Raw genomic sequence first — 115,343 nt, forward strand, 5'->3', positions numbered from 1 at the left:
ATATTCATAGCTGTAGTTAGAGCAAACGCCGTCTTTACCCATTGCCTCTTTCAGTCCTTCTATTTGATCCCAGTTTATTTGAATTCCTGGAGCAACAACAAGAATATCGTATTTTATAATGCCTTCTTTTTCACACTCAACTTCATTTTTATCAGGATTTATTTTAATACAACGATCTTGAATCCAGCTAACTTGGTGGGGCATAACCTCTTTGGTTAACTTTCTAGTTTCTTCTTTTGTTCCAATTCCAGCACCGTTTAGGGTCCAGTAAGGTTGGTAGTAATGATACTTAGAAGGCTCGATAACGGAAATTTCAAAAGATTTATCAAGAGAGTTTCTCAACCTAGCAGCTGTTGTAATACCAGCTGTACCTCCGCCAACGATAACTATATTCATTTTTTATCCCTATTATTTTGTTTTAAAAGTTGCCCAAAAATATCCTCGTGTATCACCTGTTTTATAGCCAGTGGCCTTATCTGCAGGATATAGCTTATTAATTCTAGCTGACACTTCAGGTTTTATATTTGAACCGTGGCAGTTTAAACAAAGTGGCATTGTCTTTATTGGTTTTATAATTCCGGATTGATTATTACTAATTCGAACAACGCTATAGCCTTTCTTGTTAGATCCTGATTCGTAAGCATCAATTGTTTCTTTCATCCAATCTTTTACTGTATTATTTGGATTTCTATTTTTTAGACTAACACGTCCGACCTCAATACCTTTTGAATGGTATTTTTTAGTGATGGGCATGGCCTTTGTGTTACAAACCTCTATGGCATTAACTGGAGAGACCTTCATTGCTGATTGAAGCTCTTTTTTTAGTGCCATAGCTGTTTTTTGAATTGCTTCAAGGGCCTCTTTTTGCCCAGCTAGAGTTGAAAACGAAAGTAGTACTAGAAAGATTATTTTTTTCATAAATCTAGAATAGCATAAAAATATATTTATAATTTGATGCGTATCAATATTTGTCTTCTTTTAATCATATTTTTAACATTCTTAGGTATGGTTTTTTACAAAGGCTTCACATTCAATCTCATTGATTGATGTTATAATGATTAAAATTTCATTTATCTAAAGGAGAATATATGAGTGATAAATATACACCACCTAAGGTTTGGACTTTTTCAGAAGGTAACGGAGGTGAGTTTGCAAATATTAATCGACCTACAGCTGGTTCGAGAGAAGAAAAGAAGCTCCCACAAGGTGAGCATCAATTTCAATTATATTCACTAGGGACTCCTAATGGAGTTAAAGTAACAATTATGTTTGAGGAGTTACTTGAACTTGGCATTAAAGAAGCCGAATACGATGCATATCTAATAAATATTGGAGAAGGTGATCAATTTGGTTCGGGATTTGTCGATATTAATCCAAACTCTAAAATACCTGCACTTTTAGACAAGAATCATGGTGAAGAAATTAGAGTATTTGAATCAGGATCAATCCTTGTCTACTTAGCTGAGAAATTTGGCAAGTTCCTTCCTAAAGATCCAATAAAAAGAGCGCAAACTTTTAATTGGTTATTTTGGCAAATGGGAAGTGCGCCTTACTTAGGTGGAGGCTTTGGGCATTTCTATGCATATGCCCCTGAAAAATTTGAATATCCTATTGATCGTTTTGCTATGGAAACAAAGAGACAATTAGATGTATTAGACAAACAATTAGCGAATAATAAGTATATTGCAGGAGATGAATATACTATCGCTGATATGGCCATCTTCCCTTGGTACGGGGCACTTGTTAAGGGGAAACTATATGATGCAGCGGAGTTTCTTTCTGTACATGAGTATAAGAATGTCATCCGCTGGGCAGATGAATTAATTAAAAGACCTGCTGTACTGCGAGGCCGTGTCGTTAATCGAGCGTGGGGAGATGAAGATCAGCAACTTCATGAACGTCACAGCTCAGCTGATTTTGAAAAAATTAAGTTAGAATATTAAAATATAAATTTGGAGATCACTAAAATTGATAATTTGCTTCAATGCGGTGATCTCCATCTGTTATGTCTACTAAATTACTCCAATTTGCAAAGTAACGTAAGTTGAAGCGTGGTGTGAATTGATAGCTTGCTGCAAATTCATGTAAGAGAATATTATCTTTTCCTGGAGCATATGCACTATCTTCATAGAGGTTAGAGCCACTCACAGCAGTTAGCCAAAAGGGATTATAATTTAGCCATATTTTCTCTGTTAACGTAAACTTTCCATACATTCCAATAAGTGCATTAACTCCATAGATAGAGTACCCACTATCAATACTTGAATCATCTTCAACAACATTTTTTCCAAAGTCTACTCCTAGACCTGCCAAAGGATAGAGATTGATAAAATAATACTTTGGTAGCGCTTGAAGAAGCGCATATGATGCACTTCCTGTTCTTTGCGCTAGATAAGATTGTTTAAAGTTATAATTGATATCAATTTGAGCACCACGACCTGTTGTTAAGTCGGCCTTGAAATTTCTAAATCGGAAGCTGTCTAACTTATTGCTTCTTTTTGAAGACTTGTCCCAGCCAAGTTCTTCTCCAAGTGAGCCTTTAAATTCTATTACATTCATCCCCATAAGGTTTTTAATTCCAGTATCGTATGAAATACCTATCTTTAAATTTAAACCTTTATTAGTCGCACCTATACCGGCCTGCGTATAGACCGCTAATGGGTCAGACATATCTTGAACTTCATTTTTATCTTGTGCAAAGATGAGAGAGGAGAAAAGGAATAGTAATGTAATTGAATACTTATCTTGAATTTTCATATTAAAAGTCTCCATTTTGATCTTTTTGAAATTATAAGTAGGGTGAAGCTTGATTCAAACTTTATTAATTCTTTAAGAAATTTTAATATTCTTAACTTTCTATCATCACCCTCCCACGGTAGCGTTTTATTGCATCGAGAATTAATGTGGGGGGAGCTATAAACTTTAATTCAGAAAATCTATTCAAAATAAATAAGGCCAAGGGAGAGATTGGCTTTCACGTAATCCAAAATGATATAACTTCTATCTATCTTAATATAAGAAAGGAAACGGAAGATATATGTAAGCCTTTAGAGATTGAGGATTATGTTGTTCAGCCTTGTGCAGAAGTAAGTCCACCTAAGTGGCACCTTGCTCATACCACATGGTTTTTTGAAGAGTTTATCTTAGCTAAGTATCTCGATAATTATGAGCGATACAATAAGGGCTATTCTTATTTATTTAACTCATATTATAAATCCGTTGGGAATCACTGGTTGCAAGGGCAGAGGGGACATCTATCTCGTCCTACAGTAAATGAGATTTATGAATATCGTAAGTATGTCGATTTCTATATGTGTGAAGTTTTAACTAATATGGATCCTGTTTCAGAAATTGAATTCTTACTTGAGGTCGGCTTAAATCACGAGCAACAGCACCAAGAATTATTACTAATGGATATCAAATATATATTTGCCATGAATCCTTGTAATCCTGCTTATTACCAGTATTGGCCATTAAAAGTTTTTCGCTCAAGGAATCAGTGGAAAAATGTTGAAGGTGGGATTTATCAAGTAGGCTTTAATGGTCAGGATTTTTCATATGATAATGAAAAACCAAATCATGAAAGAGTGATTCTTTCGTACTCTGTCAGGCAACAATTAATTACTAATAGTGAATATTTAGAGTTCATTAATGATGGTGGTTATGAAGATTTTCGACTGTGGCCAAGTGATGGACACGACTGGGTTAAAGAAAACAAAATAAAAGCACCACTGTATTGGTCTTTAAATGATGGAGAGTGGTTTGAGTATACTCTTGGAGGATTAGGCTTAGTTGATCCAAATGCAAGTGTTTGCCATGTTAGTTACTATGAGGCTTATGCCTTTTCAAAATGGGCCGGCTATCGTTTACCTAGTGAATTTGAATGCGAATTAGGCCTTGATGAAGGACCTCATGAATTGTGGAATTGGACATCTTCTCATTATTCTCCATACCCAGGTTATGAATCATTTCTAGGAAGCCTCGAAGAGTACAATGAGAAATTTATGTGTAATCAATTTGTATTAAGAGGCGGCTGCTTTGGTACTCCAAGTAATCATTATCGAAAAACATATCGTAACTTTTATCGTCCACATCAACGTTGGATGTTTTCAGGAATAAGAATTGCCAAGGATAAGTAATGGAAATATCTAATTTAGTAAATTATGAAAATCATATTAACGACAAAGAACAATTTGCTCTCGATGTGCTTAATGGGCTAAGTCGTGACGAAAAAATGCTATCAACTAAATACTTCTATGATGATAAGGGGAGTGAGTTATTTCAAAAAATAACTAAACATGAAGACTATTACCTAACTCGTACTGAGTACGAAATTTTAAAGCAAGCAAATAAAGAAATTGCTAATATCATTTCAGAAGATGAAGTGGATATTGTTGAACTTGGTGCTGGAGATGGCCATAAAAGTAAACTAATTATTGAAGGATTACTAGAAAGCGGGAAAATAGTAAATTATTATCCTATCGATATATCAACAGAGGCAATGAAACAACTTGAAGAAGTCATTACTCCTAATGAAAATCTTCAAGTACATGGTGTTGTCGCAGAATATTTTGAAGGACTTCGCTATATTAATGAAAAGTCTAGAAACCGTAAGCTTGTTTTATTTTTGGGATCAAATATTGGAAACTTTAATCGTCATCAAAGTCACTACTTCTTACAGCATATGTGGAATGGACTAGAGGCAAATGATATGGCCCTTATTGGTTTTGACCTTAAAAAAGATGTTGAGAAACTCACGGCCGCTTATAATGATTCTAGTGGGTACACAAAAGAATTTAATCTAAATCTATTAGAGCGTATAAATAAAGAGCTAGGTGGTAATTTTGAACCAGAGAACTTCCAGCATGTAGGAATCTTCAATCCAAAAATAGGAGCAATGGAAAGCTACTTGCTTCCAAAGAAGGATCAATCAGTTTATATAAAGTCATTGAAGAAAGCATTTCACTTTGAAGCTTTCGAACCACTACACCTAGAATATTCTTTCAAATATACAAAAGGTGACATTGAAACAATGTGCTTTGATAGTGGTTTTCAAGTCGCAAAACATTTTACTGATAAGAATGAATACTTTATTGACTCATTATGGAGAGTTGTAAAAGCCTAAGCTTTTTTAACTACCGAGCACTTTAAGTACATTGATCCGTGGCCATCAACTTTACATGAGATATCGTGTCCGTTAACAGGATCATCAAGTAAGCGAATATTTTTTACTTTTGTTCCTGACTTGATTGTGGACTTGCCGGCCTTTAGGTCTCTAATCACTGTAACAGAGTCGCCATTTTGTAGCGGGGCCCCATTAACATCAAGGAATTGATGTTCTTGTTCAGTTTCTTCATTGTTAGCATCTAGACTCCATTCATGAAAACATTCAGGGCAATTCCATAATTGTCCATCTGAGTAAGCATATGGAGACTCACATTTTGGGCATTTTTGATTTTCTTCAGTCATGAAATTAGATTAATCCTAACGCCATCGCTTGTAAATATAATAAATATCATAGTGAGCGGTCTGGATAGCCAACACGTCCAGCAAAAGGCAGCTTAAGTGCTGGATCAGCAAAGTCGACACCAAAGTTTAACCCAAGGAGATTGAATTCAATTCCCTCTGCTCTAGCAAATGTTACACCTAAGAGCCCAAAGGCCGATAGGGTGTAGCCAGTGTTTGATGCTGTTGGAGCAATAAATTTATTAGTGCCTAGGTAATCCTTACCAATGGCATGAGGTGGAAGTTCAATATCCAATTCTTCTATATTGCGATTTAGATAGGAAACAAATGTATTTGAGTTTGGTCCAGGCCAAATACGATAAAGATCTTTATACGGATAATTTTCAATTAAAGGCTTTAGTTTTTCAATGATGGTAGAGGCTTTTTTACCTCGTGCCTCAAAGGCTAGGGTTGGTATATTATCAAACCATAAACGATCAGGAAGGTCCTTTTCAATTCTAATGGCGCTACCTTCTCTTCTGATATTCCATGAAGTAACTTGCGCTACAGTGTATTGTTCTTCATCAACTTTCTTCCAAGCAATCCATGGATGGACGGCAAAGTTGCCTCGCCAGGAAAAAGCTCGTGCATAGTAGACTTGTACAATATCTTCCTTTAGCTCATGGGCCTTAGGCGCAATTCCTGCACTTTCACGTGATGTCTCTTTCCACGACTTTGATGAACAAGATAAAATTAGAAATAAAAGAGTAAGTGTATTAATCAACTTCATACCAGAGATTATAACATCGTATCCCTCTTGAATTCTACGGTTTAATCATTAATAATATCAATAATTACACAGAATCTGAGGAGCCCTTATGTCTGGAGGACATCACCATCATCACCACCACCATCACCATGGTGATATGAATGGCAAGAATATCTTAATCGCATTTTTCCTCAATGCTAGTTTTGCTGTGATTGAATTAATAGGCGGCTACTTAACAAATAGTGTGGCCATCTATTCAGATGCTCTCCATGATATCGGAGATAGCCTTGCTCTCTTATTTTCGTATTTTGCAGAAAAATTAAGTAAGAAAGAAGCGGATAATCAATTTACTTTCGGTTATCGTCGTTTTTCGATTCTATCGGCACTTATAAATGGCCTAATTCTTTTTTCTGGTAGTATTTTTGTCATTTACGAAGCAGTTCAAAGAATAATGGCACCTGAGCCTGTTCAGGCAATGGGAATGCTATGGTTGGCCTTATTGGGAATTGTGGTGAATGGGGTTGCTGCTTATCGCATGTCTAAGACGAGTGGTCTAAATCAAAAAATGGTTATGTACCATCTATTGGAAGATTTAATGGGGTGGGTGGCCGTTCTTATTGTCAGTGTAATACTTCATTTTAAGCCTTGGTATATTTTAGACTCGATTCTTTCGATCTTGATCTCATTTATTATTCTAAGAGGTGTTTATCATAATCTTAAAAAAGTTGGACTAATATTCCTTCAGCATTTTCCTGATGAAATTGAGATGAATACAATAAAAGAAGAGGTTGAGGCCTTAGAGCTTGTAAAAGATATGCATGCTATAAAAGGTTGGTCATTAGATAATGAATCATTCTATTTAAGATTTCATATTCTTGTTGCGCCGGAAACAAAGGCAAGGGACTTAGACATTTTAAAGCAAAGTATTAAAGAGGTTTTATCTAGTCATCATGTAGTCTATTCCACAATAGAGTTTGAATCTTCAACTGATTGCTGCGAATAATAACTTTCTAAGACCTCTTAAGGTACCACCAGAGTAGGCGATTTAATGGTGCCAATAATCCTTGAAAGAAGTTAAGGCGGTTTTCAACAAATGAAACCACTAAGCATCCTTCATCACTTGCAGTTGCTGGTGCATGAGTATCTTTTTCATCAAATACAGAAAAGTCACCATTACTTAAACGAGTTCCTTCACTGTAATAATAACCATCAACAACATAGCTATATTCACGTCCACTGTGGCCGTGCTCTGGAACAGTTTCTCCTGGTCCCATGTAGATAAAGAAAAGACCACCACCGGCACCTTCTGTAATTTGTGCCACACCGCAATCATTACCGAACTCTTTCCAATTAAGGTTTTTCTCTGCCGCAAAGGCCAATTTTTCAGGTAATTCAAATACCTTATCCCCGAAGTTAATCGTTGCAGTATTTTGCTTGGCTTTAATATTTACAATTGTTTCACTTTCTTCATCTTCTATTCGATTAAAGAGGCTTTCAAACGCATCGTCCACTTCATCTTTTTTGATCTCACTATCATCACCAAAAAAGACTTGAGCTTCCTCGTTTGTAAGTGTGGCCATATGTTGTTGGCAGTCCTCACATTCACTTAAGTGAGTTGATATTAGAAGAGAAGCTCCCGCTGGTAATTTAGCGTTAACATAGTCTCTTATTAAATTTGTGTCAGGATGATAAAGCTTATTCACTTTTCCTCCATTAGTAATCTTAAGTTTTTAATAGCTAGTCTTACCCGTGATTTCACTGTCCCCAGGGGAATGTCACGCATGTGAGCAAATTCCGACTGAGTTAGTCCTTCTCGGTATATACCGTAGAGAACATCCTGCTGATCTTGAGAGAGTTTAGTTATCATTTCTTGAGTTTGCGCTCTTTGATAAATCTCTTCAATTTCATGCGTAGAATCAAGTGTGTGAATATTTTCATCAAAAACATCATCAGCACTTATGATTGCTAAAGGATCACGGCTTTGTTTTCTTAAATAGTCATATTTTGTATTTCTTATTATTGTAAATAGCCAAGTATTAACATTGGCCAATTCTGGAGAGTATGAGGAAGACTTCTTCCAAACCTTTAGCATGGCCTCTTGAGAAAGCTCTGCGCAAACTTCCTTTGATAATCCAGCTTTAAGGAGGTAGTTCATCGCCTTTGGGTAATAGAAATCAAATAGCTTCTTAAAAGCATGTCTTGATTTTTCCTGAGCGATTTCTCGAATCAAGTTTTCTAATTCAGTTAGGCCCAATTGCACTTTGTGATGTCTCCTAATAATAGGAATTAGTCTATCACATCTGAGTCCTAAATTCGCTAAAACTTGATCCTGCATATTTATTACTCTCATATTATTCATTACGAGATGAATCAAAAAAAGGATCACATTAAAGTTGATTTTTTCTTATTTAATATAAAAGGCTATTTGTAAACTGTTGAAATTACATTGTTTTGTGCTTTTTTTCTTATTTAACTGATCTATTTCTAAGCCTTATGCGTACTAATAGGCATAAGGATAACTGACTTAAAAAGGATCAAACGTGTTTGAAAGTATACTGATTATCACAGCGCTGCTTCTAGTCTATTTTACGATTGGCTGGTACATCTCTTTTCGAGTTAAGGTATTTGCCTACTTAGACTTTTATTGGTGCTCAAGCTTCTTTCTAATTATGGGAGTTTTATATTTTAACTACCCAGAGGGCCAAAACTTCTTTGAAAACTTAAATGCTATTGTGCTTTTTTGTCTCTACGGAATCTGGTCTGCACGCTTAAGCACACATCTCTTCACTCGAATAAGACAAACGGGAGAAGATAAACGCTATATAGAGTTAAAGAAAAAGTGGAAAGTCATGTATGGAGTCTATCTCTATGGGCTATTTGTTGGTGAAGCCTTATTAAATGTTGTCTTAGCTATCCCTCTCTACTTAGCGATAATGAATCCAACTTTTGATATATCAAATTACTTTGGAATTTTAATTTTTACCATTGCAATTATTGGAGAGCTAATAGCTGATTCTCAGCTTAAAAGGTTTGTTTCCAATAAAGAAAATCGTGGAAAAGTTTGTGATATCGGTCTTTGGAAATACTCAAGACATCCAAATTATTTTTTTGAAACATTAATCTGGGCCGGCTTTGGGGTATATGGACTTAGTTCAGCACCTATTTCATTTATCGGTTTAATACCGTATTTGATCATGCTTTATCTTATTACTTCAGTAACAGGAGTACCTCCGGCAGAGGAGTCTTCATTAAAGTCTAAGGGTGATCTTTACCGTAAATACCAAGAAAGAACGAACCGCTTTCTACTTTGGTTTCCAAAGGTGAACACAATAATTATTTTAATGACAAGTTTATTACTAATAGGAGGCAGTGTGGATATGGCATACGCGCAAGATGATAATGCACAAACGAAATCTCAGGCCCAACGAATAGAGAAGGTCTTTAATGAATTAAGAGCTGATAACGTCGATATTCTTGATAACTTCTATGCTCCTAATGCTCTATTTATTGACCCTATTGGACGCCATAAGGGAATCGATGAAGTTAAGGGATATTACAAAGGTATTTATGAAGGTGTAACTGATATCAAATTTGAGTTCTCGGATATTATCTCAAATGGTTCTAATCATGTGGGAGTATGGAAAATGATTTTGAGAACTCCAAATCTAAACTCAGGAAAACCAGTTATTCTTCATGGAAACTCAGTCATAAAGTTTAATGAAAATGGACTTGTAAGCTATCACCGCGACTATTTTGATATGGGTGAATTTATATATGAACATATTCCTGTTCTCGGATCAGTCACAAAGTACATTAAGAAAAGGCTGAAGGGGGAGTAGTGAAAATAGCAATCATTGGTTCTGGTATTTCTGGTTTAACATGTGCATACAAACTTTCAAGTAAGCACGACATTACTCTATTTGAGGCCAATGATTATCTTGGTGGGCACACTCATACTCACGATATTGAGCTAGATGGTGAAAAACATCGTGTTGATACCGGGTTTATCGTCTTTAATAAAAAGACTTATCCAAACTTTCTAAAACTTCTTGAAGAATTAGATGTTGCCTATAAACCGACATCCATGAGCTTTAGTGTCAGCTGTGATAAAACTGGGCTTGAGTACAATGGAACCTCATTTAACACTCTATTTGCTCAGCGATTAAACTTTTTAAGACCGAAATTCTATTCAATGCTAAAGGGAATAATTGACTTTAATAAGAAGGCCAAGGATTTTCTCTCTAATGATAATGGAGATATCTCTCTTCAAGCATTTTTTGAATCACGAAAAGTTAAAGATAGTGTCATTGAATATTATATTGTTCCTATGATGGCCGCGGTATGGTCGACTGACCCAAGAGATGTATGGCAATTTCCTGCTAAATTTGTACTAAGATTTTTTGAAAATCACGGCTTCCTTGAGGTTGATGATCGTCCGCAGTGGTATGTAATTGATGGAGGATCAAATTCATATATTGATAAAATGCTTCCACATTTTAAGGATAGTGTTAGATTAAATACTCCCGTTCAAAAAGTTATTCGTCATGATGATCACATTGTTGTGGAAACAAAAAATGGGAGCGAAAAATTTGATCAAGTTATTTTTGCAACACATAGTGATATTTCATTAAAGATTCTAGATGCTCCAACACAAAAAGAGAGCGAGGTTCTTTCTTCAATTCCTTATATTGCTAATCCAACATACCTACACTTAGATCGAAGTTTTCTTCCAAAAAAGAAGCTTGCTTGGGCCGCATGGAATTATCAACTTCCTATTGAAAGAAAAGTAGGGGCCACTGTGACATATAATATGAATATCTTACAAGAGTTAAAGAGTAAGAATTTGTTCAATGTCACTCTAAACCCATATCGAAAAATAGATGAGAAGAAAATACTTAAAAAAATGGATTATATGCATCCATTATTCTCTCTCGAGGGGATGAAGGCACAAGAAAGTTGGAAAGATATAAGTGGGAAGAATCGTACTCACTATTGTGGAGCATATTGGCGTAATGGCTTTCACGAAGATGGTGTTTTCAGTGCTCTTCGTGTTGTAGAGGAACTGGAGAAGATATGAAAAGCTGCCTCTACGAAGGAGAAGTCCTTCATAACCGTTATTCACCTAAAGAGCATAACTTCAAGTATAAGTTATTTCTGAGCTATATTGATTTAGATGAACTTGATGAAGTCTTTTCTAAATCAAAGTTTTGGTCTCTTGAAAAGTTGAACTTTATTTCTTTTCGAAGAAGAGATTACCATGGCGATAACTCAAAACCACTGAAAGAAGAAGTGTTTAACACTGTTGAAGACAAGATTGGTAGAAGACCAAATGGGCCAGTAAGACTTTTAACAAATTTACGCTTCTTTGGTTATTGTTTTAACTCAGTGAGCTTTTACTATTGTTATAAAGAGGATGGGGAGACGCTTGATGCCTTAATGGCAGAAATTGAAAATACTCCTTGGGGTGAGCGTTATTGTTATGTCTTTGATGGAGAGGAAGTAAATGATAAATCATTAAAAATTAAGCTTGATAAGAAATTTCATATCTCACCATTTTTCCCAATGGATATTAAATATATTTGGGAATTCTTTGTGCCATCGAATTCTCTTAGAATTCATATGACAAGCTTGGATAAAGGCAGTGCAGTCTTCTATGCAGGACTTCAGTTAAAACGGGTTAATATTTCATCTCGTTCTTTAAATCGAATGCTTTTTAAACATCCGCTAATGACTTTTAAAATGATATTTGGAATATATTTTCAAGCATTAAGACTATGGATGAAAAGAATTCCATTCTTTGATCATCCAAACCCAGACAGTCGTAAATCAATAATCTCAGATAAAAATAAGGAAGGTGTATTATGAAACCAGACTATAAAACTCTTCAGAAATACCCTGAAGTACAAGCGCTATCAAACTATGGTTTTTTAACAAGATCCATTAGAAAGCTAATACTTAAATCATTAGATGATCTTCAATATGGACGTCTTAAGATTATTGAACAAGATATCACTACTGAGGTTGGTAAAGGTGATATCCTTGTTAATGCTGAAATCAAGGTCAATGATCCTTCTTTCTTTGTTGATGTTTTCACTAAAGGATCAATAGGTGCAGCAGAGTCTTATATTCTTAAGAAATGGGACACTGATGATCTTGATAATGTTATGAGACTATTTGCTTTAAATAAGTCTACACTCAGTCAAGTGGACTCAGGCCTTGTTAATCTTCTAAAGCCTGCAAGGCTAATTGAGTATTGGCAAGACAGGAATACGATTGATGGTTCAAAGAAGAATATTAAAGCGCACTATGATCTTCCAGATGAGCTTTTTGAACACTTTTTAGATGAATCAATGATGTACTCATCTGCATTTTTTGAAAACGAAGAATCAACACTAGAGGAGGCACAGCAAGCAAAGCTTAAGCTAATCGCAGAGCGCCTCGATATACGAGCTGAAAATCGTATTCTTGAGATTGGTTCTGGCTGGGGTGCATTGGCGATTTATCTTGCAAAGAATTATGACTGCCACGTTACGACGACAACAATATCAGATAATCAGTATCGTGTAACAAAAGAGAGAATTGCTAAAGAAGGTTTAGAAGATAAGATCACTTTATTGAAAGATGATTATCGTCTTCTAAAAGGTGAGTATGATCGTGTTGTATCAATCGAAATGATTGAAGCAGTAGGTGAGCAGTTTTTAGATAGTTATACGCAAAAGATATCTGATCTTTTAGTTGAGGATGGGCTGGCCCTACTTCAGATCATTACAATTAACGATCAAGAATATGACCGTGCCGTAAAGGAATTAGACTTCATTAAAAAGTTTATTTTCCCTGGAAGCTTTATTCCTTCAATTCATGCTGTTCTTTCATCATTTAAGTCTACTTCAGATATGCGTTTATATAATCAAGTGGACTTTACATCACATTATGCAAGAACTCTTGAGGAATGGAAAAAACGTTTTAATACAAATACTCATGAAATCCCAAAACTTGGAGAAGATGAGGAATTTATAAGATTATGGAACTTTTACTTCTCATATTGCATCGGTGGATTCCATGAAAGGGCCATTGGTGTTTCTCATTTAACTTTTGGAAAACCACTTTATCGTAACTAAGGAGAATATATGTCATTTTTAATGAATGCTGCTGAAAGAGGTTATATTCCTGATCCGTTAATTCGTGTAGGAATTAGAAAGCTAATTAAGCAAAGACAAGACGAAATTTATGAGAACTTCAGTTTTCATCGAGATGGCATCTTAGGTGAGCTTAATTCATCTGTTATCGCTCAAGATACAGATAAGGCCAATGAACAACATTATGAGTTACCAGCTGGTTTCTTTGAGTTAGTTCTTGGTAAAAATTTAAAGTATTCAAGTTCTCTTTTTGAAAGAGGAGTAAAGACTCTTGATGAAGCAGAAGAAGCGATGCTTGAACTTTATTGTAAAAGAGCGCAACTTGAAGATGGAATGGATATTCTTGAACTTGGCTGTGGATGGGGTTCTTTAACCCTATATCTAGCAAAGAAGTATCCAAATTCAAAAGTTACGGCCATTTCAAATTCATCGTCTCAACGTGAATTTATTGAATCGAAGGCAAAGAGTCGTGGGCTTAATAATCTAAAGATATTAACACAAGATATGAATACTTTTAGTATCGATAAGCAATTTGATCGTATTGTTTCAATTGAAATGTTTGAGCATATGAGAAATTATAATGTTCTTTTTGAAAAGGTTGCTAGTTGGCTAAAGGATGATGGTAAGGTCTTCATTCATATCTTCTGTCATAAGAGTGCTTCATACTTTTTTGAAACTGAGGGCGATGATAACTGGATGGGGAAGTATTTCTTCACTGGTGGTGTCATGCCAAGTTTCGACCTTTTTGAAAGAGTGCAAGATTCACTTTCTTTAGAAGAGAAGTGGAAAGTAAATGGTAAGCATTATCAAGAAACTTCAGAAGCTTGGTTTAAAAATATGGATAAACATGAAAAAGCTCTCATGAATGTTCTTGCTGATACTTATGGAGCAGAAGATGCAAAATTATGGTTTGAAAGATGGAAAATCTTCTTTGCCTCTTGTGCTGAACTTTTTGGTCATAATAATGGAGATGAGTGGTTTGTTGGCCACTTCTTATTCAATAAGAAATTAGTTAGGGCCTCAGAGTAAAACGGAGCTAGTATGTATTTTGCGATAGGATTTCTATTTATTCATTGGTATTTATCGTTATTTTGCCAGTCATTTTACTTGCATCGCTATATTTCTCACGATCAATGTAAGATGTCGCGTGGTTGGGATCGATTCTTTTTGATACTCACGATCTTATCGCAAGGTCCAAGCTTTCTTCGCCCTCAACATTACAAAACTTTACATATGCAGCATCATATTCATTCGGATCTAGAGGGAGACCCTCATTCTCCTGTTGTTAGTAAGAATATTGTCGATATGATGTTACATACATACCGTAAGTACATGAGTGTAAAAACGCAACGTGAAACTTTTCCCAAAATTGTTGCTATTGCTGACTCTATTCCCGTCAGATCTCTCTTTGTTGTGTTTTACGCACTCATGTACTTACTTTTTACAGATTCTCTTTGGTTTTTACTTCTTGTTCCTATCCATAGTTTACTTGGTCCAATACACGGGGCCATTGTGAATTGGTGTGGCCATAAGTACGGTTATCGAAACCATGATCTCGATGATCATTCAAAGAATACTTTAATTATAGATTTCCTTATGATGGGTGAGTTATATCAAAATAATCATCATGCTAAAGAAAATAGCATAAACTTTGCGACTAATTCATTTGAGCTAGACTTTACTTATCTCACTTTAATTCCATTGAGGAAAATAGGAGTCATTCAATATGAATAAGTTATTAATATTAGTTTTATTATTTCCTATGCTTGTAATGGCCAAAATTGATAAGGACTTTAAGCTCGTTGGAGAAGGTGTTCTTTCATATTACTTCTGGGATGTATATAAAGTTAGTTATTTTAAAAGTATTGTCTCAGATGATGAATTAATTAAGATTACTTACTTAAGAGATGTAGAGCGTAAACATTCTCAAGCTGGTTGGGATGAATCCCTAGGTAAACTTAAAGGGGTTGAAAAACAATTAGATTGGTTAAAGAATAATGCCGTTGATGTTAAAGAAGGTGATGTTTTGGCAATATATAAACTAAACGGTTCAGATGTTATTATTCAAAAGAATGGAGAAACCATTTCTTCTAAAAAAGATGATAAGAAGTTATTCTCAATTGTGCATTCTCCATGGATTGGCCCACAAAGTGTTGATGAGGACTTAAAAGAGAAATTGATAAAAGGGAAGTAGTTCTTCCCCTTTAACTATTCTTCTTTAATTCGTTAAAATAAATATCTTTATTTGTTGTAAAGTTTATTTCATCACCATAATCATCAGTTAAGCGACTCAGGAAATTATCTAGCTTGTGAAAGTTCTCTTGGGCAGTTTCCTGGTGAGAATTAATAACTAAATACATATCTTCATTGGCATTATAGTGATCAGTTATTGCTGCAAGGTGATCATCAATAGTCTGCTCTTTCCAATAATCAATGGCCCCTAGGTTATTAGGAATTTCAAAAAGACTTCCGCAGAAGTTTTGAAGATAATATGGACGAGATAGAACATTCAATTCTCCCCAAATGAGGGAAATATAGCGTTGGAGATTGTCTCCTTCCCAAGAGCTTCCATTCAATAGGTTGTAATTTGTTGCAGAACTTTCAATTGGTATACCTGTTTCAACAAGTGCTTCCCAGACTCTTTCATCAGACATCCATCCGCCAGCTCTAAAAGAATGAATAGCATCAAATCCGTTACTCTTTAATTTCTCTAGTGAATATTGGATCATGGCCTTTACTTCATCTTTGTTATAAGCAACAAGCATTACTTCCTGACCATTCATATCGCCAGCATTATAATCACCGTATTTACTAAAGCATGGGGCCATTCTTGGCATAACACCTGCCGCTTGCACAAAGTGGCGAGGGGTATGGAGATGTAGACCAATTTCATCGTCTTGAGAGATAACAGACTTCATTGTTTTGTTGATATCCATATTTTCAAGACGTTTATTAGTGTAATAAGCGGCATTCTTGTAATGAACAATAGGTGTATTCCATTTTTGTTTGAACTGACTAATGGCCGAAAGGTTCTTATGCTCTAAAGAAATACCTTCCCAGTCCATGCTAATAATAAGATTGATCGCCATACAAATACCTACCAATACCTTTAGAGTTTTAAGATTTCGCAGTCCTATTTGTATGAAAAGGGAAGTTTTGTAAACCAAAATTGTAAAATGAATAAAAAATTTTATTTTATTTTCAGGTGAATATTTGAGCATGAAAAAAAGTAAAAAGATTTTATCTAATAAAAGTGTCTAAAAATGAGTAAGTACTTTAGTAAGGAAATTCTTTCTCTATTTTTCTGGACTATCAAAATGCTTAAGTTGTTGAAATTAAACTGTATAGCTCTTTGTGCATCTAACTCTGTAACTGAGTAGTTAACAAAAAGTTTGGTTAATATAATTAGTTTATCGAATTTTACTATTTTCTGAAGCATGAAGGAGTTTAAGAAATGAGCATGGCAAAACTAAATGAGGCGCTAAACTGTAAGAATATTTTTGATGGTACAGGTGTGGTCTACGATATGTTAGACAAATTACCGTTCAATGTTATGTATTGTGGTACTGATTTAGTAATCAAGTACGTCAATCCTAAGAGTTTTGAAAGCCTTCGCTCGATTGAAGCTCTTCTTCCTGTTTCTCTCACTGAGGTTGTTGGCTCAAAAATTGACGTCTTTCACAAAAACCCTTCTCATCAGCAAAGATTATTAGCAGACCCAAAGAATTTACCGATTCAGACTCAAATAGAGGTAGGAGATGAGATTCTCGAATTAAATGTTGTAGCTGTGACAGATGATGATGAATATATTGGGGCCATGGTTACATGGGATATTATTACAGAAGAATTAGAATCGGATAATAGAAATGCCCAGTACGCTTCAATGCTAGATAATATGCCAATTAATGTAATGCTGTCAGATAGAGATTTTAATATTACATATATAAACCCACGCTCTAGAGAAACATTAACCTCAATTGAAAGCCTCTTGCCAATCAAGGTTGCCGATATCGTTGGTGCAAGTATTGATGTTTTTCACAAGAATCCAGCTCATCAAAGAAAGCTTTTATCTGATCCTTCAAATCTACCTCATCAGGCAAAAATTCATGTAGGGGATGAAATTCTTGATCTGCTTGTAAGTCCAGTTATGGATAAGAAGAATAACTATCAAGGTGCCATGGTTACTTGGGATGTTATTACTGAACAAGAAAAAATGAAGGATACAATCAATCGATTGGCACACGAAATGCGAATTGGAACAGAGGATATTTCTACGAAGTCTCAAAATGTCGCAGAAGGAGCAAACTCTCTCGGTGCGACCACAGAAGAAATGAATGCTTCTGTTGAGGAACTTACGGCTTCCATTAATTCAATTGCGGAAAATGCTGGCTCAGCAAATGAGATTGCGACTCAAACTTCAAATGAAGCTCAAGAAGGTGAGAAAGCAATAAATGAGGCAGTAGAGGCAATGGAAGTTATCACAAAGTCTTCTGAAGAAATTAGTGAGATTGTAGAAGTCATACGTGAAATCGCTAGTCAGACAAACCTTCTCGCATTTAATGCTGCTATTGAAGCCGCTCGAGCAGGAGAGCACGGAGCAGGTTTTTCAGTTGTAGCAGATGAGGTTAGAAAGCTGGCCGAAAGATCTTCACAAGCGACAAAAGAGATTTCTAAGCTAATCAATGACTCTGTGAAGAAAATTTCAGAGGGAAGTCAGATATCAAAGCAGGCCGGAGCTGCTTTTGCAAAAATTGTAGAAGGCGTAAATAATACAAACCATTCGATTTCTGAAATTTCAAGTGCAACTCAGGAGCAATTAATTGCGGCCAAAGAAGTAAGTGAGGCGGTTCAAGAAGTTGCCAATCAAACTGAAAAATCTGCTTCTGCTTCGGAGTCAATCGCTCTTGCTACCAAAGGCCTAGCTGAAGGTGCAAAAGCGTTAAGCGACTTAATTGAGGACTAGAGATGATCTATCTTCTGGAGCTATCAGATACACAGCTTTCTAAAGTAATTGACTTAGTTCATTTACATACAGGCATTACGATAGCTCCCTCTAAAAAGAATATGGTTCAGGGAAGAATCAGAAGACGTCTAAAAGACTTAGGATTAGAAGATTATGATGATTATTTACTGCATTTGGAAACTAATGAAAATGAGAAACAAGAGTTCATTAACATTATAACAACTAACGAAACGTCTTTTTTTCGAACAAAGAAAGTATGGGACTACTTCCAATTAGAATATCTTAAAAATTGGAATTCAAGTGGCCCTTTAAAAATATGGTCTGCTGCCGCATCTACTGGTGAAGAGTCATATTCCATTGCAATGAGCTGTGAGGAGAGAAAGAAAATAGGTATTAATCTCAACTATGAGATTATAGGTACTGACATTTCGACTAAGGCCCTTAGTATTGGAGAAGGTGCAGAGTATTCGGGACGTAATTTCAAAAATATGAAAGAGAAGTTTCCTGAACTTGTTGTGAAATATTTTAATATCACTGGCGATAAAGGTGAGATAAAGCCTTATCTTAGAAAGAATATTAAATACTTCTCATATAATCTTTTTGAGCCACCAAAATCTCCTTTAGATAATTTTGATATCGTTTTTCTTCGAAATGTACTTATTTACTTTAAGAAGGAAGATCAAAAGAAGGTAATAGCAAATGTTGCAAAGACAATGAAGGAAGGAGGAGTTTTGATCCTAGGGGAGTCAGAATCAATTAATGGTCTTTCTAATGAATTTAAATTTATTTCTCCCCAGATATATATGAAGAAATGAGATGATTACAAAAACTAAAGAATATATTCATGTTCGTATTGGTGAGATCAAGTTTGGTGAAATTGATTCAATTCTAAATGCCACCTTAGGCTCATGTGTGGGGATTGCTATCGTAGACAAAGTGAATAAGAAGTGTGGTCTGGCCCATTGCTTCCTACCTGAGGGGAGTATGAAATCACCACCGGATCAACCTGGTAAGTATGTCGTTGATGCTATTCCATATCTTTTTTCAAAGATGAAGTTAATGGGTCGTCCTAAAAAAGAATTTGATGTTTATGTTGCAGGAGGGAGTAATATGATGGCCCAATTGAAGCAAAAAAATGTCGATCATATTGGTCATCTAAATAAGAAGAAGGTTCTAGAGATTTTAGATGAAATGAGGATTCCCGTAAAAGAGATGCTTAATGGTGATTCATTTGCCTGTAAGATCTTTGTCGATTGTGACACATTAAAAGTAAAGATGATTAGAATAAAAGGAGCTCCAAGTGGAAGCACAAGAACTAGAAGTAAATAAGGTCACACATATGTATGCTTCATTTTCTTTAAAAGGAAATGAGTTTGTTCTTGATATAAATGCTGTTCAGGAGGTAGTGAATTATCCTGAAAGTATTTTTAGTATGCCTCTGGCCCCTGATTATTTAGATGGGATATTTAATCTACGAGGCATGATCATACCAATTCTTAACTTGGCCAAGTTATTAGGCATAGCTGATGATAATGGCACAAACGATAATTTAAAGGTTGCGATTGTTAATATTGATGGAATTAGCGTTGGTGTTTCATTTGATACGACTGGTGAGATTATCAAAGCTGATCATTGTGAAGTTAGCAACTTTGATATAAGTGATGAAAGTGATGAATCACAAGTTGTAAAAGGTGCCATAAAAAGAGATAACGGTAATCGAATTTATCAAATTTTAGAACCTTCTCAGATTATAAAGATTAGAAACCTTGCAAGGCTTGGAAGTTATGATGCATTTAGAGAAGGTGTGGATACTCGCTTAAAGGTTCAGGCACGCCAAAATAAGTGCATTTCATTTCGAGTAAATGATATTCCATTGGCCATAGAAATTACTTCGGTTAATGAAATTATTAATATGCAAGAGATTGAGCATTCAGCTTTTTCATCTAAGTTATGTTTAGGCTTAGTGAATCTAAGAGGTATGACCATTCCTGTTCTTAGTTTCTCAAGAATTTTGGGGATTGAGTCATCTAGTGAAGTTAATAATGATCAAAAAATTCTAATAATTAAGTTAGGAAGTGAGTTCTTTGGACTAATTGTAGACTCCTTAGATGCAATAACATTTTATTCAGATGATAAAGTCATGCCAGTTCCTGTTTTTTCTTCAATACGCTCACATATGTTTCTTGGTGGAATTGAGGCAGAAGAAAATGGGATGACATTCTTGATAGATCACAGTGAAATATTAAATAATGATGAAATAAAGCAAATTACAAAAAGCCATTCTGAAATTTATCAGTCACAAAAAGATGAAGAAGAAAAAGAGAAGGTTGCCAGGCAGTTGGAGTCATATGTGACTTTCAATTTTGGATATCACTTTGGATTGTCTGTTTCAGAAATTAGAGAAATTATCGAAGTTCCAAAAGACATACTTAAGACTCCTGGTGCACCTTCACATGTCTTAGGTGTACATGATCTTAGAGAACAATTAATCACTATCGTTAATCCTAAGAAAATGTATGGAATAGAAGAAAGTGATGACGAACTAGGTGGTAAGAAAGTCATTATCTTGGAAGCAGATGAGCGCGGTGAAAATTACGGAATACTTGTTGATGAGATTGATAGTATTGTGAAGATCGATATGCTTAATAAAATGAAGATGCCAAGCTTGCTATCAAATGTATCAGGTAAGCTCAATCAAGATGTTTCAGAGATCATTCGTGATATAAATGGTAGTGGTGTCGTAATCCTAAGCTTTGAGGCCATTGTTAGAAGAATAGGTATGACAAAGTAGAACAACTAGTGTTTTAAGAGAGAGTTTTCAAGGTAGTTTGTTATCAAGGCTTTTAACTCTTTTGCAATTTCATCTGTTTGAAATTTTTCAGGATAAAACTCACAATAAAACTTAAGGACACTTCTGATTGAAGTGATCAGAATATAGATAGGTGTAGTATTAGTCGACTTTAAGTTTCTCGTTATAATTTCAATCAAGGCTTCGTTTATATTCTTATTTGCCTGGGTATATAATTTATTAATTTCTGTAAATTTCATATACTCGTAAATCATCTTTCGTAATTCAATATTATTACGATAGTGTTCAATTGCTAAGTCAATACCAGTATTAAAAAATTCTATAATATCAAAGTTCTCATTAAGACGACTTATGTATTCATAAATTGCGCCATAGTTACTTCTTAACTCGTCTTCAATTAGAGCAGTGAAGATTTCATCTTTATTTTTGAAATGATTATAAACCGTTCCAATACTCACTCCGGCCAATGCCGCCACTTTATTTGTGGTAAATTTTTTTCTCGAATTCTTTTGTAGGAAAAGACGCGCTGCCTCAATGATGCATTCACGTGTACGAGTTACTTTATCTTGATGATTAGTAATAGCTGGAAAACCTGTTTTATTATTCATAGGAAACTTGATTAATTTATCGAAAAATTTATTTTATATATGATTAAGATCATGCTGTAAGACCGTGAAACCCGCAAGAATATTTTTTCTGATTTAATAATCGTAAGATATAAACGTAAAGTTAAGAGAATCTTAATTTTTTTTGCCTTGTGGCGTTAAGTCATCTTATCTAATCTATGGTATATATATTTAGAGATATGATTTTTGAATGTGGAACTTGTTGAGTCTAGTTAAATTTTTTTCACTTTTCTATTTACTTAAAAGAGAATTTTCAGAGTAAAATCACTGTAAAATTGAATGTAATCATTTATGGAGAAATTATGAATATTGTTATTTTATCTTCAAATAAGAACCTCTACTCAACTAAGAGATTGGTAGAGGAAGCAAAGAAAAAAGGTCATAAGATTGAAGTTGTTCATCCAAGTGATTGCTTTGTTGATGTAACCTCTGGCTCACCAATGGTTCATTATAAGAAGAGAAAGCTAAGTAATGTCGATGCTGTAATTCCACGTATTGGTGCTAGTATTAGTGCCTATGGAATGGCCATTGTTCGTCAATTTGAAATGATGGGAGTTTATTGTTTGAACTCTTCAAATGCTATCGGACGCTCAAGAGATAAGCTACGCTCAATGCAGATCCTTTCACATAAGGAATTACCACTTCCTAAAACAAGTTTTGCAAAAACAACTCAACAAACAGATAAGTTAATTGAGTTAGTTGGTGGGGCGCCTCTCGTTGTTAAACTTCTTGAAGGCTCTCAGGGGCGAGGTGTTCTTCTTGGAGAAACCCATAAAGCTTCAGAAAGCCTAATTGATGCCTTTAGAGTGTTACATGCAAACTTCCTTGTTCAAGAATTTGTTAAAGATGCAAAAGGTGCAGATATACGCTGTTTTGTTGTAGGGGATAAGGTTATCGCTACCATGATGAGACAGGCAAAAGAAGGTGAGTTTCGTTCTAATATTCACCGTGGTGGTGTTGGGATAAAAGTTAAAATTACTCCCGAAGAAAGAAAAGTTGCAGTGGCGGCAGCAAAGGCCATGAAGTTAAATATGGCCGGAGTTGATATTATACGCTCAGGCAGTGGACCAAAGATATTAGAGGTTAACTCATCTCCAGGTCTTGAAGGAATTGAGGGAACTAATGAGAAGAATATTGCCGTTAAAATAATTGAATATATTGAGAAGAATTTCGAAAGTGTAAAAAAGGATATTTAATTGAAGAGTTCTTTATTTGATTTAGATATTGAAGATTACGAAATCGGTTATCCACGTCTGGACTTTGTGGATTTTCCATCATTTTATGGACTTCAAAAAGTTAAGGCTCCTGTCTACGTTTATCGGGCGACTAAAGAAGTTTCTCCCTGTGTCGTAGTTACTGCCTGTATGCATGGGGATGAAATTAATGGCCTTCGTACGGCCCAGCTTCTTATGAAGAAAAAGATGAAGCTCTTAAAGGGAACTTTAATTGTTCTTCCTACTGTCAATATCTATGGTTTCTTAAATAAGCACCGTTATCTTCCGGATCGAAAAGATATTAATCGCTGCTTTCCAGGTAAGAATAAAGGGAACTTTGGATCTCGCTTTGCAGACTTTATCTTTAGGAATGTTACTCGCTATGGTGATGTTTTTATTGATCTACACTCTGGCGGTGCTGGCCGCTTTAATATACCTCAAATCCGTTGTGATTTGAGTACTCCTGGAATGCACGAACTCGTCGAAAATGTGAGTATACCACTTGTTGTAAATAGTGCTTTACGTGATGGCTCACTTAGAGAAGCAATCAGCGAATTAGGTAAACCATGTATCGTTTTTGAAGGAGGGGAAGGACTTAGAATTGATGAAACCATTGCCAAGTATGGACTAAATCTCATCAATAGTATTCTGTCGCACTATGGAATGATAAAATCGAAGAAAGAATTTATTGGTGAAAAATTTATTATAAAAAGACGAAAATGGACACGGGCCTCCCGTGGTGGTCTTCTATTAAATAAAGCAAAGTACGGTAAAATCGTTAAAGAGGGTGAGGTTGTAGGAGAGTTACGTCAGATGTCTGGTGATCTCATTACTAAAGTTCGCATGGAGCATGATGGAGTTATTCTAGGAATGAGTACTTCATCTCTTGTTATGGCCGGAGACGCTCTTTATCATATCGGTTTTCTTGATGATTATAACCCTGACGATCTAGCAGATGATGAAGGTGAATTATCTGATTACTTTGATTTTGAAGCTTAATGCAAAGCGATTGGCTACTTTTAGTGAAGTATCATAATATTCATATCAAAATAGTTGGAGTTTAATATGTCTCATTTTAATCATGCTGCAAATACATGGGATTCAGAAGATAAAATTAAGTTAATGGGAGAGTTAGCGCAAAAAACTCTTCAGGTTTTAAATATTTCAAAAGAAGTGGATATCCTAGACTTTGGATGTGGTACTGGACTTTTTGGCCTTGAATTCATAAATATCGCAAAAAGTATAACTGGGGTTGATACTTCGCACGGTATGCTTGAAGTCTTTAACAAGAAGACAAGTGACCAAGATCATATTCGTTCGATAAATATTGATTTAGAAAAAGATGACTTAGATGAAAAGTTTGACCTCATTATAAGTTCAATGACTTTTCATCACCTTGATTCTCCAGATAAAATGATTCTTAAACTTGCTTCAATGTTAAGAGATGGGGGGAAGATGGCCATTGTGGATCTTGAGACTGAAGACGGTAGTTTTCATCCCGACCCTAAAGCAATGGGTGTAAAGCATTTTGGCTTTTCAAATGAAGAAATTGTAGAATGGGCCGATGCTGCTAGCCTAAATGTTGAGATTACAACTATAAATTCACGAACTAAGAATTTAAAGAAGTATAATCAATTCTTAGCAGTATTTTATAAGTAGGATATATGAAATTAGGAATTATTGGTGGAAGTGGGGTTTATGACCTCGATATTTTAGAGGAAGTAGAATCAATAGAAATACAGACTCCATTTGGGGAACCTAGTAGTAAGATAAAAAAGCTCAAGGTTTCTGATTATGAGTTCTTCTTTGTCACAAGACATGGTGTAGGACACCATATTTCTCCTTCTGATATAAATTATCGTGCCAATATTTTTGCTCTTAAGAAGTTAGGAGTGACTCATATAATCTCAATCTCAGCTGTAGGGTCATTAAAAGAAGAAGTCGCTCCAGGTGACTTTTTTATGCCAGATCAATTTATTGATTGGACCAAAGGACTACGCAAAAGAAGTTTCTTTGAAGATGGGATTGTGGGACATGTCTCTGTTGCGCAACCAATCTCGCTAGAGCTTGTCGAATCGATCAAATCTGTACAAAACAAAGTTGATACAAACTTTCACTTTGGTGGCAGCTATATCTGTATCGAAGGACCTCAATACTCAAGTCGTGCCGAAAGTGAACTTTATCGTAGCTTTGGTGCCAGTGTCATTGGAATGACTAATGTTCCTGAAAGCTATCTCTCAGTAGAGGCAGGGATTGCTTATGCGACAGTAGCACTTGTAACTGATTACGATTGTTGGAAAGATGAAGCTTGCTCACTAGAAGAGATCACTGCAGTCATTAATAAGAATGTGTCTAATGTGAAAGAGCTATTAAAACACTTAATACCTAAGATTTATCAGGATAAGAAAAGCTTTGAAAAGGCCAATCTTAACGCAGTGGTAACTGACAAGAGCTTAAGAACAAAAGAGCAACAGGAAATCTTAGATATTCTCTTAAATTAATTTCTTTCTGTTCTGTTATTATTGTTTTTCATGATATACATCATGTCCTCTTTAACTCTTAAACGATATAAGTTTATTGAGAGGATGGGCCGATGTTATATTATTTTGAGAATTTACCTGAAGACAAAACACAAGTAGGTGGTAAAGCTTATATGCTTGCCATGATGGCACAGATGGATATTCCTGTTCCAAATGGAATTATCTTGGATGCAATGCCATCAGATAGAGAATTAGAGGAAGTTTATCAATTTGCTAAAGATGGAGAATACTCTTTGGCCGTTAGAAGTTCTGCTACTGGGGAAGACTCGAAAGAGAATAGTTTTGCTGGCCAGAATTCCACATTTCTCTATGTCGATAATGATAGTGATTTAAAAAGAGCGATTACTGACTGCTTTAACTCAATTAATAAAGAATCTTCAAAAGCCTATCGCCAACATTTCTTAGGAAGTTCTAAAGAAGTCCCAATGAACGTTGTAATTCAACGTATGATTGACCCATCTTTTTCAGGAGTTTACTTCTCAAAAGACCCAAGAGGGAAGTTTGAATCTTGGATGCTTGAGTATATTGATGGAGTCGGTGAAGATCTTGTTTCTGGGAAAAGAACTCCCACAATATTGAGTGAGTCCCAAAGAGTAAGCCCAGATATAACTTCTGAACAAATTGATGAAATTATTCGTTGTGCAAAACTTGTGGAAGATAAGTATCAGGATGATTTTGATATTGAATGGGCCATTGATAAAAAGGGGATTGTCTATCTTCTTCAAGCAAGGCCAATTACAGCAAAAGCTTCAATTTCAAACCTTAAGAGAATTGGCCATGAGGAGCTTGAAAGATTAGAGTCAATTTATCCTCAAGAGACAGTCTGGGATGGACAGACATTTGCAGAATGGACAACAGCGCCAACAACATTAACAACTGAGATTTGGGCAAATTCATTTAGGAAGGATCAGGCATTCGATAAGGCCTTGCAAGAGCTTGGTTATGTCGGCTTCAGTAAAGATGAGTGTTTAATGGATGAAGTCTTTGGACGAAGTTATATTAACCTTTCAAAGCTTGGGCAAATGTATTTTGGTCCAATTCCCTATACAATAGAGCCAAATCCTAGGCCGCATTTAAAATTTCATTTTTCAAAAGTTACTCCACATATTCTTATGAAGACACCTCAGACAATGTGGAGAATGTTGAAGGTTGGCCTCTCAATCAATACACATAGAAAAGAAGTTATTAATGATGCAACGAAGGCATTGGTGGATATTTCTGTTATTAATAAAAGGCCATATGATAATAAGATCTATCAAGATTGGACATTGGAAGATCTTTTAAATCGCTTCTCAAAAGAGTCATCACTTTTTAGTGAGAGAACTTTGGTATGGCCTTATATCTTGATCTCATTAACAGAGACAACAATTCAAACCTTAATATCTCTTTTAAAAAGTATCTATACTCCTCAAGAGGCCGATCACTTAATTAAGAGATGGTCTGGAGCAGGAATAAATTCAGAAACATTTAAAATGGGACTCTACTTTAAAAAAGCATGTGCAAAGCCCAATGCTCGTCACAATTTTCTTGCTCGCTATGGTCATCGTGGTCCGGGAGAACTCGATCTCAGTGCTAAGAGATGGGCCGAAATTGGTGATGATGCATTCTATGATTATCCCTTAGAGAAGTATGTAAAAGAAAAAAATAATCATACATTAGATGATGTTGAAGCCGAAATTATGGCAATGAAGTCATTTAAAAAAACTTTGATCTTAGAAGAGTGGAAGATTTTAAAGGATCTCTTAGAGCTAAGAGAGAAGTGGAAAATGGCGATTTTAAAACCTTATGCCCATATTCGATATCTTTGTTTAGAAATCGCACGTCGATATAAATTAGATGACTTAAATGATATCTTCTATCTTCATATCCATGAGATAAAGAATTTTAAAAGTAGTTACTTAAGCCTTATCAGAGAAAGAAAGCATAAGATTGAAATGTTTCGAAACTTCAACTTTTCAACAGTTACTTCTTTAAGAGAAATAAAGTCTGTTATTGATGGTAATGAAGAAGCGTCTTCAAGCAATCTAGTCGGAGAAGGACTATCTTCAGGAATGGTTAGGGGCAAGGTTGTTGTCATCAATAATCCTTCAAATTGGAAAGAGATTGAATGGCCTGAAAATGCAATTGTCGTCGCTCAATCAACTGATCCAGGATGGACACCAGTTTTCACTAAAGCAAGTGGGATCATTGTTGAGCGTGGTGGTGTTCTGTCACATTGTGCAATTGTTGCCAGAGAAATGGGAATTCCAGCTGTGAGTGGAATTAAACAATGTCATATTAAATTTAAAGGTGGAGAGGATGTTTTCGTTGATGGAAATTCTGGAAGTATTAAACTCATGCAATAACAACTTTTGTAGTGACTATAGTTACTCTATTGTTCCAACGGTATTGTTACCCTTAGCTTTTCTAAGTACAGGAATTACTGTCGTTGCAACATTTATTGCAGGGCTCTTTGGGGTTAAGCTCAAGGCCGAAGGGCCAAAAAAGCTTCTTGAGGTTTTACTTAAGCCTAAGGTGTTAATCTCTGCAATGATTTTTAATCTTCTTATCTACGGTGGAATGGAAGCCTATCAATATATAAAGCATGGGCCGGTACCTCTATTTATTCAAGATACTTTTAATAGTGATATCACTTATAAGAAAGACCCAATAAATGTTGATCCTGAAAATTTTATTTGGCAACAAGTTGTACCTGAAGGAATCTTTGCTTCCGGTACTGTTGTCAATGGAGAGCTTTTTGTTGGATCTAAAGAAGGTAATCTCTTTGTTTTGGATATAGAAACTGGGGGCATAAAGAATAAGATTTTCTTTGGTAAGTTTCTGTCGCCAACTCCTGTCTATTTTAAAGGCTTCTTATATTTTGGCGAAGGGCTTCATGCTTCTCATCATATGAGGGTTTATAAATTTGATCCTAAGACAAAGAAGGTTGTAGGCTCTTTTAAAACTAAGGGGCATACAGAGATTCTTCCTGTCATTCACACAATTGAAGGAAAGGACTATCTTTTTCAAACAGCTGGTGGGGATGGCCTCTATGCAATTGATCCTGAAACAATGAAAGAAATCTGGCATTTTGAAGGTGGCCATATGGATGCCTTTGTTCTTTTAAAAGATAATGCCGTTTATGTTGCAAGTGGTGTTCCTGAAGAAGATCTTGGCAAGGCCAGACCTTTTGCTTATAAAATTGATGCCAAGAGTGGAAAGCAAATTTGGCGTGAAGAGCTACCTCTTTCAAGTTGGTATGGACCTGTTGCAACACGTGAGAATATTTGCTTTATTCAAGGTGAACTTCATGTGAAGTCTGAGCTTGGTGGACTTGTATGCTTTAATTCATTAGGGGGCAGAATTAGTTCTATTGAAATTGATTCACCAGTAATTGGAAAGCCTTTGGTCTTTGATGATATTGTTGTTTTTAATGACTTTGATGGACGTGTCTATGCTTGGAATAGTGTGACTTCCGAACTTAAGTGGAAGTATGAGAGTCGCAAGAAGAAGCTCGGTTATAACTACTCATCAATGAAGTATGATGGAGAGAAGCTGATCTTTATTGATCGCCTTGGAAAGATATCTTACTTAGATCTTAATGATGGAAGCCTTCTCAAATCCCGTTTATTTTCTGAAGGTGAGAAGCCTGAGAATATCTTTGCGGATACTTTAATCCTAGATAAGGGACATATTGTCTTTGGGATGAAGGGAAGTATTAAATATTTTAAAAATTAGTGATAAATACAGGACATAAGCTTTCCCAGGTTATCACCTGTTGAGTTTTGAAGAGGCCCAAAGTGGTTATAAGACCAGCCTGCATAGAAGTGTGGGCTGACACATCTCTTATTCGACTCTTTTAACTTTCCTGATTCAGTATTATTTGGGTGAGTGAACTTCTTTGTTTGCGTATTAAGCTGAACTGAAAATGCTTGAATAACCTTGTGGACTCCACAATAGGCATTAAATTGCTGTGTGGTTGAGCCAAAAACTCTTATCAAATTATCTTGGCCCTTATTCTTGATCTGACATTTCTCTTCTTGGTAGAAGTGATTCCATGAATCCACGCAGGGCTTAATATTGCCAGCGTAATTTGGTGTGAATTGAAAGAGGCCTATATTTAAACGACTCACTTTTGGTTGCCACTTATCGTAGTAGAACTTTACTCCATCCGGTTTACTATATTTTCTAGGTCCATATTTCTTTGCAAGCTTCTTACTGGCTTTTGTATCAGCAGTCGTTAAGCTTTCAGTATAAGCAAGGCAACCAAAGAATCTTGCCCATAGTTTCTTTAGTTCATCTCTATGGCCTAGTGAACGGTATTCATTATGTTCACTTGCAAAGCGATTCGCTAATTCAATGGTTTTATCATCAGGAACTTTTTTAATTGTTTGAGAAAGGCTTTTCTTAGAGACTAGGCATAGAGGGTGACTAAGTAGTCCTACGGCCTCTTGGTTTTCCATTTTTGAAGGCATATTATAAATTGATGCCACATGAAGAAATGTTGGTTTCTTATTTGCTAATTCTTTTATGAAATATTCTATGCTCTCACCAAAGCTAATATTATTAACATCATGGCATTGATCAATCTCAAATTCAGATTGGTTTCGAACCTTATTTAACTCGTCATCATTAAAGTAAGAGTCAACGCTTTCAAGGGATGCAAAAGTACTAAATGAGAGTATGAGGATTAAGTATTTCATTGATATGACAATATTAAAAAAATACCATTTAGGACAGTAGTGTGAAAAAAAGAATAATCATTGTCTAGCTTATCAAACAGTATTATAAGTACTTATGATTAATTATTTTGAAGTTGTAGTTATTGGGCTTGTCCTTTGTGCGGATTCTTTTTCTGCTGCTGTTGCAATGGGAGCTCGTCCTCATAAGTTTAGTGATTCGATAAAATTTGCTTTCTCTTCAGGTGGTGCGGAAGCGCTAGTTGCATTCTTAGGTGCCATTGCTGGTGCGAAAGTTATTGCACAATTTGATTATATTGATCATTGGATATCGTTTGGACTCTTAACTGCTGTTGCCATTCATATGGCCTATGAAGGTTATGAAGAATTGAGTGGTAAGCACGAAGATGAGGAAGAAAAACCAAAAGAATTCCACAGTATTTTTAAAGTAATACTCGTTTCATTTGCTACAAGTCTTGACGCCTTTGCTGTTGGTGTGACAATTGGTGCATCAGGAAAGGTGCTAACTCCATATATTATCTCCATCGGTGGATGGGCATTTTGTTCAACAATTGTTGGAATGAGCATTGCAAAACGTGCTTCAGATAAGCTTGGGCCTATTTTTAGCATTATTGCAGCAATTATTCTTCAAAGTCTGGCGGTTAAGTTCCTTCTAGAGGGATTATAACTTAAAGCGTAATTGGCAAATTCATTAGATTCACATATTATTTATCGAATATAATCAAATAGGTGAATTAATGGATATCAAAAATATCTTCAAAAATAATAAAGAATGGGTGAAGGCAAAGCTTAACGAGGATGAGAAATTCTTTGAAAAGTTAGGTGCGGGCCAAAACCCGAATTATCTTTATATCGGATGCTCAGATAGTCGAGTAACTGCTGAGGAAGTTATGGGGGCCGGCCCTGGAGAGGTTTTTGTTCATCGTAATATTGCCAATATGGTTATAAGTATTGATCTAAACGTCATGAGTGTTCTAAACTACGCTGTTGAACATCTTAAAGTTGACCATATCATCGTTTGCGGGCATTACGGATGTGGTGGAGTAAAGGCAGCAATGGAAAGCCAAGACCTTGGTATTCTTAATCCATGGCTTAGAAATATCAGAGATGTATATCGCACTCACAAAACTGAACTCAATAATATTAAAGACGAAGATAAGCGATATGAGCGCCTTGTTGAGCTAAATGTTCAGGAACAATGTATCAATGCCATAAAGACTGCTGCTGTTCAAAAAGCAAACCGTGAAAGAGGGCTTAAGGTCTATGGTTGGGTTTTTGATGTTCATTCAGGTGAGCTCAAGGATCTCAACATCGATTTTGATAAGATTCTTAGTGAAATCATGGAGATATATCATCTCGACTAACCGCGTCTCACTTATTTAGAGCAATATGGCCGACTTATTTTTTGATGCGACACATAAGCAAGATCTATTGTAATTACCGTTCTTGATAGGTGAAATCTATCACATATTAGACAATTAATATTAGAGAATTTCTTGATTTATTGCCATAATTCTAGGCAAGAATTAAACACTGAAAACTTTTATAAAGGAGATGCAAGTGCAAACTTTAATCAACACAAAAGTACAAGACTTTTCTGTACAAGCTTACGTAAACGATGACTTTAAAACAGTTACAGCAAAAGACCTAGAAGGAAAATGGTCTATCCTTTTCTTCTATCCTGCTGACTTTACTTTCGTATGTCCAACTGAGCTAGGTGACATGGCAGATAAGTACGAAGAATTCCAAAAAATGGGTGTAGAAGTTTACTCTGTATCAACAGATACTCACTTCACTCACAAAGCATGGCATGATGCTTCTGAAACAATCAAGAAGATCAAGTACCCAATGCTTGCAGACCCAACTGGTCAATTAACTAGAGCATTTGGTGTTCATATTGAAGAAGAAGGTCTTGCTTATAGAGGGACTTTCCTAATCAACCCAGCTGGTGAAATTAAGCTTGCTGAAGTTCAAGACAACGGAATTGGACGTAACGCCGATGAACTAATGAGAAAAGTTCAAGCTGCTCAATTTATTGCTGAGCACCCAGATGAAGTTTGTCCAGCTAAGTGGAAGCCAGGTTCGGAAACACTTAAGCCAGGTCTAGACCTTGTAGGTAAAATCTAGGAATTATTCTTATACAGAATACTAGATATATAAGGGGGCCTCGTGCCCCCTTTTTTGAAGAAGGAGAATAAAATGTTAGATAACGCAATCATTGAACAATTAAAATCAGTCTATGCTAATTTAGAAAGTGAGATTGGACTTGTGTACAGTGAATCTAGCAATTCAAAGCAACAAGAGCTTGTAGAGATGCTAGAGAGCATCGCAGGTACTTCTCCTAAAATAAGTACAAAGTCGAGTGGGGAGACTTATGATTACCCACATTTTGAAATTCAAGTTAATGGGAAGGCAAATGGAATTAAATTTTCAGGGATCCCTGGAGGACATGAGTTTACCTCTTTAATCCTGGCCATTTTAAATAGTGATCTAAAAGGGAAGCTCCCTGATGATATGATCATTAACCGAATAAAAGCTCTTAAAGGGTCAATAGATCTTAAGACATATATTTCTCTTTCATGTGAAAACTGTCCTGATATTGTTCAGGCCTTAAACTTAATGGCCATTTATAAGGAAGATTTTACTCATGAAATGATTGATGGTGAATTCGTCCAAGATGAAATTAAGGAATTGAAAATTCAAGGTGTACCAAGTGTTATTCACGATAAAGACCTTGTACATTCTGGTAAGTCATCACTTGTTGATCTCCTTGAGAAGTTAGAAGAGCGCTTTGGCAAAGATGAGAGCTCAACTTCAAATGAAACTAAGGACCTTGGAGAGTACGATGTCATTGTTATTGGTGGTGGACCTGCTGGTGCGTCTTCTGCTGTTTATACAGCAAGAAAAGGCCTAAAGACTGCCATTATCACTGATCGTGTTGGTGGTCAGATGCAAGATACTAAGGGAATCGAAAATTTTATTTCTGTTCCATATACTGAAGGCCCTGAGCTTTCAGCTGCACTTGGAAAACATGTTTCAGAATACGATATTAAGCTACTAGAACATCGTCGTGTTGATAATATTGAAAATGGAGAGCTTAAGACTTTATTTTTAAATAGTGGTGAAGTGGTTAAAACAAAGTCTCTTATTATTGCAACGGGTGCTAAGTGGCGCGAGCTAGGAGTTGAAGGAGAAAAAGACTATCTAGGACGTGGTGTTGCTTATTGTCCTCACTGTGATGGACCTTATTATAAAGGCAAGGATGTAAGTGTAATCGGTGGTGGAAACTCTGGAGTTGAAGCAGCGATCGATCTTGCTGGAATTGTTAAGTCTGTAACGGTTGTGGAATTTGCTCCTGAGTTAAAGGCCGATCAAGTTTTAATTGATAAGTTAGAGTCACTAAAGAATGTAACAATTATTAAAAATGCTCGAACAGATAAAGTTATTGGAGACGGTGAAAAGGTTGTGGCCCTTGAATATGAGGATCGTGATTCTGGAGATATTAAAAAGATTGATCTCGATGGAGTCTTTGTCCAAATTGGGCTCGTTCCAAATACCGCTTTCTTAGGTGATCTTGTGGAAAAAAATAAATTTGGTGAAATTATTGTGACTGATAAATGTCGCACGAATCAAGAAAGAATTTATGCGGCAGGTGATGTTACAACTGTTCCGTATAAGCAAATTATTATTTCAATGGGTGAGGGGGCCAAGGCCGGACTTACTGCATTTGAAGATTTAATGCTGTCATAAAAACGCATCTCTCTCTCTCGCGTTTTTTGTCATAAGGAAGGCCTCTTAGTTGAGGCCTTTTTTTATACTGTAATTTATTTGATTATTTTAAGAACCACATCCAATGCAATCAACAAAACTATCAACAGGTTTTACACCTTCAAGTTTCATTTTTATGTTGTGGATACGCCCACGAATATCCATGTCATCCATCATATTTCCAGTCAGTTGTGACTCAAGAGATTTGATTTCAGCAAGTAATTCTTCTTTCATTTGTGGCGATAATTGACTCATTAATTCTCCCTATAGATATGTGTGTTGTGTGAATTAAATTATCTATTATTTGGGGAAAATAAGCAACTTATCAGGAGTTTGTATTCAATAGTTATTTTCTATTAGGAGATTTAACTAATTGAATTCTATCTTTTTCGAAAATTGATAAAATTATTCTATCACCCTCTTTATAAGGGGAAAGGAAATAGCATGACAGCAAATATGATGGCCATTTCAGGAGTATTAATCGCAGGCTTTGCTACTGGAATTGGAGCAATTCCTATCTTTTTTAAGAAGAATTACTCAAAAGAGGCGCTAGATATTGCGATGGGCTTTAGCGCAGGGATCATGTTAGTTGCTTCATTTATTTCACTCATCATGCCTGGAATTGAAGAAGCGGGGAAATTATACTCTGCCACTATGGCCATGCCTATATTTCTTCTTAGTTTATTTCTAGGTTATATCTTTATTATCTTTGTTCATGATTTTATCCCTCATAAGCATATAAATAAGAATAACGATATGGAGCTAGGTCAGAGCAAGAAAAAACTTAGTCGGGTTACGTTAATTACTCTGGCCATTGCTCTCCATAACCTTCCTGAGGGCCTTGCTGTTGGAGTTGGTTTCGGAGGAGGAAATCACGCTGGTGGGATGGCCCTGGCTTTAGCAATAGCACTTCAAAATATTCCGGAAGGTCTTGTTGTCGCATTTGGTATTTTAAATGAAGGAGCAAGTCGTAATCGTGCTTTTATGATGGCATTACTTTCTGGCCTTGTTGAACCTATTGCAGCTGGAGTGGGTTATTTAACCACAAGTATCTCGGCGCAAACCCTTCCTGCGGCACTAGGTTTTGCTGCTGGGACAATGTTATTTGTTATTTGCCAAGAAATGCTCCCTGAGCTTTTCAGACAGGGACATGAGCGTAACGCAACTCTTGGTGTGATCATTGGTGTTATAACGATGCTTGCCCTTGATTTCTATCTATAAAGATTTAGAGCCGCTCCTTTCCTTTGATCTCATTAAATGGTGATCGAAGATGCTGGCAATATTTCTCATAAAAGGGCGACCTTGTTCAGTGACAATGATGCGCCCTTGATCTTCAATTAGTCCATCTTCTTCTAATTCTTTTATTCGGTCCTGTATGTAGTTCGCATGGGAAAGGTTTTGCCAAGAGTCTAATTGAATACTATTTGTTGCAAAGAATTCCTGAAGGATCTCTTCGACGAGAAGGTCTTGTGCCGATTGAATATGCCCTGCTACAATTGGAAGTCTTCCCAGATCCACTTTTTCAAAGTAATCTTTCACGTTCTTTTCATTTTGAGCAAAACTCTTTGTGGAAGAAGAGATTGAAGAGCAACCAAGGCCAATAATCATAGAAGATGTCTTGTGCGTGTGTCCCATGAAGTTCCTTCTTAAGCGTCCTTGCGCCTTTGCTTTTGCAAGCATGCTATCGTCTTTTGCAAAGTGGTCTAGACCAATTTCTTGGTAATGATTTGCACGTAAAAGCTCTTTTCCTGTTTCATAGAGTTCCCTTTTTTTCATTCCATGTGTTAGCGCATCTTGTGGAATGAGACGCTGGTTTTTAATCTTTGCCGGAAGATGGGCGTAGCTGTAGAAAGCAATTTGGATTGGATTTAATGTTAGAACTTTTTGAATCGTCTTAGTAATCGTTAAGTTTGTTTGGTATGGTAGGCCATAAATGAGATCAAAATTAATATCGTCAATTCCAATCTTATGTGCATAATCCACAAGCTCTTTCACTCTCTCATATGGTTGGACTCGTCCAATTGCTAATTGAACTTTTTCATCAAAGTCTTGGACACCCATCGATAGTCTTTCGATACCAAAGCTTTTATAGAGGTCAAGTTGTTCTTTTGTACAGGTGCGAGGATCAATTTCAATTGAGCCTTTGTACTCATCTTCTTTAAAACTTAGTGATAACTCATTGAATAATTTCGTGAAGGCCTCGGGGGTTAAAAAGTTTGGTGTTCCACCTCCAAGATGAATTGAGGCAATCTTAATATCACCTAGTCTTTGTTTATAGAGATTCCATTCTTTAATTAGATAATCTACATATTCAACGCCACGATCCTTATTCTTTGATATAACTCTGTGACAGCCACAGTAGTAACAAAGCTTCTCACAGAAAGGAACATGTATGTATAATTCCACTCCCTGAGCTGGATCATATTGATCCTTAAGGTGTCCCAGCCAAATACCTTCACATGGGGCCCCATTCCAATGGGGGACGGCAGGATAGCTTGTATAGCGAGGAACTGGGATGTTGTACTTTCTTTCAAGATCATGAGATTTCATATCTTTCTCCTAATTGAGATTAATCATAGAAGAAATTCCTTAGAAAAAAGATGACCTAGATTAGGAAAATTCAATTTAATTTAAGTCATGTAATTTGAACATGATTATAAAGAATTAAAACACTGGAAGATCAGTGACATGTTTACTTTTTAAATAAAAATGAGGTTTTATTTAAAACATTTGAGTTCGTTTTTCATTTAATATCCAATTATTAACTAAACATTGGAGACAAATATGAGTGTTTACACAACGAGTTCACATGGTGAAAGTAAAAATGACAACATGGAAATTTCAGCTTCTGGAATTGAAGGTAAAATTCGTTCAACAGCTCCACGAGAGTTTCAAGGTCCTGACTTTCAAGGAGATCAAAATCAGTGGTCACCTGAGGACCTATTCTCAGCAAGTATTTCGAGTTGTTATCTATTAAGCTTTAAAGAATTGGCAAAGGCCCGAAAATTAGACTGGGATAAAATTGACGTTAAAGCGGATGCAACTTTAGATCGTAAAGACGGACGTATGGCCTTTACTTCGGTAGAGATTAAGCCTGAGTTAGTAGTCAAAAATAAAAAGGATGTCGATAAGTATATGAAGTTACTTGAAGAAACTAAGGATAAGTGTTTAGTAACAAATACTGTTAATTGCTCTTTAAAATTAAATCCAAAAATAAAGGTAGCATAATAATATTGGGGGCTTAGGCCCCCTTTTTATTGCATATTTTTTATTCACTCCATGTAATTCTTCTGGAGTTAATGTTTTCACCTCTTATATATGGTTTAACGTTAACATGAAGAATCTACCCCGTTTAATTGTCCCTATCTTATTAATGTTAACTCATGGCCTTGGTTTTGCTTTTGATCTCAGTAGTGAAGTTGAAAAGTTGAATGAGGAATATCGTAATACTTATGAGTATCCTATTATCATTTTCGATAAGAATGAAATAGCGCCAAAACTCGTTGGTCTAGAAGAGACTGATCAAATTGAAATTGTTAAAAATTATACCCTAGATATTCATGACATCGAACTTTCACATAATGAGGCCGTTAATCTCGTTCCGTACTTTACGTCATTAAATGGTGCCGCTTCAGCGATACCTTTTTTTGAAAGAGGATGGGGGAAAGAATTAAAATTCTGCGCCGTTTTACCAAATGGAATTATGAATGATCTATCAGCAGAAGTCAGAAGAGTTTTAGGTGACTCAAAAGAAGTCGATGTTTATGAGAACTTTGATTTTTCAAGATTTGAAAATCTCTTTACGCTTGAAGAGTTATATCTTTATTCACTTTATCATGAATTATCACACTGTCTTGATCAAAACTTCATGCTTAAGAATTACTCTTCTTCACCATCTGCACATGGAGTACATGAAGCAGAGTCATTTGCTGAAGTAAATGCTCTTTTCCTGCTGGCCCAAAAGAAGGGAATGAGGAATCTTGGTGCAAAGAGAAGCTTACTTCGAAAGACATATAGTCAGTATATGGGACCTTATCTTGCAAGTGATAAAGTCAGTACATTTGCTGGACCAATTGTTAAAAAAGGTGGAAGTGTTTATTTCTTAACTCCTGCTATCATTGCCGCTCAAAGAGAGTTGGAAAACTATAAAAAAGGTGTCATGGACTTCAATTTAGAGCAAACCTTGGCATTATCGAAAGAAGTTGTTGAGCATCATGCAATAAATAGTCGCAGTTTCCAGGCGCTTAATAAGTCATTTAAAGACGGAAGTGAGGAAGCAAAGAGGTATTATCGAGACCTTTCTCAAAGGGATCCAGACCTCTTTTTGGCAACTTATTATGATCTCTTATACTTGTCAGTTCTGCTTGATCGCTAAGTTAAGATAGAATATCTTTTTTAGAACGACCTTTATTTCTGACAGAGTTATAAAGGTCATACATTTTTCCTTCACCATATTCCACTTCTTTTAGCTCGTTAATATCCTCGATTAGATGAGTGACTTTTGTGATTCGGTTTAGACTCTCTTCAATTCGATCCACTGATATATCATCACATTCTCTTCTAAGCTTATTAACAGTAAGCTTTGCAACTGTAAGAGGTGAGTTAATTTCTCGAGATAGGGTAATAATCATTTTGGATATAACGTCTTTCTTTTGGAACAGTTCAACTTCTTTTTCCTTTAATCTTTCTATTAATTTCTTATAAAGCAAAAAGATAACGATAAGAAGTGTTGGATATATCTGGTTGACGATTATTTGATATTTCAGCGCGAGGAAACCTTCAAAGTCAGTCCCATAGAAGTAGCCATAACTCATTACAAGGAGATTACTCACAAGTATGAGAAATGAAGACTTATAATCTATTGTCTGAACACTAATAACAAAGAAAGCGATAAACCATGGAAGTAATGCACTTGAATGTGATTGTAGATCATAGGTTCTGTAGTTTAAAAGGACAAAAGTAATAAAGAATATATATAAGCGAAATAAAAAGGTACTATCATATTTCTTGTAGAAATAGAGAGTGTATATCCCAGCCGGGATAACGAGTGATGAGGCTAGGATGAAGAATGAATTCGTTTCAATTTGAAAAAAGAAAATTGAGAGAATTAATGCAAAGTTAATTACTAAGGTCATAACCGTAAAAGAGATTAACCTCGCTTGGTATCTCTTTTCAATTGCAGCAAGTTCATCTTCACGATCAAATGCAGATTTTGGATAAAAGTAATTTAATAGGTCCTTTTTTATAAAATTCTCCTAAGTCTTTGCCGACTTATCTCTTGTATTAATAGCGCTATAGAGATCGAAGATTCTTCTGTCACCATGCTCCACTTCTTTCAAGTCGCTTATGTCTTTTATAAGATGTGTGATTTTAGAAATCTGATCTAGGTTTTCATCCATCTTATTCATAATTTCATTTTCACTTTTTCTTTTAAGTTTATTTACAGTGAGTTTTGCGATTGCCAATGGATTATTAATTTCATGAGATAAAGTAATTATCATTTTTGAGATCACGTCTCTTTTATTAAAGCTTTCTAATTCATTTGTTTTGGCAACTTCTGACAACTTTTTATAGAGAAGGATAAAGGCAATAATTAGGGTGGGATAGATCTTATGGATTACTAATTGATACTTTAGTGGTAGGAGCCACACGTAGGCTTCACCATATTGTGTATTATAAGCTATTAGCGATACATTACTTATCAATATAATAATGGCAACTCTGAAGCTTGTCGTGTAGACCATGACGATGAAAAATGCGAGAATCCATGTCAGTAATTCTGTCGAGTGGGATTGCATGACATAGATACGATAATTTAAGAGTACAAATGTTGTAATGTATAAAAGAACTCGATATGTGAGAAGATTGTCGTATTTCTTATATGTGTATAAGGAGAATAGACACAATGGAATCACTAATGCTTCAGTGTATATAAAATTCGTCGTAAATTGAATTTGAGAGAAAATAATTAAAATTATTGTTATAAAGTGTATTAGAAGTGTGATTGTTGAAAAAGTGATAAGGCGCGCCTGATATCTCTTTTGGATAGCTGCTAACTCATCTTCTTGGTCATATGCAGAAGCTGGATAAAAGTATTTAAATAAGTCGATGCTAATGAAATGCTCCTAAATGATTCCTGTGGAAAATAATAAATGTTAGGGGCATAGAGCGTCAATTTAATCTTGTAAAGATTTTAAGTTAAACCTCTTATTGGGTTGTGCGTTAATGGGCGAGAGCTTTGCTTAGCTTATTATACTTCTAGCTTTAGAACTTCTTTTAGCTCTTTAATTAACTTTTCATTGTTTTTCTTTGGTGAAATTCCAAAGTCATTAAGCTCAATTCTCTTCGTCATTTGGTTATCAATTGCCTTAAGAACATTATCAAGAAGTGCTTTCTTTCTCTGATTCGCTAACTTTTCATCTCTAATTGAAAAAATCTCATTTAGTACTGTTTTACCAATAAATTGTCTTGCTAGGGCCAGTTCCCCATGGATCTCATTTAGTAGTCGATTATCGTAGTTTGTTGACTGATCTTCAAAAGACCTAAGCTTAATCATTTGATAGCTCTGATCACTCATCTCATCATAGTAGAGAGCATTGAATATACTATTAGCGTTATTTGTTACTAAGACCGCAACAAGGTCAGCAAAGAATTCATTATACGATGATGATAAATGATAATACTCAATTTCATGATGAGTTTTCATTTTCTCTTGTAGTCTCTTTATCTGGTTTTCGTAGTATTTAACAGCGTTGCCATAATTTCCTGTGGCATAGGCGTTTTGAAGAGCTATTTTGTATCGTGATAAGCTTTCTGCCATGGCCTTAAACTGTGGATAAAACTTCTTTCCAATGACCTCGCCAAAAATTGCATGTGAATACTCATGGTAGAGGATGGCATCCGTTCCTAGGCTAAGAGAGTCGTATACTTGTCCCCATCGATTTGAAAAGGTAAGTCTTAAAGGAAGGCGAATAGTGCTTCCAATATCAAAGGATGCACCACTGTCTCTTGCAAGTAATTCAATATTAACCTTAGGTGATATATTTGAAATTTGTTTAACTTTACTCATGGCCCTATCGGCCCAAAAGGCATCCTCACAATCCACAAAATCCTTAGAACGAACTTTAAAGGCTTTGTTAATAATTTGAAACTCTCTCTCACATTGCAGTTCTTGTTGAACCTCCATTGAGATTTTTAAAAAGCTTTGATGATCTTCTTTGGCAAAAGAGTTTAGGTTTAATAGAGCTGTGGACAATAGTAGAGTTGCTAGAAAATTATTCATAAGGAAAACTAACATTTTACTTATTTGATTAGGGGATTTTGAAACAATTTTCTAGGCCGTCTAAATTTAAAACGGAAAAATTGTCCCCTTCTCCAAGTCTGTAAATAAAGAGTATTGTCTTTAGATATTTAGACTGTCTTGGGAATGATTTTGTAACTACTTATAATCTTGATAATGAACGTGTACATGTATGTGAGTTTCACAAAATAATTCATATCCTTAACTACTCTAAGTGTCTAATATTAAAGAACTTTGAGACCTCTAGGCCCGATTGTATAATATTCTTAGATATGATTTTTTCTGTCGCCATTAATTAAAATTTATTGTAACTAAGTTTAAATATTTTTCAGTAGGACTTAATTTTGGATCAATTTATAAATGTCTTTGGAGAGTTTAAAAACTCTGAAGAAGAGAGAGAGTATTTAGAAAATGCATGGAATAAGGACTCTTTCTATACTCGTTACTCTTATCTCACTTGTTGTATTTTGATGCTTTTTGCTGGCCTTTTCGCTGATTACCAAAGGACATTCTTTTATGGTTCTCCCAATATACTTACAGCTCTAAGAGTGGGGCTTGTAGCATATGGACTCTACTTTGTTTATTCGTGGAGAAATAAGGCATATAGTGAAAAAGTTGAGGTCCATCTTTTTTATATTAAACTTCTATCAGTCATTATCGTTGCTGCTCTAACATTTATGGTTCAAGGAAGAAGTTCAACACTTCTTGCTGGTGTTATGATTATGACGACTTCATTCTATGTCATGCTTCCTGGGCGACTAAAATGCATCATTTGGAATTGTGTTCTCTTGTTTTTAGTATTTTTAACAGTTCCTCTTTTACATCCTGAAGCAGACTTAGCAAATCATGGCTATCGCGTTTTTATTCTCGTTTCTTTAAATATTGTTCTCTTTGCTTTTCGTTCTATGTTTAATCGCGCTTGGCGACTTTTTCATATTTCAAATAGACGACTTGCTGAAATGAATAAGACTAAAGATGATGTCATCTCAACAATTGCACATGATCTAAAGAGTCCTCTTCAAGTCATTATGTCTTCAGCTCAAGCTGTAACACGCTCAAATCGAGAACTAAGTACGGAAAGAATTCAAAGCTATCAAAATAGAATTTTAAAAGCAGCTCGTAAAACAGATAATCTCTTAAGAGACCTCTTATCTTGGGCCATAACAAGTAATGAAAGTTTAGGCTATGATCCAAAAGATACAAATATAAAGCCAACAATTGAGAAGGCCATTGAATTTGCAATTGAATTGGCCCAGACAAAAGAACTTGATATTGATGTCGACCTTGAAGATTATGTTCTAAATCACGATAGCGTTATGATTGAGACTTGTATTAGAAATATTATTTCCAACGCAATCAAATTCACTCCTGAAGGTGGAAAGATTAATGTCAAAGGTCAACATGATGAAAATGGATATCAGATTGAAGTTGTTGATCAAGGAGAAGGCGTTCCTGATGTTGTCATCAATGGACTTGCAAGTGGTAACACATTCCATGTTAAGCAAGGAACGAAAGGTGAGAAGGGAACTGGTATTGGCTTAAAATTAGTTCATTCATTCTTGGAAAAACATAACGCAAAATTATTAATTGAAAACTTACCAGATTGTGGGTCTCGAGTAACTCTAAACCTACCTCTTGTTTAACTGCCTCTATATTTTACAATTCTTTGAGCAAGAGCATTTTCTTTTGAAATATCTCCACTTGTGATGGCCCATAAGTTAAAGACTAGATTCTTATCTTGTCCAAGCTTTATCAACCTCTTCTCTTTCAAGCTTTGCTTTACAACACTTCTAGGTAGAAATGCGGCAACTCCACCATGCTCGACAGCAGACTTTATTAAAGATGAGTCTGTAAATTCACTAACAATCTTTACCGAAAGATTATTAATTTCAAAATAGTCTTCAATATTGCGTCCAAGTACACAGATCTCTGGATAATTGATTACTTTCTTATTACTTAAGCAATTTGGAAATTTTCCCTTAAAGCTATTTTTAGAAGCTGCAACACAAACTAATGGTTCTGCCTTTAATTTGTGAGCAATGAGCTTCTTTGAACGGCCTGTATACTCAGTATCCGAGAGGATTAAGTCTAGTTTGTTATTTGCTATATCTTTATAAAGGGATTCGAGGTCCTTTTGATAGATTTGTATTTTTAAATGTGGATTGATGATAAGTGGTTTTAGAAAGTCATAGATAACATCATTAGGTACCCATGGTACAGTTCCAACTTTTATAATTGTTATAAAATCATCATTATTAGACTTGAGATATTGAATCATCTCCTCTGAGTGTCGAAAGATTTTTCTCGCATATTCCATAACGACAATTCCATTGTCGTTTAAAACGAGCTTCTTGCCCAAGCGGTCAAATAATTTCTTTTCAAGATCTTCTTCTAGTAAACGCAATTGATGGCTCAGTGCTGGTTGAGTAATATTAAGCTTCTTAGAAGCTTTAACAATTGAGCCCTCTTCTGCAATTGTCAGGAAGTACTTGAGATGATTGAAATTGATCTTATACATGAAGCACCTATATAGATTTAACATTATATATCCATAATCTTATATGCATTTAATTTATAAGTCTAATTGCGTTAGGTTATTACTAACAAATAGAAATCGTTCAACAAAAAAAAGGATGGTTATGAGCAAAATGACTAATAAATTAACTCAACTAAAAATAGAAGATCGTGATCTACATACAAAGACTCACGAATTACGTGATATGGGATTAATCCCAGGGACAATGTATGGACCAAATGTTGAGAATACTCCTGTTAGAGCATCTGAATTAGACCTTAAAAAGGCCATCAGTAAAACAGGTGAGGTCTATGAAGTTAAGTCAAAGAAACGTACTATCTTTGTAAAGTTTGAAGAAATACAAAGAGACCCTGTTTCAAAGGAACTTGTTCACTTCTCTCTTGTTGAATTACCTAAAGGTGAAACAAATGAGGTTGAAGTACCTATTGTTGCAATGGGGGAACCAGCTGGACGCAAGAAAGGTGGTGTGCTTGTTTTAATGCACGATAATATCACTCTTAGCGGTACTCCAAAGGATATGCCTGCAAAGGTTGAAATTGATGTTTCAGGGCTTGATATTGCGGAGAATTTAACCGTAGCTGATATGAAGTTACCTAAGAAGGTTGAGGCAATGATGGACATGGAAGAAGTTATTGCTATATGTCGACCACCTGCTAAAGAGGAATCAACAGAAGAAGAGAGCTCTGATGAGATGATGCTAGAGTCATAATTTCTTAAAATCAATTCATTCGACATAAATTAACTAAGCCTAGGTATTGCCTAGGCTTTTTTTATGATATCTTTTAATAATGAAAATTACTATCGCTGGTGCTTCTGGCTTTATAGGTCATCATCTTATTCAAAAACTTAATGGGATTCATGATGTTAGAGGCCTTGGCCGCTCACGTAGTTCCTCTAATCGTCCGAATGAGGCGAGTTTTGAGTGGAGGTCATGTGATCTTTTCTCTTACCAGAGTATTAAAGATTCTCTAGAAGATACTGATGTTGCAGTATATCTTGTCCATTCAATGCTGCCATCATCAAAATTTTTTCAAGGAAGTTTTCAAGATACAGATTTAGTATTAGCAGATAACTTTGCTAAGGCCTGTGTAAAAAATAATGTAAAGCAGATCGTTTATCTTGGTGGGCTAGTTCCGGATGGAGAAACAAGTACTCACTTAAAAAGTCGTTTAGAAGTTGAAGAAGTTTTCCAGACTTGTAAAATCCCTACGACAATTTTAAGAGCGGGAATGATTGTTGGAAATGGTGGATCTTCTTTTGAAATTTTAAAAAATCTTGTTCTAAACCTTCCTGCAATGATTCTGCCATCCTGGACAAAGAGTCGTACTCAGCTTGTTTATATAGATGACTTAACAGATATTTTCAAAAAAGTAGTAGGCAACCCAAAGTTCTATAATAAGTGCCTTAATATTGTTAATGGTGAAAAGGTCACTTATGAACAATTAATAAGAGAGACGGCCACTCATATTGGAAAGAAGTGTCTAATGATACCTGTTCCAATTAATTATTTAAGCCTTTCAAAATGGTGGGTAAGTACTTTTGGTGAGGCCCCTTTTGAATTAGTTGCTCCTCTTGTGGATAGCCTTAAATGTCATTTACCAGTAGTTGAGGTGAATGAAGATATTAAGGACTGTATAAATTATCCAACATATAAGTCTATGCTAGAGAAGATCTCAACTAATAAGTTTGAAAAATCAAAACGCTATAAAAAGCGTCGGTTTGAACATAAGAATGTCCGATCAATTCAGCGCTTAGACAATCCGTCTCATTTAGATATGCAAAGAGTGGCCCAAGAGTATATGAATTGGCTTCCACGCTATATTCACTCGATTGTTTATGTGGAGCAAGATGATGAGATTGTTAAATTCAAATTGATAGGGTTAAAAAAGTCTCTACTTGCTCTTAAGAAAATCTCAAATACCTCAAACCTTAATCGAGTTAAATTTCATATTGTAGGAGGTCTATTGTCTGGCTCAAAGAATACTGGCTGGCTCGAGTTTCGCGCTGTTGCCGAAGGACGCTACACAATAGTATCGGTTAATGAATTTAGGCCATATTTACCTTGGTATCTTTATCGCTATACACAAGCAGTTGTTCATTTATGGGTCATGAGGTCATTTAATAATTATTTGAATCATTTAAAAATCTCTTAAGTTTAGTACCTTTTTTCACAGTGCTAAAATCTCAATCGTCTTATTAATTTAAAACTAGGAGGCGAATATGATGAGACGTTCAATTATTCCACGTAGAAATTCCAATCTCGCATCGAGCTTTTTTTCTGGAGATTCAATTGATAGCGACTTCAGAGAGATGATCAATGGTTTAGAGGATATTTGGCAGGGACGTGGTCTTTCAAGTGAAAGTGCAGGCTTTGGTGAAATGAAAGAAACGGATAATGCTTATTTACTAAGTGTTGATATGCCTGGAGTAAAAAAGGAAGACTTGAATATTCAAGTCGATAATGGACTCGTTACAATTGAAGCAACTCGTAAAACATTATTTGAAAATGGTGGGGGAGAAACAAGAAGAATCTCTCGAAGTATCACTGTTCCTCAGACAATAAATCGTGATGAGGTTCAAGCTCAAATGCAAGATGGTATCTTATATTTAGCTTTACCAAAAAGCGCTGAGAACAAGTCAAAGCGAATAAATGTATCGGATGCTAATGAAAGCTTCGTGAAGTTATTTGCCGATAGCAGTGATAAGTCTTCACACTAATCAAGGTAGATGAAAAGGGGAAGTTCACTTTCTAAGTGGACTTCTCCATTTCCAATATTTGAAAGAGTAAGGCTACTTAGCGCTTCAACACTAGTCCAATCTCGTAATTTATATTTACACTCACCATAAATTTTAATTTTTTGCTTTTCTAGGCTAATAATTGAAAAAGGCCCGTCTTGTTTTATTATATGATGTCCAGCTGATACAACTTGAATCTTGCTATCGATATAACAAATACGTCGATTTTTACTATCTTTTAAAAAATGATGAATAGAGCCTAAATTAAAGAGTTGGTGATCGGCTCTTCCGCCACTAAAGCCAAAGAAGTGCAAATTTGTAATATTCTTGGGAATCAGTTCTAGCGCCGCATCTAAGTCGGATAAGTCTTTTTCAGGATTAAGTCTTATATCAATATTAAAATCACTTATATTTGAATCATTATCACCAATAGAAAGAGAGGCTACTTTAGATGGCCGGTAGTAGTTTAGGCCACCATCAACATAAATAGAAGCTAGCTCACTATTTAAAATTGAAGCATCGTTCAGCATTGGCCCAATTATTTGCAGTGTGTCGCACTCTTTAATCTTTAATAAGAATTCATCATAAGTCATAGGTCCATTATGTGACGTCCAGTTTAACTTGTATTGACGCTGTGCGAATGGCGATTTATGGGTACAAAAGTTGTTTAAAATGATAAAAATAAGAGTGGTTAATTTAAAAGTAACTTTATATTCAATATTTTTGTTCTTTGTTTTCTCTAGTCAGGTGTTTTCCAAGGCGGCCGACTCCTTTCATATTTTAATACTTCATTCGTATTCTCCTGATAGTTCTTGGACTTCACAATTAGATCACTCCATTCGTAAGAATATAGATGATGAAAACTATAGAATAATTACTTACTCCGAGTATATGGATACAAAAAGGCGCTCTTCACAGGACTACCTAAAAAGCTTGGAAGATTTTTATAAACAAAAATATCAAAAGACTAAGATTAATTTAATTATTACTACTGATGATAATGCATTTCATTTTGCTATGAAGAATCGAAGCTCAATATTTAGAAATGCACCTGTCGTATTTACCGGCCTAAATGGAATTAATGATAAGAGATTTGATGAATATGAGAAAGTAGGTGGCTACACTGGTGTTGTCGAATCATTTGAGATTATAAAGATGGTAAAAACAGGCTTAAGGATTCATCCTAAAGCTAAAAAGATCTATATTTTAAACTCTATACATGAAAATTCAGGTCTCTATTTAAAACAAGAATTTAAAAAAGCTTTTGAAGAGTTTAAGCCTTCACAGGAAATCGTTTATCTTGAAGATTATGCAATACAAGACTTATATAAGAAGCTTGGTGAACTAGATGAAAATTCTTTTATTTTGTTTGGAGCATTCTCACGTGATAAGAATGGTACTTTTCTAAACTTTGAAAAAAGCTTAGAAAGTATGAGTGGTTACGCAGGAATTCCAATTTATGGTTTTTTGAAATACTATTTACCTCATGGATTAACTGGAGGCTACTTTGTAAGTAGCGAGGTTTATGGAGAGCAAGCTGCAATTTTGGCCAATCATATTATAGGGGGACGCAATGTCGATGAATTGCCTATCGTTTTAAAGGCACCAGCTCCAATCCTCTTTGATTATCAAAAGATTGTTAAATACAATATTGATATTTCTAAACTTCCTGAGAATGCACAAATTATTAACCAGAAGAATAAACTTCAAAACTTTTATCAAGAATATACAATTGAGTTTTGGATTATTCTCTTTTCATTTATAAGTCTAATCTCAAGTGTTTTTATCCTTTCATATTATTTTAATCAGCAAAAAAATCATAAGAAAGCAGTTCTGCGTATTAATGAAGAATTAGAAAAAAGAGTTGAGGATAGAACAAAGCAGCTTATTGAGCAGCAATCCAAACTTATTAACTCTGCAAAACTAGCTTCTATTGGTGAAATGGCAAGTGGAATAGCTCATGAGATCAATAACCCTCTTACTATTATTGATCTATCGGCCCACCGTTTAAAACAGAATGCGGATAACGAATTAGTTGAAAAGTCGGCCCAGAAAATTAAAGATACAGTTCAGAGAATTACAAAGATTATTCAAGGACTAAAGCAATTAGCAAAAGAAGATGATTCACTTTCTCCTGAGCTCGTAAATATACGTGAGGCCATTGATGATGTTATCTCAATCTGTCAGGCAAGGTTCAAAGAGAATGAAATTGATTTCAAGGTAAATATCGCAAATGATCTTAAGGTTACTGGTGGCGCTGTTCAGATATCACAAGTAATTCTAAACCTTTTAAATAATGCCTTTGATGAATTGGTAGAAAGTGAAGGAAAGCGTTGGATTAAATTAGAAGGGAAAAGAGATAATGACATGGTGGAAATCTCAGTAACTGACTCCGGAGATGGGATTCCTCAAGAGATACGTGAGCGCATAATGGAGCCGTTTTTTACAACGAAAGTTGATAAGAAGGGGACTGGTTTAGGCTTAAGTATTTGTAAGAATATTATCGAGCATCACCGCGGGCGTCTATTTGTTGATACATCATCCTCTAATACGAGATTTGTCATTCAAATACCTTCTATCTCCTAGATTAACACTAGATTTTTAACACTTAAGCATTTCATTTATAGGATAAAGTGTTATTATTTATAGGTGCTTCATTTAAAGACTTTGCTCACATTCCTTTTTATTTTTATTTCAAGCTCTTTGCATGCTCAAGTCAGAGGGGATCTGAATATTGTCGTTTTGCATTCTTATAACCAAGAAAATGATTGGACAGAAAAAATTGCCAAGGGCTTTAAGAGTAATATTGATTCATCAAAGCATGGAATGGTTGATTTTTTTACCGAGTATATCGATAGTAAGCGCTTTTATGGAGATGATTTTGATCAGTCATTAAAGAACTTATATTTTAATAAGTTTAAAACTCTTAGTGTTGATTTGATTGCGACTACTGATGATTATGCTCTTGATTTCGCTTTAAAGTATCGAAAAGAAATTTTTAATAACGCTCCAATTATTTTTAGTGGTATTAATGGTTTTGATAAGAGAAAGCGTGAGCTTTATAAGAGAGATAAAAGCTTTACAGGGATTCTCTCAATTCTAGATGTTAAAAAGAATATCGAACTTGCTTTAAGACTACAGCCAAATGCCAAGAAGATAATCTTTATCAATACAAAGCACACTCCATCAGGTAGATATTTCAAAGGGCAATTTGAAGATGGTGTTAAACCTTTTCTTTCGCAATATGAAGTAGAATATATTGAAGACTTAAGTTTTGAAGAACTTTATAAGAGGTGTCGCAACTTTAAAGATGATGCGGTTGTATTCTATGGAGGGTATTCACGTGATCGCCTTAATCAACATGCTCGATTTCGCGATGTCATAAGTAATATAAGTCGCAACTCAACTCTTCCTGTCTATGGCTTTACTGATTTTTATCTAAATTATGGCCTTGCTGGTGGCCATGTTGTAAGTGGTTTCGAGCAAGGTAAATCAATGGCAAAAATGGCCAATGATTATCTAAGTGGAAAAAAAGTCGAAGATATTCCTATTATTAAAAACCCACAAAATCCTTTGATTCTCGACTCTGAACTTTTAAAGAAATATAATATCGACTTTAAAAGGATCCCATCAAATGCAAGGGTCATTTACCATCGCGGGAAGCTTTATAATTTATACACTAGTTATAAGAAAGAATTTTGGTTGACTCTATTGTCATTTATCGTTCTTCTTATAAGTAGTGGCGTGCTCTATTATTTTTCTATTAAGCAAAAAGAATTCAAAGAAAGCTTAATCACTCTCAATAATATTCTTGAAGAAAAAGTACAAGAGAGAACTAAGCAATTAATTGATCAGCAATCAAAGCTTGTTAACTCCGCTAGGCTCGCTACAATGGGTGAGATGGCCAGTGGAATCGCACACGAGATTAATAACCCTCTAGCAATTATTGACTTAACTGCTGGTCGAGTAAAACAGAGAACTAATGTTGAAAGTAACTTCAAGCAAATCAATAGAATAAATACAACTGTATCTCGTATATCTAAAATTATAAAAGGTTTAAAACACTTATCTAAAGACGGTGAAAAGTCTAAGAAAGAAAACTTCTTATTAATGGAATCGATTGAAGATGTTAACTCTCTTTGCCAAGAAAGGTTTAAGGAATATGATATCACTTTCAATGTGGAGGTTGATCCCGAACTTAAGGTTTATGGCTCACTTGTTCAAATTGGGCAGATGCTCTTAAACCTACTTAATAACTCTTTTGATGAGCTAATATCAAAAAAAGATAATCGATGGATTACACTTAAAGCTGAAAGGGTTTATCTAAGAGATAATAAGAGTTATGTTGAGATTTCAATTACTGATTCCGGTAATGGAATAAAGAAAGAGGATCAATCAAGGCTGATGGAGCCTTTCTTTACGACAAAAGCAGATAAGAGAGGGGCCGGTCTAGGTCTTACTGTCTGTTCTAATATTATTTCTAATTATGGGGGAGAGTTCTTCTATGATGCAGAATGTGAGAATACTCGCTTTGTTATGCGCCTGCCAGACTTAAATGACCAGCAGGCCGTTTCTTGATTATTGAGCTCTACGGTCAAAAATAAGTCTAACTCGATTTTCGTCACATACGTTATTTTCTTCATTTAAGATATCCACTGCTATATATCGAATACCACGTTTTGATGCTGTATAAGTAGCGGATTGAAGTTTACTCTTTAAAAGCTCTTCATTTTCTAAACAAGACTTAGAATCACCATCAGTTTGTGACATCGTATAATCGAGATCAAGGGTTCTGGTTTCTCTTGCTCGGTTAAAGAAAAGTCCAAATTGACAGAGTTGTCCGTTATTTGTTGACCAGCTTGTTTCAATTGAAAAAGTATTTAGGTCTTTATCTGCAGTTAGTAGATTAAAATTAATGCCTCTTTCTAAAAAGACTTTTGGTGTTTGAGTATATTCAACCTTATAACGACGAATGAATTTTCCACAATCAAAGCCCGTACCTTTTACAATATATGTTGTACCTGCTGGTAGAGGCCATATTTGTGCAAAAACGCTACTAGTTAGAATTGTTGCTAATAGAATGATTCTCTTCATTATAGGCTCCTTAGGAATTTAATTAGATCTTCTCGATCCGACTTTTTTAATTTTAAAAATTTTTCTTTGGCCTTTTGTGCCTCGCCACCGTGCCAAAGAATTGCTTCTTTTAGATTTCTTGCTCTTCCATCATGAAGAAAACGAGTGTGCCCATTTATCTTCTTTATCAGGCCAAGACCCCAAAGAGGAGGAGTTCTCCATTCTCTTGTTGTTGCTTGAGCTTCATTCTTATACTCTCTGATATCATCTGCCAGGGCATCGCCCATATCGTGTAGAAGCATATCTGTATAAGGATATATCTTTTGATTATTTAAGACTTTAAACTTTGACTGATTTCCAGTTGTATAACTTGGAGTGTGGCAAGCTTGGCAACTAATTTGATTAAAAATCTTTTGACCGCTTTTTACTCTTGGGTCATCAAAGTTTCTTCTTACTGGAACTGATAGAAGTTGAGTGTATTCTGTTACGCGATTTAAAAGGTGCTTTGAAATATCACTTTTAGTTTTCTTTTCTTCACAATCAAGTTGTACGTAAGTACATTCTTCTTTTGGGAAAAGATAACTCGTAATTCCTATATCTCCAACAAAGGCCGCTGCGTTTTGCTCAAGAAGACTAGGCTTTCCTGCTTTCCACCCAAATCTTCCTAGTACTTCTCTTTGTTCGACAATCGAGAAGACTCGATTTACTCGACCTGAAATCCCATCACCATCTTTATCTTCAGGATCAGCTTTTTCAAGGATATCTTCTTCCTTAATATTTTCTAATAAGCCTAGGCCTATCATTTGTGGCCCAACTCGTGGAGAAATTATGGTATTATCACCTAATTTACCTTGAGATAATTTTCTAAAGATATAATTTGGTTTCTTTAATTCATAAGTTTCGCCATCTGCAAAACTTCCAATGATAGTTTCAAATTTAACAAAGACTTCACCTTCGCCTTTAACACCTTCGATACTATGTGGCTGAAATTGGCCACCGTATTTTTCATGCTCAATGACTTCTCCATTTTCTTTTATCTGTCTAAGACGAAAGAGAAGAGAAATATCTGTCGGCCCGTCAGTCTCAGGTAATCCACGACCTCGGCCATCGAGAAAGTGGCATGCAGTACAAGATGTCGCATTAAAGATTGGGCCTAGTCCGTCTCGTAGAGGAGTTGATGAAGGGGCCGTAACCCATGCTCCTTTAAAGAAGCTATTTCCAGTTTGAAAGTAGCGACGAAGCATTCCTCTGGTTCCCGCCATTGGATGAGAGAAGGCATTAACTGAAAGGTCCAGTGTAGTCCCGGCACCGGCCGGGAACTTTTCACTGGGGTATGTATTAAAAGATAATACAAAGAAAAATGTTAAGATTAAACTTCTTACCACTGTACTGGAGTCTCTAATTCTTCAGATAGTTCAACAAGTTCAATGGCAAGCTCTTCCATTTCTTCAATAGAAGCTAGGATATCAACTCTCGCATTCTCATCAAGAATTGCTTGATCAAATGGTACAGGGAGACCTGCTAGCATTTTGTTGATCTTTGCAACTCGAGTATTAATTGCATCTGATAATACAGTGTTTTCAGTTAGGCCTAGAATTCCTGTTGCTTTTAGGATATTTGCGACACCCCAGAAGTTCCACTGAATATCCATGTGAGTCATATCTGAGAAACATGAGTGCTCATCTTCTTGTCCCATTGTCTCCCAAGCTACGAACATTCTTTCACCAGATAATTCATCACCTGACATATAGATCATTCCTGCTAGGATATTATTAAGAGCTTCTTTTTGATTCTTAGCTACAAATTCAGCTCTATAATTATTCTTATTAGGCTCCCATGCATCAACAAGAGTTTGAAGATGGTCAATAAGTAGATCAGTTGCTACAGATAGGTAAGTTGCACGTCTTTGAGCATTTTGCCCAAGGCCAATTACATAGTCAGTATATGAGCGATTACCTGGACCAGTTGCAGAAAGGTCTTGTCCCCAAAGTAGGAATTCAATTGCATGATATCCTGTTGAGATATTCTTCTCACCATTTAATTCATTTAAAGAAGAAAGTAGGTCTTTCGTAATTACAGGATAGTCAGCAACATTATTTACGATACCTGCATTTGGAGCACCCTCAACGTAATCGATATATGCTTCATCTAGAGGCCATGCATTTAAAAGTCCCTCTGGGCCTTGATCACTATCAATTGGTCCATTGTAGAATCTAAAAACTTCAGATTGTCCATATGGAGCTCTTGCTTGCTTCCATGATTCTCTGGCCATCTCTAGAGTCATAACTCCTGGATTTGAAATAAAGAATTCAACGTCTTCTTGAAGAACAACAGCTCTATCAAGTGAGTCAGAATAAGTGCTGTAAACGAGATCAGCATAATTATTAATTACAGTTTGTGTTGTCGTAGCTGCAGAGATACTTAGGCCAAAACCTAGTGAAATCGATAAGATAGACTTTTTAATCATTGTTAGATCCTTTGTTTGTTATATTGCTTGTACAAAAGGTTATGTTTTGAAACATTGGTTTGATACCTCAAACACTGTGTTACTTCAACAATAAAGTTTAATTTTTATGGTAAATAGACTTTGTTTACTTTGAGTGTTTTAATTTTGTCTATGAATTCTCATAAGTTACTAATACTTACGTTTATTTGCTTTTCTTGCTTGGGACTTCCAATTGGTCACGAGTCTGGATTTCTTGGAAATACGACATCACGTCCGGGTGATATTGGGGCCGCACTGGTTTTTCCATCTGCCACGGCCTTTACTAAATATGACGATATAAAGATTTACTTTGGTCTAATTTATACGCGACAAGAGATTAGCTCAATTGGAGATAGTGAACTTGAAGGGACGGGAAGTAGTTTTGAGAGTCAGTTCATTCCATACTTCACCGGGTTTGCTGGGGAGCTCTTTGGTTTAACATTTACAAATTTTGTAACTTATTCTGGTACAAATAACGGGCAATTTGACTTGAATATTCAAAGTATTAGTGGCGGCGGTAAGGCCAATGTGCAATTTGAAGAAACAGTTCTTGGGATTTCTGTTGCTAAAAAGTATGAAAGGTTCTCACTGGGGGCAAGCTTCAGCCTTGAGATACAAGGTAGTAAAACCTTTTCAACCTTTGAAGGGGTAAGCGGTGGTAACACTTTTCTTCAAACAACTAATAATATTACAAAATTTATCATTATTAATTCGATTATAAGTGCATCTTATAAAGAAGAGAGGCATTTCTTTAGTGCAGGTTTGGACTTTCCTGGTATTAGGTATTCCTCTTCCTCAAGAACCGAAACATTCCTACTTGAAGATGGTAGTGGTGATGTTGTTCGCTTGAAAAGTGAAAATGAGCCAGATTATGAAAGTAATACAAGTCTAAATTTAGGCTATAGTTATTTAAGTGCTAGCTGGGCACCCTCTGTTGATCTATTTTATGATCTGAAAAATATTGATATTAATATTTCGAGAAATGAAGATCGAAATAGGGCCAACTTCTCTGATGATGTATTGATAAAATTTGGCCTGCGTTCACCTGAGCTTAAGCTACCTACAAATAAGTTATTCAAAGGATCGACTTATTCATATCTTTTTGGGCTACAGTATCGACAAATTGATACCGTCAATGAGTCAACAGACGAGGTAAATACCGGACGCACTTATCAATTCTCGTTTGGCTTTAAATTGGCCAATCGAAAGACAAGTCCAATCTTTGGAATCTATTTTGAAGATGAAAAGAGTACTTCTAATTCAGGCAGTAAAGTCTTTGGTCTAATGTATTCTTCAAATTATAATATTTTTGATTAATTTATGTAGACTTGAATCCATAATATGGTGTAATAAGTCTCGTTCTATTTAGGCTTTCTCAGGAGAATTATTATGAGCACAATGGCCCAATTTTTCAGCAACAATTATCGTCACTTTAATGCCGCTTCATTAGTTGATGCATCTAAAGGATATGTCGATCATATAAAGAGTGGTAAGAAGATGATGATAACCCTTGCTGGTGCTATGAGTACAGCTGAGTTAGGTGTCAGTCTTGCTGAGATGATCCGCCAAGATAAAGTTCAAATAATCTCTTGTACTGGTGCAAACCTTGAAGAAGATATCATGAACTTAATCGCATATAATCACTATAAGCGTATTCCAAATTATAGAGACCTAAGTCCAGAGGAAGAAGAGGAGCTACTTGCACAAGGCTTTAACCGTGTAACAGATACTTGTATTCCTGAGGAAACAGCTTTTAGAAAGTTACAAAAATATCTTTTTGAAGAGTGGTCAAATGCTGCAAAAGCAGGTGAGAGGCTTTTTCCACACGATTTCTTATATCGTATCCTTCGCCGAGAAGACTTTGCCAAAGAATTTGAAACAGATGCTAAGAATTCTTGGATGATGGCTGCTTGTGAAAAGAACCTACCAATTATCGTTCCTGGTTGGGAAGATTCAACAACAGCAAATATCTTTGCTTCTTATTGTCTAACAGGAGAGCTTGAGCCGTCACTCGTTAAAAATGGAATTGAGTATATGATGTTCCTTGCTAAGTGGTATCCAGAAAATTGTGGCGATAGCGGAATTGGCTTCTTCCAAATCGGTGGTGGAATTGCAGGAGATTTTCCAATATGTGTTGTTCCAATGCTTAATCAAGATATGGAAGATGATGTTCCTCTTTGGTCATACTTTTGCCAAATTTCTGATTCAACAACAAGTTATGGTTCTTATTCTGGAGCTGTACCAAACGAGAAAATTACTTGGGGAAAATTATCTTCTAAGACTCCAAGGTTTATTATTGAATCTGATGCAACGATTGTTGCACCTCTTATTTTCCAATACGTATTGGAAAACTAAGAGCGATGCTCTAAGATAGTAGAGCATGAGAATTCGATTTCTATATAAGCTAGGGGCATTCTTTTTAGGATGCCTTTTTTGTTTTATCCTCCATTCAAAGGCCGGTTGGTCTCCCGTTTTAGCATCTGCTTCTGTGGGACTTATTGGAAGTTTTCTTCCTGTGAATTCAAATATGCGTGCGGCCATTTATAGTGGAAGCTTTGCAGGGATGTGTTCTAGTGAATTAGTTTCTAATTATTGGGAGATATTTGGGATTTCATTAATTGGAGCTGTAATCTATCTCTACTCACTCAAACTTTTTCAAGGCTTTGGTGGAAAACTCGGTACTATCGCTTTTGTGAGTGTTGCTCTCTTTTATTTAATTAAGGGAAGTATTATATGATCTCTTCAATAATTATTTCTATTATTGCAGGAATTTCAACATTTCAGCTTTCACAACTTAAAGCGTTTGGAATAATAAGATCATCAGCTCTTTTAAGTCTTATTGCATATGGTATTCTTTATTTGTTAACACCAAATTATGAATTATTATCCATTGTCTTCTTTGGCGCCTCTTTTGTGGGAATGAGTTGTCCTAGTCGAATGCACAATATCACTGTAACGATTAGTTCAATCATATTTGCAATTTTCTTTCATTATTTGGTCCCCCTGTTAAAAGGTTATGGAGGGGCGCTAGGGCTGAGTGCTTTCTTAAGTGTGGCCATTATTCAATTATTCTTACATTTGTTTGGGAAACTTGCCACATCTCGCTAAGCCTGCCATCATTTTAGCATGAAAAATCTTAACTATATTTTAGTGGCCCTATTAATATCAACATTTACATATGCAATTGAGACTGTTCAAGTTGTAGGAAGTATTGAAATCGATGCACCTATTGAAGAGGTCTTTGAATTTGTTGCAGATCCTATGAACGATCATATTTGGAGAAGTGAAGTAAATGAGATGACAACGAATACACGTCATCTTAAAGAAGGAAGTGTTTTTAGGGAAGATGCTTGGATTGGAATAAGAAAGCATTTTATAACGACAACTGAGCTAATTAAGCTAGACTTTCCTCATCAGGCACTATTTGAGACTGTAAAATCAAATCCATATTTTTTAAGAAGTAACCGCTTATTTGAAGAAACACAAAATGGAACAACTTTTTCTTATGTTGTTGATTTTGATAAACGTATGATTAAAGAAACTTTTGGCTTTAATGCTAAACCTGAAGTTGTGGTAAAGCTCTATTCTCTTCTTATGAAAAAGTATCTTTATAAGTTAAAGAAGAGTTTCGCGAATAATCATAAAAGCACCCATTACAATTAAGAAGTAGCCAAAAATCTTTTTTAGCTTCTCTTGTGGCAATTTATGAGTAAGTGTTGATCCTATTTGAGATCCAACAATTGCAAGAGCTGTGAAAATCGCAATAAATTGATAATCAAGTTCTAGGCCAGGGGAGTTAATAATATTTCCTACAAATCCAATCAATGAGTTTATTGCAATAATGAGAAGGGAAGTACCCACTGCTTTTTTCATGTCTACATGAAAGAAGTTCACTAGAGCTGGTACAATAAGAAAACCACCTCCAACACCAATTAAACCTGTGACAATTCCTACGACACTGGCCGCTAAGAATATAGTTAAATTAGATGTATTTTTAATTTTAACTTCTTTACCATTTTTAAGCATTGAAATTGAAGCAAGAAGCATAATTCCAGCAAAGATAAATAATTGCATCTGACCAGTTAGAAACTTTGCTAAGTAGGTTCCAAGATACGTTGAAAGCATGGTCATGGCACCAAATTGAAAGGCCAACTTCACAAGTACATTTCCATTCTTATAATGACGGAATGTCCCCATGAATCCAGTCAAACCGACAATAGCAAGAGACATTGTAATTGCAATTTTAGGGTCAACTTTAACAATGTAGACTAGAATGGGAACCACTAGAATTGATCCTCCTCCTCCGAGAAGTCCTAAAGTTGTTCCAGCTATAAGTGCGAGTAGATAGGCCATGAATTATTCCTCCTTTAATTAGTATAGTAGATAAAATTTTCTTAAACATTGATGGGAATCAATGTCTTTTACTAGAAATTTATTTATTCTAGTGTAGGAGGAACTTATGGATAATTTAAAAATTGAAACATTTTTTGATGAACTAACTTATACCCTTACTTATGTCGTCTACGATAAAGAAACGAAGGATGCAGTTATAATTGATCCAGTTCTTGATTATGATCAGGCATCATCTTCTATAAGCTTTGAATCAGTTGAAAAAGTTACGAACTTTATTAAAGATGCAGGGCTTAAGCTACATTATGTTCTTGAAACTCATGCTCACGCAGATCACTTAACTGGAGCTTTAAAGTTAAAAGACTTTTTTCCAAACGTTAAAGTTGCAATAAATGAAAATATAAAAATTGTACAAGATGTTTTTGGAAAACATTTCAATATGCTAGAGGAGCTAAAGCTAGAGGATTTTGATAAGTTCTTGCATGAAGATAAACCTATCCATGCAGGCTCTATTGAGATTAGTACGATCTTTACTCCCGGCCATACTCCAGCGTGTTCTTCATTTGTCATTGGCAATAATGTCTTTACTGGAGATGCCCTCTTTATGCCAGATTATGGTACTGGCCGTTGTGACTTTCCTGGTGGAGATGCAAATGCACTTTATGATTCTGTAAAGAATAAGCTATATGCATTACCAGATGATACTAATGTATATACGGGACATGACTATCAGCCAGGTGGCCGTGAGCTTAAGTATAAGAGTACCATTGGTGAGAATAAGAAGAGTAATATTCATTTAAAAGAAGATACTACACGTGAAGAGTACGTAAACTTTAGAACAAGTCGTGATAAGACTCTAAGTGCACCAAAGCTGTTATTACCAAGTATTCAAGTAAATATTCGTGGCGGGCATATGCCTCGTCCACAGGCCAATGGGGTAAGATACCTCAAAATGCCTCTCAGTTTTAAGGAATAAACTCTCTTTCTTCCTTAGGAGGAGCACTTAACTGTGCTCCTTTTTTTTCACTTCGGCCTTTATTTCTTCTTTTGCCTGCTCCTGGAGATCTTCAACTTCATCAAACTCATCCATAATCTCAATACCAAAGAATGTTTCCACAATATCTTCAAGAGTGATGACACCAAGAATTGTTCCATACTCATCTGAAACCATGGCAATATGTTCTTTTCCGCGAATAAATTTCTTAAATAGACTTCGAAGAGGAGTGCGACAATTTTCTATAGAAATCGGTCGCATAATATCCACTTCAAATAATTGCTTATCACAATTTTCTTCAATGACATTCTTTGCGATATCTTCTTTATGAATATAGCCACAAATATCGTTCACTGTTTCACCAAAGCATGGAATACGAGTTACTGGTGCCTTTAAGTCATATACTTCTTTAATAGTTGAAGTCGTTTTAACCATAAAAACCTTTCTGGCCGGTGTCATGACTTCATCGATCGTTTTACGAGATGCCAATAGAGACTCACGTAAGAATTCACCCTCATCCTTTGCAAGTGCTTTTGTCTGTACGCCCAGCTCAATCATCGACTCGACTTCTTCTCGACTCATCGTATGAGAGGGCTCATTTTTAAAGAACTTCATCAGGCCCATTGAAATAACAAGAACAGGCTTTAGAATGAAAATAAGTGGAGGTAAGACTCTTAGTAAGAATGGAGTTAGACTTTTCCAATGTTGGTGGCCAAGTGACTTGGGAATAATTTCTGATAAGTATAGAATGGCCAGTGTTAAGACAACAGATACAGCAGATAGATAAAACTCTAGGTTTGCCCCAGTGATTCCCATTTCTTTGAAAAGTTGAATGGATTCAGAACCTACACCTGCTGCACCGAGAGTGTGAGCAAAAGTATTTAAAGTTAAGATTGCTGAAATCGCTTCGTCTTTATTTGATGCATATTTCTTTAGAGAATTAGCAAATCCCTTATTTTGACGAACTGAAGCGAGAATAAAATTTGGAGTAATTGAGAGAAGAACGGCCTCCATGATGGAACACAGAAATGAAACCCCAATTGAGATTACGATATATACAATTAGCATTAGCTAGTTAACTCCTTGGCACAATTCTCGACGTATTAGAATAGCTTAAAGTCAGTCGGTATCCGTGTCAATTTAATTGTAGTGTTATTTGGTCAGGTAATTGTAAGATATTTGTCAGGAAAAAATGCTACTTTGGTGCCTGTGTTCATAAATGTGGAATAAAGCAAGAGTTTGAGTTAAAATAGGGGTGCATTAAAACTCAAATGAGGTGAATATGAAAGTTTTAGATTTTATGACTAAAGATGTAACAACTTGTACTGAATCACAGACAGTTGGTGACGCTGCTAAAAAAATGATTGAACTAGGTATAAGTGTTATGCCTGTCGTAAATGATGAGGGGACTCTGACTGGAATCGTAACTCAGTCTGACTTTATTAGTAGAGAAGTTGAGATCCCACATGCTCTTGTGTCTATTAAAAGACTATTTGGACAAGACTTTAATCTTACAGATGTTGAAGATGTATATAAGAAGTCTAAGAATAAGACTTTAGCAGATGTAATGAGTCATAATGTTGTTACAGTAACAAGTGAAAATACTCTAAATGGCGTTGTTGAATTAATGATGTCAAAGCACCTTAAAAGAATTCCTGTTGTTGATGATGGAAAATTAGTAGGAATGATTACAAGAAAAGATATCTTAAAAGCATTTGAAAAATTAAGCTAAAATAAAAGGCTCCGTAGGGAGCCTTTCTTATTTCCAACCTTTTATTTCTAAATAAGATTGTGATTTAAAATCAAAGTTTAAATTAACTTTATAAAGCTTATTATTAGGTTCTTCATAAAGAGGATCCTGAGTGTCGATGATAATGGCCAGGCGATGACCAGCTTCAATATCATAGGCAGTAGCAACTAATTCGATATTAATTCTCTCCTGTGGTGATTTACCAGTATAAGCACCATGAGTTATTAGCTTTGCTATTCCTGTCGGTGATACATCGTAAATATAGGCGATGAGTTGATAAGGAGTAGAACTAACTTCTACATTTAATTTTAAGCGCGGGATTCCTCTTAATTTAAGGCCTTCTTCGAAGCGATCAGTTTGATATCTTATACTATTTATTAAATTATTTAATTTTGGATACTTTATCGTAGGCACTTCAAAATGAGCGTCTAATATGGCCGAAAGAAATGGAACTCCTGTGCTGGCTCCTGTATCAAGTCCTGCCATAAAGCTATCGCTTTGAGCTGGTAAGAGATATGGATAAGGCGAGAGGCCACCTCGAGTAATTCTTCTTGGATGAAGATAAAGTCTCTTTGGTACCTGATAATAAGATTGAATCTCTCTTTCTTTATAGACGCTTGGTTGAACAACAATCTTTCCTAACTCAAAGTCTTTTGCTGTCTTGTCATTTTGTAACCAATACTTAAACCATGAACTCATTTTATCAAAGACATAATTTTGTAATCCAAAGAGGCCTGGCAGCTCTGCTGTTGCATGTGAGCCTTGGCTTAGGTCTAAGACCTTAGGTCCTCTTAGTTTGTGAAATGTTTTAATTAGGGCATTTGGCTGAAAAAGATTATCACTAAAGTTATTAGCAAAGTAGACAGGCTTTCTTAGAAGATTAATCATACCAAGGTTGTCATTGAGGCTTCGATTTTGAACCCACTTTTTAAACCCTTCTTCATTTCCTTCTAAAACTTCATCTAATAATTCTGGAATTCTTGGATCGAGATTTCCAAGTAGCTTTCCTGAGTTTACTAAGAACTTTGTCCAAAAGAGACGAGGTGTATTTTGAGCGTAAAGTGACTCCTTTAAGTCAGTCCATGAGCTCATGGCAAAGGCCGTCTTGATACGATATTCTCTAGCTAGGCCCATTAAAGAGAGTCCACCACCATAAGAGATTCCGGCCATACCAAAATTACTTCTTTGAGCTGGAGTTTCGTCTTCAAGCCAATCGATAATAGTCTTTAGATCTTTTAAATCATTTTCTCCGGCCACATTGATATATCCACCAGAGCATCCCCAGCCACGTGTACTGTAACTAAAGACTTGAAAGCCTTCTTTGGCAAGGCGGATTGCCTGGGCCATGTACTCATGTTCTTCTATCGTCCAACTATTTGGAAAAATAATTGTTGGAAATGGACCTTGCTTATTCTTTGGTGTTAAGAGATTTCCGTGAAGTTCTATATTATCAAAAGTTGAAATGACGACATCTGGTTCATAAGTGTATTCTTTTGATTCTGGTAAATTTAAACTAAAACAAATATTTGCAAATGCAGATAATTGTAGAAGAAAAGTAATTAAAATATACTTTCTCATAATGTTTCCCTAAGATTTAATACAATTGAGTAATTATATATTCTTAGTGAACCATTATTAAAGTTTCTGGCAGCTTTTAAGTGAGGAAAATGTCTTACAATTCCTATCACTAGAGAAATACCTCAAAAAAGTCGTCTTTGGCCTTATTAAAGAGTGGAAAACGATTGTCTTTTTTTATTGATTGTCTGATATTTTCTATTACGCAGCTCGTCTCGCTACAATTCTTCCATGCTTTATTTATTACCTTGTTAAGGTAGTCCTTAACTGGAGTATGGCCACATGAGCTACTGCTTAGATATTCTTGCCCAAGATAAATATAGTCTCTTATAAAAGCATACTTCTTTGGTGATACTCTTTTGAGATTTGTTGGATTTAGACGGTAGGCCGCAATACTTTCTGCTGCATCTTCGCCTGGATTTGTTTGGCCATATGTTGAAACCATTTCGTCACGATTATAGCGCCATCCCATTGGGTGATCGATCCAACCAGACATATCCCACCAAAATGAAGAATAATTAAGATTGTAGAAGTAGGCTAAGTTATGGCCAATTTCGTGAAATAGAGTATATGCCTTTCCATCTTTATCGAGTTCGCGATCCCAAGGGGTGTATAGTTCGATGGAAGCGTTTGCAAATATCATCCCAACATGGCCATAGCCGATGTCTTCTTTTATGTGACGAACAAGTCTTTTACTCTTCCATAATCTTGGAAAGTGAGATGGAATTAAGTTTATGCCTTTTAAGATAGCATTCATTTGTTTCAGGTTTAAAAGTGCTGCATCGTTATTTCGATATGGTGAAGTATTAAGGCCATACTTTTCAGAGAGATAAATGGTTTTATAAACCATTTCTTGTCCCTTAAATAATTCATTTAAGGCACAGCGTATACTGTCGCAATTCTTTGCTGCTTTAATTAAATGAGAAAAGTCTTCATGTTTATCTAGTTTTTTTAAGACATAGCTTCTTGTTAAAGATCGAAATAGGCGAGATGAAGTCTCTGATTCATTTCTAAACTTAAAGCCATTTATCGCTACTTGTTTATTTCCTCGATGAAGAAATTTATTTGAAAATTTTGATATCTCAAGGAGGGTTGGCATCTCTTGTAAACATTTAGCAGAATTAACGCTACTAAAAGGAGCGGCATATTCTTGTAGAGCAAAAGAATTAAATGTTAATAGCGTAAACATTAGAGTGGGGAAGGTCTTTTTAAACATAGGTTCTTTATGTCAGATCGCAGAATTTTTCTCAATAAAAATGAACGCGGAAGTAGATTTTATACGCTCTAACTGCTTGCTATTGGCCAAATGAGTGTATTCTAAGACTTTTAGGGGTAAATAATATATAAGTACCTAAAATTTAAGAGCAAACATCCGATAAGTTGGCATTGGTTTTTATATGTTAATTTGTGTCGGTCCCGAAACGGGTCTGATTAAAAGGGAGTTTGTTATCAATAAAGAATCTACTATTAACAAAAATGTGTTTTTTTCCTCCGCATTTTTTATCCTCGTCATTACTGCGATTGGCTCAATATGGCCTACACAGTTAAGTGAGTTCTTTAAGGGAATTCAGGGCTGGCTGATTGCCAAGACTAGTTGGGTATATGTACTTGCAATGGGGGCAATGTTATTTACAGCAATCTGGCTAATGGTAAGTAGGCTAGGAGATATTAAATTAGGTCCTGACCATTCAGAACCGTCTTATACTAATATCTCGTGGTTTGCCATGCTCTTTTCTGCTGGGATGGGGATTGGGCTTCTCTTCTTTGGAGTTGCTGAGCCGATTATGCACTTTTCATCTCCACCGGTTGGTGATCCACAGACTATAGAAAGTGCCAGAGAGGCCATGAAGATTACCTTCTTTCACTGGGGACTTCACGCTTGGGCAATGTATGCAATGTTAGCAGTTTGTCTCGCTTATTTTTGCTATCGAAAAGGTCTTCCGCTACTTCCAAGATCTGCATTCTTTCCAATCTTAGGAGATAAGATTCATGGCCCTTTAGGGGATATGGTAGATACGTTTGCAGTTATTGGAACGATGTTTGGTGTTGCTACTTCATTAGGTTTTGGGGTTGCACAAGTAAATGCAGGTCTTAGTTATCTGACAGGAATTCCTCAATCAGAAACAATTCAGGTTATTCTAATTGCTATAATTACTGGCTTTGCAACAATCTCGGTTGTTTTAGGGCTTGATGGTGGAATTAAGAAGTTATCAAATATCAACTTAGCAGTAGCAGCTATTCTCTTAGTCTCAGTAATGCTCTTAGGAGATACGGTACACCTTTTTCAACAATACGTTCAAAATAGTGGAGCCTATCTTTCTGATATTATCTATAAAACTTTTAATCTCTACGCTTATGATAAGAAAGAAGAGTGGATCGGTGGATGGACACTTCTATATTGGGGTTGGTGGATTTCATGGTCACCGTTTGTCGGGATGTTTATCGCTCGTATTTCAAGAGGGAGAACGATTCGCGAATTCTTAATTGGTGTTCTCTTTGTTCCTTCTGGGTTTACATTTCTTTGGATGACTGTCTTTGGAAACTCTGCAATTAGTATTGCTCTAAAAGATAAGTCTGGAGAGTTTGTTCAAGCAGTAAGTTCAAATGTACCAGTTGCACTTTTTAGATTTTTTGAATTCTTTCCAATGTCAGCAGCTCTTTCAGTTCTTGGTGTAATTCTTGTTATTACATTCTTTGTTAGTTCATCTGACTCGGGATCTCTTGTTATTGACACCCTTGCTTCTGGTGGAAGCCAGCATCCTCCTGTGTGGCAAAGAATCTTTTGGGCTGTGACTGAAGGTGTGGTTGCTGCGGTACTTTTACATTCTGGTGGTCTAGAGGCACTACAGACGATGACGATTGCTTCTGCCTTTCCTATGATCTTCTTAATTCTCTTGGCCGTCTATTGTCTAGTACGATCCCTACAAGATGATTATATGCTTAGAAATCAAGTAAGGAATCATAATAGCTCTATTCAATATGAACAGGCGAGTATGACGTGGCGAGAGCGACTTAATGCTCTCTTTAGGCATCCAAAATTTAAGGAAGCTGATAAGTTCTTAACAGAAGTAGTCGAGCCAGGACTCATTGAATTACAAGAAGAGTTTGTTAAAAATGGACTGGATGCAAAAATTCGCCATGGAAAAGACGACTCAATTTCTTTAGTGATAGAAAAAGAAGGCTTTGATGATTTCAAATACGAAGTTTATTTAAGAACATTCCAAGTTCCAGAATATGCACCAGGTGATCAAGAAAAGTATTACCGTGCAGAAGTCTTCCTATTAAGTGGAGGGCAGGAATATGATGTCTTTGGTTACTCAAAAGAGCAAATTGTTGCCGATGCAGTAAACCAATACGAAAAGCATTATCAATTCCTACACTTAACTAATTCAGAACTCGTTTAGTTCTAATTACTTATATGGCATAAATCATGGGCACAGCTTTAGGCTGTGCCTTTTTATTTTTATGTCATTTCAGTACGATAGATAACACTTCGCTTTAAATTAAAGATTACAATAAAATTAACCGATAGAAATAGTGTGATATTGCGGTTTTGGAGCGTTTTGAATTATGACAAATGAATTTAAGTCCTTATTAAGAAATGTTGTTGGTGGAGTTACTCTGGCCAGCCTATTTTCTTATCTTACTTTCATTGCTCCTTCTTCAGATGAAAACAAAGATAATATTTCTCAAATTGAAGAACAACAAGTTAAAAATCTTGAAGACCAAAATAACGAAAATGATATGTCCAACTCATCAGGGCGCGGAAATCGTGGCCTGGCAAATTTCTCAGATGAAATACAAACGAAGAGAGATAATCGAAAGGATCGATCAAGAACTAGTGTTGGGGCCAATACTTCAAGGCCAGCCCGTGAGGTTTCAAGAGAAGCAAGAGATCCTGCTTATAACGCTCGTGAGATAGAGGGGAGCAGTAATTATCGCCCTTCAAATAGTAGCGGATCATTTTCACTTGGCCCTGCAAATTCACTAACTGGTAATAGTGCTCCTTCTCCAACTACCACTTCAGACTCTTCTGGAAGTAGCAGTGGGGGATCAGGATCAGGCTCTGGTGTATTCAAAGAGTCTGGCGGAAATGAATGTTCATTTTGTGTAACTTCAAAACCTAGTAATAGCGCTGACGAAGAGACAAATGATAATGGAGGTACATTCACAAATTCTGGTAGTGGAAGTAGTAATGATACTGCAGTGACAGAAGTGACATGTTCGCATGATATGGCCGAGGGAAGTTATGCCACACCTATTAGTGTGACGATTAGTTGTAGTGAGTCTGCTACAATTTGGTATTGCTTAGATACTGGAGGAAGTTCTTGTACGCCTTCAATTCAATATACAGCTCCAATTAATCTACCTACAGATGGTGATTATGGAATCTCATACTATGCACAAGCATCAGCAAGTACAACAGATGTCGATGATTTACTTTATCGAATTGATACAACAAGTCCTGATCTAAGTGTGTCTCATGATGTGATTTATGCTCAAACGACTCAAGTTCCATTACAGAATACGACTGCATCAACGGACTTTGGAATGCCTGACTATTACTATCATCAGATAAACTTTAAAAGCTTTGATCCGCTTACTGCAGCGACTCCTTGGACTTGTAATGAGGTTTTAAATGATTATGCGACGGCAACACCGTCACCTCAAGTTATTCAAACGAATTTTTCAACTTCAGGTCTTGCTGTGACAGATCAAATTATACAAACTGTTGATATGCCAAATCTTGTTATTGGAGATAATCATATTGTGACAGTTTTAGAGGATCGTGTTCTTGGGGTGGTAAGCTGTCAGGTACAAAACGTAGTGGTCAAAGACTTCGCTATCGCTGACTTTACTGGCACTGGAACAACTCCTGTGACAACAGGTGTTCGAAGAACACTTGGAAGTTTTGTTGGCTTTGGACACTTTCAGGCAGTACCTAATTCCGCTACCTCTGGTCAACTTTCAAATACCCAAGGGACAACTTCAAGTAAGCAAGGTCTCTACACTTTAACTCACTAAAAATCGCACATTTACAAGGCAGTATTCTTGAGAATCGGAAAAGTTAACCTTGTTAACTCATTGATATTTGTTTGCTAATTAAAGAGCGTTAAGATGTCGATAAGCCACTGTAACAACAGGGGATTATGTTGCACGTAAGTCGAAAATTGACATTTTTTTTAGCACTTTGTTTAAGCTTAGTATTTAGCTCAAACACTCTTGCGACAAAAATTGGTTACTCTGGTCGACTAGTTCAAGCAGATGGAACCCCAATTTCTGGAACACCTAATCTTCAATTTGATCTCTATTATTCGAACGATCTTGCAACTTCACTTGCAACCCAAACACTTAATTCAGTACCTCTTTCAAATGGGATCTACACTGTTGAGTTAGACTTTCCAAGTCTTGCAACCCTTATTGCAAATACACCTGTGAGCGAAACTCTTGTAATACAAGTTCGCGATACAACAAATACGATCACATTTGATTATCAAAATATTCTAGCAACACCTCTTGCAAGTTACGCTGTGACCGCAGAGTCTATTGCAGATGCGGCCATTACACCACAAAGTTTAGACTTTGTTGCAAGTTGTGCTGATAACCAAATATTAATTAAGAATGGATCTCAATTTGACTGTATTAACCAATCAGCAGCAATCTCTGTCGATGGTTCAACAATTATTAATAATGCAGGAACGCTTGAGCAAGCAACAGTCGGTACGGCCGGAACTTATACTTCTGTTACAGTTGATGCTTACGGGCGCGTAATAAGTGGATCTAATCCGGCACCAAGTGTTGGCTCAAGTGAGATTACAGATGGTTCAATTGTTGATGCCGATATTAATTCAGCGGCCAATATATCATGGTCAAAAATTAATGCTCCAACAATTGATAAGACTTATGTAGGCCTGCCTAATGTTTTAAACGTTGCTCAAATCCCAGCATCAGATCTTGATAACTCGGGAACTCTTGATAGTGCAACACAGGTTCCAAGTGAGCTTGCTGTAAAAAGTTATGTTGATACGACAGCGCAAACAATTGCGGATGCAAAAGTAATTGATGATATGACTGGAACGCAAACAACGATTGCACCATCAGTTAATTCTGTAAAAAATTATGTAACGGCACAGACTGGGGCCATAACTTCTTCTCAATGGATAACAACAGGAAGTGATATTTATTACAATAGTGGAAGAGTAGGGATTGGAGTTATTGCTCCAAGCACAGCTTTTCATGTAAGTGATTCTAATTGGATTATCGCTTATTTTGAGGGTGATCATGCTACTGAATCATCTATTCATATCAATAACGTAAATAGTGTTGCCAATAATGGATGGGAACTAGGTCATCGCGTTTCCGATGGATCATTTAGAATATCTGAGCAGGGATTAACTCATCGAATGGCCATTCTTCCTGGTGGGAATATTGGTATTGGCACTTCAACTCCAACTGAAAAACTTGAAGTTGCAGGAAAGGTAAAGGGGACTGAATTATGTATTGGTACCGATTGCCGTGGAGCATGGCCAACTGGAAATGCTGGAACTGTGACATCAGTAACAGGAGGAACTGGATTAACTGGTGGAACAATTACATCATCAGGAACACTTGCAGTTGATGTGGGAACAACAAATGGCAAGATTGCTCAAGTTGGAGCAGGTGATAAATTAGCGGACTCAATTATAAACTATAATCCAGCACTTGATGTAGCCTTAACGGGTCTTGATACTTCAACCGCTTCGGCCGCCCTTGCAACAGATACTGTTCTTCAGGCCTTTGGGAAAGTTCAGGCACAATTAAATTCTCATGCAACTGCGATAGCAGGAAATACTATTACAAACTCAGATGATGTGACAGAAGGTTCAACGAATTTATATTTTAGTGACTCTCGCGCACAAACAGCTGCTGTTATTAATACGACTGCAGGAAGTGAAACGACACAAGCACCTTCTGTATCTTCAATGAAAACTTATGTTACTGCACAGGTCGGTGCAATTAATGAGTCCCAGTGGACGACGACTGGAAGTGATATTTATTATAATTCTGGAAATGTCGGAATTGGAACTGCTTCTGCGCAGAAAGAATTACATATTATTGGAGCAGCTTTACTTGAGAGTACGGCATCTTTTTTAAATATAAAAGAAACAGACGGAAACCCCAATGAAAACTTCGCGATAGGAGTGAACTCTGGGCTTTTAAGATTTAACACTGCTGACGATGCTCTTGTTGGTTCAACAAAAATGGTTCTTGATCAATCAGGAAACTTGGGAATAGGAACAATTTCTCCAAGCCAACGACTTTCTGTTGATGGAAATATAAATGTTACAACTGGAAACGATATTTGTATTGATGGTGGAAATTGTCTCTCAACTGCAGGGGCAGGATCTGGAACTGTTACATCAATAACAGCAGGGACTGGTTTAACTGGAGGAACAATTACAACATCCGGTACAGTTGCTGTTGATGCAGGTACAGGTGCAGGACAAATTCCACAACTTGATGGAAGTGGACGCCTTCCAAGTTCAGTTGAGACAGATCCAAGTGTTGAAACTTTTGCAAAAACAACTCTTCCAACTTGTGGTGCAGGACAAGTCTTATCTTCAGATGGATCAAGTTTTTCTTGTGTCACTGATATAGATACAGATACAGACACTAACACAACATATACAGCTGGTAGCGGTTTAACACTTTCTGGAACAGAATTCTCTATTGGGGCCCAGGCCATTACAGATACTCAACTGGCCGGCCTAGCAACAAGTTGTGCTAATGGTGAGGTCCTAAGAACAAATGGCCTAGGAAGTTTCTATTGTTATGATCCACTCGATTTAGCTAATAACTTTTATACAAGTTTTGGTATTGGAACAACTCCTGATGCATCAGCAGCTCTTGATGTGAGCTCAACTTCAAAAGGTTTCTTGCCACCGCGTATGACTTCAGTTCAGAGAAACGCTATTGCATCACCTGCAGAAGGTCTTGTGGTTTATGATACTGATATTCAAGAGATCTATGTCTATAAAGGTGGAGCATGGAGGGCCGTCGGTGATAGTGTTACTGGAGCCGGAGATGCGGAAAGTTATGTAGAAGTTTCATTTTCAAGTGGTACACAAAGTGGAAGTGGAGTTATTAACTATACGAATAAAAGTATTGATGTAAATGGAGAATTTGATCTAAGTACTGATCGATTTACCCCAAAACAAGCTGGAAATTACTTAGTTATTATTCACTCTGTTGCAAATGGAATGACAACTGGAGCTCACCACTATGCTTCAATTACAAAAAATGGAAGTGGAGTAATAGGCTCTTGGACAAGATCAACAAATTCAAATAACGCAGATAAAAACGCATCTGCTATTGTTTCCATGAATGGTTCTACTGACTATATTGAAGGACGTTACTCATTAAGTTCAGGATCTGTTACTAATGGGACATTAAGAATTATAAAGCTTGGTGGTGCCGATAATATGGGGAATCACATCGCTTCAAAAAATCTCGATTTAGCAACAAATAAATTAGTTGGAAATGGTGGGGGAACAGGTCTTTCAATTGCAACTGACGGAGCCGTTACCATTGATAATGATATTTGTATTGATGGTGGAAATTGTCTTTCAAGTGTTCTTGCAAATGAAAGTGAGATTGTAACTTCAAATGGAGCTAATGAATTAGTTAGGCTTGATGGTTCTGGAAGAATTCCTGCTATGGATGCTTCTCAATTAACAGGCATTAGCACCACTCAGGTCAGTGAAGGAACAAATCTATACTTCACAGATACTAGAGCGCAGACAGCTTCGGTTGTTAATTCAACAGCAGGAAGTGAAACCACTCAAGCTGCCTCGGTAAGTGCAATGAAAAATTATGTTCTGGCCCGTGCAACACAATGGACGACTTCAGGAAGTGATATCTATTACAATACGGGAAATGTTGGGATTGGAGCGACTAATCCAACAGATCCTTTAGTTATTAGTAGAAGTTCTGCTGAAACGACTACGACAGCAAGGATCTTATTAACTGATGAACAGAACCTTGGCGGTATTCATGATGAGGATGGTAGCGCAGATTACGGACTTGCTATCTCTCCTGATTTGAGATCCATTGGGAATGGAAGTTCATATATATCGGCCCACACAGGTGGTGGAAATGGTACAGGAAAGCATATTGTGTTTAGAGGTGGTCATGGTGCTAGTGAGCATGGGCATTCTCGAGATATTATGTTTTTAGATACAAGTAACGGAAATGTTGGAATCGGTATTAAGCCCACAAGTCATAAACTAGAAGTTGATGGAAATATTAGCACAACAGGTCTATTCACAGGGATGATCAACTCTATTGATACAAGAGATGATGTAACAACTCCAGAAACAAGAGATAAGGGTGTTAGCTTCGATTTTAAACGAAATGTAACGAATGGCCTCTCTGATGGTGGAACATATAACGGAGTAATGACTTTTAGACCGTATGGAAATACTAGTGACTGGACTGGTGGGCCTGCTCATCAACTTGGCTTTACAACTTCGGGTAGACTCTTTCATCGTTATGGATCAAATACAAGCTGGAATGGGTGGCGAAGAATTATTGAAGAAAACGGTAGCGGGTATGTTGGAATTGGTACAACCTCTCCTTCAAATCGCCTACATGTAAATGGAAATATCGGTGCCACAGGGTGGGTTGGAGCAGGTTGTGAAGGCTCATGTTCTGGAGATGCATATGTAATTAATTACGCCGATGGAAGAATTAAGACTTATGCTGGTTCAGGATCAGTTTGTAGTAAAGCTGGAGGGGCTGCAACATTCTCTTGTTCTTCAGATAGAAGGCTTAAGCACGATATTAAAGATTTCAATGATGGTATTGAAGCTATTATGAAGCTTCGTCCACGAACATATGTATGGCGTGCTGATGATAAAAAAGTTCTTAACTATGGATTTATTGCTCAGGAAGTGCAGGAAGTAATTCCTCATGCGGTAACAGAAGATGAAAGGGAAGAAGGGACTTTCTTAAGTTTAGATCAAGGAGCCTTTACTCCATATATTATTAATGCAATTCAAGATCTAAATACTGAAATAGAGGATAATCATCGTGAAATTTCTTCTCTGAAAGAAGAAAATCAGATGCTTAAAGACTATCTTTGTTCAAAAGATCCGCAAGCTCCATTTTGCCAGTAAAATTTCTTACTCACTATCTATAAAAATATTACATTCTACTCATTCTCATTATTTGGATATGTTAAGTATTCAGTATGAAGAAAATTATCCCCGTACTTGCTTTAATTATTTCCTTTAAATCTTTTGCTTCAATTGAAGTTCGTCCAAGTTGTTATCTTTCAGATAATGAAGAAATTCTCTATATGGATATGTTTCCTTGGAATCAAACAAGAGCTGAAATGGAAGAGAATTCTTGGGCCATATATAATTCTGGTAAGCGCATGGATAATCGCGTCTTTTTTGAGGATGATAAGTTTCTTATGCCATTTAAGGCAAGTGGTGGAAAAACTCAATATGCTCGTGTTCCAGAGGTCTTTATCAAGAGCTTAGTTTCACAAATTGAATACGCACTAGATAATGACTATGTGGACTTTATCAATTTCTCAGATATGGGCCATAGCCATTTCTTCATTCCAAATGAATTCTATGATGGTGAATTATCGAAATATTCATATGCAAAAGAGAAGGCAAAATTCTTTGAAACTCTAATGAATGAGAAAAGTGTTCTATCTCTTTATCATACCGCAGAACAAATGAAGTTCTTTGAAAAAAGAGGAGATGAATTTCCTCTGGCCGATCGCTATATTCAAAAAAGATTCTATACTCGAAACTTCGTGGCCAAGAATGATGGATCAAGAAACGGAAAAATTCTCTTCAATCTTGATGCTTCAGGACAGGCGACATCAACTTATCGTCCAGATGAATACCGTTATTGGGGATCTGGAATTTCTTTTAATGCCACTAAGAATGGATGCTTTTCATTTAAGAAGAATGGCCAAGTCTTTTACTTTGATATGAGTGCAGATGATGTTGGCTATAATATGCCAAATGGCTACTAGTAAATAGCAGTTATTGTTCCATTTTATTAATGTAAAATCGCACATTTAGAAGGCACAATTTTTGTCTTTTAGGCAAAGTTAACCTTGTTAACTCATTGATATTTGTTTGTTAATTAAAGAGCGTTAAGATGTCGATAAGCCACTGTAACAACAGGGGATTATGTTGCACGTAAGTCGAAAATTGACATTTTTTCTAGCACTATGTTTAAGCTTAGTATTTAGCTCAAACACTCTTGCGACAAAAATTGGTTACTCAGGTCGACTCGTTCAAGCAGATGGAACTCCAATTTCAGGAACACCTAATCTTCAATTTGATCTCTATTACTCGAACGATCTTGCAACTTCACTTGCAACGCAAACACTTAATTCAGTACCTCTTTCAAATGGAATCTACACTGTTGAGTTAGACTTTCCTTCATTGGCAACTTTAATTGCTAATACACCTGCTAGTGAAACCCTTGTAATACAAGTTCGCGATACAACAAATACGATCACATTTGATTATCAAAATATTCTAGCAACACCTCTTGCAAGTTACGCAGTAACGGCAGAGTCTATTGCAGATGCGGCCATTACACCACAAAGTTTAGACTTTGTTGCAAGTTGTGCTGATAACCAAATATTAATTAAGAATGGATCTCAATTTGATTGTATAAATCAAACGGCAGCGCTTTCAATTGATTCAACTCTTGTAAATAATGCAGGAACAATTGGACAAGCAACTGTTGGCACGGCAGGAACTTATACTTCTGTTACAGTGGATGCTTATGGGCGTGTAACTGCTGGTTCAAATCCTACTCCAACAATTGGCTCAAGTGAGATAACAGATGATTCAATTGTGGATGCCGATATTAATTCAGCGGCCAATATATCATGGTCAAAAATTAATGCTCCAACAATTGATAAGACTTATGTAGGGCTGCCTAATGTTTTAAACGTTGCTCAAATCCCAGCGTCGGATCTTGATAACTCGGGAACTCTTGATAGTGCAACACAGGTTCCAAGTGAGCTTGCTGTAAAAGGATACATCGATACTTACGCTGACGCTAAAGTAATTAACTCAATGGCCGGAACAGAAACGACACAAGCTCCTTCTGTTGATTCAGTGAAAAATTATGTGACTGCTCAAACGGGAGCAATTACTTCTTCTCAATGGACGACTTCAGGAAGTGATATTTATTATAACGGTGGATATATTGGAATTGGGACAACAACTCCCGCAAAACATCTTCATATAAAAGAGAGTACAAATACTCAAGCAATGCTAAGACTTGAATCAAGCCGTGATGCGGTTGGTGCTTCTACTGCTGTTGTGGAGTTCTTGGCTGCAGCATCTCCAGCACCACTCGATAAGAAACATTTTCAAATCATGAATGTAAATGGTACTGCCGAAAATATTCTATCTTTCACTTCTAATGATGATTCCATGACTAGTGCCAATAAAATTTTAAACCTAACTCATTCAGGTAACGTAGGTATTGGGAAGACAAATCCAGCTGAAAAGCTAGAAGTCGATGGTAATATTCAGGTTACAACTGGAAATGATATTTGTATTGCAGGATCAGGTTGTTTATCTAGTGCCGTAACAGGTGGCGGAGAGACGAATACTGCTTCAAGTGCTGGTGGGACTTCTCTTGTTTTAGCAAAGTCTGGAACAGATCTTCCATTTAAAGGTCTAACTTCAACGAGTGGGATTACACTTACATCAAATGCAAGTGACATTGGAATAGGGCTTGATACAGCCGTTGTTAGAAGTACAGCCTTAGCTACTCCTTTATCTGGATACACTACAGGTGCCGCCTCAAGTGTAGTTGCAACGGATAGTATTCTAGGTGCTTTTGGTAAGGTTCAAGGCCAACTTGATGCTCATGCAACTTCAATTGCAGGAAATTCTATTACTGATTCAGATGATATTACTGAAGGTGCAACAAATTTATACTTCACAGATATTCGTGCAAAAACAGCATCAGTTGTAAACTCAACAGCTGGAAGTGAAACAGATCAAGCCGCATCAGTTTCCGCTATGAAGTCATACGTACTTGCTGAAACAGGTGCAATAAATGAATCACAGTGGATCACGACAGGAAGTGATATCTATTACAATACTGGAAGTGTTGGTATCGGAACTCAAACACCAACGGTTCCACTTGAAGTTACGACAACAACTGGGCCCACAAATGTTTTAGTGAAATCAAATGATGGAGCAGCTAACTTACATTTAGATCGAGCAACTAGTTCAGATCAAGCAAAAGTTCTTCTAAGTACAGCTTCAAGTGCCGATTGGAGCATTGGAATGTATGGTAATAGCTTTCAATTATACGAATTTGGCCACGGTGAAACTGGACGCCGTTTTACGATTGAGGCAGATACTGGAAATGTTGGTATTGGTATAACTTCTCCAACTCAAAAACTAACTGTTGATGGAAATATTAATGTAACAACAGGAAATGATATTTGTATTGATGGATCTGGGTGTTTATCAAGTGCTGTTTCTGGTGGCGGTGAAACAAATACTGCCTCAAGTGCCGGAGGGACTTCACTTGTTCTTCCAAAGTCTGGAACAGATCTGCCATTTAAAGGCCTAACATCGACAAGTGATATTGCACTTACGGCAAATGCCAATGATATTCAAATTGGAGTTTCAACATCTAATGGTGCAGGTGAAGTTTTAAGACTTGATGGAAGTGGGCGAGTGCCTGCATCAAATGTAATGGGGACACCATTAACTGGTTACACTGTTGGTGCAAATGCTGTTCTTGCTCCAACCGATACAATTCTTGATGCTTATGGAAAGCTTCAAGCTCAGATTAATGCTAACTACACGGCAATCACTGGCCTAAGTGATACAGATGATCTTTCCGAAGGAGTGACTAATTTATATTTTACAGATGGCCGTGCTCAAACTGCAGCAGTCGTTGATTCAACAGTAGGGAATGAGACAACTCAAGCACCTTCAGTTAGTGCTATTAAAACATATGTTGATGCTCGTGCGACTCAGTGGACGACAGCTGGTAGTGATATTTACTATAACTCTGGAAATGTAGGAATTGGAACAACAAATCCTAAGGATACATTAGATCTATCTGGCGGAGTTCTTAGATTTGATAATAATCCAACCAATCACTTCAAGGCACCTTCAGCTGAAACAACTGAGCCTTTTAGGGTTTTTGTTCAAGATGATCAGGCCAATGCAAATGTCTATGGGACAAATAATAACAGCGCTATCATCTTTGAAAATCAAGATAGTAATAATCCCGTACCAGATGACGGCTTATATTTTATCAACACAGGTAGTGATGATATTCCAAAGATTGCAATGACAATTCAAGGAAATGGTCGAGTAGGAATTGGAACAGCATCACCAACTCAGGCGCTTGATGTTTCTGGAAATATTAAAGGGGCAGCATTCTATGGTGATGGTTCAAACTTAACTGGTGTTGATTCAACATCTTCATCAAATGAAGTTGATAATGTCATCGCTGCAGATAGTGATTCAAATGGAACAGGTGTTATTAATTTTCAAACTGGTGGTACAACAAAGATGACTATTGATAATAGTGGAAATCTAGGTGTTGGAACGAGTACGCCTGAATCAGTTGCTCATATTGCTAATACAAGCGGTCGACTTATCCTAGAGTCAACTGGTGCAAATAATACTTTTGTCACTCTAAGACCAGATAGTGGATCAGCAGATCAAGTTAATTTAGGAGTTAATGATGCAACTGGAGCTTTCTCTATTGCTGGTTCTGGAGGTATTGGAGCTAATGATCTTCTAACTGTCGAAAGTTCTGGGAATGTCGGAATTGGAACAAATACTCCAGTCGGTGATTTTCAAGTTGTAGGCAATGAAGGAAATGTCGTCATTTCAGGTACAGATGGTGAAGGTGATTACTCAAATATTCAATCAAATAATCATGCAAATCTTTTAATTGGTTCTAATTTAAGAATTTCAGATACCGGTGTTGGACATGATCTCGAAGTGAGTCAAACTCATGCTACTATGTCTGGTGCTGGTATTACTATTGGTGGTAACACAACTTCTGGTGACTTTATTGACTCAGGAGTAGTCTCTATTTATTCAACAAAAGGGGCCGCTACTCAAGACGATGATTTCACGGCAGCACCAACGGCCGTTTTTAGGCATGGAAAAGTCGGGATTGGTACAACTACACCTACTGCACCATTATTTGTTGAAAGAAATATTGCTGATTACACAACAAGCTTTCCAGAGACAGTTTCTAGAGCAACAATGCTTTTAAAGACTCATGATACGGACTCTACCTTAACCTCTTTTGGGGCCTTTAGTTTAGGTGCTGGTTATCTTCAGAGAACAAATGGTGCCGGTTCAACAGCTTATGATTTCTTCTTAAATCCTTATGGAGGTAACGTCGGGATTGGAACAACAACAGGAGAAGGAAAACTCTCTGTTGGTAATTTCTACCATACTGACTCATATCAAGTAACAGCAAGTAATACGACTTTAGCTGAAGTTACGATTGGTGGGGCGTCTCTTCCAACAACTGGGGTATATTCTGTTCAACTCGTTACTCAGGGGACAGCTACAGATACAGGTGCACTTTATCTTGTTTGGTATGATGAAGGTTCTGCTACATGGAAGACTCGTCTTTCTAGTCGTAATAACGGGACTTCTAATAATCCATATGTTGTTATTGAATCTAATGTTCCTAAGATAAAAACAAGTCATACTAATGATTATAGTATTGCAGTAACAATTCGTAGTGCATCAGGTGAAGCTAATTCTCTTCCTCATGCTTGGGGTGGACACTTTCAATGGCAAAGAGATGGAAATAGTCTCTCATACGCAGATGGACAAGTTGCAGTAGGTGGAAACCCTACTTCAGAGGCAGATTTTACTGTAAACCAATCTTTAAGACAGATGAGTTCAACTGGAGTTGGTGGATTAACTGTAATATCAGGTAATGATCAGGTCGGCCTACAGGTTTTTGATATCGATGGAAGTGCAGGAACCGGTGATGATAAAATTCCATCAGTTTATTGGGGTGATAACCCAACTGATGACCTAGCATTTACAAGATATACAAGTGGTGGAAGTTATACCGAGTATATGAGGCTTACTGGTACAGGGTCACTAGGGATTGGAACGACAAATCCTGGAGCTGATTTACATGTTCACGGGCGAGATAGCGCTGCTGCCTATCCAACAGATACAACAGCAGGAAACCTTGTCCATAAGATAACAAATTCCAATAATGGTGTTGAAATTGGGACAAGTGGGGCCGTAAATGGAAGGCGTGCCTGGATTCTTGCAAGGCACTCTTCAACGAGTACTTATGGAGCTTATTTATCAACTCTACACCTTCAGCCAGATGTTGGAACAGATACAAATTATCATGGGGTTGCCATTGGTCTTAGTGCTGGGACGCAATTAACGGCAAATGGTGAGAGATTAGTTGTTAATGGTACAGCTGCAAAACCTGGTGGAGGTTCTTGGGCCACATATTCAGATGAGAGACTGAAGGATCTTACTGGTGAGTATAGTCACGGATTAGATGAGATTATGAATTTAAACACTGTTAAGTATCGCTATAAAGACAATAATGCCCTTGGAATTTTAAATGAAAGAGAGCACTCTGGTTTTATTGCTCAAGATGTTCAAAAAGTAATTCCTGAAGCAGTTAGAAAGACAACTGATGACTTCTTAACTGTTGATAATGACCCAATCTTCTTGGCATTAATTAATGCAACAAAAGAGCAGCAGGAGCAAATTGAAGAAAATAAGCGTATGCAAAAGCTCATGCAAGAAGGCAACTCTCGTCGTATTTCTTCTCTTGAAGAGCAAGTGGATGCCCTAAAAGAGGAAAATGAAATTCTTAAGGCCTACCTTTGTGAAAAAGACCCTGATATGCCTCTTTGCCCGAAAAACTAGCCAAATATTATTGTAAAGAACTCTGTTTGCGATCGTGATTCTAGGTACCTAGGTGATATTCAACATCAAAATTGATTGAGCAGTAAAATAGATCTATTGATCATATGTATATATACGTATTTTCAAGTTCTCTGTGGAGGGAATTGTGATCCTTTTAAAATTGGCCATTCTTTCAATTGCTCTTCTCTATTCAACTGTCGCTCTAGCACAGGGGAAGATCTCTGATAAAGAGTTAGTGGCCACATTAAAATGTCATGAAGTTCAAAAAACAAGATGCTTAGAAGTACAAGAATATGGACAAGAGTTTGTTGGACCTCAAATTGATGAGGCTTTGAATGAAGCACAATTTGTGGATACAACTAGGCCTACCATTCGTGAACTCGTGTGTTGTGAGAAGAGTACGAGTTTAAGGGAGAGTGTGGTTGGCCATATTTTTAATGAAATGCTACCAGATCAAGTTATCATAAGTCTTTTAGGGCAAAAAGTTGTTAAACACACAAGTCCAACATCAAAAGCAAATTGTCGCAATATATCTAGTGTGAATAATGTCTATAACGACGATCGATTTGTTGGCCCTAAAATTCCCGATTATATAAAGAACTCTCAATAGAAATCTTTGCTATCTCTTATAACGAATTTACAGTAGCTTAGATAATAAGCCTCCACCTCATTGTCATTTCTTTGTCAACTTAACTTAACTTCTCTTGCTTTAGACCTCGATGAATAATATGATTAGAGAAGATACCCTATGGGGGTATATAGTTTAAAGAGAGGTACAAGTGAAAAAAGTTAAGTTTATTGTAAGTGGTATTAAATGTGGTGGTTGTGTAAGTAAAGTTGAAGGCGGACTTAAAGATATTTCAGGTATTTCAAGTGTCGATGTTGATGTTGAAAATCAGGAAGTGCTTGTAAGTGGTGAGAGTAACTTTTCAAATATGCAAATCAAGACCACTCTTTCTGGTATCGGTTTCCCTGTTTCAAGTATTAAAAAACTTCAGGCCTAGGAGAGACAAATGCAAAGTGAAAATGTGAATCAACAGGATATAAATATTAAAATCTCAGGCATGCATTGTGCTAGTTGTGCTTCTTCAATTGAGAAAGAAGTTGCAAAGATTGATGGCGTAAAGTCTAGTAGTGTTAACTACGCTGTTGAAAGTGGACACTTTGAATTTGATAATCAGGAGACCTTGAAAAAGATTGAAGATAAAATCGTCGATTTAGGTTATTCAATTCAATCTGATGTTGAAGGTGAGCAACAAGAAGATTCTAAACAGACGATTGAAAAAGATAATTTCTATAAGTTCTTATTTGGGATTATTCTGGCAATCTCTGTTTTCCTCTTTGAGATGGGACCTTTCAAATCTTGGCCTAATCAAAAAGCAAATTGGTATATCCAGCTTCTTTTGACTCTACCTGTATGGGCGTGGATTGGTCTGAAATTTCAACGATCACTTTTTCAATTCTTAACGAGTGGTCGCTCTAATATGAATACGCTCATTGGTTTAGGTACTAGTGCGGCATTTCTCTACAGTGTTTTTATTACTGTCTTTACTGGCCATGCAAGAGAGATGGGATTGACTGTAAGAGTTTATTTTGAAGCAGTAGGGTTTATCACTTCTTTTGTCTACTTAGGTCAATATTTTGAGGAAAGAGCAAAGAAGAAAACTAAAGAGGCCTTAAATGACTTATTTAAGTTATCTGCAAAGAAGGCAAATGTTTTAAGAGAAGATACGTTTAAAGAAATTGATATTAGTGAAGTTGTCGTTGGAGATATCATAAGAGTTCGTCCTGGTGAGAAATTTGCTGTCGATGGGGTTATTACGAAAGGTAGCAGCTCAATTGATGAATCAATGATTTCAGGAGAACCAATTCCTGTTAGTAAGACAGTTGATGATGAAGTCTTTGCCGGAACAATTAATGATGACAATGTCGTTGAGTATAAAGCGAGTAAAGTAGGTAATGACACTTTTCTTTCTCAGATTATTAGTTTTGTAGAAGATGCTCAGTCGTCAAAGCCAGAGATACAAAAATATGCAGATCGCATAAGTAGTATTTTTACTCCTGCAGTAATACTTATTTCAATTATCACATTTATTAGTTGGTACTTCTTAGGAGGAGAGCCTAAATGGGGTAATTCAATTTCAAACTTTATTGCTGTTCTTGTTATTGCATGCCCTTGTGCTCTTGGACTAGCAACTCCAACGGCCGTTGTTGTTTCAACTGGTCGCGCATCTTTAAAAGGACTTTTAATTGGTGGTGGAGAAGTAATAGAGAAGGCCGTAAAAATTGATACAATTATCTTTGATAAAACAGGAACAATAACTTTTGGAAAGCCTAGTGTTATTGATGAGGTCTACTTAGATAAGAGTAATAGAAAAGAATTACTTACTCATTTAGCTTCAATTGAGCAATTTTCGGAACATCCACTAGCTAAGGCAGTTGTTAATTTTGCTAAAGAAAGTGATATCGAGCTTTTTGAACCAGATAGCTTTGAAGTTATTAAAGGAAAGGGGCTAATCGCTGAAATCGATGATATTGAATACCATATTGGTAATGAAGCATTATTTGATGATGCGAGAATTAAAAGGGACTCTGATCTTGTTTCAAATAAAGTCGGAAGTTTTGTTTTTGTTTCTAAGAATAAAACTCACATCGCAACTTTAATTGTAGGTGATGAAATTAAGCCAAGTGCAAAGGATGCGATTAGACACTTTAAAGATCTAGGTGTTGAGACTTGGATGATTACTGGTGACAATGAACAAGTTGCAAAGAGTGTGAGTGAAGAGATCGGGATCGATCACTATATTTCGAAGGCACTACCAATTGCAAAGGCCAATCAAGTTGAAAAATTACAAGATAAAGGGCGAAAAGTTGCAATGATTGGGGATGGAATCAACGACGCCCCAGCTTTAGCTAAAGCTGATCTATCCATGGCCATGGGAACAGGAACAGACGTTGCAATTAGTGCTTCCGATGTTACAATTGTTAAAGGCGATATAGTTAAAGCGGTTGAGTTTATTGAACTTGCTAATGGTACAATGAAAATCATTAAGCAAAATCTCTTCCTATCGATGATTTATAATACATTATTAATACCAGTCGCTGCAGGTATTCTCGTTCCATTTGGAGGCCCTGCCATGCCACCTGTTCTTGCAAGTATTGCAATGGGACTTAGTAGTATTTCAGTTGTTACAAATAGTTTAAGAATAAGGAAGTTGATATGAGTAAACACCCAGACCATAAGGCAACACTAACTCGAGTAAATCGTATTGAAGGTCAGGTCAGAGGCATTAAGAATATGATCGAGGATGGAAAATACTGTGTTGATATTCTTACACAAATTAAATCAATTCGTAGTGCTTTGAAGGGACTAGAGTTAGTCATTTTAGAGTCTCACCTTAATAGTTGTGTGATAAATGCTCTTAAATCTGGATCTTCTAAAGAATCAGAAGAAAAGATAGATGAAATCATGGAATTACTTAAAAGATCTGCCAAGTCTTAGGAGTTTCAATGTTTAAGTATTTGATCATATTATTGAGTTGCTCAACTTTTGCTTTTACTTTCAATGAAGCAGTAGAAGAACTAAAGAATCACAATAGCCTTCAGGCCATGAAAGGAAGTGCCAAATCTTTACTAGAAAAGTCTCAGAAACAAGCTTCATGGGGTGATCCAATGTTTAAGATTGCTGCAAAAAACCTTCCAGTGGACTCTCTTAAGTTTGATCAAACGCCAATGTCTGGACTGGAATTTGGAATCGGTCAAAAAATAGCCTTATCTAATAAATATGGAAAGGCCGGAGAAAGTCAAAGCGCACAAGCTAAATCAATTAACTATAGTGCAATGGATCTCGAACAGGCCTTAACAAAAAGTCTATGGGCCAACCTTATTGAATATAAAAGGATTAATAACGAATTAGATATTTTAAAAGAAAACTTATCTTGGATTTCTAAGATGTTGAAAGTGAGTAAGAAACTCTACTCTAATGGCCGCATTACACAGCAGGCCCTTTTAGATATTCAAATAAGAAAGTCTGAAGTTGAAAGTGAAATTAGTAATAAAAACTTTGAAATAAAGCAGAATAAATCACAGCTTAAGTATTTGGTAGGTAATAAGGCACTAAGTTTCAATTATAAGTCAGTGCCATGGAAGCTTCTTGATAATAATAAGAACGAAAGTAAGGATTATCGATTAAGTTCTTTAAAAGAAAACTTAAAAGCGAAGGAATACTCGCTAGAGCAATCCAAGCTTGCTTATATCCCTGATATTACCGTATCTGTTGGGTATACGATCAGATCTGATGAGGTCGATAATAATGGAGACTTTATTGGTGCACAAATTACATTTCCAATTCCTGTATCAGACGATAAGTCTGGCGCGAAAGGGGAAGCTGTTGCCAATCGATATGTGGCCTTTAAACAATTAGATGATTACAAGTTGAAAAAAAGTCGTGACATTGAAGTTATCAAAGATGATATCGCAAAACTGAATGCAGAATTAAGTATTATATCAAAAAAGTCCGTAAACTTTGCTCAAAATTCCCGCTCAATTACATCGAAGTCATATGGGTTAGGCAATAGTACTTACGTTGAGTTATTACAAAGTGAAATTCGATTACAAAAAATATTATTAAAGAAGGTCGCTTTAGAGTCAAAGCTTTCAATGAGAAAGGTGGACTTAAAGTATACTCTTGGAGAATCTTTATATGAATAAGGTCTTAATTATTGTCTTCTTAGGATTTATCTCTTTTCTTAGCTCTTGTCAGAGTAAGAATGAGGTTGAAACAAGTAAGTCACAAAAAGTTGAAACTTACTATACTTGTTCAATGCACCCTCAAATTAAAGAGGATAAGCCAGGTAAATGTCCTATTTGTCATATGAACTTAACAAAAGTAGAGGTGGAACACGATCACGCCACTGATAAAGAGGCCAAGCTTGAAAAGAAAGAATTATGGGCATGTGAGAACTTTCCTGAAGTTACAAGTGAGAAGGAAGAGGTTTGTCCTTTAGATGGTACACCGATGGTAAAGGTGGACTTGAATAAGCAAGAAGCTGCGACTGTTGTTGGTAAGGTTAAGCTTAGAAAATCTCAACTCGATCACTTCACTCCATCTTTTTTTCCTGTAACGACAATGAAGATGACAAAGAAGATTAGACTTCTTGGGCAAGTTTTAGAGTCAGAAGAAAAGGAAAGTAATATTCCTGCAAGAATTGATGGGCGAGTTGAAAAGGTATATGTGAAGTCGACTGGTAGTTTTGTTAAGGCCGGTGACCCTGTTGTTGATATCTATAGTCCTAAACTAATTACGGGTGGTGAAGAGTATATTCTTGCTAGGAGTACATATCTAAAGAATAGAAGTCGTGAATTTCGTGACCTCTACCATCAAAGTCGTGAACGTCTTGAGCTATGGGGTATTAAAAAGAAACAATATGAGCAATGGGCCAGAAACGGAAAAATTCCTAAGAATATCACGATTTATTCTCCTGCAACTGGTGTTGTTCAAACTAGAAATGCAACAGTTGGGAAGTATTTCAAAGAGGGGCAGGACTTCTTTAAATTATCAAACCTAAGTGATGTTTGGGTTGAGTTTGATGTTTATGAGCAAGACTCTGCACTAGTGGAAATTGGCCAAAAAGTAGAATTAAATTTTATTGCCCTTCCTGGTGAGACTACTACTGGTGAAATCGATTTTGTTAGTCCTGTACTAGATTCAACATCTCGAACACTTAAAGTTAGGGCAACAATTGAAAATAAGAATGGAAAATTAAAACCTGGGATGGTTGCAAACGCTCAAATAAGTCTTAATTTAGAAGGGATGCCTCTTGTTATTCCACGCTCGGCAGTTATTGATACTGGTAAGAGAAAAGTTGCGTGGGTTAAAGAATCGGATAGAAGTTTTAAATCGATAATTATTAATACAGGTCATGAGTCAGAAGGTTATGTTGAAGTTGTATCAGGACTGAAAGAAGGTGATGAAGTTGTTATTGAGGGCAACTTCCTACTAGATGCACAAGCACAATTATTTGGTGGCTATGAGGATATGAATGATTAAGAGAATTATTGAATTATCCATTCGTAATCGTGTAGCTGTTGTCCTTATATTTATCTTAATTGGACTTCTGTCTATATTTAGTCTCAATACGGCAAGAGTCGATGCTATTCCTGATATTGGAGAAAATCAGCAAATTGTCTTCACTGAATGGGCCGGAAGATCACCAAAAGATATTGAAGAACAGATCACTTATCCATTAAGTATTATGTTACAAGGTATTCCTGGAGTTAAGAATATTCGAGGAACCTCTGCATTTGGTTTTTCTACGATATACGTAATCTTTGATGATGAAATTGACTTTTATTGGTCGAGGTCACGTGTTCTTGAAAAACTTACGTCTGCAAAGAATGAGCTTCCAACTGGTGTGTCTCCTGCAATGGGACCAGATGCAACAGGACTTGGCCAAGTGTATATGTATACATTGGAAAATACTCCTGAGAACTCAAAACCATTATCGTTAGAAGAACTTCGTACACTACAGGACTTCTATGTTCGCTATCTTCTTCAAAGTGTAAATGGTGTAAGTGAAGTTGCAAGTATTGGTGGCTTTGTTAAAGAGTATCAAATTGATGTGGATCCAAATAAGCTCATTGCATATGATATTCATCTTACTAAAATCATTTCAGCTATTGAGAATAGTAATATTGATGTTGGGGCCGAAGTCATCGAAGATGGAGCTAGAGAGTTTATTGTTCGAGGTAAGGGATTTTTTAAATCAATTTCAGACATTGAAAATGTTGTAGTTGATATAAAAAAAGATACTCCCATAAGAATTAAAGACATGGCCCGTGTTGGAACAGGGCCGGCATTTAGACGTGGCGCCCTCGATAAGAATGGACAAGAAGCTGTCGGCGGCATCGTTACGATGCGCTTTGGGGAAAACCCTAAAGAAGTAATTGATAATGTAAAAGAAAAACTCAAAGAAGTAAGGCTAGGCCTACCTAAGGGAGTTGAGCTTAAATCATTTTATGACCGTACTGAGGTAATTGAGAGAACAATTGGTACTGTCTACAGTGCACTTGCTCAAGAAATTGTTATTACAGTCGTAGTGATTCTTCTTTTCCTACTTCACTTTAAATCGTCTATTCTCGTTTCTCTAACACTTCCTTTTGGTGTTGGAATTAGCTTTATTTTAATGAAGTTATTAGGGATTGATTCAAATGTTATGAGTCTTTCAGGTCTCGTTATTGCCATTGGTTCAATGGTGGATATGGGAATTATCATGACTGAAAGTATTTACTCTTCACTTGCTGAAAAAGGAAATAAGCTCACAAAAAATGAAAGAATTGAGACTGTTGTAAGTTCTGCTAGAGAAGTTGGGCCTGCTATCTTAACTGCTGTGGCAACAACAATAATTACATTCTTACCGGTTTTCGGATTAGAAGGTAGTGAGGGGAAGCTCTTTGGTCCACTTGCATGGGCAAAAACTCTAGCAATGTTTGGATCTGTCATTGTTGCTATTATTCTCGTACCAGCATTAAGTGTTTACTTTCTAAAAGGTGATTTAAGGCCAATTGAGAAAAACCCAGTAAGTAAGAAAATAGTCTCAACATATAAACCAGTACTAGTTTGGTTCCTTGATAATCGAAAAGTATTTTTTATTTTTCCCGTCATCATTCTAATTCTTGGTGGTTTTGCTCTTACTCAATTAGGTAAGGAATTTATGCCTTCTTTAAATGAGGGAGAGATCCTCTATATGCCAGTAACGACAGCTGATGTTGGTATGACAAAGGCCCGTGAATTACTTGCTTATACTGATCGTGAATTAAAGAAGCACCCTCTTGTAAAAGATGCTTATGGGAAATTAGGGCGAGCTGAAACTGCGCTTGACCCAGCGCCTGTCGCTATGTTTGAAACAGTTGTTAAGCTTATTCCTGAAGATGAATGGCCTAGTGGTACTTCCATTTATGATATTATGAATGATCTCGATCAAAAGATTCAGGTTCCAGGACTTGTGAATGCTTGGTTATTTCCAATAGAAAACCGTATTTCAATGATTTCCACAGGGATCAAAACACAAATTGGCGTGAAAATATTTGGTGATGACCTCGAGACTCTTGAAAAACTTGGTAATAAAATTGGAAGAAAATTAGAAGAGGTTAGAGGTGCAAGTGGTGTTTACGCCCAACAGATCACAGGTAAGCCTTATATTGAATTTGATATTGATCGAATCGCTGCAAGTCGTTTTGGTATAAATACTGGAACGATTAATCGAATACTACAAACTGCAATTGGCGGAATGACTATCGGTCAATTCTACGATGGAAGAAAAAGATTTCCTATTCGTGTGCGCTATAAAAAAGAGCTAAGGGATCGAATTGATGAACTTAAAAAAGTTTTAGTTCCAAGTCCTCTAGGTCAACATATACCACTTGAGCAATTAGCAAAAATTGAGGTTGTAACAGGGCCTGCAATGATTCAATCAGAAGATGGTATGCTAAAGTCATTGGTATTATTAAATGTTCAAGATAGGGATCTCATAGGCTTTGTGGAAGAGGCAAAAGAAAAAATTGCTAAAGAGATCGAGCTTCCAAAAGGGTACTCTCTTTCATGGGCCGGACAATATGAAAATCAAGTTCGCTCAAATCAGAGGCTTTTGCTTTTAATTCCGTTGGCCTTACTTATCAATCTTCTCATTATCTATATGGGAATAAAGAACTTAAGAAATGCAGGTATTATCTTTAGTGCAATACCTATTGCATTTGCTGGTGGCCTAATTCTTCTATGGATTGGTGGTTTTAATACTTCTGTTGCGGTTTGGGTTGGCTTTATTGCTCTTTTTGGAATTGCTGTAGATGATGGTGTTGTTCTTATGACGTATCTTCAAGAAGAGAATCGAAAAATTAATCCTAAAAACTGGGAAGAATTAAAAGAGGTCATAAGTAATGCAGGTTCACGACGTATTAGACCTCTTATTATGACAACAACTACAACTATTGTGGCCTTACTTCCAATTATGTGGTCAACGAGTACAGGTTCTGAAGTCATGAAGCCTATGGCCATTCCAACATTAGGTGGAATGTTAGTTGAATTAATTACTCTATTCATTGTTCCAATTACATACTCGTACTTTGAAGAAAGACGTATAAAAGAAATTACTCATGGAGAAGAAAATGTTTAAGCTAATTACATTATTTTCAGTATTAATTAATTTTTCAACATTTGCAGATGTAAGAGAAAGCTTAACATCAGCACAGAAAGAAGAAGTTGTGAATGTTTTAAAGGCCAATGAGAAGCTACACGCAAGCTTCTTTAAGTATGATGCTAAGAGTGTTGCTGACTCGGCCCAAGAGCTTAAGAATGCAATGAATAAGGTCTCACATGAAAAGATAAAGAAGTTATTGAAGTTTTCAATGACTAAGCTTGATGAAATAAAAGCTAATAAGACAAAAGATGAGAATGGACAAAATTATCATACGATCTCAATGGCACTTATCTATATTCTTAATACTTATGATGTAGGAAGCGAGTATAACGCTTATTCATGTCCTATGGTTAAGAAGAAGTGGGTACAGAATTCTTCTAAGCAAGAAAAAGTACACAACCCATACGCTGCTAATATGCCTCACTGTGGTAGTAAAGATACAAGCTTCTAATTATTTTAAATAATCAGTAACGGCAGCACCAAATATACTTGGAAAGGCGATAATTACAGTACGTTTAAATGCAAGTATATGGTCTGTCTTTACTGGAAATTTATTAATCAAAAATAAAATCATAACAACACTTAAAGTCGTAATAAAGTAGATGGCAAAAATACGCTTTAAGAACTCAATGACATTTCCCTTAAGCTTAAAACGATAAAAGTTAAAATACACAAAGAACGTTACTGTCGTAATAGATGCGGCAAATAAGTAGTAAATATTTTGAAAGGGGAGAGTCTCACTAAGTGTCCAGACCTCTTCTGTGAAACACAGAGGAGAAGCAACAAGAAAGGCCCCAACAAAGATTTGGGTAATATCTCTTAAGCGCAATTCAACCATAAGAGGGTTTATTACATGTCCCATCGGCTTTCCAGAGTCATCAAGGAAAGTGACGACTTCTTTTAAGTAACCGTTGATACGTTTTATTTCTGTGTGGGTATTCTTTAATCCCTTAAATACATTCATATTTAAATTATAGGGTTAAGATAGAATTTAGGCAAAAAAAAAGGCCCGCTTAGCGGGCCTAAGTATAAACTTTAACTTGATTAAAGAATATTGATATCTGCAGAGATTGCAAAGTTTGTCTTGTCTGAGTCAAGATCATCAGCAAGGAACTGAATATTTGGGTATACGTAGATATCTCTTGTTACAGAAATTCCTACACCAACTGATTGGTATTCATATGCTCTTAAGAAGTTTGAATCTTCACCTCTTGATTTTTGGTAGTTGAAGTAACCAAATACTGTTCTGAATGAGAACATATCATTGAATCTGTACTCTAGTTGTGGGTAGAAACCTACTGCTAGTTCAGTAAGAGCATCTTTTGGAACTACTGTTTCTGGCTCATTTCCATAGAAGTATGCACTTAATGAAACTGAAGCACCGATAGTAAGGTTAGTTCCTTCAAAGTTCTTCATCATGTTGTGTGAAGCACTTACAACTTGTCTTAGGTCTACATTCTTGTAAGATTCAGCTGTACCAAAAGTTACGTCTGCAGAAGTTGAAGTTTGGAAGTCACCAATTTTGTAAATTCTTGAGTAACCGATATATGGATTATCAACGTTACCTTCTGAATGTCCCCATGGGTTTAGTACAGAAAAACCTGCACCAACAGTCATACTGTCATTTTTATTGAAACGGTATCTTCCTGAGAATGAACCACCAAAAGATGTTTTCGTTTCTGTTTCTGGATCACCATAGATATCTGGTCTCTCTTCTCCAAAGATATCATCTAGTGTACCACCGTTGTATCCCATTGATAGAGATAAAGAGTAGTCAGACTTTGAACCAGACTGTGCTCTAAGTCTTGCGTTTGTAATTTCACTATCAATGTCTTCCTTGTTTGATTCTTCTTGCGCTTGAGCAGGTGCTGCCATTGCCACTGCTAGAAGAAGCATAAGTAGCTTTGAGCTTTTAACTAAATTTCTCATTTTCACTCCATGTGTATGTTTTTAATTAGGGTACTATTGTCTAAAGAACGACGTAAAAGATCAAATAATTTCTTAACAAAACCTTGATATTCAATAAAATACGATGATGCGTTCCGCGCTAAATTTAACATAATTAAGTTTCTTCTTCCTATACAGGTGATTAAAATTTTATTTTAGGGAGATGTTAATGAGTGATAGGCGAATCTTTAAATGGGCCCAGAGAGGAAATGTTCAGGAGCTGAGCATCTTATTACTTTCTGTATCAGAGATTAATTTAGAGGTAAGAAACCAAAAAGGCCAAACACCGCTTCACGTCGCTGTTGAAAATGGGCATCGTTCATTTGCACACACATTGTTAAACTCCGGCGCAAATCCGAATTGTCTTGATCATCTTGGAAATACACCTCTTATGAAGGCCGCACAAAAAGGGGATTTGAGCCTTTTTAAATTACTGATTCAAAATGGATCTAATATTGAAATTGAAAATTCAAATAAGATGACGGCCTATGACTGGGCGCACGCTTTTCATCGCCGCAACATAATATATTACTTGTCTTCATATGGGCATTCTAAAAAGTCGGAACTCAAAGCTTATTTCGGTGCCTTCAAACAGCTCTTCCAAGAAATTATTCGCTAGTAATTATATCAACTCATATACTGGTCATATAAAAAAGGAGGACCATATGCGAGTTCATACATTATTTACAACAATTATATTAAGCTAGAGAAGATTGTAACTATATGATTTTACTAAAAGAAGGAGGTTTTAGCCTCCTTTTTTTATTTTGAGTATGTAATCATTTGTTTAGTGTTGTTGATATTTGTTTGACATATCAAACTGGTAGCGATAATTATTCTCCATACTAACAAAAGTATTAAATTTAAGGAGAATAACATGTTTAAAAAATCACTTATTGCACTTGTTTCATTACTTTCAATTACAACTTTTGCTCAAACTGACTTAGTTCTTGAAGGTGAGAGATGGCTTGCTGCTAACAAAGGTTATGTATGTGGAGCATACTCTGAGTATACAAATGCACCTTCATCTCACTCTGGGATGAATGTAGTATGGGGTGACCTATCGACTGATTACACACTTGATAATATTTTAATTAAAGCAACTTTTGAAAATGCAAATGGTGTTGAATGTTCTTACTCTTCACTTCTTTTTGCTGATAACGATGCGTCAACAATCGAACTTCTTGAATCAAGAGCTTTCTCAAAAGTTGATGCCGCTGCTGACTGTTCAGAAGGTAAGGCAATCCTTGATTCTCAGCTTGAGTACAATGACTACCTATACTGGGGACACCCTCACCACGCAACACTAATGGTTCCAGCTGCTGGAGCTGCTGAAGTTTGTGGAGCTGGTGCAACACATATTGGAATCGATTTTATGGTTTATAAAAAACTATAAAAAAATCCTTGATATGAAGCAGGGCCCTTCAAAGAAATTTGATCGGCCCTGTTTTTATTTTAGATATGAGCTCATTAATTAGAAAACTTTTAAAAATACATCGAATCCTTGGCCTTGTTTTGGCCGTGAATTTCTTGATTTTAGGACTTACTGGTGTTGTGTTGGTATGGAGACACGAGCTCGCACCTGTACAAGCTGTTGAACAAAGAACGTCATTTATTTCAGAAAAATCATCTCTTTCAAAAATTGAAAATTTCATTTCCACTAAGTATGAAGGTAAGAAAGTTCTTTCTATTTTTAAAGGTGATGATGGTGATATTAATGCCAGAGTAACCGAGCCAGGTATCGAAAAGTTTAAAGGTGCCACACGTCTTAAATTTGATATGGCAGGTAATGCAATCGATAAGGAAGTTGTTAAATCACAAACTTCTAATAAAGTTATCGATTTCATTCTAAAGCTTCACCGAGAACTTCTCCTAGGAGGTAAGGGGAAGATCTTAATTGGACTAATGGGTCTTTTCTTTTTAATTGCACTTATTAGTGGTGCTCTTATTTCTAATAAATTCTACCGAAATATAAGGAATATGAATTCTCGAATTCTCTTAGGTCGCTTCCATAAGATAATTGGAGTTAAGACATGTGCTTGGCTATTGATCGTGACATTTACAGGAACAATTCTTGCTTTCAATAGTACACTGATAGGGCTCTTCTTAAGAGATAATGTCCGTGCCCAACAAGAAAATGCAAGAGTTATTGAAAATGCCACTTATGTTTCAGTTTTAGATATCTATGATGAGCTAAAAGAAAAGCTGCCACATCTTGAATATGACTTTATCTCATTTCCAGATAATGAATTTTCAGTTCCAAATCACTTTGTGATTCTTATGGAAAATGAAGAGCATCATCATGAAATTGCTTATGTTGATGCTATCACAGGAAGTTTAATTAGAACTGTCTCACTACCTTGGTATCTAGAATTACTTATTCTATCTGAACCACTACACTTCGGTGATTATGGTGGGGTGATCTTAAAAATCATTTGGAGTATTTTTGGATTAGTCATTTCATTTATTCCAATCAGTGGAATTTATATTTTCTTATTTAGAAAACGATTACTTAGTTCTTCATCAAAAATGTATGATGGCTCGACTTTAAATGATGTGAATATCTCTTTAAATGAGATCGTTTTACCAAGCGCATTTATTTTTATTATTTTCATTGTTTCCTCTGATTATAATTGGCCACTAAGTGGACTCTTTCTTATTTACTTAGGAATTTCATGGAAGGATATTCTTAGTTTTACTCTTCGTCTAAAAGATAAAGTAGTAAGGAAAGAAGCCTCATGAGTTCACAAGTTCAAATTAATAATAAATTTGTTAAGGCCATCTCCTTATTATGCTTCATCTTTGGCGCTTCACAAATGATATTGTTGGGACTTCTTCCAATGATATCTGAAGCAACAAATTTAAATATTACGACAATTATTATCTTCTATGGACTTTCAATTTTTCACTTTCTTTTGATGACAAGAGTTTGGGGGAATTTATTTAATAGTTTAAGTCCAGTTACGGTATATCGAGTGGGACTCTTTGGGATTTTCTTCTCTTATGGATTTCTCTTACTGGCATTTCTTGTGAGTAGTCCTATCGCTACATTTGGGCTATTTATCATCTCTAGAATTATCCATGCCTCAACTGCAAGTAGCATTGTTCCATTCTCACAATTAATTAATATACGATTTCACACTAAATCTAGCGATGGTGTTCTTAATACAACAATGTTCTTAAATATTGGCCGTCTTTTTGGATTAATTTTAGGTGGTGTATTCGCATTTAACTTAAATATGAGTTTAGTGATCTTAATGGTATTCATTATTGCAGTATCTTTAAATGGATGGGAGCGAGCAGGAAAAGGAATTCTTCTTTGTGAAGAAGACTACAAAGAAGAAAGTGATGAAATAAAAGATAAGAAAGTAAGGTTTAAGCCTTTGTTTTTAATTCCTTTATTTTTTACTCTTATATCATCATTCTATAATACAGGAATTACAAAAGCTGTAAGTTCTATTTTTGAAGAGGCAACAAAACAGTCGGCCACTATTTATTGGTCTTTAACCTTAGCTACACTTTGTCTTGTCCTTATTCAATTTATATTAAAAAAATATAAACTTCTTGAATCATGCATTTTCATAACTTTTGGTGTTGTCTCACTCATTGCTAGCCTTTACGCATTTTCACTAATTACTAGTATCACAACTCTAGTTGCTTTCATTTTATTATTTGCAATCGCAGCGGCAATCATCCCAGTGTATTACATGGGATTTATTTATGGACAATATGTCACAGATCAAAAAAGTATTGTGGCAAGTAAGATAAGTTTTTATCAAACGTTAGGTAATGCTCTTGGGGCCATAATTGCAGGGACAGTAATTAAGCTTAATTTAGATGTTTATATAATGTTCATATTTTCAATTTTAACATTTTTCTCTGTTTACATGATTGTAAAAAACTCTCGCCTAAAGTTGAGTAAAGCCTATGTTGGAGTAAGTAATGATTAGCTCTCATCCAAGAATATTAGCAAATAAGTACAGTATCCGCTCTCTTATTAATTCTTTGGCACGTGATTATTCACAAGAGAATTTTATTAAGTTTTCAAATGATGCTCTTATCGTTGAAGTCAATGAACTGAATTGTTTAACCTTTGAATTAGCTGCATATTCTCCGCTAGGTGGTCACCGCTATTCAGGTAAGATCTTGTTTAACAATGAGGAAGTCTCTTTTGATGAAATGCTACCCATTCTATGTGAAAGATTTAATGAAGTAGATACATCATTTATTGATAATGTTTTGAACTCTCGAAATAATATGGAACTTATTTTAAGAGAATATGAAAATAGAGACATTATAATTGATGACTATCTCTCGAGTGAACAATTGATGCTCTTAGGCCATCCGTTTCATCCATACCCAAAATGTAAAAATGGAATGAACGAAGAGGATATGAGGTTATATTCACCAGAATTTAAAAATGAGTTTAATTTAATTTGGCTTAAGTGCCATTCTTCTGTCATTTATACAAATGGTGACATTTTAAATGTTCATAAGGCCATGAATGAATTGGCCAATTTTGACCTTGAAGAACTTGAAGAGGACTATATTTATATACCTATGCATCCATGGCAATGGAGTCGTTTGGCCAAAAAGAATGAAGTCGAGGCCCTCTTACAAAGTGGACTTATCACAAAAATTTCACAGGGGAGAAGAAAATGGTGTGCCCTTTCATCTCTTCGATCACTATATTCAAAAGATGCTCCGTACTTGGTTAAGTATTCAATGGATGTAAAGCTCACAAATTCAATTCGTCATCTTCAGCCTGAAGAGGCCATTCGCGGTATGCAAATGGAGACTGTTTTTAAAAATGAAAAGGTCGATGAATTTAGCCAGAAATTTGAAGTCCTGTATGAGCCATTTTATGTTGCACTTAAAAATAATGATGGAAGTGCAATAATAGAATCAACGATTCAATTACGAGAGAATTTTGCAAGTGATAATTGTCTACTCTTAGCAACGCTGGCCGAAGAGAATCCATATACAGGAAAGTCTCACTTAGCCACGTTAGTAGAAGAAAATGCTAAAAAACTAAAACTTGAAACTGGTAATTTCTTTTTAGCTCGTAAGAATTGGTTTTCAGCTTTTCTTGAAAATGTAGTTGGAGAGTTTATTAAGCTCTCAGAGGAGCATGGAGTACTTCTAGGCGCTCACATGCAAAATATTATCTTAAGAATGAAAGATGGCCTGCCTATTGGTGCAGTCTATCGTGATTGTCAGGGGACTGGCTTTACTTCTAAGAGTGTTGAGAATTTTGGCAAAAAATATGATTTTATTAGCAAGACTAAGGGGAATATTTTAAATCCAGATGATGTAAATAAGGTTTATACTTATTATTTAATAATAAATTCAGTTTTTAATACAATCATATCTCTCGCTAATGGAGATAAGAAAGCAGAGATCTTTCATTTAAATCAATTTAGAAATTTTATTTTTAAGGGATATAAAGAGTCATCCTTTCTTAAATTTCTCCTTGAATCAGAAACTCTTTTTCAAAAAGGAAACTTTAGATGCTGTATTACTAATATTAATGAAAATACAATAGCTAACCCTTGGGATATTTATAACCAAATCGAAAACCCAATAGTTTCTCTTCTAAGACGACCTCGTCAATATCAAGGGACTCTTTATGAGTGCAAGACTCACTCTGGCCAAACGATATCTCTTCGTGCATTTGATTTAGATAAAGATATTGATAAATTCCATGAGTGGCATAATAAAGAGTATATCTATGAGTTTTGGGAAATGAATTTCTCAAAAGATGAATTGGCAAAATATATTCAAGGCCTTAAGTCTTCACCATTTCAATTACCAATAATTGTCGATATCAATGGCCAACAAGCAGGATATTTTGAAGTTTATTGGGCATTTGATGATCGTATCGCCCCATATTGTGATGCCAATATCTATGATCGAGGAATCCATATTTTAATTGGTGAAGAGAAGTACTTAAGAACAAAAGCAGTTTATGAATCTATTTTTCATTTAACAAAGTTTATCTTTGAAGATGATAAGCGCACCCAAAGTATTTGGGGAGAGCCACGTGAAGATAATAAAAAGGTTTTAAAATTAGCTGAACTACTTCCTGGCTGGTCTCATGAAGGTGTTTTCGACTTTCCTCATAAAAGATCCAATCTCTTAAAAGCTAGTCGAGAGCTTTTTTATATGGAGAGTACAAATGAATAGTCATGAATTCTTTAATCTTCATAAGAAGCTTATTATAAAGGCCATTGAAGAACTTCAGTATGAAGAGTTATTTGATATTGAATTTAATCATAGTCATTTCTATTTAAAGATATCTGAAGAAGTTTATTATACGTTTCTTGGACGTATAAGTGTTTGGGATAACCTCCAAATAGAAGAAGAGTCCTTTAGAAAATATAGTAATGGTAAAGTCGTAAAAGAGTATACATTGGCAGATTTCTTTTATGAAGTTCAAGATATTTGTAAAATGTCTGATGATACTCTTGCTCAATTTATTGAGGAAGGGAACCAGACAATCTATGGTGATCTCATTTTAAATGAGACATTGAAAAATATAGATATTGAAGAAATTGCAAAATATAACTTTAAATCTGTTGATCAGATCCTATCTGGGCATCCAAAAATCATTATGAATAAAGGACGTCTAGGATGGGGAAAGAGCGAATTAGAAAAATATGCTCCTGAGTCACGTAATAGTTATCAAGTTCATTGGTGCGCAATCGCAAAGAACAATCTTATCTGGGGCCTAGATGAGACACAATTAGCTTTTTCTACATTGTATTCAGATTCATTTGATGAGAGTGAGCTTAAAGAAATCAAAGAAAAGATTGCAAGTTATGATCTCAATTTTGATGATTACTTACTCGTTCCAGTTCATCCATGGCAATGGAATAAGTATATCAGTATTCAATTTGCGCCGCTTATCTATAAAAATATAATTATCTCTCTTGGAGAGTTAGGATCAACTTATACCCCTCAAGTATCTATTCGTACTTTGTCTTCAGATACTGAGGGGAGTCAGTATGATCTAAAACTAGCGATTTCCATCCTTAATACTTCGTGTGTAAGAGGGATTCCTCAAAAATATATTAAGGATGGCCATCGTCTATCTGAAAAAATTGAAAAGATCATCGCAAGCGATAATGTTCTCAAAGATAAGGTAATAGTTCTAAAGGAAGTTGCAGCGATTAGTTGTCCAATGCCAGAGTTTGATCGGATTTCTGGCGGATCTTATCGTTATAAAGAATTATTAGGATGTGTTTGGCGCGAAAGTGTTGAGTCAAAGTTAGGGGATAATGAAATTGCTATACCAACGGCCGCCTTATTATTTGCAAATGATAAGGGCTCCCTTGTAGCTGAGTACATTAAACAATCAAGACTTACGTGTGAAGAATGGTTAAAACAATACTTTAAATCAGTGGTTATCCCTCTTTATCATCTTCAGGCCGAACATGGACTAGGACTAGTCGCTCATGGGCAGAATACTATTGTCATCTTAAAAAATGGAGCTCCTCAGAAGTTAATTATAAAAGACTTTCATGGCGACTTTAGAATGGCCTCAAATTCTAAGCATATAAATGAGGACTTTGGAGTCTCTCTTGATACGCTTGCCCCTGAGTATTTAATCCATGATCTTATTACAGGTCATTTTGTAACGGTTCTTCGTTACTTCTCAAGAGTTGTTGAAGAAAACTTAGATTATAAAGAAAGAGACTTCTATCACTTACTCGGTAGAGTGATCTCAAATTATCAAGATGATAAGAATATTGGTGAGAATATAAATTTATTAAAAGTAGAATTTGAAAAAGTATTGGTTAATTCTGTGCGATTTGTTGCTGGTTACAGTGAAACAGCGCAACGTTTAAAGCCAATGCTTGGAAATAATATAAAAAATCCCCTTTTGTCGGATTAGTAGAGGTAAGTGATGATGACGACATATGATATTGTAGGTATAGGCTTAGGTCCTTTTAATCTTAGTTTAGCAGCATTATTAAATCCCCTTAATAATGTTAGTAAAAAGTTTCTAGACAATAAATCTGAGTTTAGCTGGCATCCGGAATTAATGTTTGGTGATGCTATGATGCAAACATCTTTTCTTAAGGATTTAGTTACTCCTGTGGATCCAAGAAGTGAGTTTAGCTTTTTAAATTATTTAACGGAAAATGGACAATTCTATCATTTCCTAAATACAGATCGTAAGGCCATTAACCGTTATGAATTTCAAGACTATTGTAAATGGGTTTCAAAAAAACTTGCCCAAGATATCGACTTTAATTCTAATGTGATTGACATTAAACATGATGGTGAAAAATTTGAAGTAATAAAAGAAGATGGCTCTTATTTTTCAAAGAATATTTGTGTTGCCTCTGGGCCAACTAAGAATATTCCAGAGTGTGCTCAGTCTCATCTTTCTGACAAGGTATTTCATGCTAAGTCAAAGTACATGAAAAACTTAAATCTTGAAGGTAAGAGAGTTGTTATTATTGGTGGAGGACAAACTGGAGTTGAGACATTTAGAAATTCTTTAAATGGTATGTGGGGCAGAGTTGAGAGTGTAACTTTATTAAGTGGGAGACAAAATCTGCAGCCATTAGATGAGGCACCATTTACAAATGAAATTTTCACACCTGAATTTGTTTTAAAATTTCATTCCTTACCTCAGGAACAAAAAGATAGCTATACTCAAGCACAACTTCTTGCCAGTGATGGCAATACTCCCCAATATTTACAAGAGATGTATAATGAGCTTTATTTAGATAAGTTTTACTTAAAGAAGTTACCTGAATATAAAATTGCGCCAATGCGCTGGCTTAAAGGTATAGAGAATAATGGAAGTAATTACTCATTATTAGTTGATAATTTAATGTCAGAAAGTGAGGAGTTATTTAAAGCAGATATTGTTATTTTAGCAACAGGCTTTAAAAGCGTTCTACCAAAATTCTTAGATTCATTAACCGATGTTATTCAAAAAGATCATCAAGGAAGAGTGATTGTTAATCAAGACTATAGTCTTTTAACAAATATTAATTCTGGAAAGATTTATACAATGAATTTTAGTCGCCATGGCCACGGTATAGCTGATCCTCAAACAAGCTTGATGTCTTGGAGATCTGCAATGATCGCTAACGATTTAACGAATGAGACAACATATAATACACAAAATACAGGAGAAAGCTTTTTAAGCTTTTTTAAATAAATGGAGTATAAAATGAAAATTTTAACATTGATATTAGTATCAAGTATGACTTTTGCTGCACCAGTAGCGAATTCAAAAAAAGAAGTAAAAAAGGCATCATCTTTTGATACAAAAGAAGAGGTTATTGAAAACCCAACGCTTAAGACTTTATCGGGCTCTTTAAAAAGGTGGTCATTTTATTCAACATTCGCTTATAAAGGCGGAGCGATAAATGATCTAACAAGTGCTGAAAGACCAAATATTAAAAATGCGCAAGGGACACCGTCTCTTTCAAATATCTCTGGTGTATTTGGAGCAAAGTATCGATTAACTAAATCTGACAATATTTCTCTGCAGGCCGGTATGTATATGGCAACTCCATTTCATTCCAATCACACGGCCTCAACTTCAACTATTCAAAAAGAATTTGATGATAATTCACAAGAATTAGATATTGATAATCCTGTACTCTCATACTTTAAAACTTATAATCTTGGTGAATTACAAAATGTATCATTTGTTAAATACCAACATGTAACTCGTGGTACTGAAAAAGATTATGGGTATCAAGGTGCTGCAGCTTTTTCTCAGGCCATGGCCTATCGAATAGCTAAATTTGCCTATATCGCTGCATCAGCAACTTTTACACAATACTTTTTTAATAAATCAAAAACAAAGTATATGGGTTTTGATATGTCATTACTACCATATCAAACAGAGAGAACTTACCAGCTAAGTTTATCGACAGAAATGTACCTGAGAAGAAATATTTCAATTCGACTTATCTCTGACATTTATTCTCGTTATCAAATGAGAAGAGAGAGTGAAATGGAAAAACGAGTATTACAACAGACTATCGCAGGAACTTATTTCTTTAATCGTGATATTTCAATAGCGCCAAATATTCGTTTTATCGCAGAGGATATTCGAGCTGATCGAACGAATGTAGGTTTGACATTAAATATGAATTTATAAGAAAAGGGCCACATAAATGGCCCTTTTTTTATTTTTCTGTAATTTCGTAATCATCATGACCTGGAATATCTTCTGGGTCTGGGGCCACAAAATCAACACCCAAGTGTAAGATCCTTGTTCCTGCTTCGCAGTTAGGCCTTACATTCTTACCAATGACAATTCCATTCTTATTAGCGCAGATAACTTCTTTAACTTGTCCAAAGACATCATATACCTTAGCGATAACTTGTCCTTTCTTAATACGATCAGTTAATTTTGGTAGTACATCAACAATTCCACCTTTCGTTGAATATATCCAGTATGAATGATCGCAAATCGTTGCATCTGTAACCATATCGTGAACTTCACCTTCGATCATATTATAATAACGGAGTGTATTTCTGATACCTTCAAGGGTTTCATCAATTAACGTATGTTGAAATGCATTTGGATTTCCAATTTCAACTGTAATAGCTGGAATACCTTGGTCATTTGCCCAAGCACGAAGTGTTCCACTTTCATCGTATTTTTGTACAATAATTTGTGGATTTTGCAGGAAGGCCAATGTTCTTGTTTCTTCATTTTCAAGATCAGCTCTAATATAGAGACTGTTTACACGGCCATGACTTGCAGTGTGAAGGTCTAATAAGTAGTCAAACTTTGAAATAATCTTGCTCGTAAAATAATGAGCATAGATATTACTTGTATTACCACCTAGTTTTCCTGGCATGATTCGATTTAGGTCAACACCGTCAATAAAGGCGCGTTGATTATTTAAGTAGCCTGGAACGTTACTTATAGGAACCATGATTAATGTTCCCTTAACTTTTTTTGGATCTAATTCTTCAATTAATTTAAAAATTGTGGATATACCATTTAATTCATTACCATGTACGGCCGCAGTAATTCCAAATACTGGCCCGTCTTCAACTCCTCTGATGATGACGATTGGAATTCTCCACGGTACCCCCATGGAGTTGTCTGAAAGAAGAATTTGAAGTCTGTGAACTTCTCCCAGCTCATAGCTATTAATATCAATTTCTTCAGTTGCTTTAATAATTCTTATATCGTTCATTTCTTTTCCTAGAACATAATTTCATTAAATAATGATTCATCATTATCAAGTGTTTTAAATAACTTCTTCTTAAATCCACCTTTCTTGTTTGATAGATACTGGGCCATTTTATCAATGGCAACGATTGTTAGAACTGTTTGAATATAAGCTTCAATTAGATCATCTGTACCAATACCAAGTGAGTTAAAATCTTTTCTATCCATAAGCATGAGTCTAGATGTATCAGAATCCCATTGGTTTTCACCTGTTTTAACAGAAAGGTTTGTCCCTAAAACATCCCAACTATTTTTTGGGTACTCTGCTTCTAGCGGCTTTCTCGCTCGACGCGCATAAACTGCACAAGGCATGAAACCTTTTGAAGGTGAGTTGTAGACCATAAGCCTTAAGTCAGCAATATAGATATTTCCTTTTTTATTAGGAACAGTTCCAATGTGAAAGAACTTACCATGCTCACTCGTCGAACTCCATTCATAGTGGCCAATTAAGCTTTGTACAATGAATTGATCATATGGATAATCCATTTGCATAAATGCATCTAATTCATCTTGATTTGTTACAGTAAAAACTCCTTGTCCGGCATTTGAATAAGGAATTTTAATAACGGCCTTACCTCCAAACTTCTGTACCCATAGTGGAACGGCAAGCTTGTTAACATCTTTGATTGTCTCAGGCATATTGATTCGAAGACCTGATTCGGCAAGCTCTGAGTTATAAAGTTCATACGCTTTATTTGCTAAGAGTTTATTACGTCCACCAGCTAAGCATACTCGAGTTGAGTTATAAATAAATGTTTTAGTCGTTGCAGGAATTCTATTCCATGGCTTCTGGGTAACATAGCGAAATGCTGCTCTAATTGGAATGATCTCACCAGTTTCAAGTTTAAGTTGCATTACACCATCTTCAAAAGTAATGAATTGCTCTTCACCATGAAAGTGGGGGATTAGATAAACATCTTCTCCTGTTAAGTCAGCGATTGTCGATGCATAACCAGAAGTTTCCATATAGTTCTTATCGTAAATAACTGCAAGAGAGCCTTTTGGAAGTCGCTTCTTTCTTTTCTTTAATGCTGGGATAAATGAATTTTCAATTAAAAACTTATAGCCACGGTGTTCATCAGCATCAGTACGAGGTGGCATTGACTTTTGTCCTGAAGGACATGAGTTTGTTTCAAGGATTACCATACGGCGGTTACCTGCTTCTGTCGTAACATAGAAGAGGTCTGAACCTCCCCAAAAGAAATGCTGAGTTTCGTATGAAAGTATATCTCTTAATGTATCAGTACATATTTGAGGATTTAGGTGACTATACCTTTTAATAATCCTTTCATGATCTAAATTTAAAAAGTTACTCACTAGTGGATGTAGTTGTGAGTTTAGTGCTTTCGGATAAAAGTGATCTTCTTGTTCAAAGTTATCAGGTCTAATACGTTCAACCTTTCTTAGTGTTACTGTTTTTGTAGTCAAAATTACTCCAATTCAAAAATAAATTATGTGACATCATTATAGTCTTAAATTGAAAGACAGCGAAAACCTATTTTTATATTTCATAAAAATTAATTTAACCTGATGTGTAAATGTTGAGGGAAATACTTGGCAAATAAAAAAGGCCACAACAATGTGTGGCCTTAATCGATATAAATCACGAGTAAGTTTTAGCGAACTAACGCTGACTCATTTCACTAGTTGTCTCTGTTATTAAATCGACCTTTTTAAGGTCTGAAACAATATTTTCAGCGACTTTGTATAGCCCTGGCTTTTCAATACGGGCCGCTTTTTGTACTTCTGTCACAACTTCTTGAAGCGGACTTCTTCCATCGAGGTGATCCCAAATGAAAGCAGCTAAAAAACTCACTTCATAGCGCTTACCTTGTGGATTAATCAGAATAGGTGTTGTATCGTTGCTCTGTCGCTGTATACTTCCTCTTTTTATAAACATTAATACCTCCATGTTTTCTACATCATACGTCACATATATTTTTATTCAAATGCCCCTATGTCATGTTTGGTAAAACCTAATACGTAATATACTGACTTTAGGTTATCCTTAATTTGTGGCATCTTCTTATTAAACCAAGATAAGGGGAATTAATGAGACTCCGTAAAGAGCTGCAGGGTGTCAAGCGCATCGTTGTGAAGGTCGGAAGTAACGTAATAACAAAGAAAAACGGTAACTTAGATACGAGAAGATTGAGAAAATTAGTTGAGGATATTTCTGAATTAATTGACTCAGGTATTGAGGTTGTTCTGGTAAGTTCAGGTGCCGTTAGTGTTGGAAAGTCATTTTTGAAGAAACATCTACCACGAAAGGGGCAGATTGATCTTCAACATTCAGCAAGTGCCATTGGCCAGCCAAAATTAATTAATACTTACTCAAGATTATTTGAAGAGAACGAAAAGCTTTGTTCACAGATTTTATTGACTCACGATGACTTTAGAAATCGTAAGAGAAATCTACATGCTAAGCAGAATATTAATGTTCTTCTTAAAAACAATATTACACCAATCTTGAATGAGAATGATTCAATCTCTTTTACTGAGATTGCTCTGGGTGACAATGATCATCTCGCTGCTCAGACCGCGCAAATGATTAACGCTGATGCATTATTAATGATTACATCAACTAATGGTCTTTATGACAAAGACCCAGGTTATCCTGATGCTAAGAGAATTGCAGAAGTTCCATTTGGAAGTGACGTTCTCGATTCGGTTAACTTTCAAGGTAAAACAGCTGTCGGTAAAGGTGGGATGGAGTCAAAAGTCCATGCTGTAACAAAGATTACACCACTTGGGATTAAGGCAATTATCAGCTCTCTTGATGCTGATCGCATTATTCTTGATCCACTGACTAAGGATCTTGGGACATATTTTGCTCCTAAGAATGCTTATGATCCAGAAGAGAGAAAGGCATGGCTATTATCGATGAAGAAGCCAAATTGCTACATCGAAGTTGATCGCGGTGCTTATAAGGCCCTTAAGAAGAGTAAGTCACTTCTTCCTAAAGGTATTATTGATGTATACGGAGAATTCTATAAGGGAGACTGCGTGGATATTATCTGTGATGGAGAAGTATTCGCTTCAGGTGTTTGTGAATATGGAAATACTGAAGTTGAACAGATTAAAGGACGCCATAGTGATGAGATTGAAGACTTAATTGGATTTAGAACATCTATTGAAGTCATTCATACGATTAATTTAATTTTAGAACACGATATAATAAAGGAAAATAAAAATGAAAGAATTAGCTAAAACAGTTAGAAAAGCTTCAAAGCAACTATTAAAGCTTAATAAAGAAACAAAAGATTTAATCTTTGATGACCTAATTAAAGGACTAGACTCAAATCGTAAACTTATTCTTGAAAAGAATCAGCTCGATCTTGATGAAGCTTTTAAGAACGATTTAAATAAAGCAATGGTTGATCGTCTTAAGTTATCTGATGAGAGAATTGATGACATTATCAAAGGTGTAAAGACAATCAAGGATCAACCTGAAATTGTCGGTAGCTTCTATGATGAATTTACAAATGACTTAGGACTTAGAGTAAAGAAACAAAGAGTACCAATTGGTGTAATTCTTATGATTTTTGAAAGTAGACCAAACGTCGTTGTCGATTGTGCTGCTCTTGCTCTTAAGTCTTCAAATGCCATTATTTTAAAAGGTGGTAAAGAAGCGAAACATTCAAATGAGATTCTTGGTCAAATTATTCAGGATTCAATTTCAAAGTATGTTGATAAGAATGTAGTCTCAGTCTTAGCATCAGATAGTCGTGAACAATTAAACGGTCTTCTTTCTCTTAAAGAAGAAATTGATGTAGTTGTACCACGTGGTGGTCATGGACTGATTAATCATATTTTTGAAAATGCTAAGATGCCTGTTATTGCTCACTATCAAGGGCTATGTCATATGTACATTGATAGCGATGCTGATATTGAAAAGGCCGTAAATCTTGTTGAGAATGCAAAGACACAAAGAACTGGAGTTTGTAATGCGATTGAAACATTACTAATCCATAAAGATATTTTACCAAAAGTTAATGATCAAATTGCTAAGCGTTTACTTGCAAAAGGAACTGAGCTTAGAGTTGACGAAAAGTTTTCTCAAGCAACAAAGGGAGATTTTGTTGCAGCTAAAGATGAAGATTGGTCGACAGAATATTTAGATAATATTCTTTCAATCAAAACAGTTGATAGTTTAGATGAAGCGATTTCACATATTGATGAGTTTGGTAGTAACCACTCTGAGTGTATTGTTTCAAATAACCAAGAAAATTGTGAAACGTTCTTACGTAGTGTTGATGCAAGTTGTGTGATGGTAAATGCTTCTACTAGATTTAATGACGGTGGACAGCTTGGACTAGGTGCTGAACTTGGTATTTCAACGACTAAACTACACGCTTACGGGCCAATGGGTGTTGAGCAGATGACAACATCTCGTTATGTAGTCGTAGGTGATGGTCAGATTAGAAGCTAGGAGATTTCAATGAAGAAGATTGCAGTAATTGGCTGTGGAAACATGGCCGGCGCGGTAGTACGCGCAATGAATGATAGTAATAAAGAAGGAATTGAGTTTCTAACATTTACTCCAAGCAAAACAAGAGCAATAGATCTTGCTAAGGAAGTTGGGGGAAGCGTATTAGAAAACTTAGAAGATGTAGCAAAAGCTGACTACATTATGGTTGGTTGTAAACCACAGCAGTTTTCTGAGTTGGCCAAAATGCTAGAAGGTGTTGATTTAAGTGAGAAGGTGATTATTTCGATTATGGCCGGAATCGGTCAATTGAAAGTAAGTGAACTTCTAAGCGCACCTAAAGTTATACGCTTAATGCCGAGTTTACCTATGGAACACGGAGAAGGAATTTGTCTTCTTCACTATTCTCCAGCTGTTGAAGATAGTGAAAAAGACTTTCTTAGTACAATTCTAAAGAAGAACTCAATGTTATTTGAACTTGAAAATGAAGATGCTTTTGATCAGGTAACAGTCGTCTCTGCATCTGGCCCTGCTTATATTTATTATTTCATGGCCGCAATGGAGAAAACCCTAGGAGAGTGGGGCGTCAAAAAAGAAGATCAAAGAGCTCTAGTTGCTCAACTATTTAGAGGAAGTGCTAAGAGTGCACTTCAAAAGTCTGATATGGATCTGGAAGATATGATTGGCCAGGTGACATCGAAAAAAGGTGTGACGATTGAGGCAATCGACAGATTTCGTCGAGATGAGTTAAGTAGTGGAATTCAGGCAGGTTTAGAGCAAGCAGCTAATCGCTCATTCGAAATTAAGAAATCGCTATAACCAATCTATTAGGTATAACCTAATTAGTGGAGTAAGCAATTCTTAATAAATCCAGACAGTGTTAAGGTAGGTATATGAATAATAAAAAAACAGAAAAGTTAGTACAATTAGTTAGTTATGGTGCACTTGAACAGGATCAAAAACCTGCACACCGCGCACCAAAAAGAAAAACTGGTAATGACGAAGGACACGGGAAGGCGCTCAGGCCTTTAGGTTTCGTTCGTAGAAGCCTAATTGAAGATGAGGATAATTGCCTCTCAGTCCTTTAAAAAAGTAAATATTTTTAAATTGATAATTTTTATTAATAAACAAGAGTTCTTTTCTTGCCCGCAATAACTGTGATTGTGGGTTTTATAGACTAAGTACAAGTCGAAAAAGAAAAGGGCTCAAAAAGAAAGGATTGCTAAATGATTGTTTACAGTTTCCTCTTTTTTTTACTCCTGTTCACATTGATTGGAGTTTCTTCAAGTTTTAAAAGTAAGAAAAACAACTCAGATTATCTCCTAGCAGGACATAACACTCCTCCTTGGATGGCCGCTCTTTCAGCGGTTGCCACAAACAACAGTGGTTACATGTTCATTGGTTTAATTGGTTATACTTACACCAGCGGGATTCAGTCTTCATGGATTATGATTGGTTGGATTGTTGGTGACTACATCATGAGTATGTTTGTTCATAAGAAGCTAAGAGAAGTAACAGAAGCCGAAGATTTATTAAGTTTCGGTGGGGTATTATCGAGATGGCAACGAGGAACAAGCTTTAGAAAGCTTAGATTCATTGCGGGTCTAATCACGTTTATTTTCTTAGGTGTTTATGCTGCAGCCCAATTTAAAGCCGGTTCAAAAGCACTACATGTTCTTTTTGGATGGGACTATAGTACTGGTGCAATTATTGGTGCCATTATTGTTTTCGCTTACTGTCTATCAGGTGGTATTAGGGCCTCAATTTGGACCGATGCTGCTCAGTCTTTCGTTATGATTGTCGCCATGGGGATGCTCTTTGTAGTAGGTGTTAACGAAGTTGGTGGTTATGGACAATACGTTGATAAGCTAAATGCAGTTTCACCTGGTTATTTAAGTTTCATGCCTACTGGCCTTGAAGTTGGCGGCGCCTCTGGTGTCTTCCTCTTTATCCTTGGATGGGTATTTGCAGGATTTGGTGTAATTGGCCAGCCACATATTATGATTCGTTTCATGACTATTGATGATACGAAACACATGAATAAAACAAGAATGTATTACTATGCATGGTTCATCGCATTTACTGTTATGACTATTGGAGCAGGGCTTACAGCTAGATTACTTCTGCCAAATTCAGCTAACTTTGATGCTGAACTTGCTCTTCCAATGATGAGTCAAATGCTTCTTCCTGAGATTTTAATTGGTGTTGTTCTAGCTGGTATTTTTGCAGCAACAATGTCGACAGCAGACTCTCAGGTACTAAGTTGTTCAGCGGCATTTACGAGAGATTTAATGCCAAAGAAATCAGATAATGTTTATTTAACAAAATTAGCGACAGCATTAACAACAATTATTGCATTAGTTGTTGCGCTATATGGAAGTAAGAACGTATTTGAATTAGTTCTTCTTTCTTGGTCGATTCTAGCAGCTTGTTTTGGACCTCTACTCTTTATTTATGCAATGAAGAAGCAGGTTTCAGAGTTTACAGGAATTGCCATGATGGTAATTGGTGGTGCTACGACAGTTATTTGGATGGTACAAGGCCTTGGTGGAATCATTTATGAAGTTGCACCAGGAATTGTTATGGGTCTAATAACTTACCTAGTTCTGTCACAGACGAAGTTCAATGATATAATTTCATCTAACAAGGTGAAAGACGCCAGAACTCAAGAAGCGGCAGAATTTGGAAATGATGGATCTCAAGAATTTAGTAGTTAGTTATTTATATCCTATTACAGTTACCCTCCTATTTTTAGGAGGGTATTTCTTTGTTCTTTTAAATATTAAAAGAGTAGAGAGAAAGAAATTAAGAGGCATCAAGAGAAGAGATATCATTGATGCCGTTGAGACAGATTCTCCGGTTGATGATCAGGAGAAGGAATTAAAGTCACAGGGAGCTGAAGGTATTGAAGGCCGCTTCTCGTTTATGACAAGAGCACTTCCAATACTAATTTTTATTCTTTGGTCGATTTTTGTTTCAATTCCTTATCTTGGAAAGATTCCAACAGTCTATGTCTCATTGATTGCAGCAATTGTTTCAGTTATTGCCGGTTTTTCTCTAAGACCATTTTTAGAGAACCTCTTTGCTGGAGTTATTATATCTTTCTTCAAGTCTATTAAGATTGGAGATACAGTAACGATAGATGATAACTACGGGATTATAGAAGAGATCGGACTAACTTATTCAGTTGTAAAAAAATGGAATTGGATTCGTGTTGTTATTCCAAATTCAAAACTTCTACAAAAAGAAATTTTGAATTACACGATTAATGACAGCTTTGTTTGGACCCATATTTCATTTTTCATTGCTCCTGGAACGGACCTTGAAAGGGTGAAAGAGATAGGAACAATGGCAGCAAAGAAATCATCGTATTATTGCGATGTTGAGGACCCAACAATGTGGGTGATGAATTTAGAAAAAGATGCTGTTGAATGCTGGTTGGCCGCTTGGGCGGAAAACCCATCAGAAGCATGGGAGCTTAGAAACGATATGAGAACAATGCTTTATGCAGAGTTTCAAAGAGAAGGTATCGATTTCCACAAGTTTAATATTAGTAAACAAGAAAGGTAGTTGTTATGTTTAAAAAATTAATTCAAAACTTTATTGAACGCACGACAAAAATTGTCTTATTCGTTCTAAACCAAGTTTTCCCAATTTCTTCTAATTCTTAGAAGCTTAAAAAATCAAAAGAATTGATTATTTTTAGTTAGTTAGGACCTAGTCTTAGGTTTTTGCTAATTTATGTTCAACTTGTTAAGCTAGGAGACGAATTTAATGATTAGGGGTATAAGCTTGGAGAAACTCAAGGACATTAATTGGAACCACCTATATTGCTTCTATGAAGTCGCAAAGGTCCAGTCTTTAAAAAAAGGCGCACAAATTATTGGAACCTCGTCTCCAACACTAAGTGAACAACTTAAACGCCTCGAAAATAAATTCAATATGAAGCTCTTTAATCGTAGCTCAAAAGGCCTAACTCTTACTCAAGAAGGGATGCAATTATTTGAGCGCACTAAGGGGATCTTTGAAGAGGGAAGTAAACTTCTTGAACATTTCTCGGAAGATGTTGTTGGTGGTTACCCAGTTTCTATCGGAATAGAAGAAACAATTTCTCACGACTTAGCGACAGAGTTCGCTTCTCAATATTGGGACCTCTACACTCAATACGGTACCGTTAATACACTTCGCCAAGTTGGACATGATATTCTCGTTGATAACCTGTTACAAGGTTATATTGACTGGGGAATTTCTCTAAGAAAGCCGAAAAGAAAAAGCTTAGAAGTTGCTGAAATTGGCTCATTCGAGCTTGTATTCTGCTGTTCAAAAGATCTTTATGGAAAGTTCCGTGATCACAAGGACCTACTAGTTAATATTCCATTTGCCGAAAGTAATTGGGATAAGACTCTTAATAAAGTTATTTATCAGCATCTTAGAAAGAATGGAATTGTTCCAAAGGAAAAGGTCTATAGCGATCATTTGGACTTTGTTCATAAGCTATGTGCCCGTGGCCGTTGTGTTATGTTCTTACCAAAGAATCCACTAGAGGATTATGAAGGTATTAAGACATTTCGCGTAGGTGAGCCAATTAGAATGTCTTTATATGCGATTTGGAAGAAGTCTGATGAAGGACTTATCTCAATTAGAAAACTTGAAGAGTTAATTCAGGCGAAGCTTTCTAATGTTCCTGAGCGCTATGAAGATGTTGATCTTCAGATTGAAGTCTCAGACGTCTCAGATGAGCTACTGAAGTAAACTTGAGGGTTTTGGTTTTGTCTAATTAGGCCAATACTGCATTCCTTTTGTCATTTATTTCATCGTAGAATTTCTCTATGAAAACTAAAATGTCAAAATCAATTAATACTTTAATAATTTTATCAACACTATCAATCATCATTAGCTGTGGACAGTCTCCAAAGCGCGTTGAAAGTAATGATATCAATAATGGTAGTAATACTATTTCTTATGAATACGACGATGATATTCGCCATGAGATGGAGTTATATCAGAATAAGCATGTAAAAAAATGGATCACTTATTTTGCCTCCAAAGACCGCGAAAGGTTTCAGCGCTTCATTGAAAGAGGGATGTATTATAAAGAAGTAATTCAAACAGTTCTTGAAGAAGAGGAGCTACCTTATCAGCTATATTATCTTCCTCTAATTGAAAGTGGATTTAATCAAAGAGCATTGTCACATGCTGGGGCGGTTGGGCCTTGGCAATTTATTAAAGGAACTGGCCGTCGCTATGGTTTAGCAGTCAATCGCGTAGTTGATGAAAGACATGATCCAATTCATAGTACTGAAGCGGCCACAAAGTATTTAAAAGATTTATATAATGTCTTCAATTCTTGGGAGCTTGCAATTGCAGCTTATAATTGCGGTGAAATTAGAGTTCTTCGTGCCATTATGAAAGGAAGGACAAGAAATTTTTGGGAGCTCGTTGATCGTAAACTTCTTCCAAGAGAGACGAGAAATTATGTTCCAAAGTTTTTGGCCGCTGCCTATGTTGGAGAAAACTTGGAAGAGTTTGGCTTTGATACAAATGCAATTGCTGAAGTCGAAAAATATCCTGACTTAAAGCTTATTGAAGTACCTGGCGGTGTAAGGCTAGCTGAAGTTGCCAAGCACTTTGAAGTTGATCGTAAAGAGTTAGAAAGAATTAATCCTGCTTTAAAATATAAACGAACACCTAATTGGATTAGAAGTTATGCTGTTTGGCTTCCTCGAAATGACTATACAAACGTAGAAGAAATTCAAAAGAAGCTTTCTTCAAATCGTCAGTGGGGAAAATTAAACTCATTTCCAACTCGCTACAAAGTTAGAAGAGGGGACTCTCTAATTCGTATTGCTAGAAAGTATAAGATCTCCTTAAAAAGATTAAAAAGAATAAATGGAATTAAAGGAAGTCGCATTTATCCGGGACAAAAACTAACTCTACGCTTAGATGAGTACAAGGGTGTAGTTGGGAAGAAAGTATACTTTGTTAAGAAGAATGACTTCTTAGGAAAGATTGCAAGACGTCATGGATTATCTGTGTCCTATCTTAGACGCTTAAATGGTTTATACTCTAACCGAATTTATATAGGGCAAAAACTTGATGTAACAAAAGGTGTCCGTACTTTTCGTTATCGCGTTAAAAGAGGAGATAGCCTCTCTCGCATTGCAAGACTATATAATACGACGGCGAGGGAAATTAGAAGACGTAACTCATTATCTTCAAATAACCTCTTTATAGGTCAGATGTTGCGCATCTAAATATTTGCTATTGTTGAAAAAAAACGAGACATTTTTAAAAGCTTCCTGATAAGATTTGTCTGATGTTACGTTACGCCAGACTTACATTATTGATTGCATTCTTTGCAAGCTTCTTAGCTGCAACGATTCATACCCACGATGACTCTCATGAAATATCAAATATCCATGATAGTTGTAGCGTGTGTCTTCATGGAAAAAGAATCAGCTGTCTTGATTCTCCTGATCTTGAATCAACTTTAATTGTAAGAGCGACTGATGTTGAAGTTGCTGGGCCATTTGTCACATCTGATGAACCACTTTTCTATTTAGATTTAACTTCTATCACTCTTCGCGGTCCTCCTAGTCTTATTTCATAATCCCATTTAATTTAAATTTTTATTTATTATTTATGAAATAACAAAGAGGTTACTTTGAAGAATTATATTATTACATCACTTTTAACACTTGGTGCTCTTAGTGCATCAGCTCAATCAACATCATTATCAGACACATCGAGAGGAAACGGCTTTAATCCATCAATTGGCCTAAATGCACTAACTCTTTATAAGAACTCTGCTCGTGATAATGATCATGACGGCTTCCAGTTACAAGAAGCAGAAATTCAATTTAGTGCAGATGTTGATGCATACTTTAGAGCAGAAGCAACTTTTGCAATTCACCCTGAACATGAAGAAGAGGAAGAAGCTGGACATGAAGGCCATGGTTATGCTTTTGAACCAGAAGAGATCTTTGCTGAAACGATTTCAATTCCTGATGTGACGGTTAAAATTGGTAAGTTCTATACTCAATTTGGTAAGTATAATATGGTTCATACTCACGCACAGCCGTTCATTTATCGTGGTGTCGTTCAAGAGTATATGTTTGGTGAAGAAGGTCTAAATGAAGTAGGAGTTGGTGTTTCAACAATGCTTCCACTTCCATGGTTTAGTGACCTTACAGTTCAGTTCATTCAACCATCAAATGAAGAATTATTTCATGAGGATCCACACTCAATTGCAACTGTTGCAAACTTGAAAAACCTTTGGGACCTATCTGAGTCTCTAACATTAGAGTGGGGGCTTTCTGGTCTATACTATAATCACAGAAGCTTACCAACTGAATTAAGAAACCGTACGACTGTACTTGGTTCAGATCTTACTTTTAAGTGGAAACCAGTTAAGAAGGGGAAGTACTCTTCATTTGTTTGGTCGACAGAATTCATTCACAAAGATATTCAAGGTGAAAATGAGTTAAAGAACGGTGGTGTTTCAACATTCTTCCGTTATCAGTTAGCACAACGTTGGTATGCACAAGCTCAGTATGAATTCCTAGGTCTATTTGCTGATGAGAGCCTAACAGATACAAATGTTTATACTGGTCTAATTGCTTTTGTTCCTACTGAATTCTCGTCTCTAAGAGTACAATACGATGATATTCATGATGGTGAAGATCGCCCTGAAAAAAGAGTCTCTCTCCAGCTAAGCTTTAGTATTGGTGCCCATCCGGCCCACGTATACTAAGGGATAGAAGATGAAGAGATTATTGATTTGTTTGGTGTTGAGTTTATTCTCAATAGCAAGTCTCGCTCAAGTACGAGTAGTGACGACAACGACTAATTTAGCAGATGTTGTAGAAAAAATAGGTGGAGAGAGTGTTTCGGTACTCTCTCTTGCTAAAGGGACTCAAGACCCACATTTCTTAGAAGCTAAGCCTAGCTATACTTTTAAATTAGCAAAAGCTGATCTTCTCGTTAATATTGGTGCAGGTCTTGAAAGTGGATGGCTTCCTTTAATTATTAGAGGAAGTCGAAACCCTAGTATTAGAGATGGCCAAAGAGGACGTCTTGAAGCAGCAGATATTGTCTCATTAAAGCAAGAGCATAAGGGAGAGATTAGTCGAGCTCAAGGTGATGTTCACCCTGAAGGAAATCCTCACTTTATGCTTTCTCCAACTAAGGCCCTTGAGGTTGCAAAGGCGATTAAGGATAAGCTTTCTCTTATTGATTCAAAAAATACATCTCGCTATGAAGAAAATTTCAAGCGCTTTGAGAATCAAATGAAGAGCAAGATCAAAGAGCTAAAAAGTGTAATTAAGAGTGGGACTCATATTATCACTTATCACAGAACTTTAACTTACTATTTAGATGAGTTTGGTATTCATATTAAGAATGTTCTTGAGCCTAAACCTGGAATTCCTCCAACAGCTTCTCATATCATTAAAGTGATAAAAGAGATGAAAGAAGAAGGGATTAGAACTATTGTCGTTGAAAATTACTTCGATTCTAGTGTGGCAAATCGAATTAAAACGAGCATTAAAGATGTTAAAATTAATATCGTTCCAGTGGCCGTAAATGGAAATGAAAAGGCAAAAGATATTTTCTCTCTATATGATGAATTAGCTAAAGCTTTAAAGGAATAAATATGGAAATCATCTCGTTCTTAGCAGCTCCTTTTGTTATGTGTTTAATCCTGGTGGGGATTCACTGCTATTTAGGGTTACATGTGCTTAAGCGCGGGGTGATTTTTGTTGATCTTTCATTAGCTCAAGTTGCGAGTCTTGGATCAACTGTCGCATTACTTTTTCATTTAGATCACCATAGTTCACTTAATTACTTTATATCCCTTG

At 36.0% G+C, this 115,343-nt stretch carries 103 protein-coding genes (2 of these 103 only partly in view); 74 read left to right on the forward strand and 29 right to left on the reverse strand.

Features of this window, described 5'->3' with window-relative positions:
- Both VCM44_RS13090 and VCM44_RS13095 read right to left on the reverse strand, forming a co-directional pair.
- A protein-coding gene (locus tag VCM44_RS13090) for an NAD(P)/FAD-dependent oxidoreductase (protein ID WP_120404411.1) crosses the window boundary here: on the reverse strand, positions 1 to 396 show its start. The gene continues 786 nt to the left of window position 1, outside the view; only the first 396 of its 1,182 coding nucleotides appear in the window; it begins with the start codon at positions 394 to 396; the stop codon falls past the left edge of the window.
- Between the two features lie 12 nt (positions 397 to 408).
- Positions 409 to 918, reverse strand: coding sequence for a Tll0287-like domain-containing protein (locus VCM44_RS13095; RefSeq protein ID WP_115361091.1), 510 nt, complete (start codon positions 916 to 918; stop codon positions 409 to 411).
- A gap of 170 nt (positions 919 to 1,088) precedes the next feature.
- Between VCM44_RS13095 and yghU the strand changes: the two genes are divergently transcribed.
- Positions 1,089 to 1,943: a glutathione-dependent disulfide-bond oxidoreductase gene (yghU, locus tag VCM44_RS13100; RefSeq protein WP_334679063.1), complete on the forward strand. Its 855-nt coding sequence runs from the start codon at positions 1,089 to 1,091 to the stop codon at positions 1,941 to 1,943.
- Positions 1,944 to 1,962: 19 nt separating this feature from the next.
- On the opposite strand, the gene VCM44_RS13105 is transcribed toward yghU, so the two are convergent.
- Positions 1,963 to 2,757, reverse strand: coding sequence for a hypothetical protein (locus VCM44_RS13105; RefSeq protein ID WP_334679064.1), 795 nt, complete (start codon positions 2,755 to 2,757; stop codon positions 1,963 to 1,965).
- Between the two features lie 146 nt (positions 2,758 to 2,903).
- On the opposite strand from VCM44_RS13105, the gene egtB reads away from it, so the two are divergent.
- Positions 2,904 to 4,139 carry an ergothioneine biosynthesis protein EgtB gene (gene egtB, locus VCM44_RS13110; RefSeq protein WP_199506633.1) on the forward strand — a complete coding sequence of 412 codons (1,236 nt, stop codon included), beginning with the start codon at positions 2,904 to 2,906 and terminating at the stop codon, positions 4,137 to 4,139.
- Positions 4,139 to 5,125, forward strand: coding sequence for an L-histidine N(alpha)-methyltransferase (gene egtD / locus VCM44_RS13115; protein WP_334679065.1), 987 nt, complete (start codon positions 4,139 to 4,141; stop codon positions 5,123 to 5,125). Before egtB ends, egtD begins: the two co-directional genes overlap by 1 nt.
- Here the strand turns inward: egtD and VCM44_RS13120 are convergent.
- Both VCM44_RS13120 and VCM44_RS13125 read right to left on the reverse strand, forming a co-directional pair.
- The gene (locus VCM44_RS13120; RefSeq protein ID WP_115361084.1) at positions 5,122 to 5,469 is read right to left on the reverse strand and encodes a zinc ribbon domain-containing protein YjdM; all 348 of its coding nucleotides are present in this window, start codon (positions 5,467 to 5,469) and stop codon (positions 5,122 to 5,124) included. The two genes, egtD and VCM44_RS13120, sit on opposite strands and share 4 nt — an antisense overlap.
- Positions 5,470 to 5,515: 46 nt before the next feature.
- On the reverse strand, positions 5,516 to 6,235 hold the full coding sequence (locus tag VCM44_RS13125; RefSeq protein ID WP_334679066.1) for a DUF3750 domain-containing protein: 720 nt from the start codon (positions 6,233 to 6,235) through the stop codon (positions 5,516 to 5,518).
- 88 nt (positions 6,236 to 6,323) lie between these two features.
- Between VCM44_RS13125 and VCM44_RS13130 the strand changes: the two genes are divergently transcribed.
- Positions 6,324 to 7,217, forward strand: coding sequence for a cation diffusion facilitator family transporter (locus tag VCM44_RS13130; protein WP_334679067.1), 894 nt, complete (start codon positions 6,324 to 6,326; stop codon positions 7,215 to 7,217).
- Positions 7,218 to 7,224: 7 nt separating this feature from the next.
- Here the strand turns inward: VCM44_RS13130 and VCM44_RS13135 are convergent, their stop codons facing one another.
- Together VCM44_RS13135 and VCM44_RS13140 are read right to left on the reverse strand one after the other, a co-directional pair.
- Positions 7,225 to 7,917 (reverse strand): cupin domain-containing protein, encoded by a 693-nt coding sequence (locus VCM44_RS13135; RefSeq protein WP_115361078.1) that lies wholly within the window; start codon positions 7,915 to 7,917, stop codon positions 7,225 to 7,227.
- Positions 7,914 to 8,474: a sigma-70 family RNA polymerase sigma factor gene (locus VCM44_RS13140; RefSeq protein WP_162929544.1), complete on the reverse strand. Its 561-nt coding sequence runs from the start codon at positions 8,472 to 8,474 to the stop codon at positions 7,914 to 7,916. Before VCM44_RS13140 ends, VCM44_RS13135 begins: the two co-directional genes overlap by 4 nt.
- Positions 8,475 to 8,754: 280 nt before the next feature.
- Here VCM44_RS13140 and VCM44_RS13145 point away from each other — a divergent pair, with 280 nt between their 5' ends.
- The 7 genes from VCM44_RS13145 to VCM44_RS13175 are packed head-to-tail and all read left to right on the forward strand — an operon-like array spanning position 8,755 to position 15,544.
- Positions 8,755 to 10,053 (forward strand): DUF1295 domain-containing protein, encoded by a 1,299-nt coding sequence (locus tag VCM44_RS13145; RefSeq protein WP_334679068.1) that lies wholly within the window; start codon positions 8,755 to 8,757, stop codon positions 10,051 to 10,053.
- Entirely contained in the window at positions 10,053 to 11,291 is a 1,239-nt protein-coding gene (locus tag VCM44_RS13150) for an NAD(P)/FAD-dependent oxidoreductase (RefSeq protein WP_120404420.1), read from the forward strand. Before VCM44_RS13145 ends, VCM44_RS13150 begins: the two co-directional genes overlap by 1 nt.
- Positions 11,288 to 12,079: a DUF1365 domain-containing protein gene (locus tag VCM44_RS13155; protein ID WP_120404421.1), complete on the forward strand. Its 792-nt coding sequence runs from the start codon at positions 11,288 to 11,290 to the stop codon at positions 12,077 to 12,079. The genes VCM44_RS13150 and VCM44_RS13155 overlap by 4 nt, the downstream gene beginning before the upstream one ends.
- Positions 12,076 to 13,332, forward strand: a complete 1,257-nt coding sequence (locus tag VCM44_RS13160) for an SAM-dependent methyltransferase (protein WP_115361069.1) — start codon at positions 12,076 to 12,078, stop codon at positions 13,330 to 13,332. The genes VCM44_RS13155 and VCM44_RS13160 overlap by 4 nt, the downstream gene beginning before the upstream one ends.
- A gap of 9 nt (positions 13,333 to 13,341) precedes the next feature.
- A complete protein-coding gene (locus tag VCM44_RS13165; protein WP_334679069.1) occupies positions 13,342 to 14,379 on the forward strand; it encodes an SAM-dependent methyltransferase in 1,038 nt (345 codons plus the stop codon).
- 12 nt (positions 14,380 to 14,391) lie between these two features.
- Complete coding sequence (locus VCM44_RS13170) at positions 14,392 to 15,084, forward strand: fatty acid desaturase (protein ID WP_115361066.1); 693 nt, start codon at positions 14,392 to 14,394, stop codon at positions 15,082 to 15,084.
- Positions 15,077 to 15,544, forward strand: a complete 468-nt coding sequence (locus VCM44_RS13175; protein ID WP_334679070.1) for a chalcone isomerase family protein — start codon at positions 15,077 to 15,079, stop codon at positions 15,542 to 15,544. The genes VCM44_RS13170 and VCM44_RS13175 overlap by 8 nt, the downstream gene beginning before the upstream one ends.
- A gap of 10 nt (positions 15,545 to 15,554) precedes the next feature.
- On the opposite strand, the gene VCM44_RS13180 is transcribed toward VCM44_RS13175, so the two are convergent.
- A complete protein-coding gene (locus tag VCM44_RS13180; RefSeq protein ID WP_334679071.1) occupies positions 15,555 to 16,439 on the reverse strand; it encodes a hypothetical protein in 885 nt (294 codons plus the stop codon).
- 365 nt (positions 16,440 to 16,804) lie between these two features.
- Between VCM44_RS13180 and VCM44_RS13185 the strand changes: the two genes are divergently transcribed.
- The 4 genes from VCM44_RS13185 to VCM44_RS13200 are packed head-to-tail and all read left to right on the forward strand — an operon-like array spanning position 16,805 to position 21,104.
- Positions 16,805 to 18,313, forward strand: coding sequence for a methyl-accepting chemotaxis protein (locus VCM44_RS13185; protein ID WP_334679072.1), 1,509 nt, complete (start codon positions 16,805 to 16,807; stop codon positions 18,311 to 18,313).
- A gap of 2 nt (positions 18,314 to 18,315) precedes the next feature.
- A complete protein-coding gene (locus VCM44_RS13190; RefSeq protein WP_334679073.1) occupies positions 18,316 to 19,128 on the forward strand; it encodes a CheR family methyltransferase in 813 nt (270 codons plus the stop codon).
- A gap of 1 nt (position 19,129) precedes the next feature.
- The gene (locus VCM44_RS13195; RefSeq protein WP_334679074.1) at positions 19,130 to 19,642 is read left to right on the forward strand and encodes a chemotaxis protein CheD; all 513 of its coding nucleotides are present in this window, start codon (positions 19,130 to 19,132) and stop codon (positions 19,640 to 19,642) included.
- Positions 19,614 to 21,104, forward strand: coding sequence for a chemotaxis protein CheW (locus tag VCM44_RS13200; RefSeq protein WP_334679075.1), 1,491 nt, complete (start codon positions 19,614 to 19,616; stop codon positions 21,102 to 21,104). The genes VCM44_RS13195 and VCM44_RS13200 overlap by 29 nt, the downstream gene beginning before the upstream one ends.
- A gap of 5 nt (positions 21,105 to 21,109) precedes the next feature.
- Here the strand turns inward: VCM44_RS13200 and VCM44_RS13205 are convergent, their stop codons facing one another.
- On the reverse strand, positions 21,110 to 21,730 hold the full coding sequence (locus VCM44_RS13205; protein ID WP_334679076.1) for a TetR/AcrR family transcriptional regulator: 621 nt from the start codon (positions 21,728 to 21,730) through the stop codon (positions 21,110 to 21,112).
- A 320-nt stretch (positions 21,731 to 22,050) separates the two neighbouring features.
- Here VCM44_RS13205 and rimK point away from each other — a divergent pair, with 320 nt between their 5' ends.
- The 6 genes from rimK (at position 22,051) to VCM44_RS13235 (ending at position 29,219) form a co-directional block, all read left to right on the forward strand.
- Complete coding sequence (gene rimK / locus VCM44_RS13210; RefSeq protein ID WP_115361060.1) at positions 22,051 to 22,944, forward strand: 30S ribosomal protein S6--L-glutamate ligase; 894 nt, start codon at positions 22,051 to 22,053, stop codon at positions 22,942 to 22,944.
- Positions 22,945 to 23,961 (forward strand): succinylglutamate desuccinylase/aspartoacylase family protein, encoded by a 1,017-nt coding sequence (locus tag VCM44_RS13215; protein ID WP_115361058.1) that lies wholly within the window; start codon positions 22,945 to 22,947, stop codon positions 23,959 to 23,961.
- Between the two features lie 66 nt (positions 23,962 to 24,027).
- Entirely contained in the window at positions 24,028 to 24,621 is a 594-nt protein-coding gene (locus tag VCM44_RS13220) for a class I SAM-dependent DNA methyltransferase (protein ID WP_334679077.1), read from the forward strand.
- Between the two features lie 5 nt (positions 24,622 to 24,626).
- A complete protein-coding gene (gene mtnP / locus VCM44_RS13225) occupies positions 24,627 to 25,463 on the forward strand; it encodes an S-methyl-5'-thioadenosine phosphorylase (RefSeq protein WP_334679078.1) in 837 nt (278 codons plus the stop codon).
- A 92-nt stretch (positions 25,464 to 25,555) separates the two neighbouring features.
- Positions 25,556 to 27,847 (forward strand): PEP/pyruvate-binding domain-containing protein, encoded by a 2,292-nt coding sequence (locus VCM44_RS13230; RefSeq protein WP_334679079.1) that lies wholly within the window; start codon positions 25,556 to 25,558, stop codon positions 27,845 to 27,847.
- On the forward strand, positions 27,801 to 29,219 hold the full coding sequence (locus VCM44_RS13235) for an outer membrane protein assembly factor BamB family protein (RefSeq protein WP_334679080.1): 1,419 nt from the start codon (positions 27,801 to 27,803) through the stop codon (positions 29,217 to 29,219). The genes VCM44_RS13230 and VCM44_RS13235 overlap by 47 nt, the downstream gene beginning before the upstream one ends.
- Here VCM44_RS13235 and VCM44_RS13240 read toward each other — a convergent pair.
- Positions 29,216 to 30,184: a hypothetical protein gene (locus tag VCM44_RS13240; protein ID WP_334679081.1), complete on the reverse strand. Its 969-nt coding sequence runs from the start codon at positions 30,182 to 30,184 to the stop codon at positions 29,216 to 29,218. The genes VCM44_RS13235 and VCM44_RS13240 overlap by 4 nt on opposite strands.
- Before the next feature lie 94 nt (positions 30,185 to 30,278).
- Between VCM44_RS13240 and VCM44_RS13245 the strand changes: the two genes are divergently transcribed.
- From VCM44_RS13245 to ahpF, 4 genes are all read left to right on the forward strand, one after another.
- Positions 30,279 to 30,848 carry a manganese efflux pump MntP gene (locus VCM44_RS13245; RefSeq protein WP_199506632.1) on the forward strand — a complete coding sequence of 190 codons (570 nt, stop codon included), beginning with the start codon at positions 30,279 to 30,281 and terminating at the stop codon, positions 30,846 to 30,848.
- Positions 30,849 to 30,918: 70 nt separating this feature from the next.
- Positions 30,919 to 31,545 (forward strand): carbonic anhydrase, encoded by a 627-nt coding sequence (locus VCM44_RS13250; protein WP_115361046.1) that lies wholly within the window; start codon positions 30,919 to 30,921, stop codon positions 31,543 to 31,545.
- Positions 31,546 to 31,735: 190 nt separating this feature from the next.
- Complete coding sequence (gene ahpC, locus VCM44_RS13255; protein ID WP_199506631.1) at positions 31,736 to 32,308, forward strand: alkyl hydroperoxide reductase subunit C; 573 nt, start codon at positions 31,736 to 31,738, stop codon at positions 32,306 to 32,308.
- Positions 32,309 to 32,380: 72 nt separating this feature from the next.
- Positions 32,381 to 33,931, forward strand: a complete 1,551-nt coding sequence (gene ahpF, locus VCM44_RS13260; protein WP_115361042.1) for an alkyl hydroperoxide reductase subunit F — start codon at positions 32,381 to 32,383, stop codon at positions 33,929 to 33,931.
- Between the two features lie 87 nt (positions 33,932 to 34,018).
- On the opposite strand, the gene VCM44_RS13265 is transcribed toward ahpF, so the two are convergent.
- The gene (locus VCM44_RS13265; RefSeq protein WP_115361040.1) at positions 34,019 to 34,204 is read right to left on the reverse strand and encodes a hypothetical protein; all 186 of its coding nucleotides are present in this window, start codon (positions 34,202 to 34,204) and stop codon (positions 34,019 to 34,021) included.
- Positions 34,205 to 34,393: 189 nt separating this feature from the next.
- On the opposite strand from VCM44_RS13265, the gene VCM44_RS13270 reads away from it, so the two are divergent.
- Positions 34,394 to 35,170, forward strand: a complete 777-nt coding sequence (locus VCM44_RS13270; RefSeq protein ID WP_334679082.1) for a ZIP family metal transporter — start codon at positions 34,394 to 34,396, stop codon at positions 35,168 to 35,170.
- Here VCM44_RS13270 and hemN read toward each other — a convergent pair.
- The gene (hemN, locus tag VCM44_RS13275) at positions 35,165 to 36,499 is read right to left on the reverse strand and encodes an oxygen-independent coproporphyrinogen III oxidase (RefSeq protein ID WP_334679083.1); all 1,335 of its coding nucleotides are present in this window, start codon (positions 36,497 to 36,499) and stop codon (positions 35,165 to 35,167) included. The two genes, VCM44_RS13270 and hemN, sit on opposite strands and share 6 nt — an antisense overlap.
- Positions 36,500 to 36,733: 234 nt before the next feature.
- Between hemN and VCM44_RS13280 the strand changes: the two genes are divergently transcribed.
- Together VCM44_RS13280 and VCM44_RS13285 are read left to right on the forward strand one after the other, a co-directional pair.
- The gene (locus VCM44_RS13280; protein WP_115361036.1) at positions 36,734 to 37,177 is read left to right on the forward strand and encodes an OsmC family protein; all 444 of its coding nucleotides are present in this window, start codon (positions 36,734 to 36,736) and stop codon (positions 37,175 to 37,177) included.
- Between the two features lie 106 nt (positions 37,178 to 37,283).
- Positions 37,284 to 38,324, forward strand: a complete 1,041-nt coding sequence (locus VCM44_RS13285; protein WP_334679084.1) for a hypothetical protein — start codon at positions 37,284 to 37,286, stop codon at positions 38,322 to 38,324.
- A gap of 1 nt (position 38,325) precedes the next feature.
- On the opposite strand, the gene VCM44_RS13290 is transcribed toward VCM44_RS13285, so the two are convergent.
- From VCM44_RS13290 to VCM44_RS13300, 3 genes are all read right to left on the reverse strand, one after another.
- Positions 38,326 to 39,084 carry a hypothetical protein gene (locus VCM44_RS13290; RefSeq protein WP_334679085.1) on the reverse strand — a complete coding sequence of 253 codons (759 nt, stop codon included), beginning with the start codon at positions 39,082 to 39,084 and terminating at the stop codon, positions 38,326 to 38,328.
- Positions 39,085 to 39,204: 120 nt separating this feature from the next.
- The gene (locus tag VCM44_RS13295; protein ID WP_334679086.1) at positions 39,205 to 39,747 is read right to left on the reverse strand and encodes a histidine kinase dimerization/phospho-acceptor domain-containing protein; all 543 of its coding nucleotides are present in this window, start codon (positions 39,745 to 39,747) and stop codon (positions 39,205 to 39,207) included.
- A 452-nt stretch (positions 39,748 to 40,199) separates the two neighbouring features.
- Positions 40,200 to 41,231: a hypothetical protein gene (locus VCM44_RS13300; RefSeq protein WP_334679087.1), complete on the reverse strand. Its 1,032-nt coding sequence runs from the start codon at positions 41,229 to 41,231 to the stop codon at positions 40,200 to 40,202.
- A 362-nt stretch (positions 41,232 to 41,593) separates the two neighbouring features.
- Here VCM44_RS13300 and VCM44_RS13305 point away from each other — a divergent pair, with 362 nt between their 5' ends.
- Complete coding sequence (locus tag VCM44_RS13305; protein ID WP_115361024.1) at positions 41,594 to 42,892, forward strand: sensor histidine kinase; 1,299 nt, start codon at positions 41,594 to 41,596, stop codon at positions 42,890 to 42,892.
- On the opposite strand, the gene VCM44_RS13310 is transcribed toward VCM44_RS13305, so the two are convergent.
- Entirely contained in the window at positions 42,889 to 43,767 is an 879-nt protein-coding gene (locus VCM44_RS13310) for a LysR family transcriptional regulator (RefSeq protein WP_334679088.1), read from the reverse strand. The genes VCM44_RS13305 and VCM44_RS13310 overlap by 4 nt on opposite strands.
- Positions 43,768 to 43,888: 121 nt before the next feature.
- Here VCM44_RS13310 and VCM44_RS13315 point away from each other — a divergent pair, with 121 nt between their 5' ends.
- From VCM44_RS13315 to VCM44_RS13325, 3 genes are all read left to right on the forward strand, one after another.
- Positions 43,889 to 44,494: a 50S ribosomal protein L25 gene (locus tag VCM44_RS13315; RefSeq protein ID WP_158536836.1), complete on the forward strand. Its 606-nt coding sequence runs from the start codon at positions 43,889 to 43,891 to the stop codon at positions 44,492 to 44,494.
- Positions 44,495 to 44,573: 79 nt separating this feature from the next.
- Positions 44,574 to 45,938, forward strand: coding sequence for an NAD-dependent epimerase/dehydratase family protein (locus VCM44_RS13320; protein ID WP_334679089.1), 1,365 nt, complete (start codon positions 44,574 to 44,576; stop codon positions 45,936 to 45,938).
- 67 nt (positions 45,939 to 46,005) lie between these two features.
- On the forward strand, positions 46,006 to 46,503 hold the full coding sequence (locus VCM44_RS13325; RefSeq protein WP_115361015.1) for an Hsp20/alpha crystallin family protein: 498 nt from the start codon (positions 46,006 to 46,008) through the stop codon (positions 46,501 to 46,503).
- Here the strand turns inward: VCM44_RS13325 and VCM44_RS13330 are convergent.
- On the reverse strand, positions 46,500 to 47,114 hold the full coding sequence (locus VCM44_RS13330; RefSeq protein WP_334679090.1) for a hypothetical protein: 615 nt from the start codon (positions 47,112 to 47,114) through the stop codon (positions 46,500 to 46,502). The two genes, VCM44_RS13325 and VCM44_RS13330, sit on opposite strands and share 4 nt — an antisense overlap.
- Positions 47,115 to 47,412: 298 nt before the next feature.
- Between VCM44_RS13330 and VCM44_RS13335 the strand changes: the two genes are divergently transcribed.
- The gene (locus tag VCM44_RS13335; protein ID WP_334679091.1) at positions 47,413 to 49,107 is read left to right on the forward strand and encodes a sensor histidine kinase; all 1,695 of its coding nucleotides are present in this window, start codon (positions 47,413 to 47,415) and stop codon (positions 49,105 to 49,107) included.
- A gap of 156 nt (positions 49,108 to 49,263) precedes the next feature.
- Complete coding sequence (locus VCM44_RS13340; protein ID WP_334679092.1) at positions 49,264 to 51,099, forward strand: sensor histidine kinase; 1,836 nt, start codon at positions 49,264 to 49,266, stop codon at positions 51,097 to 51,099.
- On the opposite strand, the gene VCM44_RS13345 is transcribed toward VCM44_RS13340, so the two are convergent.
- From VCM44_RS13345 to VCM44_RS13355, 3 genes are read right to left on the reverse strand one after another with little or no spacing between them, the layout of a single operon-like run.
- Positions 51,100 to 51,615: a hypothetical protein gene (locus tag VCM44_RS13345; RefSeq protein WP_334679093.1), complete on the reverse strand. Its 516-nt coding sequence runs from the start codon at positions 51,613 to 51,615 to the stop codon at positions 51,100 to 51,102.
- A complete protein-coding gene (locus VCM44_RS13350) occupies positions 51,615 to 52,979 on the reverse strand; it encodes a di-heme oxidoreductase family protein (protein ID WP_334679094.1) in 1,365 nt (454 codons plus the stop codon). Before VCM44_RS13350 ends, VCM44_RS13345 begins: the two co-directional genes overlap by 1 nt.
- The gene (locus VCM44_RS13355) at positions 52,973 to 54,061 is read right to left on the reverse strand and encodes an imelysin family protein (RefSeq protein ID WP_334679095.1); all 1,089 of its coding nucleotides are present in this window, start codon (positions 54,059 to 54,061) and stop codon (positions 52,973 to 52,975) included. The genes VCM44_RS13350 and VCM44_RS13355 overlap by 7 nt, the downstream gene beginning before the upstream one ends.
- A gap of 150 nt (positions 54,062 to 54,211) precedes the next feature.
- On the opposite strand from VCM44_RS13355, the gene VCM44_RS13360 reads away from it, so the two are divergent.
- The 5 genes from VCM44_RS13360 (at position 54,212) to VCM44_RS13380 (ending at position 57,742) form a co-directional block, all read left to right on the forward strand.
- Positions 54,212 to 55,396 carry a hypothetical protein gene (locus VCM44_RS13360; RefSeq protein ID WP_334679096.1) on the forward strand — a complete coding sequence of 395 codons (1,185 nt, stop codon included), beginning with the start codon at positions 54,212 to 54,214 and terminating at the stop codon, positions 55,394 to 55,396.
- Between the two features lie 72 nt (positions 55,397 to 55,468).
- Complete coding sequence (locus tag VCM44_RS13365) at positions 55,469 to 56,434, forward strand: deoxyhypusine synthase family protein (protein ID WP_334679097.1); 966 nt, start codon at positions 55,469 to 55,471, stop codon at positions 56,432 to 56,434.
- A 25-nt stretch (positions 56,435 to 56,459) separates the two neighbouring features.
- Complete coding sequence (locus VCM44_RS13370; RefSeq protein ID WP_199506630.1) at positions 56,460 to 56,816, forward strand: hypothetical protein; 357 nt, start codon at positions 56,460 to 56,462, stop codon at positions 56,814 to 56,816.
- Complete coding sequence (locus VCM44_RS13375) at positions 56,813 to 57,187, forward strand: hypothetical protein (protein ID WP_334679098.1); 375 nt, start codon at positions 56,813 to 56,815, stop codon at positions 57,185 to 57,187. Before VCM44_RS13370 ends, VCM44_RS13375 begins: the two co-directional genes overlap by 4 nt.
- Before the next feature lie 18 nt (positions 57,188 to 57,205).
- Positions 57,206 to 57,742: an SRPBCC family protein gene (locus VCM44_RS13380; protein WP_334679099.1), complete on the forward strand. Its 537-nt coding sequence runs from the start codon at positions 57,206 to 57,208 to the stop codon at positions 57,740 to 57,742.
- On the opposite strand, the gene VCM44_RS13385 is transcribed toward VCM44_RS13380, so the two are convergent.
- The gene (locus VCM44_RS13385; RefSeq protein WP_334679100.1) at positions 57,695 to 58,432 is read right to left on the reverse strand and encodes a sulfite exporter TauE/SafE family protein; all 738 of its coding nucleotides are present in this window, start codon (positions 58,430 to 58,432) and stop codon (positions 57,695 to 57,697) included. The genes VCM44_RS13380 and VCM44_RS13385 overlap by 48 nt on opposite strands.
- Before the next feature lie 106 nt (positions 58,433 to 58,538).
- Between VCM44_RS13385 and VCM44_RS13390 the strand changes: the two genes are divergently transcribed.
- Complete coding sequence (locus tag VCM44_RS13390; protein ID WP_334679101.1) at positions 58,539 to 59,405, forward strand: MBL fold metallo-hydrolase; 867 nt, start codon at positions 58,539 to 58,541, stop codon at positions 59,403 to 59,405.
- 27 nt (positions 59,406 to 59,432) lie between these two features.
- On the opposite strand, the gene VCM44_RS13395 is transcribed toward VCM44_RS13390, so the two are convergent.
- A complete protein-coding gene (locus tag VCM44_RS13395) occupies positions 59,433 to 60,491 on the reverse strand; it encodes a CNNM domain-containing protein (RefSeq protein WP_334679102.1) in 1,059 nt (352 codons plus the stop codon).
- Between the two features lie 214 nt (positions 60,492 to 60,705).
- Here VCM44_RS13395 and VCM44_RS13400 point away from each other — a divergent pair, with 214 nt between their 5' ends.
- Positions 60,706 to 61,155, forward strand: coding sequence for a CBS domain-containing protein (locus VCM44_RS13400; protein ID WP_334679103.1), 450 nt, complete (start codon positions 60,706 to 60,708; stop codon positions 61,153 to 61,155).
- Positions 61,156 to 61,182: 27 nt separating this feature from the next.
- Here the strand turns inward: VCM44_RS13400 and VCM44_RS13405 are convergent, their stop codons facing one another.
- Positions 61,183 to 62,751: a CocE/NonD family hydrolase gene (locus VCM44_RS13405; RefSeq protein WP_334679104.1), complete on the reverse strand. Its 1,569-nt coding sequence runs from the start codon at positions 62,749 to 62,751 to the stop codon at positions 61,183 to 61,185.
- Between the two features lie 109 nt (positions 62,752 to 62,860).
- On the reverse strand, positions 62,861 to 63,937 hold the full coding sequence (locus VCM44_RS13410; RefSeq protein WP_334679105.1) for a hypothetical protein: 1,077 nt from the start codon (positions 63,935 to 63,937) through the stop codon (positions 62,861 to 62,863).
- Positions 63,938 to 64,196: 259 nt separating this feature from the next.
- Here VCM44_RS13410 and VCM44_RS13415 point away from each other — a divergent pair, with 259 nt between their 5' ends.
- The 13 genes from VCM44_RS13415 (at position 64,197) to VCM44_RS13475 (ending at position 89,336) form a co-directional block, all read left to right on the forward strand.
- Positions 64,197 to 66,152, forward strand: coding sequence for a BCCT family transporter (locus tag VCM44_RS13415; RefSeq protein ID WP_115362279.1), 1,956 nt, complete (start codon positions 64,197 to 64,199; stop codon positions 66,150 to 66,152).
- A gap of 166 nt (positions 66,153 to 66,318) precedes the next feature.
- The gene (locus VCM44_RS13420) at positions 66,319 to 67,773 is read left to right on the forward strand and encodes a chitobiase/beta-hexosaminidase C-terminal domain-containing protein (protein ID WP_334679106.1); all 1,455 of its coding nucleotides are present in this window, start codon (positions 66,319 to 66,321) and stop codon (positions 67,771 to 67,773) included.
- A gap of 146 nt (positions 67,774 to 67,919) precedes the next feature.
- Positions 67,920 to 72,905 carry a tail fiber domain-containing protein gene (locus VCM44_RS13425; RefSeq protein WP_334679107.1) on the forward strand — a complete coding sequence of 1,662 codons (4,986 nt, stop codon included), beginning with the start codon at positions 67,920 to 67,922 and terminating at the stop codon, positions 72,903 to 72,905.
- Positions 72,906 to 72,979: 74 nt separating this feature from the next.
- Positions 72,980 to 73,783 (forward strand): hypothetical protein, encoded by an 804-nt coding sequence (locus VCM44_RS13430; RefSeq protein ID WP_334679108.1) that lies wholly within the window; start codon positions 72,980 to 72,982, stop codon positions 73,781 to 73,783.
- A 181-nt stretch (positions 73,784 to 73,964) separates the two neighbouring features.
- Positions 73,965 to 79,691 (forward strand): tail fiber domain-containing protein, encoded by a 5,727-nt coding sequence (locus VCM44_RS13435; RefSeq protein WP_334679109.1) that lies wholly within the window; start codon positions 73,965 to 73,967, stop codon positions 79,689 to 79,691.
- 145 nt (positions 79,692 to 79,836) lie between these two features.
- Entirely contained in the window at positions 79,837 to 80,301 is a 465-nt protein-coding gene (locus tag VCM44_RS13440) for a hypothetical protein (protein ID WP_115360971.1), read from the forward strand.
- Between the two features lie 169 nt (positions 80,302 to 80,470).
- Positions 80,471 to 80,695 (forward strand): heavy-metal-associated domain-containing protein, encoded by a 225-nt coding sequence (locus VCM44_RS13445; RefSeq protein ID WP_115360969.1) that lies wholly within the window; start codon positions 80,471 to 80,473, stop codon positions 80,693 to 80,695.
- A 9-nt stretch (positions 80,696 to 80,704) separates the two neighbouring features.
- Positions 80,705 to 82,915 (forward strand): heavy metal translocating P-type ATPase, encoded by a 2,211-nt coding sequence (locus VCM44_RS13450; RefSeq protein ID WP_334679110.1) that lies wholly within the window; start codon positions 80,705 to 80,707, stop codon positions 82,913 to 82,915.
- Positions 82,912 to 83,193 carry a metal-sensitive transcriptional regulator gene (locus VCM44_RS13455; protein ID WP_115360965.1) on the forward strand — a complete coding sequence of 94 codons (282 nt, stop codon included), beginning with the start codon at positions 82,912 to 82,914 and terminating at the stop codon, positions 83,191 to 83,193. The genes VCM44_RS13450 and VCM44_RS13455 overlap by 4 nt, the downstream gene beginning before the upstream one ends.
- An 8-nt stretch (positions 83,194 to 83,201) precedes the next feature.
- Entirely contained in the window at positions 83,202 to 84,401 is a 1,200-nt protein-coding gene (locus tag VCM44_RS13460) for a TolC family protein (protein WP_334679111.1), read from the forward strand.
- The gene (locus VCM44_RS13465; protein WP_120404448.1) at positions 84,394 to 85,740 is read left to right on the forward strand and encodes an efflux RND transporter periplasmic adaptor subunit; all 1,347 of its coding nucleotides are present in this window, start codon (positions 84,394 to 84,396) and stop codon (positions 85,738 to 85,740) included. The genes VCM44_RS13460 and VCM44_RS13465 overlap by 8 nt, the downstream gene beginning before the upstream one ends.
- A complete protein-coding gene (locus VCM44_RS13470) occupies positions 85,733 to 88,861 on the forward strand; it encodes an efflux RND transporter permease subunit (protein ID WP_334679112.1) in 3,129 nt (1,042 codons plus the stop codon). Before VCM44_RS13465 ends, VCM44_RS13470 begins: the two co-directional genes overlap by 8 nt.
- On the forward strand, positions 88,854 to 89,336 hold the full coding sequence (locus VCM44_RS13475; protein ID WP_158536832.1) for a DUF3347 domain-containing protein: 483 nt from the start codon (positions 88,854 to 88,856) through the stop codon (positions 89,334 to 89,336). The genes VCM44_RS13470 and VCM44_RS13475 overlap by 8 nt, the downstream gene beginning before the upstream one ends.
- Here VCM44_RS13475 and VCM44_RS13480 read toward each other — a convergent pair whose 3' ends face one another.
- Positions 89,337 to 89,849, reverse strand: a complete 513-nt coding sequence (locus tag VCM44_RS13480) for a DUF2391 family protein (RefSeq protein ID WP_115360955.1) — start codon at positions 89,847 to 89,849, stop codon at positions 89,337 to 89,339.
- An 80-nt stretch (positions 89,850 to 89,929) separates the two neighbouring features.
- Complete coding sequence (locus VCM44_RS13485; protein ID WP_115360953.1) at positions 89,930 to 90,814, reverse strand: hypothetical protein; 885 nt, start codon at positions 90,812 to 90,814, stop codon at positions 89,930 to 89,932.
- Between the two features lie 187 nt (positions 90,815 to 91,001).
- Here VCM44_RS13485 and VCM44_RS13490 point away from each other — a divergent pair, with 187 nt between their 5' ends.
- From VCM44_RS13490 to VCM44_RS13525, 8 genes are all read left to right on the forward strand, one after another.
- Positions 91,002 to 91,451: an ankyrin repeat domain-containing protein gene (locus VCM44_RS13490; RefSeq protein ID WP_334679113.1), complete on the forward strand. Its 450-nt coding sequence runs from the start codon at positions 91,002 to 91,004 to the stop codon at positions 91,449 to 91,451.
- Between the two features lie 258 nt (positions 91,452 to 91,709).
- Entirely contained in the window at positions 91,710 to 92,228 is a 519-nt protein-coding gene (locus tag VCM44_RS13495) for a hypothetical protein (protein WP_334679114.1), read from the forward strand.
- 65 nt (positions 92,229 to 92,293) lie between these two features.
- Positions 92,294 to 93,574, forward strand: a complete 1,281-nt coding sequence (locus VCM44_RS13500; protein ID WP_334679115.1) for a PepSY-associated TM helix domain-containing protein — start codon at positions 92,294 to 92,296, stop codon at positions 93,572 to 93,574.
- Positions 93,571 to 94,782, forward strand: coding sequence for a hypothetical protein (locus VCM44_RS13505; RefSeq protein ID WP_334679116.1), 1,212 nt, complete (start codon positions 93,571 to 93,573; stop codon positions 94,780 to 94,782). The genes VCM44_RS13500 and VCM44_RS13505 overlap by 4 nt, the downstream gene beginning before the upstream one ends.
- A complete protein-coding gene (locus VCM44_RS13510; RefSeq protein ID WP_334679117.1) occupies positions 94,775 to 97,018 on the forward strand; it encodes a GNAT family N-acetyltransferase in 2,244 nt (747 codons plus the stop codon). Before VCM44_RS13505 ends, VCM44_RS13510 begins: the two co-directional genes overlap by 8 nt.
- Complete coding sequence (locus tag VCM44_RS13515) at positions 97,011 to 98,729, forward strand: IucA/IucC family protein (protein ID WP_334679118.1); 1,719 nt, start codon at positions 97,011 to 97,013, stop codon at positions 98,727 to 98,729. The genes VCM44_RS13510 and VCM44_RS13515 overlap by 8 nt, the downstream gene beginning before the upstream one ends.
- A 12-nt stretch (positions 98,730 to 98,741) precedes the next feature.
- Positions 98,742 to 100,013: a lysine N(6)-hydroxylase/L-ornithine N(5)-oxygenase family protein gene (locus tag VCM44_RS13520; protein WP_334679119.1), complete on the forward strand. Its 1,272-nt coding sequence runs from the start codon at positions 98,742 to 98,744 to the stop codon at positions 100,011 to 100,013.
- 12 nt (positions 100,014 to 100,025) lie between these two features.
- Entirely contained in the window at positions 100,026 to 100,967 is a 942-nt protein-coding gene (locus VCM44_RS13525; RefSeq protein ID WP_133296911.1) for a hypothetical protein, read from the forward strand.
- A 28-nt stretch (positions 100,968 to 100,995) separates the two neighbouring features.
- On the opposite strand, the gene VCM44_RS13530 is transcribed toward VCM44_RS13525, so the two are convergent.
- The 3 genes from VCM44_RS13530 to VCM44_RS13540 all read right to left on the reverse strand — a co-directional run bounded on the left by VCM44_RS13530 (position 100,996) and on the right by VCM44_RS13540 (position 103,956).
- Positions 100,996 to 102,021 (reverse strand): succinylglutamate desuccinylase/aspartoacylase family protein, encoded by a 1,026-nt coding sequence (locus tag VCM44_RS13530; RefSeq protein WP_334679120.1) that lies wholly within the window; start codon positions 102,019 to 102,021, stop codon positions 100,996 to 100,998.
- Positions 102,022 to 102,029: 8 nt separating this feature from the next.
- A complete protein-coding gene (locus VCM44_RS13535) occupies positions 102,030 to 103,484 on the reverse strand; it encodes a hypothetical protein (RefSeq protein WP_205570972.1) in 1,455 nt (484 codons plus the stop codon).
- Between the two features lie 196 nt (positions 103,485 to 103,680).
- Positions 103,681 to 103,956 carry a PqqD family protein gene (locus tag VCM44_RS13540; RefSeq protein ID WP_162929553.1) on the reverse strand — a complete coding sequence of 92 codons (276 nt, stop codon included), beginning with the start codon at positions 103,954 to 103,956 and terminating at the stop codon, positions 103,681 to 103,683.
- A gap of 152 nt (positions 103,957 to 104,108) precedes the next feature.
- Between VCM44_RS13540 and proB the strand changes: the two genes are divergently transcribed.
- The 12 genes from proB to VCM44_RS13600 all read left to right on the forward strand — a co-directional run.
- Positions 104,109 to 105,266 (forward strand): glutamate 5-kinase, encoded by a 1,158-nt coding sequence (gene proB / locus VCM44_RS13545; protein ID WP_115360931.1) that lies wholly within the window; start codon positions 104,109 to 104,111, stop codon positions 105,264 to 105,266.
- Positions 105,250 to 106,488 (forward strand): glutamate-5-semialdehyde dehydrogenase, encoded by a 1,239-nt coding sequence (locus VCM44_RS13550; protein WP_115360929.1) that lies wholly within the window; start codon positions 105,250 to 105,252, stop codon positions 106,486 to 106,488. Before proB ends, VCM44_RS13550 begins: the two co-directional genes overlap by 17 nt.
- Positions 106,489 to 106,497: 9 nt before the next feature.
- Positions 106,498 to 107,304, forward strand: a complete 807-nt coding sequence (locus VCM44_RS13555) for a pyrroline-5-carboxylate reductase family protein (protein ID WP_334679121.1) — start codon at positions 106,498 to 106,500, stop codon at positions 107,302 to 107,304.
- 74 nt (positions 107,305 to 107,378) lie between these two features.
- Positions 107,379 to 107,573, forward strand: coding sequence for a hypothetical protein (locus VCM44_RS13560; protein WP_115360925.1), 195 nt, complete (start codon positions 107,379 to 107,381; stop codon positions 107,571 to 107,573).
- Between the two features lie 138 nt (positions 107,574 to 107,711).
- Positions 107,712 to 109,202, forward strand: coding sequence for a sodium/proline symporter (locus tag VCM44_RS13565; RefSeq protein WP_334679122.1), 1,491 nt, complete (start codon positions 107,712 to 107,714; stop codon positions 109,200 to 109,202).
- Positions 109,174 to 110,055 carry a mechanosensitive ion channel family protein gene (locus tag VCM44_RS13570; protein WP_334679123.1) on the forward strand — a complete coding sequence of 294 codons (882 nt, stop codon included), beginning with the start codon at positions 109,174 to 109,176 and terminating at the stop codon, positions 110,053 to 110,055. Before VCM44_RS13565 ends, VCM44_RS13570 begins: the two co-directional genes overlap by 29 nt.
- 222 nt (positions 110,056 to 110,277) lie before the next feature.
- Positions 110,278 to 111,237 (forward strand): LysR family transcriptional regulator, encoded by a 960-nt coding sequence (locus tag VCM44_RS13575; RefSeq protein ID WP_158536829.1) that lies wholly within the window; start codon positions 110,278 to 110,280, stop codon positions 111,235 to 111,237.
- A 77-nt stretch (positions 111,238 to 111,314) separates the two neighbouring features.
- Positions 111,315 to 112,739 (forward strand): lytic transglycosylase domain-containing protein, encoded by a 1,425-nt coding sequence (locus VCM44_RS13580; protein WP_115360918.1) that lies wholly within the window; start codon positions 111,315 to 111,317, stop codon positions 112,737 to 112,739.
- 62 nt (positions 112,740 to 112,801) lie between these two features.
- Complete coding sequence (locus tag VCM44_RS13585; protein WP_334679124.1) at positions 112,802 to 113,095, forward strand: hypothetical protein; 294 nt, start codon at positions 112,802 to 112,804, stop codon at positions 113,093 to 113,095.
- A gap of 54 nt (positions 113,096 to 113,149) precedes the next feature.
- Positions 113,150 to 114,238, forward strand: coding sequence for a hypothetical protein (locus tag VCM44_RS13590; protein WP_334679125.1), 1,089 nt, complete (start codon positions 113,150 to 113,152; stop codon positions 114,236 to 114,238).
- Between the two features lie 10 nt (positions 114,239 to 114,248).
- Positions 114,249 to 115,136 carry a metal ABC transporter substrate-binding protein gene (locus VCM44_RS13595; RefSeq protein ID WP_334679126.1) on the forward strand — a complete coding sequence of 296 codons (888 nt, stop codon included), beginning with the start codon at positions 114,249 to 114,251 and terminating at the stop codon, positions 115,134 to 115,136.
- 2 nt (positions 115,137 to 115,138) lie between these two features.
- Positions 115,139 to 115,343: the 5' portion of a metal ABC transporter permease gene (locus VCM44_RS13600; protein WP_115360910.1), read on the forward strand. 599 nt of this gene lie beyond the right edge of the window; only the first 205 of its 804 coding nucleotides appear in the window; the start codon lies at positions 115,139 to 115,141; the stop codon falls past the right edge of the window.

This window comes from Halobacteriovorax sp. DPLXC-1 (genome assembly GCF_036903125.1).
GTDB classification, from domain to species: domain Bacteria; phylum Bdellovibrionota; class Bacteriovoracia; order Bacteriovoracales; family Bacteriovoracaceae; genus Halobacteriovorax_A; species Halobacteriovorax_A vibrionivorans.

What these genes read in the sequence shown, in the direction of transcription:
- VCM44_RS13095 (WP_115361091.1), bottom strand. Translation starts at nt 918, where the DNA reads ATGAAAAAAATAATCTTTCTAGTACTACTTTCGTTTTCAACTCTAGCT.
- yghU (WP_334679063.1), top strand. Translation starts at nt 1,089, where the DNA reads ATGAGTGATAAATATACACCACCTAAGGTTTGGACTTTTTCAGAAGGT.
- VCM44_RS13105 (WP_334679064.1), bottom strand. Translation starts at nt 2,757, where the DNA reads ATGAAAATTCAAGATAAGTATTCAATTACATTACTATTCCTTTTCTCC.
- egtD (WP_334679065.1), top strand. Translation starts at nt 4,139, where the DNA reads ATGGAAATATCTAATTTAGTAAATTATGAAAATCATATTAACGACAAA.
- VCM44_RS13120 (WP_115361084.1), bottom strand. Translation starts at nt 5,469, where the DNA reads ATGACTGAAGAAAATCAAAAATGCCCAAAATGTGAGTCTCCATATGCT.
- VCM44_RS13125 (WP_334679066.1), bottom strand. Translation starts at nt 6,235, where the DNA reads ATGAAGTTGATTAATACACTTACTCTTTTATTTCTAATTTTATCTTGT.
- VCM44_RS13130 (WP_334679067.1), top strand. Translation starts at nt 6,324, where the DNA reads ATGTCTGGAGGACATCACCATCATCACCACCACCATCACCATGGTGAT.
- VCM44_RS13155 (WP_120404421.1), top strand. Translation starts at nt 11,288, where the DNA reads ATGAAAAGCTGCCTCTACGAAGGAGAAGTCCTTCATAACCGTTATTCA.
- VCM44_RS13160 (WP_115361069.1), top strand. Translation starts at nt 12,076, where the DNA reads ATGAAACCAGACTATAAAACTCTTCAGAAATACCCTGAAGTACAAGCG.
- VCM44_RS13165 (WP_334679069.1), top strand. Translation starts at nt 13,342, where the DNA reads ATGTCATTTTTAATGAATGCTGCTGAAAGAGGTTATATTCCTGATCCG.
- VCM44_RS13170 (WP_115361066.1), top strand. Translation starts at nt 14,392, where the DNA reads ATGTATTTTGCGATAGGATTTCTATTTATTCATTGGTATTTATCGTTA.
- VCM44_RS13175 (WP_334679070.1), top strand. Translation starts at nt 15,077, where the DNA reads ATGAATAAGTTATTAATATTAGTTTTATTATTTCCTATGCTTGTAATG.
- VCM44_RS13180 (WP_334679071.1), bottom strand. Translation starts at nt 16,439, where the DNA reads ATGGCGATCAATCTTATTATTAGCATGGACTGGGAAGGTATTTCTTTA.
- VCM44_RS13185 (WP_334679072.1), top strand. Translation starts at nt 16,805, where the DNA reads ATGAGCATGGCAAAACTAAATGAGGCGCTAAACTGTAAGAATATTTTT.
- VCM44_RS13190 (WP_334679073.1), top strand. Translation starts at nt 18,316, where the DNA reads ATGATCTATCTTCTGGAGCTATCAGATACACAGCTTTCTAAAGTAATT.
- VCM44_RS13195 (WP_334679074.1), top strand. Translation starts at nt 19,130, where the DNA reads ATGATTACAAAAACTAAAGAATATATTCATGTTCGTATTGGTGAGATC.
- VCM44_RS13205 (WP_334679076.1), bottom strand. Translation starts at nt 21,730, where the DNA reads ATGAATAATAAAACAGGTTTTCCAGCTATTACTAATCATCAAGATAAA.
- rimK (WP_115361060.1), top strand. Translation starts at nt 22,051, where the DNA reads ATGAATATTGTTATTTTATCTTCAAATAAGAACCTCTACTCAACTAAG.
- VCM44_RS13220 (WP_334679077.1), top strand. Translation starts at nt 24,028, where the DNA reads ATGTCTCATTTTAATCATGCTGCAAATACATGGGATTCAGAAGATAAA.
- mtnP (WP_334679078.1), top strand. Translation starts at nt 24,627, where the DNA reads ATGAAATTAGGAATTATTGGTGGAAGTGGGGTTTATGACCTCGATATT.
- VCM44_RS13230 (WP_334679079.1), top strand. Translation starts at nt 25,556, where the DNA reads ATGTTATATTATTTTGAGAATTTACCTGAAGACAAAACACAAGTAGGT.
- VCM44_RS13235 (WP_334679080.1), top strand. Translation starts at nt 27,801, where the DNA reads ATGTTTTCGTTGATGGAAATTCTGGAAGTATTAAACTCATGCAATAAC.
- VCM44_RS13240 (WP_334679081.1), bottom strand. Translation starts at nt 30,184, where the DNA reads ATGAAATACTTAATCCTCATACTCTCATTTAGTACTTTTGCATCCCTT.
- VCM44_RS13245 (WP_199506632.1), top strand. Translation starts at nt 30,279, where the DNA reads ATGATTAATTATTTTGAAGTTGTAGTTATTGGGCTTGTCCTTTGTGCG.
- VCM44_RS13250 (WP_115361046.1), top strand. Translation starts at nt 30,919, where the DNA reads ATGGATATCAAAAATATCTTCAAAAATAATAAAGAATGGGTGAAGGCA.
- ahpC (WP_199506631.1), top strand. Translation starts at nt 31,736, where the DNA reads ATGCAAGTGCAAACTTTAATCAACACAAAAGTACAAGACTTTTCTGTA.
- ahpF (WP_115361042.1), top strand. Translation starts at nt 32,381, where the DNA reads ATGTTAGATAACGCAATCATTGAACAATTAAAATCAGTCTATGCTAAT.
- VCM44_RS13265 (WP_115361040.1), bottom strand. Translation starts at nt 34,204, where the DNA reads ATGAGTCAATTATCGCCACAAATGAAAGAAGAATTACTTGCTGAAATC.
- VCM44_RS13270 (WP_334679082.1), top strand. Translation starts at nt 34,394, where the DNA reads ATGACAGCAAATATGATGGCCATTTCAGGAGTATTAATCGCAGGCTTT.
- hemN (WP_334679083.1), bottom strand. Translation starts at nt 36,499, where the DNA reads ATGAAATCTCATGATCTTGAAAGAAAGTACAACATCCCAGTTCCTCGC.
- VCM44_RS13280 (WP_115361036.1), top strand. Translation starts at nt 36,734, where the DNA reads ATGAGTGTTTACACAACGAGTTCACATGGTGAAAGTAAAAATGACAAC.
- VCM44_RS13285 (WP_334679084.1), top strand. Translation starts at nt 37,284, where the DNA reads ATGAAGAATCTACCCCGTTTAATTGTCCCTATCTTATTAATGTTAACT.
- VCM44_RS13290 (WP_334679085.1), bottom strand. Translation starts at nt 39,084, where the DNA reads ATGACCTTAGTAATTAACTTTGCATTAATTCTCTCAATTTTCTTTTTT.
- VCM44_RS13295 (WP_334679086.1), bottom strand. Translation starts at nt 39,747, where the DNA reads ATGCAATCCCACTCGACAGAATTACTGACATGGATTCTCGCATTTTTC.
- VCM44_RS13300 (WP_334679087.1), bottom strand. Translation starts at nt 41,231, where the DNA reads ATGAATAATTTTCTAGCAACTCTACTATTGTCCACAGCTCTATTAAAC.
- VCM44_RS13310 (WP_334679088.1), bottom strand. Translation starts at nt 43,767, where the DNA reads ATGTATAAGATCAATTTCAATCATCTCAAGTACTTCCTGACAATTGCA.
- VCM44_RS13315 (WP_158536836.1), top strand. Translation starts at nt 43,889, where the DNA reads ATGAGCAAAATGACTAATAAATTAACTCAACTAAAAATAGAAGATCGT.
- VCM44_RS13320 (WP_334679089.1), top strand. Translation starts at nt 44,574, where the DNA reads ATGAAAATTACTATCGCTGGTGCTTCTGGCTTTATAGGTCATCATCTT.
- VCM44_RS13325 (WP_115361015.1), top strand. Translation starts at nt 46,006, where the DNA reads ATGATGAGACGTTCAATTATTCCACGTAGAAATTCCAATCTCGCATCG.
- VCM44_RS13330 (WP_334679090.1), bottom strand. Translation starts at nt 47,114, where the DNA reads ATGACTTATGATGAATTCTTATTAAAGATTAAAGAGTGCGACACACTG.
- VCM44_RS13335 (WP_334679091.1), top strand. Translation starts at nt 47,413, where the DNA reads ATGGATACAAAAAGGCGCTCTTCACAGGACTACCTAAAAAGCTTGGAA.
- VCM44_RS13345 (WP_334679093.1), bottom strand. Translation starts at nt 51,615, where the DNA reads ATGAAGAGAATCATTCTATTAGCAACAATTCTAACTAGTAGCGTTTTT.
- VCM44_RS13355 (WP_334679095.1), bottom strand. Translation starts at nt 54,061, where the DNA reads ATGATTAAAAAGTCTATCTTATCGATTTCACTAGGTTTTGGCCTAAGT.
- VCM44_RS13360 (WP_334679096.1), top strand. Translation starts at nt 54,212, where the DNA reads ATGAATTCTCATAAGTTACTAATACTTACGTTTATTTGCTTTTCTTGC.
- VCM44_RS13365 (WP_334679097.1), top strand. Translation starts at nt 55,469, where the DNA reads ATGAGCACAATGGCCCAATTTTTCAGCAACAATTATCGTCACTTTAAT.
- VCM44_RS13370 (WP_199506630.1), top strand. Translation starts at nt 56,460, where the DNA reads ATGAGAATTCGATTTCTATATAAGCTAGGGGCATTCTTTTTAGGATGC.
- VCM44_RS13375 (WP_334679098.1), top strand. Translation starts at nt 56,813, where the DNA reads ATGATCTCTTCAATAATTATTTCTATTATTGCAGGAATTTCAACATTT.
- VCM44_RS13380 (WP_334679099.1), top strand. Translation starts at nt 57,206, where the DNA reads ATGAAAAATCTTAACTATATTTTAGTGGCCCTATTAATATCAACATTT.
- VCM44_RS13385 (WP_334679100.1), bottom strand. Translation starts at nt 58,432, where the DNA reads ATGGCCTATCTACTCGCACTTATAGCTGGAACAACTTTAGGACTTCTC.
- VCM44_RS13390 (WP_334679101.1), top strand. Translation starts at nt 58,539, where the DNA reads ATGGATAATTTAAAAATTGAAACATTTTTTGATGAACTAACTTATACC.
- VCM44_RS13395 (WP_334679102.1), bottom strand. Translation starts at nt 60,491, where the DNA reads ATGCTAATTGTATATATCGTAATCTCAATTGGGGTTTCATTTCTGTGT.
- VCM44_RS13400 (WP_334679103.1), top strand. Translation starts at nt 60,706, where the DNA reads ATGAAAGTTTTAGATTTTATGACTAAAGATGTAACAACTTGTACTGAA.
- VCM44_RS13405 (WP_334679104.1), bottom strand. Translation starts at nt 62,751, where the DNA reads ATGAGAAAGTATATTTTAATTACTTTTCTTCTACAATTATCTGCATTT.
- VCM44_RS13410 (WP_334679105.1), bottom strand. Translation starts at nt 63,937, where the DNA reads ATGTTTACGCTATTAACATTTAATTCTTTTGCTCTACAAGAATATGCC.
- VCM44_RS13420 (WP_334679106.1), top strand. Translation starts at nt 66,319, where the DNA reads ATGACAAATGAATTTAAGTCCTTATTAAGAAATGTTGTTGGTGGAGTT.
- VCM44_RS13430 (WP_334679108.1), top strand. Translation starts at nt 72,980, where the DNA reads ATGAAGAAAATTATCCCCGTACTTGCTTTAATTATTTCCTTTAAATCT.
- VCM44_RS13450 (WP_334679110.1), top strand. Translation starts at nt 80,705, where the DNA reads ATGCAAAGTGAAAATGTGAATCAACAGGATATAAATATTAAAATCTCA.
- VCM44_RS13455 (WP_115360965.1), top strand. Translation starts at nt 82,912, where the DNA reads ATGAGTAAACACCCAGACCATAAGGCAACACTAACTCGAGTAAATCGT.
- VCM44_RS13460 (WP_334679111.1), top strand. Translation starts at nt 83,202, where the DNA reads ATGTTTAAGTATTTGATCATATTATTGAGTTGCTCAACTTTTGCTTTT.
- VCM44_RS13465 (WP_120404448.1), top strand. Translation starts at nt 84,394, where the DNA reads ATGAATAAGGTCTTAATTATTGTCTTCTTAGGATTTATCTCTTTTCTT.
- VCM44_RS13470 (WP_334679112.1), top strand. Translation starts at nt 85,733, where the DNA reads ATGATTAAGAGAATTATTGAATTATCCATTCGTAATCGTGTAGCTGTT.
- VCM44_RS13475 (WP_158536832.1), top strand. Translation starts at nt 88,854, where the DNA reads ATGTTTAAGCTAATTACATTATTTTCAGTATTAATTAATTTTTCAACA.
- VCM44_RS13480 (WP_115360955.1), bottom strand. Translation starts at nt 89,849, where the DNA reads ATGAATGTATTTAAGGGATTAAAGAATACCCACACAGAAATAAAACGT.
- VCM44_RS13485 (WP_115360953.1), bottom strand. Translation starts at nt 90,814, where the DNA reads ATGAGAAATTTAGTTAAAAGCTCAAAGCTACTTATGCTTCTTCTAGCA.
- VCM44_RS13490 (WP_334679113.1), top strand. Translation starts at nt 91,002, where the DNA reads ATGAGTGATAGGCGAATCTTTAAATGGGCCCAGAGAGGAAATGTTCAG.
- VCM44_RS13495 (WP_334679114.1), top strand. Translation starts at nt 91,710, where the DNA reads ATGTTTAAAAAATCACTTATTGCACTTGTTTCATTACTTTCAATTACA.
- VCM44_RS13500 (WP_334679115.1), top strand. Translation starts at nt 92,294, where the DNA reads ATGAGCTCATTAATTAGAAAACTTTTAAAAATACATCGAATCCTTGGC.
- VCM44_RS13505 (WP_334679116.1), top strand. Translation starts at nt 93,571, where the DNA reads ATGAGTTCACAAGTTCAAATTAATAATAAATTTGTTAAGGCCATCTCC.
- VCM44_RS13510 (WP_334679117.1), top strand. Translation starts at nt 94,775, where the DNA reads ATGATTAGCTCTCATCCAAGAATATTAGCAAATAAGTACAGTATCCGC.
- VCM44_RS13515 (WP_334679118.1), top strand. Translation starts at nt 97,011, where the DNA reads ATGAATAGTCATGAATTCTTTAATCTTCATAAGAAGCTTATTATAAAG.
- VCM44_RS13520 (WP_334679119.1), top strand. Translation starts at nt 98,742, where the DNA reads ATGATGACGACATATGATATTGTAGGTATAGGCTTAGGTCCTTTTAAT.
- VCM44_RS13525 (WP_133296911.1), top strand. Translation starts at nt 100,026, where the DNA reads ATGAAAATTTTAACATTGATATTAGTATCAAGTATGACTTTTGCTGCA.
- VCM44_RS13530 (WP_334679120.1), bottom strand. Translation starts at nt 102,021, where the DNA reads ATGAACGATATAAGAATTATTAAAGCAACTGAAGAAATTGATATTAAT.
- VCM44_RS13540 (WP_162929553.1), bottom strand. Translation starts at nt 103,956, where the DNA reads ATGTTTATAAAAAGAGGAAGTATACAGCGACAGAGCAACGATACAACA.
- proB (WP_115360931.1), top strand. Translation starts at nt 104,109, where the DNA reads ATGAGACTCCGTAAAGAGCTGCAGGGTGTCAAGCGCATCGTTGTGAAG.
- VCM44_RS13550 (WP_115360929.1), top strand. Translation starts at nt 105,250, where the DNA reads ATGAAAGAATTAGCTAAAACAGTTAGAAAAGCTTCAAAGCAACTATTA.
- VCM44_RS13555 (WP_334679121.1), top strand. Translation starts at nt 106,498, where the DNA reads ATGAAGAAGATTGCAGTAATTGGCTGTGGAAACATGGCCGGCGCGGTA.
- VCM44_RS13560 (WP_115360925.1), top strand. Translation starts at nt 107,379, where the DNA reads ATGAATAATAAAAAAACAGAAAAGTTAGTACAATTAGTTAGTTATGGT.
- VCM44_RS13565 (WP_334679122.1), top strand. Translation starts at nt 107,712, where the DNA reads ATGATTGTTTACAGTTTCCTCTTTTTTTTACTCCTGTTCACATTGATT.
- VCM44_RS13570 (WP_334679123.1), top strand. Translation starts at nt 109,174, where the DNA reads ATGATGGATCTCAAGAATTTAGTAGTTAGTTATTTATATCCTATTACA.
- VCM44_RS13580 (WP_115360918.1), top strand. Translation starts at nt 111,315, where the DNA reads ATGAAAACTAAAATGTCAAAATCAATTAATACTTTAATAATTTTATCA.
- VCM44_RS13585 (WP_334679124.1), top strand. Translation starts at nt 112,802, where the DNA reads ATGTTACGTTACGCCAGACTTACATTATTGATTGCATTCTTTGCAAGC.
- VCM44_RS13595 (WP_334679126.1), top strand. Translation starts at nt 114,249, where the DNA reads ATGAAGAGATTATTGATTTGTTTGGTGTTGAGTTTATTCTCAATAGCA.